Source organism: Salinifilum aidingensis (assembly GCF_054782015.1).
In genome coordinates, this window is the sequence record NZ_BAAGTH010000011.1 from 1 (window position 1) to 115343 (window position 115343).

At 71.8% G+C, this 115343-nt stretch carries 97 protein-coding genes, 1 tRNA gene and 1 pseudogene; 46 read left to right on the forward strand and 53 right to left on the reverse strand.

Annotation, left to right across the window (positions count from 1 at the left end; genetic code table 11):
• Window positions 1–460: 460 nt before the first annotated feature.
• Together dapA and ACYVJE_RS15320 are read right to left on the reverse strand one after the other, a co-directional pair.
• The gene (gene dapA, locus ACYVJE_RS15315) at window positions 461–1342 is read right to left on the reverse strand and encodes a 4-hydroxy-tetrahydrodipicolinate synthase (protein WP_461144986.1); all 882 of its coding nucleotides are present in this window, start codon (window positions 1340–1342) and stop codon (window positions 461–463) included.
• Window positions 1343–1443: 101 nt separating this feature from the next.
• Window positions 1444–2829, reverse strand: a complete 1386-nt coding sequence (locus ACYVJE_RS15320) for an NAD(P)/FAD-dependent oxidoreductase (protein WP_461144987.1) — start codon at window positions 2827–2829, stop codon at window positions 1444–1446.
• Between the two features lie 296 nt (window positions 2830–3125).
• Here ACYVJE_RS15320 and ACYVJE_RS15325 point away from each other — a divergent pair, with 296 nt between their 5' ends.
• Both ACYVJE_RS15325 and ACYVJE_RS15330 read left to right on the forward strand, forming a co-directional pair.
• Window positions 3126–4985, forward strand: a complete 1860-nt coding sequence (locus ACYVJE_RS15325; RefSeq protein ID WP_461144988.1) for a helix-turn-helix domain-containing protein — start codon at window positions 3126–3128, stop codon at window positions 4983–4985.
• Between the two features lie 432 nt (window positions 4986–5417).
• Window positions 5418–6038: a TetR/AcrR family transcriptional regulator gene (locus ACYVJE_RS15330; protein ID WP_461144989.1), complete on the forward strand. Its 621-nt coding sequence runs from the start codon at window positions 5418–5420 to the stop codon at window positions 6036–6038.
• A 248-nt stretch (window positions 6039–6286) separates the two neighbouring features.
• On the opposite strand, the gene phzG is transcribed toward ACYVJE_RS15330, so the two are convergent.
• Window positions 6287–6928, reverse strand: a complete 642-nt coding sequence (gene phzG, locus ACYVJE_RS15335) for a phenazine biosynthesis FMN-dependent oxidase PhzG (protein ID WP_461144990.1) — start codon at window positions 6926–6928, stop codon at window positions 6287–6289.
• A gap of 332 nt (window positions 6929–7260) precedes the next feature.
• Here phzG and ACYVJE_RS15340 point away from each other — a divergent pair.
• Window positions 7261–7350 (forward strand) — tRNA-Leu (locus ACYVJE_RS15340).
• A 3-nt stretch (window positions 7351–7353) separates the two neighbouring features.
• On the opposite strand, the gene vsr is transcribed toward ACYVJE_RS15340, so the two are convergent.
• A complete protein-coding gene (gene vsr / locus ACYVJE_RS15345; protein WP_461144991.1) occupies window positions 7354–7857 on the reverse strand; it encodes a DNA mismatch endonuclease Vsr in 504 nt (167 codons plus the stop codon).
• A gap of 474 nt (window positions 7858–8331) precedes the next feature.
• Between vsr and ACYVJE_RS15350 the strand changes: the two genes are divergently transcribed.
• The 5 genes from ACYVJE_RS15350 (at window position 8332) to ACYVJE_RS15370 (ending at window position 13557) form a co-directional block, all read left to right on the forward strand.
• Window positions 8332–8829: a Pycsar system effector family protein gene (locus tag ACYVJE_RS15350; protein WP_461144992.1), complete on the forward strand. Its 498-nt coding sequence runs from the start codon at window positions 8332–8334 to the stop codon at window positions 8827–8829.
• A 52-nt stretch (window positions 8830–8881) separates the two neighbouring features.
• A complete protein-coding gene (locus tag ACYVJE_RS15355; RefSeq protein WP_461144993.1) occupies window positions 8882–9592 on the forward strand; it encodes a Crp/Fnr family transcriptional regulator in 711 nt (236 codons plus the stop codon).
• Window positions 9593–9643: 51 nt separating this feature from the next.
• Complete coding sequence (locus ACYVJE_RS15360; protein WP_461144994.1) at window positions 9644–10651, forward strand: hypothetical protein; 1008 nt, start codon at window positions 9644–9646, stop codon at window positions 10649–10651.
• 5 nt (window positions 10652–10656) lie between these two features.
• Window positions 10657–12753, forward strand: coding sequence for a hypothetical protein (locus tag ACYVJE_RS15365; protein WP_461144995.1), 2097 nt, complete (start codon window positions 10657–10659; stop codon window positions 12751–12753).
• 273 nt (window positions 12754–13026) lie between these two features.
• Complete coding sequence (locus ACYVJE_RS15370; protein WP_461144996.1) at window positions 13027–13557, forward strand: hypothetical protein; 531 nt, start codon at window positions 13027–13029, stop codon at window positions 13555–13557.
• A gap of 445 nt (window positions 13558–14002) precedes the next feature.
• Here the strand turns inward: ACYVJE_RS15370 and ACYVJE_RS15375 are convergent, their stop codons facing one another.
• Window positions 14003–15043, reverse strand: coding sequence for a LacI family DNA-binding transcriptional regulator (locus ACYVJE_RS15375; protein WP_461144997.1), 1041 nt, complete (start codon window positions 15041–15043; stop codon window positions 14003–14005).
• Between the two features lie 282 nt (window positions 15044–15325).
• Between ACYVJE_RS15375 and ACYVJE_RS15380 the strand changes: the two genes are divergently transcribed.
• On the forward strand, window positions 15326–16615 hold the full coding sequence (locus ACYVJE_RS15380; protein ID WP_461144998.1) for an AGE family epimerase/isomerase: 1290 nt from the start codon (window positions 15326–15328) through the stop codon (window positions 16613–16615).
• Complete coding sequence (locus tag ACYVJE_RS15385) at window positions 16612–18069, forward strand: sugar porter family MFS transporter (RefSeq protein WP_461144999.1); 1458 nt, start codon at window positions 16612–16614, stop codon at window positions 18067–18069. The genes ACYVJE_RS15380 and ACYVJE_RS15385 overlap by 4 nt, the downstream gene beginning before the upstream one ends.
• A gap of 174 nt (window positions 18070–18243) precedes the next feature.
• On the opposite strand, the gene ACYVJE_RS15390 is transcribed toward ACYVJE_RS15385, so the two are convergent.
• From ACYVJE_RS15390 to ACYVJE_RS15420, 7 genes are read right to left on the reverse strand one after another with little or no spacing between them, the layout of a single operon-like run.
• On the reverse strand, window positions 18244–18909 hold the full coding sequence (locus ACYVJE_RS15390; RefSeq protein ID WP_461145000.1) for a sirohydrochlorin chelatase: 666 nt from the start codon (window positions 18907–18909) through the stop codon (window positions 18244–18246).
• Window positions 18906–19076, reverse strand: a complete 171-nt coding sequence (locus tag ACYVJE_RS15395) for a hypothetical protein (RefSeq protein ID WP_461145001.1) — start codon at window positions 19074–19076, stop codon at window positions 18906–18908. The genes ACYVJE_RS15390 and ACYVJE_RS15395 overlap by 4 nt, the downstream gene beginning before the upstream one ends.
• Window positions 19073–19396 carry a nitrite reductase small subunit NirD gene (nirD, locus tag ACYVJE_RS15400; RefSeq protein WP_461145002.1) on the reverse strand — a complete coding sequence of 108 codons (324 nt, stop codon included), beginning with the start codon at window positions 19394–19396 and terminating at the stop codon, window positions 19073–19075. Before nirD ends, ACYVJE_RS15395 begins: the two co-directional genes overlap by 4 nt.
• Complete coding sequence (nirB, locus tag ACYVJE_RS15405; protein WP_461145003.1) at window positions 19393–21909, reverse strand: nitrite reductase large subunit NirB; 2517 nt, start codon at window positions 21907–21909, stop codon at window positions 19393–19395. Before nirB ends, nirD begins: the two co-directional genes overlap by 4 nt.
• Window positions 21906–23327, reverse strand: a complete 1422-nt coding sequence (locus tag ACYVJE_RS15410) for an FAD-dependent oxidoreductase (protein ID WP_461145004.1) — start codon at window positions 23325–23327, stop codon at window positions 21906–21908. Before ACYVJE_RS15410 ends, nirB begins: the two co-directional genes overlap by 4 nt.
• The gene (locus ACYVJE_RS15415) at window positions 23324–25429 is read right to left on the reverse strand and encodes a molybdopterin oxidoreductase family protein (RefSeq protein ID WP_461145005.1); all 2106 of its coding nucleotides are present in this window, start codon (window positions 25427–25429) and stop codon (window positions 23324–23326) included. Before ACYVJE_RS15415 ends, ACYVJE_RS15410 begins: the two co-directional genes overlap by 4 nt.
• On the reverse strand, window positions 25422–26819 hold the full coding sequence (locus tag ACYVJE_RS15420) for an MFS transporter (protein ID WP_461145006.1): 1398 nt from the start codon (window positions 26817–26819) through the stop codon (window positions 25422–25424). The genes ACYVJE_RS15415 and ACYVJE_RS15420 overlap by 8 nt, the downstream gene beginning before the upstream one ends.
• Window positions 26820–27335: 516 nt before the next feature.
• On the opposite strand from ACYVJE_RS15420, the gene ACYVJE_RS15425 reads away from it, so the two are divergent.
• Together ACYVJE_RS15425 and ACYVJE_RS15430 are read left to right on the forward strand one after the other, a co-directional pair.
• Window positions 27336–28664: an ammonium transporter gene (locus ACYVJE_RS15425; RefSeq protein ID WP_461145007.1), complete on the forward strand. Its 1329-nt coding sequence runs from the start codon at window positions 27336–27338 to the stop codon at window positions 28662–28664.
• Window positions 28661–28999, forward strand: coding sequence for a P-II family nitrogen regulator (locus tag ACYVJE_RS15430; protein WP_461145008.1), 339 nt, complete (start codon window positions 28661–28663; stop codon window positions 28997–28999). The genes ACYVJE_RS15425 and ACYVJE_RS15430 overlap by 4 nt, the downstream gene beginning before the upstream one ends.
• Before the next feature lie 437 nt (window positions 29000–29436).
• Here the strand turns inward: ACYVJE_RS15430 and ACYVJE_RS15435 are convergent, their stop codons facing one another.
• Window positions 29437–30942, reverse strand: coding sequence for an MFS transporter (locus tag ACYVJE_RS15435; RefSeq protein WP_461145009.1), 1506 nt, complete (start codon window positions 30940–30942; stop codon window positions 29437–29439).
• Between the two features lie 341 nt (window positions 30943–31283).
• Here ACYVJE_RS15435 and ACYVJE_RS15440 point away from each other — a divergent pair, with 341 nt between their 5' ends.
• Together ACYVJE_RS15440 and ACYVJE_RS15445 are read left to right on the forward strand one after the other, a co-directional pair.
• Entirely contained in the window at window positions 31284–31697 is a 414-nt protein-coding gene (locus tag ACYVJE_RS15440) for a hypothetical protein (RefSeq protein WP_461145010.1), read from the forward strand.
• Window positions 31694–32428, forward strand: a complete 735-nt coding sequence (locus ACYVJE_RS15445; RefSeq protein ID WP_461145011.1) for an SDR family NAD(P)-dependent oxidoreductase — start codon at window positions 31694–31696, stop codon at window positions 32426–32428. Before ACYVJE_RS15440 ends, ACYVJE_RS15445 begins: the two co-directional genes overlap by 4 nt.
• Before the next feature lie 448 nt (window positions 32429–32876).
• On the opposite strand, the gene ACYVJE_RS15450 is transcribed toward ACYVJE_RS15445, so the two are convergent.
• Complete coding sequence (locus ACYVJE_RS15450) at window positions 32877–33449, reverse strand: DnaJ family domain-containing protein (RefSeq protein ID WP_461145012.1); 573 nt, start codon at window positions 33447–33449, stop codon at window positions 32877–32879.
• Between the two features lie 569 nt (window positions 33450–34018).
• On the opposite strand from ACYVJE_RS15450, the gene ACYVJE_RS15455 reads away from it, so the two are divergent.
• The 4 genes from ACYVJE_RS15455 to ACYVJE_RS15470 are packed head-to-tail and all read left to right on the forward strand — an operon-like array spanning window position 34019 to window position 37842.
• A complete protein-coding gene (locus tag ACYVJE_RS15455) occupies window positions 34019–36478 on the forward strand; it encodes a sensor histidine kinase (protein ID WP_461145013.1) in 2460 nt (819 codons plus the stop codon).
• Window positions 36475–36897: a roadblock/LC7 domain-containing protein gene (locus ACYVJE_RS15460; protein ID WP_459156359.1), complete on the forward strand. Its 423-nt coding sequence runs from the start codon at window positions 36475–36477 to the stop codon at window positions 36895–36897. The genes ACYVJE_RS15455 and ACYVJE_RS15460 overlap by 4 nt, the downstream gene beginning before the upstream one ends.
• 2 nt (window positions 36898–36899) lie before the next feature.
• Window positions 36900–37259, forward strand: coding sequence for a DUF742 domain-containing protein (locus ACYVJE_RS15465; RefSeq protein WP_459156360.1), 360 nt, complete (start codon window positions 36900–36902; stop codon window positions 37257–37259).
• Window positions 37240–37842 (forward strand): GTP-binding protein, encoded by a 603-nt coding sequence (locus ACYVJE_RS15470; RefSeq protein ID WP_461145014.1) that lies wholly within the window; start codon window positions 37240–37242, stop codon window positions 37840–37842. Before ACYVJE_RS15465 ends, ACYVJE_RS15470 begins: the two co-directional genes overlap by 20 nt.
• Before the next feature lie 106 nt (window positions 37843–37948).
• On the opposite strand, the gene ACYVJE_RS15475 is transcribed toward ACYVJE_RS15470, so the two are convergent.
• The 3 genes from ACYVJE_RS15475 to ACYVJE_RS15485 all read right to left on the reverse strand — a co-directional run bounded on the left by ACYVJE_RS15475 (window position 37949) and on the right by ACYVJE_RS15485 (window position 40995).
• Complete coding sequence (locus ACYVJE_RS15475) at window positions 37949–39322, reverse strand: tryptophanase (RefSeq protein WP_461145015.1); 1374 nt, start codon at window positions 39320–39322, stop codon at window positions 37949–37951.
• Between the two features lie 53 nt (window positions 39323–39375).
• Window positions 39376–40338 carry a tryptophan dimethylallyltransferase family protein gene (locus ACYVJE_RS15480; RefSeq protein ID WP_461145016.1) on the reverse strand — a complete coding sequence of 321 codons (963 nt, stop codon included), beginning with the start codon at window positions 40336–40338 and terminating at the stop codon, window positions 39376–39378.
• Between the two features lie 297 nt (window positions 40339–40635).
• Complete coding sequence (locus ACYVJE_RS15485; protein WP_461145017.1) at window positions 40636–40995, reverse strand: hypothetical protein; 360 nt, start codon at window positions 40993–40995, stop codon at window positions 40636–40638.
• 149 nt (window positions 40996–41144) lie between these two features.
• Between ACYVJE_RS15485 and ACYVJE_RS15490 the strand changes: the two are divergent.
• A pseudogene (locus tag ACYVJE_RS15490) lies at window positions 41145–42441 on the forward strand (MFS transporter).
• Window positions 42442–42906: 465 nt separating this feature from the next.
• The gene (locus ACYVJE_RS15495; protein WP_459156366.1) at window positions 42907–43251 is read left to right on the forward strand and encodes an RNA polymerase-binding protein RbpA; all 345 of its coding nucleotides are present in this window, start codon (window positions 42907–42909) and stop codon (window positions 43249–43251) included.
• Window positions 43252–43492: 241 nt separating this feature from the next.
• On the opposite strand, the gene ACYVJE_RS15500 is transcribed toward ACYVJE_RS15495, so the two are convergent.
• The 4 genes from ACYVJE_RS15500 to ACYVJE_RS15515 form a co-directional block, all read right to left on the reverse strand.
• Window positions 43493–44299 (reverse strand): polyprenol monophosphomannose synthase, encoded by an 807-nt coding sequence (locus ACYVJE_RS15500; RefSeq protein ID WP_459156367.1) that lies wholly within the window; start codon window positions 44297–44299, stop codon window positions 43493–43495.
• Window positions 44300–44405: 106 nt separating this feature from the next.
• Window positions 44406–45998 carry an apolipoprotein N-acyltransferase gene (gene lnt, locus ACYVJE_RS15505; protein ID WP_461145018.1) on the reverse strand — a complete coding sequence of 531 codons (1593 nt, stop codon included), beginning with the start codon at window positions 45996–45998 and terminating at the stop codon, window positions 44406–44408.
• 168 nt (window positions 45999–46166) lie between these two features.
• Window positions 46167–47792 carry an amidohydrolase gene (locus ACYVJE_RS15510; RefSeq protein ID WP_461145019.1) on the reverse strand — a complete coding sequence of 542 codons (1626 nt, stop codon included), beginning with the start codon at window positions 47790–47792 and terminating at the stop codon, window positions 46167–46169.
• Window positions 47793–48004: 212 nt separating this feature from the next.
• Window positions 48005–48607, reverse strand: a complete 603-nt coding sequence (locus ACYVJE_RS15515; protein WP_461145020.1) for an FxsA family protein — start codon at window positions 48605–48607, stop codon at window positions 48005–48007.
• 156 nt (window positions 48608–48763) lie between these two features.
• Here ACYVJE_RS15515 and ACYVJE_RS15520 point away from each other — a divergent pair, with 156 nt between their 5' ends.
• The 4 genes from ACYVJE_RS15520 to ACYVJE_RS15535 all read left to right on the forward strand — a co-directional run bounded on the left by ACYVJE_RS15520 (window position 48764) and on the right by ACYVJE_RS15535 (window position 54583).
• Complete coding sequence (locus ACYVJE_RS15520) at window positions 48764–49843, forward strand: GDSL-type esterase/lipase family protein (RefSeq protein WP_461145021.1); 1080 nt, start codon at window positions 48764–48766, stop codon at window positions 49841–49843.
• Between the two features lie 282 nt (window positions 49844–50125).
• A complete protein-coding gene (locus tag ACYVJE_RS15525; RefSeq protein ID WP_461145022.1) occupies window positions 50126–51025 on the forward strand; it encodes an NADP-dependent oxidoreductase in 900 nt (299 codons plus the stop codon).
• A 602-nt stretch (window positions 51026–51627) separates the two neighbouring features.
• On the forward strand, window positions 51628–53151 hold the full coding sequence (locus tag ACYVJE_RS15530; protein ID WP_461145023.1) for an acyl-CoA synthetase: 1524 nt from the start codon (window positions 51628–51630) through the stop codon (window positions 53149–53151).
• A gap of 112 nt (window positions 53152–53263) precedes the next feature.
• Complete coding sequence (locus tag ACYVJE_RS15535) at window positions 53264–54583, forward strand: MFS transporter (RefSeq protein WP_461145024.1); 1320 nt, start codon at window positions 53264–53266, stop codon at window positions 54581–54583.
• 73 nt (window positions 54584–54656) lie between these two features.
• On the opposite strand, the gene ACYVJE_RS15540 is transcribed toward ACYVJE_RS15535, so the two are convergent.
• A complete protein-coding gene (locus ACYVJE_RS15540) occupies window positions 54657–55133 on the reverse strand; it encodes a MarR family winged helix-turn-helix transcriptional regulator (RefSeq protein WP_461145025.1) in 477 nt (158 codons plus the stop codon).
• A gap of 115 nt (window positions 55134–55248) precedes the next feature.
• On the opposite strand from ACYVJE_RS15540, the gene ACYVJE_RS15545 reads away from it, so the two are divergent.
• Genes ACYVJE_RS15545 through ACYVJE_RS15560 form a run of 4 tightly spaced genes read left to right on the forward strand, consistent with a single transcriptional unit; the run spans window position 55249 to window position 58583 of the window.
• Window positions 55249–56160, forward strand: coding sequence for an SDR family NAD(P)-dependent oxidoreductase (locus ACYVJE_RS15545; RefSeq protein ID WP_461145026.1), 912 nt, complete (start codon window positions 55249–55251; stop codon window positions 56158–56160).
• A complete protein-coding gene (locus tag ACYVJE_RS15550) occupies window positions 56157–57044 on the forward strand; it encodes an amidohydrolase family protein (protein ID WP_461145027.1) in 888 nt (295 codons plus the stop codon). Before ACYVJE_RS15545 ends, ACYVJE_RS15550 begins: the two co-directional genes overlap by 4 nt.
• A gap of 45 nt (window positions 57045–57089) precedes the next feature.
• Window positions 57090–57566, forward strand: coding sequence for a MaoC family dehydratase (locus ACYVJE_RS15555; protein ID WP_461145028.1), 477 nt, complete (start codon window positions 57090–57092; stop codon window positions 57564–57566).
• Between the two features lie 21 nt (window positions 57567–57587).
• Window positions 57588–58583, forward strand: a complete 996-nt coding sequence (locus tag ACYVJE_RS15560; protein ID WP_461145029.1) for an MBL fold metallo-hydrolase — start codon at window positions 57588–57590, stop codon at window positions 58581–58583.
• A 97-nt stretch (window positions 58584–58680) separates the two neighbouring features.
• Here the strand turns inward: ACYVJE_RS15560 and ACYVJE_RS15565 are convergent, their stop codons facing one another.
• Window positions 58681–59154: an Lrp/AsnC family transcriptional regulator gene (locus tag ACYVJE_RS15565; protein WP_459156379.1), complete on the reverse strand. Its 474-nt coding sequence runs from the start codon at window positions 59152–59154 to the stop codon at window positions 58681–58683.
• Window positions 59151–60308, reverse strand: coding sequence for a M24 family metallopeptidase (locus ACYVJE_RS15570; RefSeq protein ID WP_461145030.1), 1158 nt, complete (start codon window positions 60306–60308; stop codon window positions 59151–59153). The genes ACYVJE_RS15565 and ACYVJE_RS15570 overlap by 4 nt, the downstream gene beginning before the upstream one ends.
• A gap of 99 nt (window positions 60309–60407) precedes the next feature.
• Here ACYVJE_RS15570 and ACYVJE_RS15575 point away from each other — a divergent pair, with 99 nt between their 5' ends.
• Together ACYVJE_RS15575 and ACYVJE_RS15580 are read left to right on the forward strand one after the other, a co-directional pair.
• Window positions 60408–61349 carry a 5'-3' exonuclease gene (locus tag ACYVJE_RS15575; RefSeq protein ID WP_461145128.1) on the forward strand — a complete coding sequence of 314 codons (942 nt, stop codon included), beginning with the start codon at window positions 60408–60410 and terminating at the stop codon, window positions 61347–61349.
• A 383-nt stretch (window positions 61350–61732) separates the two neighbouring features.
• Entirely contained in the window at window positions 61733–62416 is a 684-nt protein-coding gene (locus ACYVJE_RS15580; protein WP_461145031.1) for a hypothetical protein, read from the forward strand.
• Between the two features lie 151 nt (window positions 62417–62567).
• On the opposite strand, the gene ACYVJE_RS15585 is transcribed toward ACYVJE_RS15580, so the two are convergent.
• The 9 genes from ACYVJE_RS15585 to ACYVJE_RS15625 form a co-directional block, all read right to left on the reverse strand.
• Window positions 62568–63773: a GNAT family N-acetyltransferase gene (locus ACYVJE_RS15585; protein ID WP_461145032.1), complete on the reverse strand. Its 1206-nt coding sequence runs from the start codon at window positions 63771–63773 to the stop codon at window positions 62568–62570.
• Between the two features lie 52 nt (window positions 63774–63825).
• Complete coding sequence (locus tag ACYVJE_RS15590) at window positions 63826–64581, reverse strand: DUF4333 domain-containing protein (protein WP_461145033.1); 756 nt, start codon at window positions 64579–64581, stop codon at window positions 63826–63828.
• 147 nt (window positions 64582–64728) lie between these two features.
• The gene (locus ACYVJE_RS15595) at window positions 64729–65118 is read right to left on the reverse strand and encodes a PPOX class F420-dependent oxidoreductase (RefSeq protein ID WP_461145034.1); all 390 of its coding nucleotides are present in this window, start codon (window positions 65116–65118) and stop codon (window positions 64729–64731) included.
• A gap of 163 nt (window positions 65119–65281) precedes the next feature.
• On the reverse strand, window positions 65282–68050 hold the full coding sequence (locus ACYVJE_RS15600; RefSeq protein WP_461145035.1) for a DEAD/DEAH box helicase: 2769 nt from the start codon (window positions 68048–68050) through the stop codon (window positions 65282–65284).
• A 130-nt stretch (window positions 68051–68180) separates the two neighbouring features.
• A complete protein-coding gene (gene tatC, locus ACYVJE_RS15605; protein ID WP_461145036.1) occupies window positions 68181–69125 on the reverse strand; it encodes a twin-arginine translocase subunit TatC in 945 nt (314 codons plus the stop codon).
• Window positions 69126–69143: 18 nt separating this feature from the next.
• Window positions 69144–69425 (reverse strand): Sec-independent protein translocase subunit TatA, encoded by a 282-nt coding sequence (gene tatA / locus ACYVJE_RS15610; protein ID WP_459156387.1) that lies wholly within the window; start codon window positions 69423–69425, stop codon window positions 69144–69146.
• Window positions 69426–69498: 73 nt separating this feature from the next.
• Window positions 69499–69699, reverse strand: a complete 201-nt coding sequence (locus tag ACYVJE_RS15615; RefSeq protein ID WP_459156388.1) for a bacteriophage holin — start codon at window positions 69697–69699, stop codon at window positions 69499–69501.
• Window positions 69700–69717: 18 nt separating this feature from the next.
• Entirely contained in the window at window positions 69718–70689 is a 972-nt protein-coding gene (locus ACYVJE_RS15620; RefSeq protein ID WP_461145037.1) for a helix-turn-helix transcriptional regulator, read from the reverse strand.
• Complete coding sequence (locus ACYVJE_RS15625) at window positions 70686–71666, reverse strand: helix-turn-helix transcriptional regulator (protein WP_459156390.1); 981 nt, start codon at window positions 71664–71666, stop codon at window positions 70686–70688. Before ACYVJE_RS15625 ends, ACYVJE_RS15620 begins: the two co-directional genes overlap by 4 nt.
• Before the next feature lie 243 nt (window positions 71667–71909).
• Between ACYVJE_RS15625 and ACYVJE_RS15630 the strand changes: the two genes are divergently transcribed.
• Together ACYVJE_RS15630 and ACYVJE_RS15635 are read left to right on the forward strand one after the other, a co-directional pair.
• The gene (locus tag ACYVJE_RS15630; RefSeq protein ID WP_461145038.1) at window positions 71910–73364 is read left to right on the forward strand and encodes an FAD-dependent monooxygenase; all 1455 of its coding nucleotides are present in this window, start codon (window positions 71910–71912) and stop codon (window positions 73362–73364) included.
• The gene (locus ACYVJE_RS15635) at window positions 73361–73954 is read left to right on the forward strand and encodes a TetR/AcrR family transcriptional regulator (RefSeq protein WP_461145039.1); all 594 of its coding nucleotides are present in this window, start codon (window positions 73361–73363) and stop codon (window positions 73952–73954) included. Before ACYVJE_RS15630 ends, ACYVJE_RS15635 begins: the two co-directional genes overlap by 4 nt.
• Before the next feature lie 43 nt (window positions 73955–73997).
• On the opposite strand, the gene ACYVJE_RS15640 is transcribed toward ACYVJE_RS15635, so the two are convergent.
• A complete protein-coding gene (locus ACYVJE_RS15640) occupies window positions 73998–74585 on the reverse strand; it encodes a GrpB family protein (protein ID WP_461145040.1) in 588 nt (195 codons plus the stop codon).
• A 393-nt stretch (window positions 74586–74978) separates the two neighbouring features.
• On the opposite strand from ACYVJE_RS15640, the gene ACYVJE_RS15645 reads away from it, so the two are divergent.
• The 3 genes from ACYVJE_RS15645 (at window position 74979) to ACYVJE_RS15655 (ending at window position 78143) form a co-directional block, all read left to right on the forward strand.
• Window positions 74979–75680: an SDR family oxidoreductase gene (locus tag ACYVJE_RS15645; RefSeq protein ID WP_461145041.1), complete on the forward strand. Its 702-nt coding sequence runs from the start codon at window positions 74979–74981 to the stop codon at window positions 75678–75680.
• Window positions 75681–76544: 864 nt separating this feature from the next.
• Complete coding sequence (locus ACYVJE_RS15650; protein ID WP_461145042.1) at window positions 76545–77768, forward strand: hypothetical protein; 1224 nt, start codon at window positions 76545–76547, stop codon at window positions 77766–77768.
• Window positions 77769–77846: 78 nt separating this feature from the next.
• Window positions 77847–78143: a hypothetical protein gene (locus ACYVJE_RS15655; protein ID WP_461145043.1), complete on the forward strand. Its 297-nt coding sequence runs from the start codon at window positions 77847–77849 to the stop codon at window positions 78141–78143.
• A gap of 314 nt (window positions 78144–78457) precedes the next feature.
• Here the strand turns inward: ACYVJE_RS15655 and ACYVJE_RS15660 are convergent, their stop codons facing one another.
• The 3 genes from ACYVJE_RS15660 to ACYVJE_RS15670 form a co-directional block, all read right to left on the reverse strand.
• On the reverse strand, window positions 78458–79312 hold the full coding sequence (locus tag ACYVJE_RS15660) for a GNAT family N-acetyltransferase (RefSeq protein WP_461145044.1): 855 nt from the start codon (window positions 79310–79312) through the stop codon (window positions 78458–78460).
• A gap of 83 nt (window positions 79313–79395) precedes the next feature.
• Complete coding sequence (locus tag ACYVJE_RS15665; protein ID WP_461145045.1) at window positions 79396–80070, reverse strand: enoyl-CoA hydratase/isomerase family protein; 675 nt, start codon at window positions 80068–80070, stop codon at window positions 79396–79398.
• A gap of 36 nt (window positions 80071–80106) precedes the next feature.
• Entirely contained in the window at window positions 80107–80754 is a 648-nt protein-coding gene (locus ACYVJE_RS15670) for a helix-turn-helix domain-containing protein (RefSeq protein ID WP_461145046.1), read from the reverse strand.
• A gap of 213 nt (window positions 80755–80967) precedes the next feature.
• Between ACYVJE_RS15670 and ACYVJE_RS15675 the strand changes: the two genes are divergently transcribed.
• Window positions 80968–81120: a hypothetical protein gene (locus ACYVJE_RS15675; RefSeq protein ID WP_459156402.1), complete on the forward strand. Its 153-nt coding sequence runs from the start codon at window positions 80968–80970 to the stop codon at window positions 81118–81120.
• Between the two features lie 240 nt (window positions 81121–81360).
• Here the strand turns inward: ACYVJE_RS15675 and ACYVJE_RS15680 are convergent, their stop codons facing one another.
• The 6 genes from ACYVJE_RS15680 to dop form a co-directional block, all read right to left on the reverse strand.
• A complete protein-coding gene (locus ACYVJE_RS15680; protein WP_461145047.1) occupies window positions 81361–81753 on the reverse strand; it encodes a DUF6247 family protein in 393 nt (130 codons plus the stop codon).
• Window positions 81754–81764: 11 nt separating this feature from the next.
• Window positions 81765–83123, reverse strand: coding sequence for a Pup--protein ligase (gene pafA / locus ACYVJE_RS15685; protein ID WP_459156404.1), 1359 nt, complete (start codon window positions 83121–83123; stop codon window positions 81765–81767).
• 311 nt (window positions 83124–83434) lie between these two features.
• A complete protein-coding gene (prcA, locus tag ACYVJE_RS15690; protein ID WP_459156405.1) occupies window positions 83435–84229 on the reverse strand; it encodes a proteasome subunit alpha in 795 nt (264 codons plus the stop codon).
• 77 nt (window positions 84230–84306) lie between these two features.
• Window positions 84307–85161 (reverse strand): proteasome subunit beta, encoded by an 855-nt coding sequence (gene prcB, locus ACYVJE_RS15695; RefSeq protein WP_461145048.1) that lies wholly within the window; start codon window positions 85159–85161, stop codon window positions 84307–84309.
• Window positions 85162–85308: 147 nt separating this feature from the next.
• Window positions 85309–85500, reverse strand: a complete 192-nt coding sequence (locus tag ACYVJE_RS15700; protein ID WP_459156407.1) for a ubiquitin-like protein Pup — start codon at window positions 85498–85500, stop codon at window positions 85309–85311.
• Between the two features lie 135 nt (window positions 85501–85635).
• The gene (gene dop / locus ACYVJE_RS15705; protein WP_461145049.1) at window positions 85636–87135 is read right to left on the reverse strand and encodes a depupylase/deamidase Dop; all 1500 of its coding nucleotides are present in this window, start codon (window positions 87133–87135) and stop codon (window positions 85636–85638) included.
• A gap of 78 nt (window positions 87136–87213) precedes the next feature.
• On the opposite strand from dop, the gene ACYVJE_RS15710 reads away from it, so the two are divergent.
• The 3 genes from ACYVJE_RS15710 to ACYVJE_RS15720 all read left to right on the forward strand — a co-directional run bounded on the left by ACYVJE_RS15710 (window position 87214) and on the right by ACYVJE_RS15720 (window position 90253).
• The gene (locus tag ACYVJE_RS15710) at window positions 87214–87741 is read left to right on the forward strand and encodes an NUDIX hydrolase (RefSeq protein ID WP_461145050.1); all 528 of its coding nucleotides are present in this window, start codon (window positions 87214–87216) and stop codon (window positions 87739–87741) included.
• Between the two features lie 389 nt (window positions 87742–88130).
• The gene (locus tag ACYVJE_RS15715) at window positions 88131–88859 is read left to right on the forward strand and encodes an alpha/beta fold hydrolase (protein WP_461145051.1); all 729 of its coding nucleotides are present in this window, start codon (window positions 88131–88133) and stop codon (window positions 88857–88859) included.
• Complete coding sequence (locus ACYVJE_RS15720; protein ID WP_461145052.1) at window positions 88856–90253, forward strand: hypothetical protein; 1398 nt, start codon at window positions 88856–88858, stop codon at window positions 90251–90253. Before ACYVJE_RS15715 ends, ACYVJE_RS15720 begins: the two co-directional genes overlap by 4 nt.
• Before the next feature lie 14 nt (window positions 90254–90267).
• Here ACYVJE_RS15720 and ACYVJE_RS15725 read toward each other — a convergent pair whose 3' ends face one another.
• Window positions 90268–91272: a DUF3500 domain-containing protein gene (locus tag ACYVJE_RS15725; RefSeq protein ID WP_461145053.1), complete on the reverse strand. Its 1005-nt coding sequence runs from the start codon at window positions 91270–91272 to the stop codon at window positions 90268–90270.
• 406 nt (window positions 91273–91678) lie between these two features.
• On the opposite strand from ACYVJE_RS15725, the gene ACYVJE_RS15730 reads away from it, so the two are divergent.
• Both ACYVJE_RS15730 and ACYVJE_RS15735 read left to right on the forward strand, forming a co-directional pair.
• Window positions 91679–94045: a phosphoketolase family protein gene (locus ACYVJE_RS15730; RefSeq protein WP_461145054.1), complete on the forward strand. Its 2367-nt coding sequence runs from the start codon at window positions 91679–91681 to the stop codon at window positions 94043–94045.
• An 85-nt stretch (window positions 94046–94130) separates the two neighbouring features.
• On the forward strand, window positions 94131–95255 hold the full coding sequence (locus tag ACYVJE_RS15735) for an acetate kinase (RefSeq protein ID WP_461145055.1): 1125 nt from the start codon (window positions 94131–94133) through the stop codon (window positions 95253–95255).
• Window positions 95256–95352: 97 nt separating this feature from the next.
• Here the strand turns inward: ACYVJE_RS15735 and ACYVJE_RS15740 are convergent, their stop codons facing one another.
• From ACYVJE_RS15740 to ACYVJE_RS15750, 3 genes are read right to left on the reverse strand one after another with little or no spacing between them, the layout of a single operon-like run.
• A complete protein-coding gene (locus tag ACYVJE_RS15740) occupies window positions 95353–98313 on the reverse strand; it encodes an FAD-binding and (Fe-S)-binding domain-containing protein (protein ID WP_461145056.1) in 2961 nt (986 codons plus the stop codon).
• Window positions 98314–98326: 13 nt separating this feature from the next.
• Window positions 98327–99430 carry an enolase C-terminal domain-like protein gene (locus ACYVJE_RS15745; protein ID WP_461145057.1) on the reverse strand — a complete coding sequence of 368 codons (1104 nt, stop codon included), beginning with the start codon at window positions 99428–99430 and terminating at the stop codon, window positions 98327–98329.
• Between the two features lie 11 nt (window positions 99431–99441).
• Window positions 99442–101238: a thiamine pyrophosphate-requiring protein gene (locus tag ACYVJE_RS15750; protein WP_461145058.1), complete on the reverse strand. Its 1797-nt coding sequence runs from the start codon at window positions 101236–101238 to the stop codon at window positions 99442–99444.
• Window positions 101239–101535: 297 nt separating this feature from the next.
• On the opposite strand from ACYVJE_RS15750, the gene ACYVJE_RS15755 reads away from it, so the two are divergent.
• Together ACYVJE_RS15755 and ACYVJE_RS15760 are read left to right on the forward strand one after the other, a co-directional pair.
• The gene (locus ACYVJE_RS15755; protein ID WP_461145059.1) at window positions 101536–102495 is read left to right on the forward strand and encodes a TIGR03557 family F420-dependent LLM class oxidoreductase; all 960 of its coding nucleotides are present in this window, start codon (window positions 101536–101538) and stop codon (window positions 102493–102495) included.
• A gap of 276 nt (window positions 102496–102771) precedes the next feature.
• Window positions 102772–103635: an SDR family oxidoreductase gene (locus ACYVJE_RS15760; RefSeq protein WP_459156419.1), complete on the forward strand. Its 864-nt coding sequence runs from the start codon at window positions 102772–102774 to the stop codon at window positions 103633–103635.
• 465 nt (window positions 103636–104100) lie between these two features.
• Here ACYVJE_RS15760 and ACYVJE_RS15765 read toward each other — a convergent pair whose 3' ends face one another.
• Window positions 104101–104439 carry a plasmid stabilization protein gene (locus ACYVJE_RS15765; RefSeq protein WP_461145060.1) on the reverse strand — a complete coding sequence of 113 codons (339 nt, stop codon included), beginning with the start codon at window positions 104437–104439 and terminating at the stop codon, window positions 104101–104103.
• A 450-nt stretch (window positions 104440–104889) separates the two neighbouring features.
• Here ACYVJE_RS15765 and ACYVJE_RS15770 point away from each other — a divergent pair, with 450 nt between their 5' ends.
• Entirely contained in the window at window positions 104890–106260 is a 1371-nt protein-coding gene (locus ACYVJE_RS15770) for a hypothetical protein (protein WP_461145061.1), read from the forward strand.
• Window positions 106261–106385: 125 nt separating this feature from the next.
• Here the strand turns inward: ACYVJE_RS15770 and ACYVJE_RS15775 are convergent, their stop codons facing one another.
• Window positions 106386–107327, reverse strand: a complete 942-nt coding sequence (locus tag ACYVJE_RS15775; protein ID WP_461145062.1) for an aldo/keto reductase — start codon at window positions 107325–107327, stop codon at window positions 106386–106388.
• A gap of 168 nt (window positions 107328–107495) precedes the next feature.
• Window positions 107496–109286, reverse strand: coding sequence for a proteasome ATPase (gene arc, locus ACYVJE_RS15780; RefSeq protein ID WP_459156424.1), 1791 nt, complete (start codon window positions 109284–109286; stop codon window positions 107496–107498).
• Window positions 109287–110102: 816 nt separating this feature from the next.
• Here arc and ACYVJE_RS15785 point away from each other — a divergent pair.
• The gene (locus tag ACYVJE_RS15785; protein WP_461145063.1) at window positions 110103–110867 is read left to right on the forward strand and encodes an Rv0361 family membrane protein; all 765 of its coding nucleotides are present in this window, start codon (window positions 110103–110105) and stop codon (window positions 110865–110867) included.
• Window positions 110868–110979: 112 nt separating this feature from the next.
• On the opposite strand, the gene ACYVJE_RS15790 is transcribed toward ACYVJE_RS15785, so the two are convergent.
• Both ACYVJE_RS15790 and ACYVJE_RS15795 read right to left on the reverse strand, forming a co-directional pair.
• On the reverse strand, window positions 110980–111813 hold the full coding sequence (locus tag ACYVJE_RS15790; RefSeq protein ID WP_461145064.1) for a tRNA (adenine-N1)-methyltransferase: 834 nt from the start codon (window positions 111811–111813) through the stop codon (window positions 110980–110982).
• 269 nt (window positions 111814–112082) lie between these two features.
• Window positions 112083–113231: a site-2 protease family protein gene (locus ACYVJE_RS15795; protein ID WP_461145065.1), complete on the reverse strand. Its 1149-nt coding sequence runs from the start codon at window positions 113229–113231 to the stop codon at window positions 112083–112085.
• A gap of 89 nt (window positions 113232–113320) precedes the next feature.
• Here ACYVJE_RS15795 and ACYVJE_RS15800 point away from each other — a divergent pair, with 89 nt between their 5' ends.
• Window positions 113321–114250, forward strand: coding sequence for a RecB family exonuclease (locus ACYVJE_RS15800; RefSeq protein WP_461145066.1), 930 nt, complete (start codon window positions 113321–113323; stop codon window positions 114248–114250).
• Window positions 114251–114374: 124 nt separating this feature from the next.
• Here ACYVJE_RS15800 and ACYVJE_RS15805 read toward each other — a convergent pair whose 3' ends face one another.
• Window positions 114375–115235 (reverse strand): VOC family protein, encoded by an 861-nt coding sequence (locus ACYVJE_RS15805; protein ID WP_461145067.1) that lies wholly within the window; start codon window positions 115233–115235, stop codon window positions 114375–114377.
• Between the last annotated feature and the right edge of the window lie 108 nt (window positions 115236–115343).

The following is a 115343-nucleotide window of genomic DNA, read 5'->3' on the forward strand; positions in this document are numbered from 1 at the left end:
CGGCCACCGCCCGATCCACATCAGCGGCCGTGCCCGCAGGCACACCGCACAACACCTCCTCCGAACACGGATCAACCACCTCGATCACGCGGTCCGACGAAGCCTCCACGAACTCCCCGTCCACGAAAAGCCGGGACGGGGGAAGATCCGCGCTCGCAGACCACGATCGCGCATCGGTGGCTCGGCGGACCGCGGCGGTCGTGGATTCAGCTGAGGTGCTCATGGGAATGCTTCCTCCATCGTTGCGTCATTTCGGGAAAAAGCCCGGGGCGGTTCGAACGAAATCGTTGGTCCCGGCGGGATGCACCGGCGCAGGACCACCGGTGCTGCGCGATTGCGGCTGCGCTGCACCGGTGCTGCGCCCGCAGTTCGCTTTCCAGGTACGGGCCGGATCGGTGCGCGGATCCGTCCCGGGCGTTCGCGCCGCGGTTTTCCGCGGTGCGGGTGGTCGTGCGGACGGTCAGTCCAACTTCGCGATCAGCGACGCGATGGTCTCGGCCGGCGCGGGATCGGTTTCGAGCAACGGGCTGCGGGGTTTTCCGGCGGGGAACCCGGTTGCGTTCAACGCGGTCTTGACGGCGGGGATGAACGGGGCGGACATCATCGCGTCCATGAGCGGGTAGATCCGGGACCACTCGGCGCGTGCGCGGTCGAATTCCCCGGCGCGCACCGCCCGGTGGATGGAGACCAGCTCGGCCGGGATCGCGTTCGCCGTACCGGCCATGACGCCGGCCGCGCCCTCGGTGAGCGCGGAGAGCAAGAAGCTGTCCCAGCCGACGAAGGTCGAGATGACGTCGCCGTGGTGGTGGATGAGCTGCCCCACTTGCGTCATGTCGGCGCTGGTGTCCTTGATGTAGCGGATGTTGTCGACCTCGCGGGCGAGCTGCCCGACCAGCTCGGGTGCGAGGTTGACACCGGTCGCACCGGGGAGGTTGTAGAGCATGACCGGCAGGTCGACGCTCTCGGCCACCGTGCGCAGGTAGCGGCGGGTTTCGTCGAGCGTGAGCGGCTCGTAGTACGGCGTGACCAGCATCAGGACCGAGGCGCCGACGTCCTGCGCGTGCTGCGACAGCTCGATCGCCTCCGCCGTGCTCACCGCACCGGTCTGCGCCACGACCGGCACGCGCCCGGCCGCCTGCTCGACCACGGTCTCCACGACCAGGCGCCGTTCCGCACCGCTCATCGCGGCGAACTCCCCGGTGGAGCCGCAGGCGACGACACCGTCGACGCCGCCCTCGATGGTGCGGTCGACCAGGCGCCGCACGTTGCCCACGTCGATCTGCTCATCGTTCGTGAACGGTGTGGCCAGCGCGGTGAGAACACCGCTCAATTCCGGATTCATCAGGATCTCCCCTCGGGATGCGGTGCGGTCCGAACCGATCGACCGGTGTCGGACGGTGGTGTCTGGGTTTCGGATTCGGGCGGAGGACTGCTCGACGGGCACTACTCGGCGGGCACGGGCGGGAGCTCGGTGCGGCCGCCCTGCCGTTCGGTGGCCAGCAGGCTCTGGATCTCCCGGGCCGCGGAAAGCCCGGTCTGGACCGCTGTTTCCGAGTAGAACGTCCCGAGGTAGTCGCCGGCGAGGAACACGCGGCTGCTGCGCCGGGACAACGCCGGTTGCAGCTTTCCGCGTCCGGGGAAGCAGTAGGGCGCGCCGGTGGGCCAGCGCTGCACTTGTGCCTCGACGACCTTGCCGGCGGACCCGGGGAGCACCTCGTCGAGGTCGTCGAGGTAGGTCTTGAGGATCTCGTCGTCGTCGCGTTCGAGGAGCTCGCGCGCCAGACTGCCCGGTGAGAAGGTCATGATGCTGCTGCCGGGCCGTCGTTCCACCTCTCCCGCCCGCGCGACGTTGGACATGTTCAACGCGATGTTGAACGAGCGCTTCGGCGTGGCGATGCCGTACGCGTCGTCCCAGACCTGGCGTTCGGTCTCGCCGGTGAGGAACGCCGCGCTCACGTACGGCCCGTAGACCACCTTCGACAGCGCCTCGCGCACGTCGGGGTCGAGGTCGACCGCGATCCGGTGCCCGACGGTCGCGGGGGTGGCCAGCACGACGCTCTTCGCCTCGACTTCCTTGTCGACCCCGTCCTGCCGGTAGCGGACGACGACCGAATCCTGCTTGTGCACGATCTCGTCGACGGCCGAGTTCAACTCGACGCGGTCGGACAGGGCCGCGGCGATGCCTTCGGTGAGCGTGGCGGGCCCGCCGAGGATGTTCTGCGAAAGGCCACCGCCGATGTTCCACACCAAGCTGAAGTAACCGACCCCGGCTCCGGCGGAGATCTCGTCGATGTCCGCGGAGGAGCGGGTCACGGTCGGTTCGAACAGAGCCCCGGCGTCTTCGGGCAGTTCCCCGATGAAATCGGAGAAACTGCGATCGTTGAGAAATTCGTAGATCCGCTGCTGCCGGGCCGCCGCGTCCTCACCGGTCCGCGGCCGGACCACCCGCGAGTAGCGGGCGACGGCCAGAGCGACTTTGATCCCCGTCTTGAGCACGCCGAGGCGGGCCGACCACGTCATCGGGATCCGGAACGGATAGCTCTCCACCCGGCTGTTCAGCAGCAGTTTGCCGTTCATCGCCAACCCGGCCAGCGACCCCGGCACTTCCACGGCATCGGTACCGGTTTCGCCGAGCAGCCGGGCGGTCGCCGAATCGCCGCCGGCGAAGACGTGCCCGCCCCAGTTGAGCCAGTACGGTCCACGGCGTTCCGAGCGGATGCGCCCGCCGACCCGCCCTTCTGATTCGAGCAGGAGCGAGTTCCAGTTCCGCAGTCGCCACGCGGCCGACAGCCCGGCGATTCCGCCACCTACGACGACGACGTCTTTCATCGAAAACAGCCTTCCTGGAAATCCTGCGAACGCCCCGCCGCACCAGAGCGAGGCACCGATCACGTGACGCGACGGTCTGCGGACCTCGCGCGATGGCGAACGCGCTGCTGCTGCGTTGTCGGGCAGGCGGGGTCTGGTTGGTCGGGTGGGAATTCACGGTTTTTTGCGGGCATCGACGGGGTGACCGCCGGATTGCCACGAAGTATGGGAAGAAGGCCGTTCGCCAACAACGCTCGTGCATCCCGTTCCGGCATCAGGCTGGTGCTGAGTCACAAGTCGTCGTATTCTTGGTCGGCATGGCAGGACGCCCGCCCGACGCGGTGGTCCTCAGCGAGGACGAACGTGCCGCGCTCCTGAGCTGGACCCGCAGTCGCAAGTGCTCGCAGGCCCTGGCGCTGCGTGCCCGCATCGTGCTGGCCTGCGAGCAGCAGGGCACCAGCAAGGCCGTGTCCGAGCAGCTCGGCGTGTCCCCGGACGCGGTGCGCCGGTGGCGCTCGCGGTACCTCGCCGAAGGCCTGGAGGGCCTCGCCGAGCGGCGCCGCCCCGGCCGTCCGCCGCGTTTCGACGAGACCCTCGTCAGCGAGGTGCTGGTCCGCCTCCTCGAACCGGCCCCCTCCGGGCGCCGGTGGTCGACGCGCTCCATGGCCACCGCGGTCGGGGCCAGCCAGGCCACGGTGAGCCGCATCTGGCGCACCTACCGGCTCGGCGCGAAGCAGGCGCACCCCTCCGCGGGGGGCGGGGCCGACCGCGCCCCGCTGCCGAACCGCATCCGCGATGTGGTCGGACTGTTCCTCGCCCCGCCGACGCGGGTCCTGGCCGTCGCGGCCGACGAGGACGCAGCGCCCTCCCCGGAGGGCGGGGCGGCGGAGTCGACCGCCTCGATGCAGCGCCGCACCGGGGAGGCCCGCGAGGTCCTCGCGGTGGCGAACGCGTTCGCGCAGGTCGGCAGCGACGCGGAGGCCGGCGGTTCCCAGCGGTTCACCTCGTTGCGGGCGTTCCTCGAACGCCTGCAACGCAGCGTGCCGGCCAGCATGGCGGTCCACCTGCTCGTCGACGGGTTCACTGCTGCAGATCAGGACGCGCTGGCGGACTGGTTGCAGGCGCACCCGCGACTCCACCAGCACGTCGTGCCCCCGGAGGGCTCCTGGCTCGGCGAGGTCGACGCCCTCCTGGCGCGCAACCCGCTGCCCAGCGATGAGCACGTGCTCGGCTTCAGCGCATCGCTGGCGGGGCTGCGGGAGGACATCCGAGCCTGGTGCAGCAGCTCGACCCCACCGGCACGGCCGTTCACGTGGACCAAGAGCCCGCGCTCCCTCTGGAGCGGCGACCAGGACTACCACGGCCTCATTTATGACTCAGATCAGCTGAATGCTGTGCAAACCAGTGACTCCGCCCGGGACGGCCGCGAAGCCGCCGAGCCATCCGCGGCCTCGGGCTCGTCACCCCCGCGAATCGCCGACCGCGTGGCCGCGCTCGTCCGCGAGGAACTCGCGGGCGGGAGGTTCAAACCGGGTGAGCGCGTCAAGGAAGCCCCCTTGGCAGCCAGGCTGGGCGTCTCCCGCGGGCCGGTGCGCGAGGCCCTGCGGGTCCTCGCCGAGGAGGGCATGCTCGAACTGCTCCCCAACCGCGGAGCCGCCGCTCCCCACGTGAGCGCCGAGAACATCATCGACCTGTACGCGCTGCGCGCCTCGGTGGGGAGTTTGCTGATGCGCCGCATCGCCATGCGCCCCCGCTCCGAGCTGCGTCCGGTCCGCACCGCCCTGGCGCAGGTCCAGTCCGTCGCCCGGGACGAGGACCGCGCCCAGATCGGCGAAGCCGACCTCAGGTTCCAGGACGTGGTGGCGCGGACGACCCGGCTGCCCCAGGCGGGCATGATCTTCGAACGGCTCACGATGCGCCTGCGGATGTTCAACTCCGCGCTGCAGCTGGACTGGGCCGAAGTGGTCGACCTCATCGCGCGCGAGGACGCGGGGATCTACGAGGCGGTGCACAACGCCGACGGCGCCGAAGCCGCCCGGCGCTGGCGGGTGAAGATCGAGCGCAGCGTCCGCTACATGGTCGCCCAGCTGCCGCAAGACCACTTCGACCCCAACCTCTGGGTCACCCTCGCCGGCAAGCCTCCCCTCCGCCGCGACGATCCGCGGGGCGTCCACTGAGCACACCGGTCACCTCGGGGACCAGCCCTCCGGAGCCGCTGCCGCACACCTCGGCGCCGCGACGGCGCAACGGGGCACCGCACCGGAGGGCGGGTGCTCGCCTCGGGTCAGCGCTGCGCCGCGTCGGGCCGGGGGTCCGACGAGCCCTGGCGGCGGATCCGAGCCCGCTTGGCCACGTTCCGGCCGATCCCCCCGTCGCGCGGCCGTCCTGCTGGTACCGCGCCAACGACCGCGCACTGCCCCGCTGCGTCCAAACCCCTCCCGTTTCGCGTGGAGCTCGGCCGGACCCCGTCGTCATCGACGAGAACACCCGGGAACCGAGGTCGCACCGGGGCCTCAGCACCGGGGCGCGCGCCGGTCGGCCGGACCATCATCGACGAGCACGCGCCGCAGCGATCGATGCAGCATGGGGAAGGTGACGGAGGTGAAGTGATGACCGAGCAGCGCGCCGCGCGCCAACGCCGCGCCGATGGCGAGGAATCCCGCCGCGAGGTCCTCGACGCCGCCGCCGCGGTCGCCGGCGAACGCGGCTACGAGGGTACCAGCATCGCCGCGGTCAGCGCCAGGTGCGGACTCCCGGTCAGTTCGATCTACCGGCACTTCAAGGACAAGGACGAGCTGATCGCGGCCGTCATCGAACGCAGCTTCCACACCTGGCTGGCCACCGTCACCCTGCCCGACGAGGTGGCCGACACGTCGAAGGACCGCGTGGTCGAGCTAGCCCGCGACGTGGCCGGGGCGCTGCTCGAAGCACCCGGCTTCCTGCGGCTCGGCTTGATGCTGGCCCTGGAACGGCACCCCGAGGACCCCAGCGCCCGCACCGTGTTCCTCCAGCTCCGCGGCACCGCGCACCGGCACTTCGCCGACATCGTGCGCGAAGTCGAACCCTCGCTGGACGAGCACGCCGTCCAGCTGCTGACCACCTACGCCGTGGCCGCGACCGACGGGCTGTTCATCGCCAAGGAGGTCGGCGGGGACTCCGTCGACCTCGTCCGGCTCTTCGAACTCCACGCGCGCGCGATCTTCGACGCCGCCGCGCACCTCACCGGGTGACCGCGTTCGGGGCCAGCGCGCGGAAGCGCTCGCCGCTCGGTGACGAGCTGCGCCGCGCGATCGACCGCGACAACTCCCCCGCGCTGCCCCGCCTGCAACCCTGAGCCCGTGGCGACGAGGGCCGCACCGCGCGGTGCCCGGCCCGCCGCACCGGCCACCGACGCGCCCCACTTCCTCCGCGATCGTTTCCCGGTCCCGACGCACGTCCCCGTGCGGGGGTCTCCCGCGGCGGAGGAAGCGGAACACCGTCACGGCTGGAGCCGCTGGTGGGTCCAGGCAGCGGTGCCGGCGGTGCGGTCGTAGCGCAACCGCCGGTGCAACCGGTCGGGGCTGCCGTGCCAGAACTCGACGGCCTGCGGAACGAGCCGGTAACCGGTCCACTCCTCGGGGCGGCTGATCGGACCGCCCGTGCCGGCGAGCGCCTCCGCCCGGGCTTTGAGCGCGGTGGCGTCGTCGAGGGGACGGCTCTGCCGGGAGGCCGCCGTGGTCGCCCGGGCGACGAGCGGTCGCCGGGCGAACAGCTCATCGGACTCCTCGTCGGTGAGGGCCTCCACCGGCCCCTGCGCGGTGAGCTGCTGGAGCGTCTCACGCCAGTGGAAGGTCAGCGAAGCCCAGGGCGTCACGGCCAGGTCCCGTCCCTTGCGGCTGCCCCGGGAGCCGGTGAAGAGCAGTCCCCGTTCGTCGAGCTCCTTCACCAGCAGCACGCGGCTCGACGCCCTGCCCGAGCTGTCAGCGGTGGCCAGCACCGCCGCGTGCGGCTCGCGCACCTCGTGGGCGACTGCGGAGCCCAGCCAGTCGCGCATCAGCGGGTGCGGGTCCTGCGGTGGGGTGTCGAACTCGGGCAGCACCAGAGCGGTGTCACCGCCGAGGGTCTGCTCCTGCGCCGTCATGCCTGCCGTCCCTCCCGATCGCGCGTGGATGTTCCAGCCATGTGGTTCAGTTGATCGCCCGGTCGGGACCGGGGCCCGCGTTGATCAACGGTACCGGCATCTCCCGAGGCCGGGGACGGATTCGGGATTTCGAAGACCCCTCCCCCGGCCACGCGCTGAGGATCCGCACCCCCGAGCGCACCTCCCGGCCGCAGCGAAGCGCTGCATTTGCGCAGGTCACAGCATCGCTGCAACTGGCGAGCCGAGGAAGGGAGGGGGGTGTGCACGCCCCAGCCGACCATGGGTTAATCTGTATGCACAACACAGCGGGGCGGAGGACAACGCCCCGAGGCGTCGGAGTGGCGGAAAGGCAGACGCGCTAGCTTGAGGTGCTAGTGCCCTATTGACAGGGCGTGGGGGTTCAAGTCCCCCCTCCGACACCACACTCAACTCAGGTCAAGCTTGTGACCTGGGTTTTGTTGTTTTCGGCGCCGGATCGGGCCGCTGCCTCGCTCGCGCACGAGTCGTTCGATCCGGTCGGCAGCGGTTCCGGGGTCTTCGTGTTCCCAGACGCGCACGACGAGCCAGCCTGCTGTCGTGAGCTCGGCGTCCGTGTCCCGGTCGCGCCGCACCACGCCTGCGAGCTTGCGGCGCCACCACTCCCGGTTGCTCTTCGGCAGGTGTGCGTGCTCCGGGCACGAGTGCCAGAAGCAGCCGTCCACGAACACCGCGATGCGCGCCCCGCGGAAGAGGATGTCGGCCCGCCGGCGCCGGTTCGTTCCCTTCGGCGAAGCATCGACGAGGTACCTCAATCCCCGCCGGTGGAGTTCGCGGCGCAGCCGCAGCTCGGGCCGCGTGTCCCGGCGCCCCGTCCTGCGCATCACCTTCGCCGTCGCCGGGGACGATGCAGGCGGGGTGGGGCCTGGATCGACGTATTGGTAGCTGTTCATCCACGCACCCCCGAAATCGGAGTTGGTAGGAGCGAGCGGCCGCGCGCTCGCGGGGGCCGGAGTTGATTAGCAGATCGACCTCCGCGCTCGTGCGAAGTGGTGGCCGACTCGCCGGCTTTCCGTGGAGGTGAGGCGGCAGTTGGACACGTAGGCCTGTCATCAGCTGAAGGCCCTCCGCGGTTCGCAGCGCCCCCCAGCCCCTCCGGCGCCAGCCACCGCGGCTCCGGGGCGGGCAGTTCGGTGACGAGGGCGTGGGCGCGCTCCGCATCGCTCCGAAGGCGGCACGCCCGTGCGTGGCGGCTCCTGAGCCAGGCCCGCGGTTCGCGGAGGCGAGGTCCCGGTGGTGAGCGGAGCCGCCCACGCCCGCTCCACCGCCCCGAGAAGCGAGCGAACCGACCCCGACGACGCGCCGGCAGCTGCGTCACCCGACGGCGGGTAGCGCTCGCCGGGTTGGTGCTGAGCAGACTCGGAACCATGGTCAACACCGAAGACGCGTGGAAGACGCTCCAGCAGAACACCGACCTCATCAAGGTCGCGGACGCCAAGGCCGGAGCTGTCCTGGCCGCGGACGGCGTGCTCGGCGGCGTGCTGGTGAAGGCTCTGCCGGCATCGGACGGTTGGGCGGAGAGGTGGCTCTACGCGGGGCTGCTGCTCTGCGCTCTGGGGTTGGTGAGCTTGAGCGCCGTCTCCGCGCTCGGGGTGTTCGCACCGCGTCTCAACACGGACCGCTCCCGGTCCCTCCTCTACTTCGCCAACATCGCCCGTTGGTACCCGGCACCGGACGGTTTCGCGCCGGCCTACGGCGAACTGCTGGAAGACGGCGAGCAGCTGCAGCTGTCGCTCACCCGGCAGGTGTGGGCGACCAGTCGGATCGCACGGCGCAAGTTCCGCGCAGTCGCACCGGCCGTCTGGATGTTCGGCGCCGCGCTGCTCGTCGCGTTGGCAGCAGGCTGGACAGGGCTGTTCGTGTGACACCGCGGCGTTCCGAACCAACGCTCGACGATCAACAACTACACATCTGGGAGTGAACGACGTCGAAGTTCCCCGCAGTCCGCGCGGTTTCCGCTCATTCGTATCGAGCGAGGCCTGGGCGAGCCTGGTGCAGCATGGTGTGCGCATCGCGCACAGCGCTCGCGAGCGCGTGCTGCACCAAGGCGCTCCGGGCGGCTGGGTGCTGCTGTGCTTGTCCGGACGCTTGAAGGTCGTGCACGCCGAACCCGACGGCCGCGAACTCGCCCTCGCCGTCCGCGGCCCCGGTGACCTGATCGGCGAGTTCTCAGGGCAGGACGGAGGTCCGCGGTCGGCCACCGTGCAGGCCATCGAACCCGGCATCACCTACAAGCTCCCGGACGAGCGCTTCGGCGAACTCGTCGACCGGTTCAAGCTGGGGGCGAAGCTGAACGCTTACATACTGGGCAAGATGCGCGAAAGCGCCGCGCACGCCTGGCAACTGGCCCACCGCAGTGCGGCGGCGCGACTCGCCGACTTCCTCGCCGCGCTCATCGACGCCGCAGGTCCCGATCATCCGTGCCCGACCACCATCGCGATGTCGCAGGAAGAGTTGGCCTCGGGCCTGGGATTGGCGCGCTCAGCCGTCACCCCGGTGCTCGCCGACTGGAAAGCAGCGGGGATTGTGCGCATTTCCCGAGGAAGGCTCCACGTGAGCGACGTCACCGCACTTCGGGCTGCCAGCGGCGTCGATGTGTCCAGTTCTGGACAGAACACCGCGAGATGACCCGGCAGCCTCGATCCCGTCGGTCGCACGCCCAGACGTGAAGGAGCACTGATGGACCAGGAATTCGCAGCCGACAACGGTTCGGTCGGCGAGTACACGGGGATGCTCGCAGTGGACGTCCGCCATTTCAGCAGGCACAACGATGTCCAGCAGAAGGCGATCGCGGAGCAGTTCTTGCCCGATGTCCTCGACCAGGCCGCGAACCGCGCCGGTCTCGCGGAGATGTGGCAGCAGACCAGGTTCCGCGCTTTCCGCGGCGACGGCTACCTCCTCGGGTTCCACCCGGACCATCTGCCCGCCGTCGTCGACAGGTTCTTCGACGCCCTGCAGGCGGAGCTGCGTCGTCGTGCCGGTGAGTTCCGGGAAGCGGAGGTCGAGCTCCGACTGCGCGCAAGCCTGCACCTCGGCCCAGCGCAGTCGTTCGATGCGATGTTGGACGATTCTTCCGGAGTTGACTCCCCGTCGGGCAAGGTCATGGTCGACACGAATCGCATGATCGACGCAGCCCCGGTCCAGTCATTGCTCGACCACTCCGATCCGAACGTCACGCTCGTGGCGTCCGTGCTCTCCCGAGAGGTCATGGAACGCGTCGTGGAGGCCGGGCTGAGCACGCGGAAACCCAGCGAGTTCGTCGAAGCACCCCTCAAGGTCGAATCCAAGGAGTACACGGGTACCGGCTACTTGCGCGCACCAGTGCCATCCGGCGAACTGCTCAGCTCCGGTCTGCTGCGCGGGCAACCCACCGAGCAGGCCCAGGCGAGTGGGAGCGTGCACGAAGCCGATGTGGACGGGATGGAGATTTCGAACGTGCTCCTCGGCACCGCGGCGAAGGCCCTGCAGACCCGCGACGTGCACGGCGGGATCCACGACAGCTCGGTGCGCGATGTCAACGGTGGTGTTGCGGCAACCGGCAGCAGTTCGATTTCGGTCGGCAGGGATATTGACCAATCAACGCACAAGACCGAGCAGGAGTTCTCCGGTCGATTTCACACGAGCGGTGACGCGAATTTCGGTCCGTCAAGTGGTCGCCGCGGCGATGACGACGCGGTGGAAGGGTGAGTGCCGTGGATCCTCACGACATCGATGGGTACGCCTTGCCCGACTCACCTCCGCCGCGGGGAGGCCCCGCTCCCGCGGTGGCGCCGGGGTCGGAGAGGGAGGCCGCTCACCAACCGACGGCCTCGGCCTCCGGAAATAGCTCCTTTTCGGTCGGACGGGACCTCGTCCAGGGCGACAAAACCGAAATCATCGTGCAGGCGCGCCCCCAGAAGAAGAGGGGGCGCGGACTCCAGGACCCCGAAGCCCTGCAACGTTTGGCAGCGAGCTACGTGCCACCGCCGGGGTTGCTCGATGAACCGGCTGACGGCGAGAGCCAAACGGCCTTCCAAACGCTGCACCGGCGCCGGGTCCTGCTGATCGGCGCTCAGGGGTTCGACTGCGGCCAGTTCGCCGCTGCTCAACGGCTCGGATACGAGTTGCAGAAGACGTACTCGGCTCTCGTCGTCCGGGAGGAGTTGAGCGATCCGGGTTTCCGCATGCACGCCGACGCGTTGTTGGTGGAACGGCAACCCGCAGCAGTGCTGATCGACCTCCGCAAGTCCGAGCTGGGCGACATCAGGGAAGTCCAACGCGGTCTCGTCGAGTTCACCGAGCAGCTCGAGCAGTACCGGAGCTACTTGATCCTGCTCTTGCCACCCGAGCACACGAGCTGGTTCGAGGAGCAGTTCCCCGGGCGGACGTACCTCCTGGGGAAGCCCTCCTCAACCGCGGTGTTCGAGCACCACTTGGTGGGGGCGGACGGCCGTGCGCTCGTCGAGCGAACCGATTCGGCTCAAAGCCTGGAGCACCTGTGGCCGCCGAAGGTCAGGGAACTCGCGGAGACCGTTTCGGATCGCATCAAGCAAGGGAGCGATCCGGAACACGTTCTCCGGGGACTCCTGGACAACGAGCTGCACAGCCGAACTCCCGAGCTCCGCAAAAGGATCAAAGAACATCAGGCGAACGGCAACGCGGAGTGGCTCGCCCTCCTGCTGGCGGCATCCCTGCTGGAGAGGGCTTCGGCCAAGCACATCGTGGAAGCCTCCGATCGGATGCTCGAGCTCAACCAGGTTGAGCGGCAACAACCCGTGCCGCTGCTGCGCCTGAGCCCGTTCGTCAGGCTGGGTGACCTCGACGAGGAGTACTTCGACCCCGAAAACCGGGAGTTCCGGTTCTCGGACTTCGGAGCTCAGGTGCTGCGCCATTTCTGGCGGGAGCATCCGGATATCCGACCGCGGATGTTGGACTGGATCCGGCAGCTGCCCGATCGGATCCGCGACTTGGAACGCAACGAACTGGAAAATCTCGTTGACCGCGTCGCTGACCTGTCCGGTGAAGGAGGGGGCGGTATCCCGGTCAAATTGGCCCGTGAGTGGGCGATGACCAAGGCGGGCAAGGACTCGGGCGGAACTGAGACCTCCAACACAACCTCGGACCGCTCTCGGCGGTCCATCGCCGTGCGCCTGCTGACCACGACGGCCATGGACCCGACCCTTGGCAGGGACGTGCGGCAGAAGCTCTGGGAGTGGTCGAGGGGCGAGAGCGCCGATCTCCAGCTGATGACTGCGGAAGTGTGCGCGGGTATCGGGCAGTCTTTCCCACGAGTGGCGTTGACCCGCCTCAAACACCTGGCGAACACGGAGAACAGAACAGTTCGAAAATCGGTGCACGACGCCGTTCACCAGATCGGTATCGAACTCGATGGTTCCCAGTTCCTGCGGTACGTGTCGGAGTGGTTCGACGGTGCGTCGCCGGCACGTCTGCACCTCCTGTCGGAGGCCGTCGCGGACGTGCTGAAGGAACAGAGCGAGGAGATCGATGTCCAGGTTGCCACCTCCTTCTGGAAGCGAGCTCTCGCATCCATGCCTCCGCAGGACAGCCGGACCATCGTCCAAAGCTGGCTCCGCGCAGCATCTGCGGTTTCCCCGCGCCAGCGAGACTCCATGGTGGAATCGCTCGTGCATGCTACCGACTCAGACTCGATCGTGATCGCGCAAGTGCACCGCATCAGTTGGGGTGAGTGCGCCTCACGCGACCTGGGCGTGCTCGGGGACGATCCGATGGCCTCCGTGGTGCACCAGCTGTGGACGCGGCTGGACGAAGTCGACCCCCTCTGGCAGTAGGAGGACGAGATCGTGCCGGTGTCCCTGTGGAGGTGGCTGTTGCGGCATCGCTGGGAAGTTCGGGAAGGCATGACTTCTGCGGATTGTGAAGCCCCGCGCGAGGGCCCGTTTACGACCCGTTCGAGCGCCGACGGCCTTCCAGTTGCCAGCGCTGACGAGCCACTGCACTTCAACGTGGGGCTGTCCCTCGAAGCGAGGTGGGGCGGCAACGCATTAGCCCCTTCCTCTCCTGCGGACATAGCTTGGGCGGGGATCATCCGCCGGGCCGAGGAGGTGAGCAGGCAGCACGCGTTGACCGCCACGGACCGGTTGCGCGTCGAGCTCAACGCTGCTCTGGCCGAGTGGCGGAAGGTCGATGGGACGAACGTGTTCGCGCGCGGTCAGTGCACCTCGACCGATGCCGATGAGGAGCTGGTGGCGGCCGTCGCCGCACGTGAAGAGGCGGCACGCCGGCACGTCGCGTTGTCGTGGCAGAGCCAGCAGCGCACCCACCAGGAGGCGAGGATGTCCTCGGTGCTCCTCGATCCGCTCCGGGCGACGGCATCGTGGTTCCTCGACAACCAGGACAAACCCGAGAAGGTGGTGACCGTTGCCGAGCAGTTCCGCGACTTGCGGGAAATCCTGAACACTGCCACGCGATCGGACTCGGCAGGAGGGTTCGTCGACGAGATGTTGGCAGCCGCCGACCAGGAGGAGCGAATCCTCTTGATCAACACGCTGCAGAAGATGTTCGCCAAGTACGGCCGAGAGGATTTGTCCGCTCGGTTGGAGGAGCTTGAAGGGGGCGGAACGAGCGACCAATAGGATTCCCCTCAGGTCGGGAAGCTCCGACGTGCGGGGCGGGGAGCCGCCCCGCACGTCGTGTGCGAAAGTCTTGCTCGTTGCGCATTCGCCCGTGACGATCTCGTCCCTGCATGGTCTCGGCGCCGGGGCGGTGATGCCACCACGATCACTCGGGATCGCGCAGCTCGATCCGTGTGGTCAGCGCGCAACTCGCCCCTCCGACATGACGAAACCCCACACTGCGAGAGTCCGGTTTGATCCGGACTTTCGCGGTGCGGGGTTTCTTCGTGGTATGTGTTCGTGAATCCGAGGGCGCGACGGACAACCTCCGTGCTTGCTGGTGCTGCGGGCGAGTGGCGGTACCCGCCGCATCGCCGTCCGGGTGCACGGCGACCACGCCCATCTCAACCGGTCAGAGCGAAGTGCGTATCAGCTGCTGCCGGGTGGACCAGGAGCGGACACTGGGTCAGCTGGTGGAGGGGGTCGGTGATGGCGCCGGACGTTCCCCCGAGCCGCGTTGGATCAACCGGGTCGGCAACGAGACCCGTTCGGGCGCACCGGTGCCGTCCTCGAGCCGCCGCAGCGCGATCCGGCCGGCGTGGTAGCCCATCTCCCGGGGATCGTTGGCGATCACGCTGATGCCCAGGGGCTCGCCGAGGTCGAAGTCGTCGAAGCCGACGAAAGCGCACGCCGGATCATCTCGCAGCAGCGTGCTGACCGCTCCGACGCTGATCCGGTTGTTGAGGGCGACGATGGCGCTCGGCGGGTCATCGCGGGCGAGCAGGTCGGCAGTCGCGGAGGCGGCGGACGCTACGTCGTGGATGCTCCCCAGGACGAGCGTTTCGTCCGGTTCGATACCGGCCTCGGTCAGCGCCCCGCGGAACGCGGAGATCCTCTCCGCGGCGGTGAAGAGCTCGGGGCTGTCCGCCAGGGCAGCGATGCGCCTGTGGCCACGTGCGGTCAGCTCGTGCACCGCCTTCCGGACGTCGGTGCGGTTGTCCCAGAGCACGCTGTCGGCAACCACCGTGACCGGCGGTCGGTCCAGGAAGATGATCGGCAGCCCCCGGTGTCGTTCCCCCTCGAGGTAGCTGTGGTCGGCCGACGCGGGAACCAGCATCAGGGCGGTGACGCGGCGCTCGAGCATCGCCTGCACAACGACCTTCTCCCGCTCCGGTTCGTCGTCGGTCGAGGCGATGATGAGCTCGAGGTCGTGCTCGCGGAGGGCGTGATCGACGCCTGCGGCGAGCTGGGAGTAGAAGGGGTTGTCGAGGTTGCCGATGACCAGTCCCACGGCGCTGGTGCGCGCACCCTGCCGCAGCTCGCGCGCCAGCCGGTTCGGCCGGAAGTTCAACGCCGCGGCCGCTGCGAAGACGCGCTCACGGGTGTCCGCGCGCACGTTGTTCTCCGCGTTGATCGCCCGCGCCACCGTCTTGGCGCTCACCCCGGCCAGGCGGGCGACATCCTGCAGCGTGGTGTGCCCCTGCCGTTGGGGGAGATCAGCTGTCATGTCCGCCTCCTTCCTCAGCCGTGACTCTAGCCTCGGACGACGGGCACCCCGCATCGCCCGCTCCGTGTCCATCGATGTCACGCACGCCGTCCGGTTCCCCGCGCGACCGTGATCACACCGGTGGCCCGTGGTGATTGCCAGTGGGTTCCGACGCGGCGAGCGCCGCAAGCATGCGAGACGTTCCATTGACATCGATGACATCGCTGCTAAGTTGACGTGCCAACCGCGGGGTCAACCACGACGAAACAGGCCCCCGGCAGGTCACCACGAAGGAGCGAACAGATGTCCAGTCCCGGCGACCGCGCCTACCTCGCCGCGCAGCGGGCCGATCTCCTGCGGTTCGCCCGGGGCGCCCGTCACGAGCTCGGTTTCGGCTGGCTCGACGACGCCGGTCAGCTCCTCGCGGAGCGCCCCGTCGAACTGTGGATCACCTGCCGGATGACTCACGTGATGAGCCTCGGGGCGCTCGCCGACGAACCCCCGGCCCCCGGAGGACCCGACCGGACCACCCTCACCGCGTTGGCGGCCCACGGCGTGCGTGCGCTCACGACCACCCTGGCCGACGACGAGCACGGCGGCTGGTTCGCCGCGGTGGGGCCGCGCGGTCCGGTCGAGGACGCCAAGGAGGCCTACCCCCACGCGTTCGTGTGCCTGGCCGCCAGTTCCGCGGCAGCGGCGGGGATCCCCGGTGCCGACGCCCTGCTCCGCGATGCCGCCGCCGTGCACGAGCGCCACTTCTGGGACGACGAGGCGGGACTGGCGGTCGAGAAGTGGGATCGCACCTGGACGACGCTCGACGACTACCGCGGCATCAACGCCAACATGCACACCGTCGAGGCCTACCTCGCCGTCGGGGACGTCCTCGGCGATCCGGTGTGGCGCCGCCGCGCCGGCCGGATCGCCGCCCGCGTCGTCGACTGGGCGCGGGCCAACGACTGGCGCATCCCCGAGCACTTCGACTCCTCCTGGACACCGATGCTCGACCACAACCGCGAGCATCCGGCGGACCCCTTCCGCCCGTACGGCGCCACGGTCGGCCACGGGCTGGAATGGGCCAGGCTGCTCGTCGCGGTCAACGCGAGTCTCGGTCAGGCGGCACCGGAGGGTCTGCTCGAGGCCGCGATCGCGCTGACTGACCGCGCCGTCGCCGACGGCTGGGCGGCCGACGGTGCCGACGGGTTCGTGTACACCACCGACTGGCAGGGCCGCCCGATCGTCCGGGAACGCATGCACTGGGTTCTCGCCGAGGCGATCAACACGGCCGAGACCCTGCGCCGGGTCACCGGCGAGGAGAGGTACGCCGACCTCGCCGACCGCTGGTGGGACTACGTCGACCGCTACCTGGTCGACCACGAGCACGGCTCCTGGCGGCACGAGCTCGACCCCGACAACCTCCCCAGCGCCGAGGTGTGGCCCGGCAAGCCCGATGTCTACCACGCCTACCAGGCAGCGCTCCTGCCCGAGCTCCCGATCGCCCCCTCGTTCGCCGCGGCGCTGGCCGACAGCAGTCGAGGCCGAGCCACGACCGCACCCACTGCCCGGCCTCGGACCGAGGAAGGTTCCCCGGCATGAAGGACCGCACCGCACCGACCCCGGCACGCAATCCTGCCGGGAGACAGCTCGCGCTGCGCAGCGCCGTCATCGCCGCTCTCGGCGGTCTGCTGTTCGGCTTCGACACCGCCGTGATCTCCGGCACCACCGACGCGCTGACGCGGGTGTTCTCCCTCAGTGCGGCCGGGCTCGGCTTCACCGTCGCGACGGCCCTGATCGGCACCATCGCCGGTGCCGCCGCGACCGCGATCTGGAAGCCGGCCGACCTGATCGGACGCAAACGGGTCCTCTACGTGATCGGGATCCTCTACCTGGTGTCGGCCCTCGGCTCCGCCCTCGCTCCCGACTGGGTGTCCTTCATGGTGCTGCGCTTCGTCGGCGGTATCGGGGTGGGCGCGGCCGCCGCGGTCGCCCCGATCTACAACGCCGAGATCGCGCCGCCCAAGCTCCGCGGCCGCATGGTGGGACTGTTCCAGTTCAACATCGTGCTCGGCATCCTGCTGGCCTACCTCTCGAACTACGTCGTGCTTCAGCTGGCGCCCGAAGCGACGGGCTGGCGGTGGATGTTCGGCGTTGAGGCGTTGCCCGCGCTCGCGTTCGCGCTGTTGCTCGTCCTGGTGCCGGAGAGCCCCCGTTGGCTGATGAAGGTGGGACGTACGGAAGAGGCCGAACGCGTGATCGTCGCCCTCACCTCGGAGCCGGACGAGGCGCGGCTGGCTCGCGAGGAGATCACCGAGGCGCTCGGGAGCGACGACGCGGAGCGGCGTGCCACGTTCTTCGCCCGCCCGCACCGCAAGATCATCCTGCTCGCGTTCGCGATCGCGGCGTTCAACCAGCTCTCCGGGATCAACGCGGTGCTCTACTACGCCCCGTCGATTTTCGCGTCGGCCGGGATGGGCGAGAGCGCTTCGTTTCTCAGCAGCGGCGGTGTCGGGCTGATCAACCTGATCTCGACGATGCTCGCGCTCCTCGTGATCGACCGGATCGGACGGCGCAAGTTGATGCTCGTCGGGTCGTTCGGTTACCTGGTCACCCTCGGCGGCCTCGCGGCGACCTTCCTCAGCCAGGGCGAGGCGTTCTCCGGCGCGGCCAGCACGCTCGTCGTGGTCATGGTGATGTTGTTCGTCGCCGCGCACGCTTTCGGCCAGGGCGCGGTCATCTGGGTCTTCATCTCCGAGATCTTCCCGACCTCGATCCGCGCCCGGGGGCAGGCGTTCGGGTCACTGACCCACTGGGGGTTCGCGGCCGCCATCTCCTGGATCTTCCCGTTGCTGGCCGAGGTGGTCGGTGGAGGGATGGCCTTCGCCTTCTTCTTCGCGTGCATGGTCGTCCAACTCATCTGGGTGCTGGTGCTGATGCCGGAAACCAAGGGCGTGCCGTTGGAGAAGCTGAAGGGCGTCCTCGGAGTGCAGGAACACCCGGGCGTCCACCCGAACTCCGGTCAGTCCGGGGGTGAACCCTCCTCCCACGACTGACCGAACCGCGAACGGCGTTTTCGGGGGCTGCAGAAACTTCGGGGCGATCGTGTGGTTGCCCGAACCTCGATCCACTGCCCCGCGGCTCCAGCGAGGAGCGCGCACATCGACGGAGCGGTCCGAGCGGTGGTGGGTCCCGGGTCGTCCGTTCGCATCAGCGGTCGTTGAGCCGCGTCAGGAGGCTGACAACGCGAAGCCTTCCTCGTATCGCCGCACTACCAGGTCGATGACGCGCGGGTGCGCTCCGATCGGTGCGGCGACTCCGCGTACCGGCAGCTTTGCCAGTTCGCGGTGGAACAGCCCGGGAGCGAGCAGGTAGGGCGCGATGAACGCCGGACGGTGGCACACTGCGGCCGTGCGCGGCTCGGCCGCGGTGACGTAGGTGGCTGACAAGGTTTGCCCGCACGCGCGGCCGAGCATCCCGGCGGCTCCGCAAGTCTCCTGCAGTGCCCTGGGGTCGGTCGAGCCGGCCGCGGAGAACATCACCTCTGCGCCGGGGCGCCAGCCCGCTTCGCGCAGACGGTCCCGCATCGCCACTGCCAGCTCCGGTGCCGGCCCCAGTGCCGGGCTGACCAGTACGTCGTTCCTCGCCGAGGAGGCCATACCTGCGGGAACGTCGCTGCGCACGTGGTATCCGGACGACAAGAACGCCGGCACCACCACGAACGGTCCCGGATCGGCCCGCAGCACGTCGGCGATCGTGGGACCGATGACGTCGACGTAGGCGGTGTGCACCGGCACGTCCAGCCGCGCCGAGACTCGTGCAGCGATGGCGTTGATGACGCGCGGCCCGGCCGGCTCGCGTGTGCCGTGTGCGGCCAGCAGTACCCTCGAACTCACGCGTCGTCCCCTCGCGCCCCGTCCGTCTCCGGTTTCAGCGGCAGGATCCGCAGCGCCGGACCGCGCACGACCTCCGCACCGCTGCGCCGCCCGCGGCGCGGCGAGGTCCTCGACCCGCCCCGCGCCGCCGCGACGGCCACCGTGAAACCCGCCAGCGGTTCGGTCATGGAACGGCGACCTCCACCACGTTCTGCCGGTTCCGCACCGGGTACACCGGCAGCGTCATCTCAGGCTCGTCCAGGCACTGCCCGGTGCGCAGGGCGAAGACCTGTTTGAGCAGGGGTGAGGCCACCGTCGGCTCGCCCTCGCGGTCCCCGACGATGCCGCGGCTGATCACCCCCGCCCCGAAGAACGGGTCCACGTTGCTCACGGCGAACAACTCCTCCTCGCGCGTGCGGAACACCGCCACCGGGTGGTCACCGACCAGCACCGGCATGCCGCACTCCGGCTGCAGGCGCGTCACGTCGCAGACGGGCAACCAACTCATGCCTGGACCTCCTCGCGGTCGCGGACAGCCGGTTGCGGCAGCGTCACCGGATTCGGCCGGATCTGCCCCCGCTCCTCGGTGAAACTGATCGTCGGATCGGGCGTCTCCGGTGCGTTGACGAACGACACGAACCGCGCCAGCTTGTCCGGGTCGCGCAGCACCGCCGCCCACTCGTCGGTGTAATCGACGACGTGCTGGTGCATCGCCTCCTCCAGGTCCGCGCAGATGCCCAGCGCGTCGTCCACGACCACCGACCGCAGGTGCTCCAGGCCGCCGTCCAGCTCCTCCAGCCACGCCGACGTGCGCTGCAACCGGTCGGCCGAGCGGATGTAGAACACGAGGAACCGGTCGACGAGCCGGATCAACTCGTCGTCGCCGAGATCACCGGCCAGCAGCTGCGCGTGCCGCGGGTCGAACCCACCGTTGCCGCCGACGTAGAGGTTCCACCCGTTCTCAGTGGCGATCACTCCGAAGTCCTTGCTGTTGGCCTCAGCGCACTCGCGGGCGCAGCCGGACACCGCCGCCTTGATCTTGTGCGGCGAGCGCAACCCCCGGTAGCGCAGCTCCAGGCGGATCGCCATGCTCACCGAGTCCTGCACGCCGTAGCGGCACCAGTCGTTGCCGACGCAGGACTTCACCGTGCGCAGCGCCTTGCCGTAGGCGTGGCCGGACTCGAAGCCCGCGTCGACCAGCCGCTGCCAGATCTGCGGCAGCTGCTCCACCCGCGCGCCGAACAGGTCCACCCGCTGCCCACCGGTGATCTTGGTGTACAGCCCGAAGTCCCGGGCGACCTCGCCGAGCACGATGAGCTTGTCCGGGGTGATCTCCCCGCCCGGCACGCGCGGAACCACCGAGTACGTTCCGTTGCGCTGCATGTTCGCCAGGAACCGGTCGTTGGTGTCCTGCAGCGCGGCCTGCTCGCCGTCGAGGACGTGCCCCGTGCCGAGGCTGGCCAGGATCGACGCCACCGCCGGCTTGCAGATCGCGCAGCCGCTGCCGCTGCCGTAGCGAGAGATGAGCTCGGAGAACGAGGTGATCGTCGTGGCGCGGACGATCTCGAACAGCTCCGCGCGCGACTGGGCGAAGTGCTCGCACAGCGCCTTCGAGGTGACCACGCCGCACTCGCCGAGCAGCTTGGTCAACATCGGCACGCACGAACCGCAGCTCGTGCCCGCCTTCGTCCGCGCCTTGAGGCCCCCCACATCGGTCGCGCCCTCCTGGACCGCACCGACGACGGCGTCCTTGCAGACGTTGTTGCACGAGCACACCGTGGCGTCCCCGGGCAGCCCGCCGGCGCCGACCTCGGCCCCGGCGGGCAGCAGCAGCTGCTCCGGCGGTGCCGGCAGCTCGCGGCCCACCAGCGGCCGCAGCGTGCCGTAGGCGGCGGCATCGCCGACGAGCACCCCGCCCAGCAGCGTCTGCGCGTCATCGCTGAGCACGAGCTTGGCGTAGGTGCCGGCAGCGTTGTTGGTGTAGACGACCTCCAACGCGCCCGCGGACCGGCCGTGCGCGTCGCCGAAACTGGCCACGTCCACGCCCAGCAGCTTCAGCTTCGTCGACAGGTCCGCGCCCGGGAAGGTGCCTGCACCACCGGCGACGAGCTGCTCGGCCACACCCTCGGCCATGCTGTAACCCGGCGCGACCAGGCCGTAGCACTGACCCGCCACGGCGGCGCACTCGCCGACGGCCCAGATGCGCTCGTCGGCGGTGCGGCACTGCTCGTCGACGAGGAAACCCCCGCGCTCGCCGCGTTCCAACCCGGCCGGCTCGGCCAGGTCATCGCACGGACGCACCCCGGCGGAGAAGACCACGACGTCGGTGGCCAGCACGGTGCCGTCGCCGAGCGTCACCGCGGTGACCCGGCCGTACCCGCCGTCGATGGACTGCGTGGCCGCGCCGCAGTGCGTGCTCAACCCCAGGTCGGTGACCAGCCCGTCGAGCACCTGGCCGCCGCCCTCGTCGACCTGCAGCGGCATCAGCCGCGGCGCCATTTCCACCACGTGCGTGTCCATGCCGAGCAGCCGCAGCGCGTTCGCCGCCTCCAACCCGAGCAGACCACCCCCGACGACCACACCGGGACGCCCCGCCACGGCCGCCTGCCGGATCGCGTCGAGGTCCTCGATGGTGCGGTAGACGAAGCAGCCGTCCAGTTCCCGCCCCGGCACCGGCGGCACGAACGGGCGCGAACCCGTGGCGAGCACGAGCGCGTCGTAGGCGAACACCGCGCCCTCGCGGGTGGTCACCTGCTGCGCATCGCGGTCGATGCCGGTCACCGGGTTGCCGAGGTGCAGCTGTACCATCGGGTCGGCGAACAGCTCCCCGCTGCCGAGGCTCAGCTCTTCCGCGGTCGTGCCCTGGATGTACGACGACAGTGCCACTCGGTCGTAGGCCGGCCGCTCCTCTTCGGCGAACACGAGCACGCGCCACGCGTCGGCGCTGTCGCGCGCCCGCATCTCCTCGACGAGCCGGTGGCCCACCATGCCGTGGCCGATGATGATCAGCGTGCTGGTCATGTGGCGTCCTCCTGGATTCGATCGGTGCGGTCGTCCGCGGTGCGGCACAGGCGTTCGATCACCGGCAGGCAGCCCCCGCAGCCGGTGGTGGCCCGGGTGGCCCGGGCGAGCTCCGGCACCGTCCGCGCCCCGTCGTCGCGGGCTGCGAGCACGGACTCCTTCGTGACGTTGTTGCAGTGGCACACCACGGTGTCGTCCGGCAGCTCCCCACCGCCGGTTCCAGTGCGTTCCGGCAGTCCCAGCAGCAGCGACAGCCGACTGCGCGGCACCGGAGCGCCTCGCTCGTACAGCTGGGTCAGCGCGGCGATCGCCGCGGGCAGACCGAACAGCACCGCCCCGAGCAACCGGTCGCCGCGCAGCGCCAACCGGGCATAGCGCCACCGCGCCGGGTCGGACAACGTCACCGTGCTCGCCTGCGGCGCCGCGTCCGGATCGCCGAGCACGGCCACGTCCACGTCCCGCGTGCGCGGCCGCATCACCCGCGCCGCCGTCGGCCGGTGCGGCTCGCCACCAGTCAACGCCCGCGCCACCGCCTCCGCCTGGTCCCAGCCGGAGCTGAGCTGCCCGGCCGGCAACTGCGGATGTTCGGCGCAGTCGCCGATCGCGAAGACGTGCGGATCCGAGGTGCTCCCCGCGGCGTTGACGACCACGCCGTCGCGCACCGCCAGGCCCGCCCGCGCCGCCAGCTCCACGGCCGGCCGCGCACCGACGCAGGTCAGCACGTGCGCGGCCGCGACGTGCGCACCGTCGTCCAGCTCCACCCCGCCGGCGCGGCGGGCCACCGCCGTGCGCTCCAGCCGCAGGTCCACGCCGAGCTCGCGCAGCTGCGCGGCGAGCATCCCGCCGGAGGAACCATCCAGCTGCCGGTTCATCGGCCAGGCCCGGCGGTGCACCAACGTCACCGCGCGCCCCCGGGTCCGCAGCGCGCAGGCCACCTCCACGCCGAGCACCCCGCCACCGAGCACCGCGACCGGGCCGTTGCCACCGTCCAGCCGCGCGCAGTCGCCCAGCGTGCGCGGTGACCACACCGGCGGTTCCGCGGTCGCCTCCGCGCCGGCCGTCGCGACAGCCCCGGGACCCTCCGCGGCGCCGGGACCGCCCTCCCGCGAGACCGACCCGGTGGCCAGCACCAGCGCGTCGTAGTCGAAACACCGCCCGTCGGTGGTGGACACGGTCTTGCCCACGGTGTCGACCGCGGCCACGCACACCCCGCGATGCACCTGCGCGCCCACGTCGGGCAGCACCGCGTCCTGCGCACGCAGCGACCCGGCCAGCACCGACGGCAGCAGCACCCGGTTGTACGCCGGCGCGTCCTCCGCGCCGAGCACCACGACCCCACCGCTGTAACCGTGCTCGCGCAGCCGCGTGACCAGCTGGTGCGCGCACGGCCCGTTGCCCACGATCACGATTCCGCTCATGCCGCGCCCTCCACCGGTTCCAGGCGCACCGCGCTGATCTTGAACTCGGGCATGCGGCTGCGCGGGTCCAGCGCGTCCCCGGTCAGCAGGTTCGCCCGCCCCTCGGCGGCGAAGTGGAACGGCACGAACACCGTGTCCGGCCGCATGCTCGCCACCACCCGCACGCGCACCACCGCGCTGCCGCGCCGCGAGGACACCCGCGCCCACGCGCCCTCGGACACGCCGGATCGCGCCGCCGTGTCCGGGTGCACCTGCACGGACGCCGCGGCGTCGGCCGCGTTGAGCTCCGGCACCCGCCGCGTCTGCGCCCCCGACTGGTACTGCGCCAGCAGCCGCCCGGTCGTCGCCGCCAGCGGGAACTCCTCGTCTGGGATCTCCGCCGGTTCGCGGTACTCCACCGCCGCGAACCGGGCCCGCCCGTCGGCGTGCGCGAACCCGTCGAGGAACATCCGCGGCGTTCCCGGGTGCTCCCCGCCCGGGCAGGGCCAGTGCAGCGCCTCACCCGCGTCGATCCGCTCGTAGCTGATGCCGGAGTAGTCGGCCGCGCCGCCCGCCGAAGCGCGCCGCAGCTCGGCGAACACCTCCCGCGGCTCGTCCGGGAACCGCTCGGCCGGCTGGCCCAGCCGCACCGCCAACTCCCGCAACACCGCCAAGTCGCTGCGCACCGCCCCCGGCGGTGCGTGCAGCGCGCGCCGCCGCAGCACCCGCCCTTCGAGGTTGGTCATCGTGCCTTCTTCCTCGGCCCACTGGCACACCGGCAGCACGACGTCGGCCACGCGCGCCGTCTCCGAAGGGACGAAGTCGGCCACCACCAGCAGATCCAACGCGGCCAACCGCTCGGTCACGTGGGCCGAGCGCGGCGCCGACACCACAGGGTTGGAACCGAACACGAACAACCCGGACGGCCCGTCGTCGCGGCCGAGCGCGTCGAACAGCTCGTAGCCGGACCGGCCCGGCCCGGGCAGCGACGCGGTCGGCACGCCCCACACGGCGGCCAAGTGCTCCCGCGCGGCCGGATCGGTGATCATCCGGTAGCCGGGCAGCTGGTCGGCCTTCTGCCCGTGCTCCCGCCCACCCTGGCCGTTGCCCTGCCCGGTCAGGCAGCCGTACCCGCTGCCCACGCGGCCGGGCAGCCCCAGCACCAGGGCCAGGTTGATGAACGCGGCCGTGGTGTCGGTGCCGGTGCTGTGCTGCTCCACCCCACGGCCGGTGAGCAGGTAAGCGTTGCCCGCCTCGGCGAGCATCCGCACCGCCGCGCGCTGGTCCGCCACCGGCACGCCGGTGACGCGCTCCACCCGCTGCGGCCACCAGTGCATCACCTGCGGCCTGGCCTCCTCGAAACCGCGGGTGCGGTCGGCCACGTAGTCCCGATCCACGTGGCCGTCGATGATCGCCAGGTGCAGCAGCCCCATCGCCAGGGCCAGATCGCTGCCGGGTGCTGGCTGCAGGTGCAGCGCGGCCTGTTCGGCCGTGGCCGTGCGCCGCGGGTCGATGACCACCAGCTGGGAGCCGGTCAGGTGGCGCATCAGCGGCGGCATCGTCTCGCCCGGATTCGCCCCCGCCAGCAGCACCACGTCGGCTCCGTCGAAATCGGTCACGGGGAACGGCAACCCGCGGTCCACGCCGAACGCCGCCGTGCCGGCCGCCGCGGCCGAGGACATGCAGAACCGGCCGTTGTAGTCGATCTGCGCAGTACCCAGCGCCACACGGGCGAACTTGCCCAGCTGATAGGCCTTCTCATTGGTCAACCCGCCGCCGCCGAACACGGCCACCGCGTCTGCGCCGCGCGCGGCCCGCAGTGCGGTCACCCGCTCGGCGATCACCTCCAGCGCCGTGTCCCAGTCCACCGGCACGAGCTGCCCCTCGCGGCGCAGCAGCGGCTGCTCCAGGCGGTCGGCGGTGTCCAGCAGTTCGGGAGCGGTCCACCCCTTCTGGCACAGGCCACCCTGGTTGACCGGGAACTCCGATGGGCGCACCGCGACGCCCTCCGCCGCGCGGTGCAGGTAGGTGCCGCATTGCAGCGCGCAGTACGGGCAGTGCGTGTGCACCTCACCGGTCGGCGCGTCCGACATGACCGCAGCGAACGACAACTGCTCAGACATGTTCCACCTCCGAGCGGGCGTTCGCGGGCGTTCCGGTGCACGACGCGTCCGACAACCCCCGCGAGCGCCGCAGGTACACCGCCCAGATCAGCAGGGCGCAGCAGACGTAGAAGGCCAGAAACACCAGCAGCGCGGTATCGCCGTCACCGGCCGGACCGCCGTAGGAGGCGCGGAAGGCCAGGTTGATGAACACCCCGCCCAACGCGCCGAGCGCACCGGTGATGCTGATGACCGCGCCGGACACCCGGCGCGAGCGCTCCCGCGCCGTGCCCGGATCCGCTCCCGCGGCCACCGCGGAGGCAGCCTGCTCGGCGAACACCGCCGGGATCATCGTGGTCACCGCCCCGTTGCCCACACCGGTGAGCACGAACAGCGCGATGAACGCCGCCAGGTACAGCGGGAACGAGGCCACCGCGGAGGCGTGCAGCAGCACCGCCGTGCCCGCCGCCATGCCGAGGAAGTTCGCCAGCGTCAGCCGCGCCCCGCCGATGACGTCGGCCAGCCGGCCGCCCACCGGGCGCGACAGCGATCCCAGCAGGGGGCCCAGGAACGTGTACGAGGCCGCCTGCAGCGCACCGAAACCGAACTCGGTCTGCAGCACGAGCCCGAAGGCGAAGCTGTATCCGATGAACGAACCGAACGTGCCGACGTACAGCAACGACAGCAGCCAGGTGTGCCGCTCGCGCACCGCTTCGACCTGCGCACCCGGCCGGGCTCGGACGGCGTCGATGTCGTCCATGCCCAGTGCGGCACCCAACGCCGCCAGCACGATCAGCGGCAGGTACACCACGCACACGTACGCCGGATGCGCATCCCCTGCGGTGGCGATGATCAGCAGCCCGATCAGCTGCATCGTCGCCACGCCGATGTTGCCGCCGCCCGCGTTGAGCCCCAGCGTCCAACCCTGCTCGCTCCGGGGGTAGAACGCGGCGATGTTCGTCATCGAGGAGGCGAAGGTGGCCCCGCCGACACCGCTGGTCGCACCGACGAGCACGAACACCCACAGCGGCGCGCCCGGGTGGTGCACGAGCACGGCCGCCGCGAGGGTCGGTACCAGCAGCAGCGCCGAGGCAATGGTCGTCCAGGTGCGACCGCCGAAGCGCGTCACTGCCGCGCTGTAGGGCAGCCGCAGTACCGCACCCACGAGCGTCGGCAGCACCCCGAGCAGGAACTTCTCCCCGGCGGTGAAGTCGAAACCGATGTCCGGTGACAGGAACAGCACCAGCACCGACCAGAAGTTCCACACCGAGAAGCCGACGTGCTCGGCGAAGATCGACAGCACGAGGTTCCGCCGCGCCACCCGGCGTCCCGTGCGCTCCCAGAAGGCGCGGTCTTCGGGGTCCCAGCCCTCGCGCCAGCGCCCGATCGCGCGCACAGCGTCAGTCGCCACCGGCGTCTCCTTTCCTCGGCGTGCCGACGACGCTAGGAACGGGATGTTTCCAGCGGCGTTGCTTACGTGTTACGCCGCGAAAAACATCGCTCACGGCATGACCGGTGCTGCGGTGAGCGCTCCGCCCGCAGGCGGGGTCGCCGCGTGGCCGTCCGGGCGCGCGCATGCGCTCCCGCGTCCCGCACCGATGCGCGGGAGACGCTGTGCACAGTCGATTGCCCCCGGACGGGCGGCACGCGGTGGAACGGCACCGCGCCGAGCGGAGCTGTCCTGGGCACCGAGCCAAGCGTTGATCGCGAAACTGCTGAGCCGACGGCACGTGCCGCTTCGCGAGCGCGCGTCGCGCCAGAGGCTTCACGGGACCGCTGATCGCGCCGAACCCCAGGTCTTTCCCCGGGGAAACGAACTCGTCACAGACACGGGCGTTCGTTTACGCAGAAGTGTTGCGAACGGACACATCCCGGAAACACCGGCCTCCGAGACTGCGGTGCGACAGCAACTTCAGGGAGGTGTTCCGTGGACACTGGTGACACTGCGTGGGTTTTGATCAGTGCGGCCCTGGTGCTGCTGATGACACCCGGACTCGCGTTCTTCTACGGCGGCATGGTGCGCTCGCGCGGCGTGCTGAACATGCTCATGATGAGCTTCGGCAGCATCGCGGTGATCGGCGTGCTGTGGGTGCTCTTCGGCTATTCGCTGGCCTTCGGCCCGGACGTGGGCGGCCTCGGGCTGCTCGGTGCCCCGGACGAGTTCTTTGGCCTCGGCGCGCTTCTCGAGGACGGGGAGCTGGAAGGCACGGTGCCGACGATCGCCTTCGCCGGCTTCCAGGCGATGTTCGCGATCCTGACCGTGGCCCTCATCTCCGGGGCGATCGCGGACCGGGCCCGGTTCGGCCCGTGGCTGCTGTTCGCCGCACTGTGGGCCGCGGTGGTGTACTTCCCGGTCGCGCACTGGGTCTTCGCGTTCGACGTGACCGACGCGGCGGGCAACGTGCTCGCCCCCGGCGGCTGGATCGCGAACCGGCTGGGCGCGATCGACTTCGCCGGCGGGACCGCCGTGCACATCAACTCCGGTGCGGCGGCGCTGGCGCTGGCCCTCGTGCTCGGCAAGCGGCGCGGCTGGCCCGAGAATCCGGGCAAGCCGCACAACCTGCCGCTGGTGGTGCTCGGCGCTGCCCTGCTCTGGTTCGGCTGGTTCGGGTTCAACGCCGGCTCGGCGCTGGCGGCCAACACCGAGGCCGCGGTCGCGGTGGTGAACACGCTCGTCGCCACCAGCGCGGCCATCCTCGGCTGGCTTCTGGTGGAACGCCTGCGGGACGGCCACGCCACCACGCTCGGCGCCGCCTCCGGCATCGTGGCGGGGCTCGTGGCCATCACCCCCGCGGCGAACTCCGTGACCCCGCTCGGGGCGATCGCGATCGGCGCGCTCACCGGGGTCCTTTGCGCCTGGGCGATCACGTGGAAGTTCCGCCTCGGCCTCGACGACTCGCTCGACGTCGTCGGCATCCACCTGGTGGGCGGCCTCCTCGGCACCGTGCTGGTGGGGCTCTTCGCCTCGCCGAACGCACCCGAAGGCATCGCGGGACTGTTCTACGGCGGCGGCGTCGACCAGCTGTGGCGCCAGGCCGTCGGGGCCGCCGCGGTGCTGGCCTACTCGTTCGCCGCCAGCCTCTTCCTGGCGTGGGCGGTCGAGGCCGTTCTCGGGTTCCGCATCGCGCCGGAACGGGAAGCCGTCGGCATCGACGAGTCCGAACACGCGGAATCCGCGTACCACTTCGCCGAGGAGCGCATCGGCCGTTCGGCCCTCGGGCGGCGCGACCGAGCACGGGAAGGAGCCCCCGCATGAAGATGATCACCGCCGTCGTGCAGCCGTCCGCACTGGACGAACTCGGGAAAGCGCTGGCGCGGACCGGAGTGCTCGGCATGACGGTCAGCCAGGCCAACGGCTGCGGGCGGCAGAAGGGCCACCGCGAGGTCTACCGCGGCACCGAGCACGCCGTGGACTTCCTGCCGAAGCTCCGGGTCGAGGTGCTCGTCCCGGACGACGCGGTGGACACCACGCTGGACAGGATCACCGAGGCGGTGCGCACCGGCAACGTCGGCGACGGCAAGATCTGGGTCACGCCCGTGGAGCACGTCGTGCGCGTGCGCACCGGTGAGACCGGCGAAGACGCGGTCTGATCAGGGACCGGGGCACTCCGCGTCCACGACGGGAGCGCGGAGTGCCCCGGCCGGTGACGGTCGACGAGGTTCCGTCCGGCGCCCCGCCCCCTCGTGCACCGCTTCCGAGATCGCCGCGATGTTCGAAGGCGCGACCACGCAAGGAACGGCGGAGCTGCAGCAGCGGAAACCACCCATGCATCGGCTTTCCCGTCGTCGACGCCGGACGCGCCAACTGCTGCACGACAGCACCTACTCCCGAACTCGCCGCCACCCCCGAGTCCGGGGTGCACCACCCCTGGACCTGCTCGGCGACCTCGTCCGGTTCCCGACGCTCAGCGCGCAGTAGGTCTGGTGCGAGTAGACGGCAGGCTCGGAGAGCTTCATGCGCTCTCCCTTCCACGCGAAGGCGGCGGTGGGAAACTGGGTCGGGCGTGTTCGCCACGGCGCCGGAGGGATCAGGAGCGGTTGTCCGCCGTGGGCAGGGGTGCCAGGAGCATGGTCGACGTGTCCAGGCGTTCGTCCGCGTCCTGGCCGTCGACGAGTTCCCGGGCTTCTTCGCCGCTGGCGACCACCGGGACCGATCCGCGCAGCGGGCGCGCGGCGGACTCCCGCATGAACAGGGCGGCGACCACTGCGATGAGGGAGAAGAACATGACGTAGAAGGCGGGCGCGTAGCTGTTGCCGGTCACCTGCACGAGCAGCTGGGAGACCGCCGGCACGGTGCCGCCGAACAGCGAGACCGCGATGTTCTGCACGAATCCGACGGCGCAGTACCGCGACGCGGTCGGGTACAGCTCGGCCATGATGGCGGCGTTCATGCACAGGAACAGCGCTCCCGGAACCATCACGAGCGCCAGCGCGACGTAGAGCGACCACGTGGCCCCCAGGTTCATCAGCGCGAACGCGGGGACCAGCAGGACCAGGTTGCCGAAGGCCGCCATGAGGTAGACCGGCCTGCGCCCGAGCTTGTCCGACATCCGCCCGAACACCGGCAGCAGCAAGGCCTGCAGCACGAGGATGACGACGGTGGCGAGCGCCGTGTGGAACGTGGCGATCCCGACCTGGGTTTCCAGGTACGTGGGCATGTAGCTGGTCAGGGTGTACGACGACGCGCCGTCGGCACCGATGAGGGCGATGCCGATCAACACCTGCGGCCAGTAGTGCTTGAGAACTCCGGGCAGCTTGTGGCGGACGAACATCGGGTCGGCCGCCTGCTCCGCGGTCTTCTCCTGGGCCGCTTCGAAGGTCGGGGACTCCGAGACCCTGCTGCGCAGCGCGATCGCGATGATGCCGAGGACGAACGCGACGAGGAACGGAACGCGCCAGCCGCCGTTGACCATGGCGTCCGGGCCCCAGAAGTGGCTGGCGATGCCGCTGGTCGCCGCGACCACACCGGCACCTGCCGCGAAACCGAGCTGCGATCCGCTGTTGAGCAGCGAGGTCCAGAACCCGCGGTTCTTGTCCGGGGCGAACTCCGCGATGTAGGTCGACGCGCCGGAGTACTCACCGCCGGTGGAGAAGCCCTGCACCATGCGCAGCAGGTAGAGGAGCACGACGGCCCAAGCGCCGATCGCGCCCGACCCCGGCAGGAGACCGATCAACGTGGTCGCGGCGGCCATGAGCGCAATGGTGAAGAACATGACCTTGCGGCGACCGATCTTGTCGCCCAGCGGGCCCAGGATGACGCCACCGAGCGGGCGGACCAGGAACGACACGGCGAACCCGAACAGCGTCACGAGCAGGCCGAGCGTCTCGTCCATGCCCGCGGTGAACACCTGGGCCATGGTGACGGTGAGGTAACCGTAGACTCCGACGTCGTACCACTCCATGAAGTTGCCGACCCCGGCACCGACCTGCGCCCGGATGAGCTTCGGTTTGTCGAGGACGATGCAGTCCTCTTCGCGGAGCCTGCGTCTGCCCTGGGGCACGCCGGGGCGGTCACTTCTGCTCGGATCGGACATCGTTCCTCGTTTCTGACGGTGGACGCGAATCAAGGTGGCGCGGAGGTGGAAACGGTCTCGGACACGTCGGGGTGGAGCACTGCGGCACCGACCGCGGGCCGAACGGTTCGGGAGCTGCCGCCACGCGGCGATGAGCACGTCGTCGCGGAGACCGAACATCCGCATGTGTTCATATTTCGAACGTGATGACCAGAAACCTTGGCAGAGCCCGCGCGGTCAAGTCAAGACTCTCGAGCCGTTGAAGCGGATGTTGACGGGACGCCCTCGTTGCGCCAAGATTTTGCGAACAATGCGTTCAAATTACAAACGCAAGTGTTCCGCTGGTAGGAGACGATGCGGGAATGAGCGACGAGCCCGAGCGCGCAGATGTGCCGATCAAGACCCTCCGCGTGCTCCGCGAGCTGGTCACCCAGCCGCGCACCGGCGCCACGGGCTGCTTCCACCGCCCCACCCCGCCCGGGACGCCCACCCCGCCCGGGGCAGCGCGGGAACGCCGGCTCCCGCCCGACCCGCGACGTCGCGGGCGCCGGCGGAGCTGGCGACTCGGGGCGAACATCACGATGCGCCGCAACGGTCCCCTGGCGCGTTCGCCGGGGCCGCCGCCCCTCGATCCCGCCGACGCCTTACTGCGCGCTGCCCGTGCCGCGCTGTCCGCCGAAGGCATCGGAGACGTCGTGCTGTTCCTCGCTTCGGACGCCGCGCGCTGCACGTGCGGAACGCTCGTCGAGATCAACGGAGGGAAGTCGGTGTCATGAGGCGCTTCGAGGACGAGGTAGCGGTGGTCACGGGTGGACGGTCGGGCATCGGGAAGGCCATCGCTCGGCGGCTGCGGCAGGAAGGGGCGACCGTCTACACGGCGCAACGCGGCCCCGACGAGGAGTTCGACGGCATCTCGGCTGATTTCTCCGACCCCACCTGTCCTGACAGGATCATCGCGGAGGTGATCGATCGCGCCGGGAAGCTGGACGTGTTGGTGAACAACGCGGGCATGATGCAGGAATCCGCGGTCGAAGCCATGTCCCCGGAGGACTGGCAGCGCAACCTCACCGTGAACCTGACGGCCCCCTTCCTGCTCATCCGCGCCGCGCTGCCGCATCTGCGCGCCACCGGAGGCAGCATCGTCAATACCGGTTCGATCGAGGGAATCGGCGCCAACCCGGGCCACGCGGCGTACTCCGCAGCGAAGGCCGGCCTTCACGGGCTCACTCGCGCCGTGGCGGTCGATCACGGGCACGAAGGCATCCGCTGCAACGCAGTCGCGCCCGGTTGGATCGACACGGATCTGAACCTGGAATTCATCGACAGCACGCCAGACCCCGACGCCTTCCGACGCGACATCGGCCGCATCCACCCGGTGGCCGGCACGGGGAAGCCGGAGGAAGTCGCCGCTCTCGTGGCCTTCCTCGCCGCCGACGAGGCCGGCTTCATCACCGGGCAGGTCTACACGGTCGACGGAGGTCGCACGGCCAAGTTGAGCCTGCCCTGAAGCACGAGTCCCGCACGGACGTCACCGTGCCCCGGCCCGGCGAGACCCTGATCCGGGTAGCCGCTGCCGGTACCAGCAACACCGGTATCAGCACCCGTGCCGGCTGGTATGCGAAATCGGTTGACTCCCTGCAGGATTTCGCGATCTTCCGGAGTGAGGACCGCCTGGTGGCGGGTGGATCCGGGTTGGGATCTGGCCCGCCGAGCAGCAGCTCGACGGGCGGCCCTCCCCGGCCGCAGGTAGCTGCCGTCGACCTGGGCTGAGGCCGCCGCGGCGAGGTGTCGCTTTCCGCTGACCGCACGGCTTCCGCGTTGCTGGCGGCCGGAGCGCTCGCGTCCGCGCGGTCAGCGGTGTGGTCAGTTCCGGCCGGCCATGACGCCGTCGGCGTCCCACACCGCCCCGGTGACCCGCACGGCGCGATCGGAGGGCAGGAACGCCCGCGGCCGGTTCAGCGGCCGGTGCGCGGCGCCGTCCTGCGCGGGCCGAGCCGCAGCGCCCGCCGCCACCAGGGCGCGCGGTCCTCCGCGGCCGCGCGCTCCGCAGGACTGGACTCCTCCAGCCGGGGCTCCGCAGCCCGGGGCTCCTCGACTCGGAGCTCCTCCGGGCGGGACCGTTCCGGGCGGGTGCGCTGCTCGCGCCACTGCCGCACGAGCTCGTCCGCGTCGACGGGGGCCAGCCGCACCCGCGGCCCGGTGGGCGCGCTGAGCTCCGCCGCGATGCGCCGGTTGAGCGCGGCGACCTCCTCGCGCACGGCCTGCTCGTCGGGCAGGTCGCGGACCGCCTCCGGCAGCCGCTCGACCTCCTTGCGCAGCCGCAGCGGAGCCGGCAGCAGCTCCTCGGCGGAGATCCCCTCGCGCTGGACGCGCTCCTTGATCCACCACGCCTCGCCGTTCTTGTGCAGCCCGCGCAGGGGCTGCCCGGCGCCGGGGAGGTCGTCGAGCTCGCCGCGTTCGGCCGCTTCCCGGATCTGGCGGTCGACCCACGACTCGAAGTCGAGGTTCGGCGGCTTGCGCTCGGTCATGCAGCCATGGTTCCAGGTCACGGGCTTCGCGTACAGCTGCGACGGGCCCCGCCGCGCCCGCGCGCCCACCTGCCGCCCGGTGCGTCCCCCGGCGGGGCGGTGCCGCTGCTCCACTCGTGTCCGTTCCCGACGCGCGTGCCCGGAGCAAGATCAGGTCCGATACAGTCCACGCATCGTGGGGTCCACGGGCGGGGTTCGCCGCGGACGACGGGGAGTGCGAGACGGAACCGGTCGAGTGCGGAAAGGAGAGGCCTCCAGCAGTACTCGGACATGACGCGCCCGCTCCCGCGCGGCGCCGGCCGGCTCGCACCGGCCAGGAGTAACGCGCACCGCCGCGCACGCGACACGCAGCGCGACGCTCCCGCTGTCGACGCTGACCGCGCTGACCGCGGGAGCGGCGTCGCGCCGGCACGTGTGCGTACGGAACGTCCCCGCCTGTGCGGCGCTGGACGCAACGAAGGAAGTACGGAGAAGTGGCAACCCAAGACGAGTCTTCCCCACTCCCCTCGCGCCGTTCGAAGCGGTCGAACCAGCGCGACAGATCGATCAAGTCACGTCTGACCTGGACGATGATCATCCCGTGGATCGTGGTGGGCGTGCTCTGGGCCATCGGGTGCTCGCTGTTCACCTACGACGCGCTGTACACCCAGCGGATCGGGGCGGGCGTGCGGCAGCTGTCCCTGCCCGCGGTGTCGACGTTGGAGGCGTTGCAGCAGGAGCGGCAGGCGAGCTTGCAGTTCGCCAGCCGGCCGAACGCCGACCCCGCGCAGCTGGACGCGGCGCGGCAGCGCACCGACGCCGCCGCCGCGCGGATGCAGCGCGAGGCGGACTCGCTGCTGGAGTCGGCGCCGCAGCAGGTGCGGGAACCGCTGCAGCAGCTGACCGACGACCTGGGCCGGTTGCCCGGGGTCCGCTCCGGCATCACCAGCCGCAGCACCTCGGTGCAGGAGATCAACGACTACTACAACGGCGTGTTCGACACCGCTTCGCAGCTGTTCCACACCCAGGCGCGCATCGTGCCGGACACGGACACGCTGCGGGGCGCGCAGTCCGCGGCGGCGCTGTTCCGCGCCTCCGATCTCGCCGCGCGCGAGGCCTCGACCGTGTCCCTGGCGCTGCGCTCCGGCGACCTCTCGGCGGAGCAGTACCGCCAGCTGGTCTCCTACATCAACACCAGCCGCGCCGAGTTGCAGAGCGCCGTGGAGAACATGCGACCGGAGACGCGCCAGCGCTTCGACGAGCTGCGGGCCGATCCGGCGTGGCAGCGGCTGCACGAGATGGAGAACAGCATCGTCGAGGGCGGCGCGTTCAGCGGCGCGGACGCCCCGGTCGAGGCGCAGGCCTGGGACGAAGCGACCGGCCCCGTGCTGAACGCGCTGTCGGACATGGTGCGGGTGCAGGCCGACGGCGTCTCCCGGCAGGCCGTGGAGAAGGGCAACGAAGCGCTGCGTGCCGTGGCGATCGGCAGCACCATCGCGCTCGCGGTGGCCGTGGCGTCGTTCCTCGTCGCCCGCCGCGTCTACCGCGCGGTCGTCGACGAAGCGCTGCTGACCCGCCTGCAGGACCTGCGCACCGAGTCGCTGGAACTGGCCAAGCGGCTGCCCGACCTGGTCCGCCGCATCCGGGACGGGCAGCAGATCGATCCGAACGCCGAGCTGACCCGGCTGCGCCAGTACGGCGACGACGAGGTCGGCCAGGTCGCCGAGGCGATCCAGGTGTTCCACGAGGAGGCGGTCACCGCCGCCGTGCGCGAGACGAAGGCGCGCCGCGGCGCGCGGGCCGTGTTCGTCGGCATGTCCTACCGGGTGCAGCAGCTGCTGCGCACGATGCACGGCACGATCGACGACCTGGAGCGCTACGAGGAGAACTCCGGCCAGCTCGCCCGGCTGTACGAGTTGGACAACTCCACCACCCGCGCGCGGCGGAAGGTGGAGAACCTGCTCGTGCTCGGTGACCAGCAGCCGGGCCGGCGCTGGACCAAGCCGGTGAACCTGCTCGACGTGCTGCGCTCCGCGGTCTCGGAGATCGACCAGTACACCCGGGTGACGATCGGGCACGTGCCGGACACCTCGGTCACGGGTTCCGCGGTGGGCGACACGATCCACCTGGTCTCCGAGCTGGTGGACAACGCGGCGTCGTTCTCCCCGCCGGAGACCCAGGTGCACCTGAGCGCTTCGCTGGTCGCCCGCGGCGTGGCCATCGACGTGGCCGACCAGGGCCTGGGCATGGACGAGCGCTCGCGGAACTGGGCCAACGAGATGATGGTCAGCGCACCGCGGTTCGACCAGCTCGTGCTGGACAACAACCGCGCCGAGCAGCTGGGCCTGTTCACCGCGGCCCGGTTGGCCGAGCGGCGGTCGATCTCGGTGGAGTTCGGCGTGTCCGCCTACGGCGGGACACGGGCGACGGTGCTGCTGGGCCAGCACCTGCTCGAGTCCCGCAACTCCGAGGACGTGCCCACCGCCGCGGTGACCGTGCCGACGCAGACCGTCGAGGAGGCCGCGCCGGAGGGCCCCGAGGCGGACACCGAGCGGACCGCCCTGCCCGACGTGGGGGCGTTGCCGCGGCGCGCCCCGGCCGGTGCGGCGCCGACGGGTGCGGAGCCGGTCGAGCAGGACCCGGGTACCGGTGAGCACGCCTGGCCGAGCGCCGCGCAGGCCGACGAGGCGGTGCGCGGTGGCGACGGTGCCGGCGCGGAGCAGTGGCCCGCGGTGCCGAGCACGTCGTTCTCCACCCGCGGTTCGCTGCCGGTCCCGGAGAGCGACGCCGCTGCCCCTCCGTCGAGCTCGGAGGCCTCGGACGGCGGGAGCTCCGCGCGCACCGGGGCGGCCGGCGATGACCGGCCGCCGCTGCCGCGGCGCGTGCCGCAGAGCCACCTGGTGGAGGGACTGCGGGACGAGCCGGAGGAGAGCAGCGAGGACGCCATTGCCAAACCGAGCCGGCTGGCGTCGTTCGGACGCGCGTTCCGCAGCGGCGTTTCCAGCCAGCACAGTTCCCGCGACCAGAACGACGAGGGTGAGAACGCATGACCGAGACCAACGGTGAGACGAAGCTGAGTTGGCTGCTGGACGGTTTCGTCTCCGAGGTGCACGACGTGCACAACGCCGTGGTGCTGTCGAACGACGGGCTCGTCATCGCCCGGTCCACCGGTTTGGACCGGGACACCTCGGACAAGCTCGCCGCTGCCGCTTCCAGCCTGCGCAGCATCGCCAAGGGCGTGAGCCGGGACTTCGACCTGGGCACGGTGCGGCAGAACCACGTCGAGATGGAGCACGGCCTGCTGTTCGTCTCCGCTGCGGGCAACGGCGCCTCCCTGGCGGTGCTGACCTCGGCGGAACCGAACGTGGAGGAGGTGGCCTACCAGATGGGGCGCCTGATCACGCAGGTCGGCTCGTTCCTCACGGCGGCCCCGCGCGATGCGGCCGGCGCGGCCGCGGAGAGGACCTGACCATGGGCGAGGCGTGGTTCGACGAGGAGGCCGGACCGATCGTCCGGCCGTACCTGATCACGCGGGGGCGCACCCCCGGCGAGACGGCGCAGGTGGACCGCGCGAGCCAGGTGGTCACGGTGCAGCCGTTTCCGCAGACCCCGCGGCTGGAGCTGACCCCGGAGCACCGCGCGATCCTGGAGTCGTGCCGCAAGCCGGCCGCGGTCGCCGAGGTCGCGGCGATGATGGGCCGTCCGCTGGGCGTGGTGCGCGTGCTGTGCGGCGATCTGCTCGAGCACGGGGCCGTTTCCGTGCGCTCGCCTCGGACCCAAGTCAGCCGACAGATCCTGGAGCAGGTTTACCATGGGCTTTGCAGGCTCTAAGCCGAAGTCCGACGCGACCGCGGCGGCCCCGCTGCCGCTGAAGTTCGTCGTCGCGGGCGGGTTCGGCGTGGGCAAGACGACCTTCGTCGGTGCGGTCAGCGAGATCGCCCCGCTGAGCACCGAGGAGGAGATGACGGTCGCCAGCACCGGCGTGGACGACCTCACCGGGGTGGAGCGCAAGGACACCACCACGGTCGCGCTCGACTTCGGGCGCATCACGATCTCGGACGAACTGGTGCTGTACCTGTTCGGCGCCCCGGGGCAGAACCGGTTCTGGCCGCTGTGGAACGACCTCGTGCTCGGCGCCGTCGGCGGCGTGGTGCTGATGGACACGCGCAAGCTCGACGACGGCTTCGCCTCGGTCGACTTCTTCGAGCGCCGCGGGGTCCCGTTCGTCGTGCTGGTGAACTGCTTCGACAACGGCCACCACTACGAGCCCGAGGAGATCCGCGAGGCGGCGGCGCTGTCGCCGGAGACCCCGGTGCTGCTGGGCGACGCGCGGCAGCGGAGCTCGTGCAAGGACGCGTTGACGACGCTGGTCCAGCACGCGATCAACCGCCTGCCCAGCACCACCCCGGGCTGAGCGGACCAGCGGGGACGCGCGGGGAGGGGCTCGGCCAGCTGCCGGGCCCCTCCCCGCGTCCGCGGTCGTTCACATCGGTGGATGCTTGCTCGGCCGCACCGGTCCGTCAGGCGAGCGGCGCGGTGCGGCAGCGGAAGTGCCGCAGCGTCGACGGCGCGTGCGTGAAGCGGTAACCGGGCACCTGCTCGGGGTCCTTGGCGACGTCGGCGAGCAGCTCGGCCACGTACTCGAGGTGGCTGTGGTCGTAGACCCGCCGCGGCAGGGCCAGCCGCACCAGCTCGAACGGCGCCGGTGCGGCCAGTTCCGCGTTCCCGTCGAGCTCGCCGAGGTAGAGCGATCCGAGTTCGGCGCAGCGCACTCCGCCTTCCCGGTAGAGGTGGCAGGCCAGGGCGTGCCCGGGGAAGCGGTGCGGCGGCAGGTGCGGCAGCAACCGCCCGGCGTTGAGGTAGATGCCGTGCAGCCCGGCGGGCCGCACGGTGTCCACACCGGCCAGTTGGGCCTGCTCGGCGAGGAAGGCGGCCTCGCGCTCGCGGTCGGCCAGGTAGTCGGGCTCGACGACCTCGCGCAGCCCCTGCGCGAGGATCTCGAGCGTGTGCCCGGTGAGACCGCCGTAGGTGCGGAAGCCCTCGGTGGCGATGATGTCCACTTCGCACCGGTCGGCCGCGGCCTCGTCGCGCAGCCCGATGACGGCGCCCTCGGGGGCGAGGCCGTCCTTCTTCAGGCTGGCCACGCACCCGTCGGCCAGTTCGAACGCGCGGCGCGCCACGTCGATGGGCGCGTGCCCGGCGTAGGCGGGGTCGCGCCGGGTGACCAGCCAGGCGTTCTCGGCGAACCGGGCCGCGTCGAGGATGAACGGGACCCCGTGCTCGGCCGCGAGCGCGGCGGTCTGCTCCAGGTTCGCCATCGAGACCGGCTGCCCCCCGCCGCCGTTGTTGGTGATGGTGACGAGGATCTGGCCGATGCGGTGCGCGTCCGGGCCTTCGAGGGCCGCGCGCAGCCGCGGGATGTCGATGTCGCCCTTGAACGGGGTGTCGCTGTCGAGGTCCGCGGACGCGGCGCACGGCAGGTCCCGGGCTTCGGCGCCGAGCAGCTCGACGTTGGCCCGGGTGGTGTCGAAGTGCGTGTTGCTGATGCTCACCGAGCCCGGCCGCAGCAGCGCGCCGAACAGGACGCGCTCGGCGGCGCGTCCCTGGTGCACGGGGAAGACGTGCGGGTACGGGACGATCTCGCGGACGGCCTCCAGGAAGCGGTAGTACGACTCGGCACCCGCGTAGCGCTCGTCGGCGCGGGCGGAGGCGGCGTGCTGTTCGGTGGAGATGGCGCCGGTGCCGGAGTCGGACAGCAGGTCGATGCTGACCTTGTCGGCGGGCAGGTTGAACGGGTTGTGCCCGGCGCGGTCGAGTTCGGCGATGCGCTCCTGCCGGGTGGTCACCGGGATGGGCCGGACCACGGCGGAGACGTAGGGACGCAGGTGGGGCACGTCCGCCTCCTCGGTGCTGTGTCGGGTTCGGGGATATTTCCGGGGGGAGGAGGTCACGGGGTTCCGCCGTACGCCTCGGAGGAGACGTAGAGCGTGGTGCCGGTGTCCTCGGGGCTCATCCGCAGCGAGACGTGGGCGAGCAGCCCGCGGTTGTCGGTCAGCGGCCGGGTCGTGACGGCGCCGATGATGTCGTCGATCTCGGCGGCGTCCACGCCGTGCGGGCGCAGGGCGCGGACGACGCGCTCGCGGGCGACGGCGTCGTCGGGCACGTAGTCGCGCACGGGCACGTAGAGGCTGTAGCCGCTCGGCGTGCTCGTGTCCCCGTCCACGAAGGAGTAGCTGGACACGAGCGGGCGGCCGTCGAAGACGACGGTGTCCTCGCCGAGGGCGGCGCAGAAGTCGTACACGAGCTCGTGCTCGATGCCGGGGACGGCTTCGGCGGCGCGCGCGGCGTCCTCGGCGGTGCCGGACAGGTGGGAGACGTAGAGCTTGACGCGGGCCTGCGGGCCGGAGTCCAGGTCGACGGCGAAGAACGAGGCGGTGTCCGAGCCGAACCGGTGCAGCGCGTGCTCGTGCACCGTGGCGTCGGCCTCCGGCAGGCCGAGGCGCTTCAGCGCTTCCCCCACCAGTTCCGGTGCCCGCTCCGCGCCGCGCACCGCGGGGTTGAAGTACACCTTGAACTTCGGCGGCCCCTCGGGGGAGAAGATCATCGAGTACCACCAGCTGAAGGCGCCCTGCGGCTGTTCGGGGCGGAACAGGTCCTGCACCGCGCGCAGCTTGTCGAGCGCGACGCCGTCGCGCTCGGCGGCGGTGTCGACGAAGTGCTCCGCGGCCCGGGTGTTCTCCGCGACGGAGGGGGTTTCGGCGATGGTCTCGCCGAGCACGCGGAGCTTGCGCCGGTCGCCGTCGAAGGCCACGGAGAACTCGAGCGGCGTGGCGTCGTCGGCCACGTCGGAGGGCCAGGCGGGCGGCTGCTGCACCGGCCGCTCGGCCACGGGGCCGAGTAATCGGGTCACCAGCCGTTCCGGCTCGTGCGGTGGGACGTCGTAGCGCCGGCAGAGTCCGCGCAGTTGCCTGCACGTGAATTCCCGGAGTGTGCCGTCGAAATCGCGCATGCGGCTCCGATCCGTCTTCTGTGGGGGCAGCCAGTCGTGCGCGAACACCCTAATTCTGTTGATCTTGGAGCGGTACCCGTTGCGGGGTGACATTGGCCGCCATCACGGCGCGGCGAACGGCCGCCGGAGTTGCCCCGTTCGCCGGAACGACCGGTGCGGTCCGGAGCAGCACGCGGCCCCGGTGCGGCGGGAGGCGGCTCAGCGCAGGCGTTCCAGATCGGCCGACAGCGCGGCGACCTGCTCGGCGAGCTTGCGCACCTCGCCCCCGTCCGCCCCGTCGTCGACCGCCGTCACGATGTCCTCGGCGGCGCAGCGCACCTGGAACACCCGGTCCTGCAGGTCGGCCAGCTCGCCCGCGGAGAGCACGACCGCGTCCTCCGGCAGCCCGCCGCGCTGCACCGCGGTGCGCCGCTCGTAGGCGCGTTGCCGGCACGAGCGCGTGCAGTACTGCTTCGGCCTGCCCTGCTTGCCGCTGGACGCGACCCGCTGGCCGCACCAGGAGCAGTAGCGCGCGCGGCGGGTGCGCTCACGTCGGGTGTCGTCGGCATCGGTGTCCACGAGCAGCGAAGCGTATCCGCCGCGGCGGGGTGCGCACACGCGCGGCACGCCGTGGTGCACATTGAGGTTCGCAACATCCGCACGGGTCCTGCACCACCGGCCGGCGCCGCGCGCGGACGGCCGGTCGACGAGGCGAAAGGCCGAGGGGCATGCGCACTCCCGACAGTTCCCGCACCGCGATCTCCCGGCGCCGCCAGCAGCGCGGGTGGGGCTGGTACGACTGGGCCAACTCGGTGTTCCCGACCTCGGTCATCACGGTCTTCCTGTCGATCTACCTGACCTCGGTGGCCACCGCGGCGGCCAGCGCGGACGTCGCCAGCAACGGGGTGCGGGCGTGCCCGGACGCGCTGCGCCGGTGCGACATCGCGCTGTTCGGGCTGGAGTTCCCGGCCGGATCGCTGTGGGGGTACCTGCTGTCGGTGGCGACGGTGGTGCAGGTGATCGTGCTGCCGATCACGGGGGCGGTGGCCGACCGGGTGCGGAACAAGCGCGCGATGCTGGCCGGTTTCGCCGCCTGCGGTGCCGCGTCCACGGGGCTGCTGGCGCTGGTGGCGGGCACGAACTGGCAGCTCGGCGTCGGGCTGTTCATCGTGGCCAACGTGTGCTTCGGCGCCTCGGTGGTGGTCTACTGCTCGTTCCTGCCGCAGATCGCCGAGACCGAGCAGCGCGACCGCGTCTCGGCGCGGGGCTCGGCGATCGGCTACCTCGACGGCGGGGGTGGCCCTGGCGCTGCACCTGGGGCTGTACCTGGGCCGCGACGCCCTGGGGATGGACGCGTCGACGGCGGTGCGGCTGGTCTTCGCCAGCGCCGGGCTGTGGTGGGCCGGGTTCACCGCGGTCCCGGTGCTGGCGCTGCGCGGGGTGCCCAGCCGCGCGCCGGAGCCGGCAGATTCCGCCGGCGGTTCGGCTGCGGCGGTGCTGACGAGCGGGTTCCGGCAGTTGTGGGGCACCCTGCGCGGACTGCGGACGGTGCAGGAGTCGCTGTTCGTCACGCTGCTGATCGTGCAGTTCATCGCCTACGTCGGCGGGCTGGCGCACGGGCGGACCGCGCGGGGCATCGGGGCGAAGCGGACGATCCTGCTGAGCCTGGCGGTGTGGATCGCCCTGCTGTCAGCGGCGCGCTTCGTGCAGGAGGGCCGCTACGGGCGGTTCTACGCGCTCGCCTCCGGGATCGGGCTGGTGCTCGGCGGGACGAACGCGCTGTCGCGGTCGCTGTTCAGCCAGCTCATCCCGCCCGGCAAGGAGGCGGAGTACTTCTCGCTGCACGAGATCGGCGAGCGCTCAACCTCGTGGCTGGGGCCGCTGGCCTTCGCCGCGATCGGCCAGACCACGGGGTCGTTCCGGTCGGCGATCGTCTCGCTGATCGCGTTCTTCGCGGTGGGGATGCTGCTGGTGGCGCTGCTGCCGGTGCGGCGGGCGGGCAACCGGCCGCCGCGGCTGTTGTGAGCGGCCCGCGGAGAGCCCGCGGACCGGCTGCCGCAGCGCGGACTCCGTTCGGGGGACGGCTGTTCCGACGGGAGGCCCTCGCCCGCGGAATATGCCAACACGTACCGTCGTAGGGGAAAGGACAAGCATCGCCACGATCCGTGATCACGCCCGCCGAACGCTGCCCGGAAGGGTCGCCGGTGATCTCCCTCGCACTTCACGAACGGTTCAGGCTCCTGTTTGGCGGGGGCGCGACCACCTCTGGCAGTATCACCCATTCGAGTGGAACTGAGATCGACAGCGGGATAACGCGTCACGAACACGGACCGACTGCATCTCCAGGGAGAAACCTCGTTGACGAGTGAACAACGTCACCGAGGGCAACCAGAACCCCCGAACCGGGAACAGACAGCAACGACGTGTCGTTGCACTCGGTGAGCACAATCGCCCGGAGGGCTTCTCCGGGCCGACGTGAAAGGAACCGTCATGGCCGATCGCGTTCTGCGTGGCAGCCGGCTCGGAGCAGTCAGCTACGAGACCGACCGCAACCACGACCTCGCTCCGCGCCGGACGGTGCGCTACGCCTGCTCCAAGGGCCACGAGTTCGAGGTGCCGTTCTCCGACGACGCGGAGGTGCCTTCGACCTGGGAGTGCCGGCTGCACGGCACCGAGTCGAAGATCATCGACGGCAGCCAGCCGGAACAGAAGAAGGCCAAGCCGCCGCGCACCCACTGGGACATGCTGCTGGAGCGGCGCACCATTCCCGAACTCGAGGAACTCCTCAACGAGCGACTGCAGGTCCTGCGCAACCGCCGCGGGGAAACGGACTGAGTGCTCCGGACCAGCGAACGGGGCGGCCCGGCCGGGCCGCCCCGTTCGCGTCCCGGGACTCGCCGCACCGGTTCCCGGCCCCGCAAACGCTCCCGGTCAAACGACCCCACTCCCGCAGCTGGTCCAGCCCCGCAGCTGACCCGCTCCCGCTGCGGGCTCGACCCCGCCAGCGGAGCGCCCGTCGCGGGGCAGCGCCGGCAGCGGCGCACCAGCGAGACGCCGCCCCGCAACGGGCGGGCGGTCACCGCCGGGTCCCGCCGATCGCGCGCAGCGCACCGGCCACCTGCCGCATCCGCCGCCGCGCACCCCAGAACGTGACCCGCACCAGCGCCTCGCGCACGATCGACCCGCTCATCTTCGACGTGCCCACGGCGCGCTCGACGAACGTGATCGGCGCTTCCACCACGGTGAACCCCGCGTCCACCGCGCGCCGCGTCAGGTCGACCTGGAAGCAGTAGCCCTGCGAGGTCACCGTGTCCAGCGCCAGCGCCCGCAGCACCTCCGCGCGGTAGACGCGGTAACCGGCGGTGATGTCGTGCACCCCCACGCCGAGCGCCAACCGCGAGTAGACGTTCGCCCCGCGGGAGAGCAGCTGCCGGTGCCACGGCCAGTTCACCACCCTGCCGCCGGGCACGTACCGCGAGCCGACGACCACGTCCGCCGCGGGCGCGCCCGGTTCGCCGAGCAGCCGCGCCAGCCGCGGCAGGTCCTCCGGCGGGTGCGAACCGTCCGCGTCCATCTCCACGACCGCCCGGTATCCGCGGTCCAGCGCCCACCGGAACCCGGCCACGTAGGCCGCGCCCAACCCGGCCTTGCCGGTGCGGTGCAGCACCGAGACCCGCTCGTCGGCGGCCGCGACGTCCTCGGCGACCTGCCCGGTGCCGTCCGGGCTGGCGTCGTCGACCACGAGGACGTGCGCGGCGGGCGCGGCGTCGAACAGCCGATGCACGATCGGCCGCAGCGTGTCCCGTTCGTTGTAGGTGGGGATCACCACCACGAGCGATGCGAGCGCGCCGGTGGAGTCCGCGGGCTCCCGCCCCTGGGCCATGCACGTCCTTTCCTCTCCGGGGCGCACCCCGGTCCCCGACTTGCGCGGCCCCGCTGCGCGGGCCGCCTCCTGCTTCCGGCGCCGCCCGGCCGGCGCCGTTCCGCGGTCATCCGGCGCTGCGGCGGTTCCACCGCAGCGCCAGGGCGAACGCGGCGGCCCCCACCGCCGCGATGATCCACGCGGGTGCCGCGCCGAGCCGCGTGGCCAGCGTGTCGGAGGAGCGCAGCGGCACCTCACCGACGAGCGCGTCCGCGGTGAACTGGCCCGTGCGCTGCGCCACGGTTCCGTCCGGTTCGACGATGGCGCTGACGCCGCTGGTGGCCGCGACGACCACGGCGCGGCCGTGCTGCACCGCGCGCAGCTGCGACATCGCCAGCTGCTGGTAGCTCATCTCCGAGTGCCCGAACCAGGCGTTGTTCGTCGGCACGGCCAGCAGGTTCGCCCCCTGCCGGGCGGCTCCGGTGAACACGTCGTCGTAGGCGACGTCGTAGCAGATGCCGACCCCCAGCCGCACCGGCCCCGCCGGCAGCACGCCCGGGTCCTCGCCCGGCGTCATGTCCTGCTGGAAGCGGTCCACGAACGGCGTGACCGCCCGGGCCACCGAGCGCATCGGGATCGTCTCGGAGAACGGCACGAGGTGCTGCTTGGTGTAGGCCTCCCCCGGGCCGCTGCCCGGGTCCCAGCGCACCACCTGGTTGCGCAGCTTCCCGTCGGCGCCGTCGGCGAGCCCGCCGACGAACACCGGCACGCCGAGCCGGTCGGTGAGCAGGTCGAGCTCGGGATCGACGTGGCCCGGGCCCCAACTGCCCACCTGCTCGGGCAGCACCACGGCATCCGGACGCGGCACCTGCCCCGCCTCGACCCGGTCGGCCAAGCGCCGGGCCTGCCGCACGTGGTTGTCGTGCAGCACGTCGTCGGCGTGGAGCAGCCCGAGCCCCAAGTCGGGCGCGTTGCCCTGCACCGCGGCCACCCGCGCGGTGCCCTCCTCGGCCGCGGTGCCCACCGCGGGCCACACCGCCAGCCCCGCCACCACGGGCACGAGCGCGGCACCCACCGGGGCGGCCCACGCACCCGGACCGGGCCACCTGCGCCGCGACCACCGCTGCCGGAGCAGCAGCACCACCCGCGCCAGCCCCGCCGCGGTCACCGCCACCGCGAAGCCGACGAGCACGCTGCCGCCGACCGAGGCCAGCGCCATGTAGGGCCCACCGGTCTGGGTGAACGCCAACTTGCCCCACGGGAAGCCGCCGAAGGGGACGTGCCCGCGCAGCTCCTCGGCAGCGGCGAGCACGGCCGGCGCCCACACCACGCTGCCGGGCAGCGCGCTCACCCGCGCGGCCGCCAGCCCGCCCAGGCCGAAGAACACCGCCTGCAGCAGCGCCACGCCCAGCCACGGCCAAGGTCCGAACTGCGCCGAGAGGAAGTCCTGCAGCCAGCCCAGCAGCGGCAGCAGGTAGCTCGCGCCGAAGACGAGGCCGAGCGCGAACCCGGCGCGCATCCGCTGCCGCCAGACCACGAGCAGCAGCACCGCCACGGCCAGCGGAGCCAGCCACCAGCGGCCGCTCGGCGGCGAGGCGAGGTACAGCGCGAACCCGCCGGCTGCGACCGCCGGCAACCGCAGCCACCACGCCCCCGGACGTCGCCGCCCGGCGGCCGCACCGCGCGCGCGCTCGCCCTGCTGCGGACTCGTGGTGGCCACCACCGTTCAACCTTTCTCCGATGCTGCCGGGATGCGCGAGCCCGGGACATCGCGGAGCCCTGGGACATCGCGGGCGCAGCACGCGGTCGCGACCACACGTGGCGCCCCGGTCAATGTACGCGCCGCCGGCCCCGCCGGGACGAGCCGCTCCGTCCCGGCGGGGCGGGGTCACACGGTGTACAGGTCGTCGTCCTCGGCGTCGCGCTCGTAGACCGTCTCCCCGCGCAGCACGGTGCGCAGGCACCGCGGCCGCGGGGCGTGCGGGCCCAGGTCCGGCAGGCCGGGAACCCCGGCCCGCGGATCCGTCGACCACCGCTGCACTCGCGAGTCCGGCGCGGTGGTGACCAGCTCCCCCGCGTTCCACACCGCGTAAGTCGCCGGAGCCCCCGGCACCAGCGTGCCGGTGCGCCCGTCCTCGACACCGGCCGCCCGCCAGCCGCCGCGGGTGTGCGCCATGAACGCCGCGCGCGGCGACACGCCGTACCCCCCGGTGCGGTGGTTCACCGCCGCGGCGACCGCATCCCACGGGGCGCACGGCGTGACCGGGGCGTCGGAGCCGAAGGCCAGCAGCACCCCGTCGGCGGCGAGCCGGGAGAAGGGGTTCATCCGCGTGCCGCGCTGCACCCCGAGGCGCCGCGCGTACATCGCCGCGGAACCGCCCCAGGCCGCGTCGAAGGCGGGCTGCACCGAGGCGACCACGCCGTAGCCCGCGAGTTCCGCCGCTTGGTCCTCGCCCACCATCTCCAGGTGCTCGAGGCGGTGGCGCATGCTCGCCAGCGCCGGTGCGCCGACGGTCTCGGCGGCCTTGCGGAACCCGGCGCAGACCTCGGCGACGCCGGCGTCGCCGATCACGTGGAACCCGGCCTGCATCCCGTTGCGCGTGCAGTCCACGAGGTGTTCGGCGATCGCCTCCGCGTCGAGGTAGAGCACCCCGGAAGTGCTCGGATCGTCGACGTAGGGATCGCGCAGCGCAGCGGTGCGCGAGCCGACCGCGCCGTCGACGAACAGGTCCCCCGCCAGCCCGCGGGCGCCGAGCTCCCGCGCGCGGTCGACCGCGCCGAGCTCGCCCCAGTAGCCGATCACTTCCGGCACCCCGCCCTGCCGGGAGATCTCCAGCAGGTCGCGCAGGTCGTCCTCACCGGAGATGTCGGGCCCGGCGCACTCGTGCACGCAGGCGATGCCCTGCGCCGCCGCGTGCCGCAGGAATGCGCGCTGCGCCTCGCGGCGCTGCACCGGACCGAGCGATTCGCGGGCGGCGCGGCGCACGTGGTGGTGCGCCACGCGGGTCAGCGGCCCGGTGTCGCTCCACCCCTCGGCGCCCCGCGCCAGCGGCGTCTGCCGGACGAGCGCGCTCGACACCAGCGCCGAGTGCACGTCGATCCGCGACAGGTACACCGGCGCCCCGTTGCACGCCTCGTCGATCTCGGCGCGGGAGGGCGGGCGCCGCTCGGGCCACCAGGTCTCGTCCCAGCCGTGCCCCCAGACGAGCGTGCCCGGGTATTCCGCGACGTGGTCCCGCAGCGCGTGGAGGAACTCGGTCAACGACGCGCAACCGGTGAGATCCAGCCCGTTGAGCAGTAACCCCGCGGACGTCGCGTGCACGTGCGCGTCGACGAAGGCGGGCGCCACGAACGCGCCCTGGAGGTCGACGATTTCGGCACCGGGATGCAACGCCCTGCCGACCTCGTCGCCGCCGATCCACGAGATGACGCCGTTCGTCACGGCCATCGCGGTGGCATCGGCGTCGGCGGGCGAGTGAATTCGGCCGCCGAGCAACAACGTGGTGTCGGACATGTCCTTCGCTGTTTCCGTGTTCCGGGTCTCCACTGCACGGGTCGGTAGCGGCCGGGAGGCGGCCCCGGCCGCGATCGCTCATGCGAGCTTACCGGGGTCGATTCAGCGACCGACGAGACGGAGACCTTAGCGCCTGCAACGGCCCCGGCCCGGCCACCCGCCGGCGGCGGTGGCCGGGCCGCGAGGCCCGTGCACCGGTGTTCGCGTCCCGGTCAGGCCGTGCTGGGTCCGCGGCGCGGCGGCAGCGCGTCCGGACCGCCGTCGTCGGAATCCGGCCGCTGCCGCGGCTGCTCCTCGTCGTCCTCGGAGACCGACACCACTTCCCCGTCGATCACGTCGCCGGTCGCGTCGCGCCGCCCCGCGGGGCCCGAGGGGCCGCCGCCGGAGGGGGCGGTGCCGAACGGGACGGCACCGAAGGAACCGCCCGGGAAGCCCCGGTGCACCTGCTCGCGCATGGCCTGCGCGCGCCGCTCGGCGGAGCGCTGCATGCGCCTGCGCAGCAGCGAGCGCGTCGGCGGGAGCACGCACACCAGGCCCGCGACGTCGCTGAGGAAACCCGGCACGAGGAACAGCAGCCCGCCGCCGGCGATGAGCACCCCGTCGGAGACCTCGCGGTCGGCGGGACGGCGGGCCGTGGCCGCCTCGCGGAACTGGGCGAGCATGCGGCGCCCCTCGCGCTTGACCAGCCACGTGCCCAGCAGAGCACCGGCGAGCAGCAGCCCCAGGGTGGGCAGCGCACCGATGGCCTGGGCTACGAGCACGAGCACCGCGATCTCGGCGGCGGCGCCGATCAGGAGCACGGGGAAGATGGGCACGGCGTCGGGAACCTCCGGGTTTGCAGGGCAGTCACCGGGACAACGACACAGGACGCCCGTGTGATCCTGCCTGTGGGCGAAATCCACCGATTCCGGGTGTCATCGCTCACGCGGGCGGGCCGCCGCCCGCTCCCGCAGCCCCCTAGACTGCGTGGCGTGCGGGCGACCAGGACGACCACGCTTCTCGTGTTGGCACTGTGCGGTGTGCTGGCGATCAGCGTACTCACCAGCGACCGCTACCTGCCGACGGTTCCGGAGCAACCCGAGCGGTTGCCGCCGGCCGTGGTGACCCTCGGCGACAGCATGGTCTCCGGCGAGGGCACCGGCAACTACGTCCCCGGCACCGACGGCGCCGACGGCAACTGGTGCCACCGCTCGCCCGCCGCCACCGTGCACCAGCTGCCCGTGCCGCGGGGCGTGACCACGATCAACCTGGCCTGCTCCGGGGCGCGGGCCGGTGCCGTCGGCGACTCCCCGCGGGCGCAGTACCCCGAGGAATCCCAGTCGGAGCAGCTGGCCGAGATCGCCCGGCGCTACCGCATCACCGACGTGGTCGTGCAGGTCGGGGCCAACGACGACCCGAGCTTCGTGGAGACCGTCAACCGGTGCGTCGAGGCGTGGGGCCGGCGCGACCCCGCCGGCTGCTCGGGCGAGCTGCGCGAGCTCTGGCCGCAGCGGGTGGAGCGGATGCGGCCGAAGGTCACCTCCGCGCTGCGCGACGTGCGCGCGGCCATGATCGAGGCCGGCTACACGCGGAGCGGGTACTCGCTCGTGGTGCAGTCCTACCCCTCCCCCGTGGGACCGGGCGTGCCCGACTCGCTGCAGGACCTGTCCGGCTGCCCGTTCCTGACCCCGGACCTGCGGTGGATCCGCGAGCGCGCCGTGCCCCAGCTCAACGAGGCGCTGCGGGAGGTCGCCGAACGGGCCGACGCCCGGTTCCTCGACCTCTCCCGCGCCGGCGTGGGCCACGAGGCCTGCACCGGTGATCCGCGCACGGGCGACGGCGAGTGGTTCACGCGCCTGACGATCGACTGGCACGGCCTGGAGGACGAGCGGCGCGCCGGCCACGCGATGCAGGAGTCCTTCCACACCAACGCCGCCGGCCACGCGCAGATCGCCCGCTGCCTCGGCCAGTTCCTGGCGACGCGGGAGCAGCGGGCCGAGTGCCTGCCGAACGAGCGCGGGGACCTGCGGGCGGTGCCCGCGGACGAGGCCGCGGGCCGGCACCGGCCGTGAACCGGCCCGGTCAGGAGGTCGGTGGCTGCCGGCTGATGAATCCCGCGTCGGCTCGTCGAGGGGGCACGCGTCGACGCAGGACGACGACTCGGCTGTCCGGGACGGGAAGCCCCGGCTCACGGGACCGCCGGCTCGCGCGGGAGCGCGCTGACCGCTCTTCGCCCCATCGGTGCACGAGTGCCGCTGCGGGCAGGTCGCGGGCGCGTGGTTGCACGCGGTGTTGCGATGGTGGGGCCGCGGTGACGGCGGTTCGCCCCTGCAGCAGCGCGAGGAGGGAAGGCCATGCGTGCCATCCAGTTCGGCGAGTTCGGCGGGCCTGAGGTGCTTCGCCTCGACGAGGTCGAGCGGCCGGAACCAGCTTCCGGGCAGGTGCGCGTGGCCGTGCGCGTGGCGGGCGTCAACCCGGCCGACTGCAAGATCCGCGCCGGCGAGATGGGGGAGCCCGCACTGCCGCACCGACCCGGGCTGGAGATGTCCGGAGTCGTGGACGCGGCCGCCCCGGATGCCGCGTTCTCCGCGGGTGACGAGGTGTTCGGCTGGGCGCAGGGCGGCTCCTACGCCGACTGCGCGCTGGGCGGCGTGCTGGTGTCGAAGCCCGGCGACCTGGACTGGCGCGACGCGGCGGCGTTGCCCGTGGCCGGGGAAGCAGCACTGCGCGGCCTGCGCCTGCTGCACCCGCAGCCCGGCGAGGTGCTGCTCGTGCACGGGTCGAGCGGGGTCGTCGGGGCGATCGCGACGAGCTTCGCGGTGCAGCGCGGCGCGACCGTGCTCGGCACCTGCGGCGAGGCGAACGCGGAGTACGTCGCCTCCCTCGGCGCGACGCCCGTCCACTACGGCCGGGGACTCGTGGACCGCGTGCGGGCGGTCAGCTCCCGGGTGGACGCCGTGTTCGACGCGGCCGGTGCCGGGGCCTTGCCCGACTCGGTCACCCTCCGCGGAGGAACCACCGAGCGGATCGTGACCATCGCCGACCCCGCGGCGTTCGACCTGGGCATCACGTTCTCCAGCGGCAAGGCCGGGGACAAGAACGCCGACGTGCTCTCCGAGCTGGCCAACAGCGCGCGCAACGGGAGCCTGCCGCTCCGGCACGCCAGCAGCCACCCCCTCGCCGAGGCCGCGCGGGCCCAGCGGGAAGTCGCCACCGGGCACAGCGGCGGCAAGGTGACGCTGCGGGTCAGTTGAGGGACCAGCGCAGGCCCTTCCTCGCGCGGACCGTTCGCCCCGACCTCCCGATCCCGGCGAGCGCCGGGCTCGGGGGGCGCCGCGTACCTCGCGGCTGGGCCTGCTCCGCTGACCGCTGTGGTCGCCGCGCACGCGCACTGCGCCGTCGCCGCGGAACTGGCCGAAGGCCGCTGTCGCGCTCCGCGGGCTTCACGCCTTCCTGGAGACGCCTGCGCCGTCAGAGCCGACAGCTCCGGGCGCACGCACGCGTCGACCCCCTGGCACGCCGCAGCCGGGAAGACGTGACGCGCACTCCACGCCGCGGTCCGGCGCGCTCCGGAACCGAGCATGCCAGTCACGCCGAAGTCCACTCGGCGTGAGCGCGGAACTCGTGGAGCGGCGCAGCTCTCGCGCAACCATTGAGATCTCTCTTTATTGACAGTTTCAATCGTTGCTGTTTACCTGTGAGATGCAGCACGCCCCGCGGAGTTCGCCGGGACGGCGTCGCGCACCGGAACACCGCGGCGGCACGCGCACGCGGGCACCACCGACATCGCGAAGGAAGTCCATCGGCCGCACGCTCGCCGAGCGGCAGTTCGCACCCACCTCATGGAGGGGCAAGCATGCGCAACGAAGGTGTGGGCTCCTGGCCCTACCGGCGGACCCGGCTGACCCCCGACAAGACGGCGATCACCTTCCGCGGGGCGCGCTGGAGCTACGCCCAGCTCGACGACCGGGTGACGCGCCTGGCCCACGCCTTGCGCGGACTCGGCGTCGGCCGCGGGGATCGCGTGGCCCTGCTGAGCAGGAACCACCCCTCCTACCTCGAGGCGCTGTTCGCCTCGGGCCTGCTGGGGGCGATCTTCGTCCCGCTCAACGCGCGCCTGACCACGCCCGAGATCGCCTTCTCCCTCGAGGACGCGGGCGCGTCGGTGCTGATCCACTCCGCCGAGCTCTCCGACGTCGGCACCGCGGCCGCCGAGCGGGCCGCGACCCCGCAGCGGGTCGTCGTGGACGGGGCGCCCGATACCGGCGCGGTGGGTTACGAGGACGTCATCGCCGGTGCCGACGCGGCGCGGCTCGACGAACCGGTCTGCCACGGCGACCCGTGCTGCATCATGTACACCTCCGGCACCACCGGACGTCCCAAGGGCGTGGTGCTCACCCACGGCAACATCGTGTTCTCCGCGATGAACGCGGTCGTCGACCTGGACCTGCTCAGCGACGAGGTCTCGCTGATCTGCGCACCGCTGTTCCACACCGCGGCGCTGGACTTCGTCGCACTGCCCACCCTGCTCAAGGGCGGTACCGCGTGCATCGAGGAGGGCTTCGACGCCGAGCGGGTCCTGCGCGCCATCGAACGAGCGGGCGTCACCTACATGTTCGGCGCACCGACGATGTGCGACGCCCTCAGCAGCCACCCGGACTGGGAGGCGACGGACCTCTCGTCGATCCGCCGGATGATCGTCGCCGCCGCGCCGGTCCCCCCGCGGACGCTGCGCACCTACGCCGACCGCGGGATCAAGCTGTGCCAGGCCTACGGCCTCACCGAAACCGGCCCGGGCGCGCTCATCCTCACTCCCGAGAACGTCGAACCCAAGCTGGGCACCGCCGGGGTCCCCCACTTCTTCACCGACGTCCGGCTGACCGACCCGTCCAGCGAGCCGGTCCCCTCCGGGTGGCGCGGCGAGATCCAGGTCTGCGGCCCCAACGTCACGCAGCGCTACTGGAACCGCCCGGACGCCACCACCGAGGCCTTCGCCGAGCAGGGCTGGTTCCGCTCCGGGGACGTCGGTGTCGCCGACGAGGACGGCTTCGTCACCGTCGTCGACCGGATGAAGGACATGATCATCTCCGGCGGGGAGAACATCTACCCCGCCGAGGTGGAGGCCGTCCTGCTGGAACTTCCCGGCGTCGCGGAGTGCGCGGTGTTCGGCGTTCCCGACGAGACGTGGGGCGAGGTCGGACGCGCTGCCCTCACCCTCGAGGAGGACTGCGAACTGTCCGAACAGGACCTGGTCGGCCACCTCGCCGAGCGCCTCGCCAAGTACAAGGTCCCCAAGTCGTTCCTGTTCCTCGACGAGATCCCGCGCAACGCCAGCGGCAAGATCCGCAAGCACGAGCTCCGCGAGCACCACTCCGGCTGACACCCGCGCGGAACCGGCGCCACGACCGGTCCGCCCGCACCGACCGTCGGGCGCCGCGCAGCCGCCGCCCAGACCTGCTGCCCGCAGTCCTCCCCCAGCCACCGGAGACCCCATGACGGCCAACGACGTCGCCGCTGCTCCGTCCGCGCAGCGACGAGGAGAAATCCGACGAGTCGTGCTTTCCAGCTACCTCGGCAGCACGATCGAGTTCTACGACTTCCTGCTCTACTCCACCGCCGCCTCGCTGGTGTTCGGACCGGTGTTCTTCACCGATCTCGCGCCGCTGGCGGCCACGGTGGCCTCCTTCGGCACCTTCGCCGCCGGTTACCTCGCCCGCCCCCTCGGCGGCGTGGTCCTCGGCCACTTCGGGGACCGCCTCGGCCGCAAGCGGATGCTGGTCCTGGCGATGTCCGTCATGGGCGCGGCCTCCTTCCTCATCGGCCTCATCCCGCCGGCCGCGGTCATCGGCTCCTGGGCAGCGGTGCTCCTGGTGCTGCTACGGATCGGCCAGGGCATCGCCGTCGGCGGCGAATGGGGCGGTGCCGCGCTGATGTCCCTGGAACACTCGGAGAAGAAGCGACGCGGGTTCGCCGCTTCGTTCACCAACGCCGGAGCCCCGTCCGGGGCGGTGCTGGGAACCGTGATGATGGGCCTCTTCTCCTCGCTTCCCCGCGAGCAGTTCCTCGCCTGGGGCTGGCGCGTCCCGTTCCTGTTCTCCGCGGTGCTGCTGGCCGTCGGCCTGTTCGTGCGCTCGCGGGTGTCGGAAAGCCCGCTGTTCCAGGCCGCGATGGAGCAGCCCGCCGCGAAGAAGCCGTCCGTGCCGATCCTGCAGGTGCTGCGCAGGCCGAAGAACCTGCTGCTGACCGCCTTCGGCAGCAGCGCCATGTTCGCCCTGCAGGTCATGCTGGCGACCTTCGCGATGTCCTATGCCGTGGACCGGGGGGCCGAGCAGCAGGTGGTGCTGTTCTGCTTCGCCCTGACCTCCTTCACCCAGATCTTCACGGTCGTGGCCTGCGGCCGGCTGTCGGACATCGCGGGCCGACGCCCGGTCATGATCAGCGGAATCGTGCTGTTCGTGGCGCTGCTGCACCCGATGCTGCAGTGGTGGGCCTCGGGCAGCGCGCTGCTGGTCCTCCTGGCCTTCTTCCTCGGCAAGACCACCCTGGGGCTGGTGTACGGCCCGATGGCGGCCTTCATCTCCGAGCAGTTCGGCACCACGGCCCGCTACACGGGGGCTTCGCTGGGGTACCAGCTCGCGACGTTGCTCGGCGCCGGACTGACCCCGATGATCCTCACCTCGCTGTACGCCTCCAGCGGCCGCGACGTCATGTCGGTGGTGTGGTTCCTGGCCGCGGTGAGCCTGATCAGCGTGGTGGCCATCCTGCTCACCCGCGAGAGCAAGGACAACGAGCTCGCCCGGCAGGACTCGTGACGAAGCAGCGCCGCGGCGGCGCGGGCTCGGTCGGCAGGAGCGCCACCAGCCGGGGCACTCCGCAACGCACCCGTCACTCCCCGGCCGCGGACGAGGCGGTCTCCTGCTCGGTGGCCGCTTCGCCGGGGAAGACGATCTGCTGCAGCACGCCCCGGAGCTGTTCGAGGTGCTGCCGCGGGATCCGGGCGAAGTGGTCCTCCTGGGCCCCGTCCACGCGCTGCTGGGCTTCGCCGCGAACCCGGTGGCCCTCCTCCGTGGCCACGATGAGCTTGTTGCGGCGGTCGACCGGATCGGGCGCCCGCGTGACGAGGCCGCGGCCCTCCAACTCGTCGACCAGGGCCACGACCTGGCTGGGGTCCAGCCCCATCAGGGCGGCCAGGCGCCGCTGGGTCACTCCTCCCTCCTCCTCGCCGGCCAGGGCCAGCACCGAGTAGGACCGCACCCGCAGCCCCAGGGGGGCCAGCGCGTCGCTGGCCGATCTGGCCACCACGCCACTGGCCCGGGAGAGCAGGAAGCCGAGGTCCTCGGCCAACGAACTGTTCGCGCTCATCGGATGTCCTCCCGTTCGTACTGCGCACAACGTACCATTTCCTTAACCATTGACATTTTCAACCATATAAGTTTGCATTTAAATTAGGCACCAACCCCGCTCACCAGGAGTCGCCATGGAACTCACCGGCAAGGTCGCGATCGTCACGGGCAGCGGCCAGGGGCTCGGCCTCGCCTACGCGCGCGAACTCGCCCGCCGCGGCGCCGCGGTCGTGGTCAACGACGTCAACGCCGACGCCGCCAACGACGCCGCCGCCGCGATCACGGCTGACGGCGGCAGGGCGCACGCCGCCGTCGGCGCCGTGGGGAGCACGGAAGCCGCGGAAGCGCTGGTGCGCGAAGCCGTCGAGCACTTCGGACGGTTGGACGTCCTGGTCACCAACGCCGGTGTGCTGCGCGACAAGGTCGTGTGGAAGATGACCGACGAGGACTTCGACCAGGTCCTCGACGTCCACGTGCGCGGCACGTTCACCTGCGTGCGCGCCGCGGTGATCAGGATGCGCGAGCAGGGCGAGGGCGGGCGCATCATCTGCGTCGGCTCGCCGGCGGGCCAACGCGGCAACTTCGGCCAGACCAACTACTCCGGCGCCAAGGCCGGCATCCTCGGCATGGTCCGTACCTGGGCCCTGGAGCTGCAGCGCGCCGGCATCACCGCCAACGCGGTCGTCCCGGTCGCGGCCACCGCGATGACCGGGACGGTGCCCTTCCTCAAGGACTACGTCGACGCGCTGCACAACGGCGAGCAGCTGCCCGCCTTCGCCCGCCGCGAACTCGGCTTCGGCAGCCCGGAAGACGCCGCGGGCGTCGTGGCCTTCCTCGCCGGGGACGAAGCCGCCGGGATCACCGGCCAGGCCGTCGGCGTCGGCGGGGACCGCCTGGCGCTGTGGTCGCACCCGGACATGACCACCACTGCCTACCGCGACGGCGGGTGGGACGCCGACGCGATCGCCCGCGAGTGGCCGGACACCTTCGCCGCGCACGTGGAACCGGTCGGCGAGAAACTGCCCGAGGAGGACGCCGCGCGATGAGCACCTACACCTGCGGCGTCGACGTCGACGCGATTACCGCGCTGGACGTGCACGCGCACGTCGAAATCGACAGCTGCGGCCACAAGTCCCTCGACGACGACCTGATCGCCGCCTCCGAGAAGTACTTCAAGTCCGGCCAGGAACGCACCCCCGGCATCGAGGCCGTGGCCGAGCACTACCGCGAACGCGACATGGCCGCGATCGTGTTCACCGTCGACGCCGGATCCGCCACCGGACACCCGGTCAACTCCGTCGAGGAGATCGCCGAACGAGCAGCCGAGCACAACGACGTGCTCATCCCCTTCGGCTCCGTGGACCCCTGGCGGGGAAGGGCCGCCGCCAAGCGGGTGCGCGCCCTGGTCGACGACCACGGGGTCCGAGGGTTCAAGTTCCACCCCAGCCTGCAGGGATTCGAACCGAACAACCGCGACTTCTACCCGCTGTACGAAACGCTGGCCGAATGCGGGGTGCCGGCCCTGTTCCACACCGGGCAGACCGGCATCGGTGCCGGCCTGCCCGGCGGGCACGGCATCAAGCTGCGCTACTCCGACCCGATGCTGCTCGACGACGTCGCCGCAGACTTCCCCGAGCTCACCATCATCATGGCCCACCCGTCGGTGCCCTGGCAGGACGCCGCCATCTCCAGCGCTTCGCACAAACCCAACGTGCACATCGACCTGTCCGGCTGGTCCCCGAAGTACTTCCCGCCGCAACTGGTCCGGGCCGCCAACTCGTTCCTGCGGCACAAGGTCCTGTTCGGCTCGGACTTCCCCGTCATCCAGCCCGACCGCTGGATGCGCGACTTCGAGAAGCTGGAGATCAAGGACGAGGTCCGGCCGCTGATCTTCAAGGAGAACGCGCTGCGCGTGCTGGGCCTGCGCTGAGCGGGTCCGGACCACCCCATCGCACCGAACACCGCAGGAGGAAGCGTGTCCGCCACCGCCACGACGACCACACTGGACACCCTCGCCGAGCTCGCGGCGCTCGAGGGCCGCTCGCTCGGGAGCAGCTCGTGGTTCTCCGTCAGCCAGCAGCGCATCAACACCTTCGCCGATGCCACCGACGACCACCAGTGGATCCACACCGACCCCGAACGGGCCAAGGCCGAGAGCCCCTTCGGCGGCCCCGTCGCCCACGGGTACCTCACGCTGTCGCTGATCATCCCCATGTGGGAGGAAGTGCTCACCGTGCGCAGCGTGACCACGAAGGTCAACTACGGGCTCAACAAGCTCCGCTTCGTCAGCCCCGTGCCCGCCGACGGCCGAGTGCGGCTCACCGCCGCCCTCAAGCAGTACGAGGACCTGCCCGCCGGCGGCGCGCAGGTCACCGTCGACGCCGCCATCGAGCTCGAGGGCGGTGAGCGGCCCGCCTGCACCGCCGAAGCCGTCTACCGCATGTTCGATTGAGCGGGCGGGAAGGGAACGATCATGGCGGCACCACCCGAAGCGGTCCTGCTCGGCACCTCCGGCGGCCCGCGGTGGCGGCGCGAGCGCGCGGGAATCGCCTCGGCCGTCATCGCGGGCGACGCGGTCTACCTCGTCGACTGCGGCTACGGCGTCGGCCGTCAGGCGGTCCGGGCCGGACTCGACCTGGGCCGGCTGCGCGGGGTCTTCATCACCCACCTGCACTCCGACCACACGGTCGACTTCATCAGCCTGCTGCTCTACGGCTGGTACGAGAACCTCGAAGGCGTCGCCCGGCCCGTCACCGCTCTCGGACCGGGCAACCGCGGCGGGGTGCCGCCCGCCTCACCGCACGCGGCGCAGACACCACCGGCGATCTGCCCGAGCAACCCCACACCGGGCTTGGCCGAGATGACCGACCACCTCCTGCGGGCCTTCGCCACCGACGTCAACGACCGCATCCGCGACAACCTCCGACGCCCTCCGGGCGAGCTGCTCACCGCCCGCGACATCGCGCTGCCGGCCGCGGTGGGTTTCCACCCCGACACCGCCCCGTGCCCGCCCGCGCGCCCGTTCGAGATCTACGAGGACGACCGCGTACGGGTGCGCGCCACCCTCGTCCAGCACGCTCCCATCGCCCCCGCCTTCGCCTTCCGGTTCGACACCGAGGAGGGTTCGATCACCTTCTCCGGCGACACCGGCGTCTGCGACAACCTGCTCGAGCTCGCCGCCGGCTCCGACGTGCTCGTGCACGAGGTCATCGACGAGCAGTGGGTGCACCAGCGCTACGAGCACGGGCGCACCGAGCAGCAGCGCTCCATGATCGAGCACCACCTCACCGCCCACACCCCCGTCCCCGGCGCCGGGCGCGCGGCGGAGGAAGCCGGGGTGCGGACGCTCGCGCTCAACCACTTCGTCCCCGGCGAGCTGGAGCACCCGCGCTGGCACGCCGCCGCCGAGGAGTTCTCCGGCACCCTCGTCGTCGGTCAGGACCTCGACCGGATCCCGCTCCGGGGATGAGCACCGCACCCTCCGCCCACCTGAGCCCCGCGGCGGTGCCCGCTGGACGAGGTCGCGGCCCGGCGCCGGCCCAGTGGGTCCCAGCTGCCGGGCGGGCTCAGATGTCGGGCGGGCGGTTCTCGAACGGGGTCGACAGCACCACGGTCGTGCGGGTGGACACCTTCGCCGCCTCCCGGATCTGGCGCAGCAGCTCCTCCAACCCCTGCGGCGAGGCCACGCGCACCCGCAGGATGTAGGACTCGTCGCCGGCGACCGAGTAGCACGACTCGATCTCCGGCAGGTGCCGCAGCCGGTCCGGGTAGTCGTCCGGGGCGGCCGGGTCGGTCGGGGTGAGCGAGATGAACGCCGTCAGCGGCAGGCCGATCTGCTCACCGTCCACTTCGGCCGCGTACCCGCGCAGCGCCCCGCGCTGCTCCAGCCGCCGGACGCGCTGGTGCACCGCGGAGACGCTGAGCCCGACCCGCTCGGCGAGGTCCGTGAAGCTGCACCGCCCGTCGTGGGCCAGTTCCCGCAGGATCGCCCGGTCGGTCGGTTCCAGCTCCCCGGACGCGTTCGGCGTCTTGTCGCTCACGCGTCGAGCACCACCAACTCGTGCGGCTGGTTGTTCACGCTCTCCGCGCCGTCGGCGGTGACCAGCACGATGTCCTCGATGCGGGCGCCCCAGCGGCCCTGCTGGTAGATGCCCGGTTCGATGCTGAAGGCCATGCCGGGCTCCAAGGAGAGGTCGTTGCCGCCGACGATGTAGGGCTCCTCGTGCACGTCCAGCCCGATGCCGTGCCCGGTGCGGTGCACGAAGTGCTCGCCGAAACCGGCCTCGGCGATCGGTCGGCGGGCGGCCTCGTCGACGTCCTCGGCGCTCGCGCCGGGGAGCACCGCCTGCACCGCGGCCCGTTGCGCGGCTTCGAGCACCGCGTAGGTCCCGCGCACGTCCTCCTGGGCGGGGTCGCCGATCGCGTAGGTGCGCGTGCAGTCCGAGTTGTACCCCTCGGGCGTGGGACCGCCGATGTCGACGACGACCACATCGCCGCGCTCGAGCACCCGCTCGGACAGCGCGTGGTGCGGGCTGGCCCCGTTCGGCCCGGAGCCGACGATGACGAACTCGGCCTCGCGGTGGCCCTCCGCTTCGATCGCCGCGGTGATGTCCGCACCGGCCTGCGCCTCGGTGCGCCCCGGGCGCAGGAACTCGCCCATGCGCGCGTGCACCCTGTCGATGGCGGCACCGGCGGTGCGCAGGGCCTCCAGCTCCGCGGGATCCTTGCGCATGCGCAGGTGGCGCAGCACCGGCCCGGCCAGCACCTGCTCGGCCCCCGGCAGCGCCGAACGCAGCGGCAGGGCGTGCAGCGCGGGCATGGCGTCGGCCACCGCGACCCGCCGCGGGGTGTTCCCGCCGCGGTGCAGCAGATCGGTGACGATGCCGTGCGGGTCCTGCCCGTCCACCCAGGTCACCATCTCCACGCCGAGCTGCTGGGCGGGCACGTCGGCGTAGCCGAGCTCCTCCAGCTTGGGCAGCACCAGCGCGGGCGCGGCCTCGACCCCCGCGGCCGGCACCACCAGGCAGCTGAGGCGCTCGAACGACTCGCCGGCCGCGCCGACCAGGTAGCGCAGGTCCGAGCCGGGGGTGATCAGCAGCGCGTCCAGGTCGGCGCGCGCGGCGGCCTCGGCCGCCCGGTTCAGGCGCGCCGCCAGCGCGCTCGTGGAGTTCGGGCTGTCGTGCATGCTGGCCATGGTCGCCAGCGTAGCCGCAGGGACGCATCTTCCGGGCACGGGTGCCTCGGCGGCCGCGTGCGCGCCGTGGCAGGCTGAACACCCGTGACAGGTGCGCTCATGCTCGTCGACTCGGCGGGACTGTGGTTCCGCTCGTACTACGCGCTGCCGGATTCGCTGACGGCACCGGACGGCACGCCGGTGAACGCGGTGCGCGGGTTCTGCGACATGCTCGGCAGGCTGCTGACCGAGCAGCGGCCCGCGCGCGTGGTGGCCTGCTTGGACGAGGACTGGCGTCCCGCCTTCCGCGTGGCCGCACTGCCCTCCTACAAGGCCCACCGCGTCGCCGAGGAGGACGCCGCGGCCGAGGAGGTCCCGGATGCGCTCGGGCCGCAGATCCCGGTGATCCTCGAGGTGCTCGCCGCGGCGGGCATCGCCACCGCCGAGGCCCAGGGCTACGAGGCCGACGACGTGATCGGCACGCTCGCCGAGCGGGAGCGCAGCGCACCGGTCGACGTGGTCACCGGCGACCGCGACCTGTTCCAGCTGGTGCGCGCCGAGCCCTCGCCGGTGCGGGTGCGCTACGTCGGCGCGGGGCTGTCCAAGGCCCAGGACTACGGCCCGGCGGAGCTCGCCGAGCGCTACGGGCTGACCACCGCCCGGGCCGGGGCGGACTACGCGGACGTGGCGGTGCTGCGCGGCGACCCGTCCGACGGGCTGCCGGGCGTGGCCGGTGTCGGGGAGAAGACCGCGGCGCGGCTGATCACCGAGTTCGGCTCGCTGGAGGCGCTGCTGGCCGCGGCCGGTGGGCCCGCACCGGCGCGCGCCAGCAGGAGCGCGCTCACCCCCCGGCTGCGGGCGAAGCTCGCCGAAGCCGCCGAGTACCTGGCCGCCGCGCCCTCGGTGGTGCGGGTGGTGCGCGATGCCGACGCGGTCGTCGACCGCGACGACGCGCTGAGCCCCACCGCCGCGGACGACGAGCGCCTCGACGAGCTGAAGCGGCAGTGGGGGCTCGGCGGCAGCATCGACCGGCTGCGCGAGGCGCTGCGCGCCTGCACCTGAGCCGCAACGGCCCCGGAGGCCCTGCTGCGGGCGTCGGCAGGCACGGCTGGCTCGTCCGGACCCGGTGCCGAACGCGCCGCGGCCGACGTGTCGATGGTGCGGAGACGCGACCGCGGGCGCCCGAGGACGCGCGGAACCGGATCCACATCGGACGGTGTATCGAATTGGTCCGAACCGGTGATCGACCGCCGGGGGAGAACTCTGGTTGCATCACCGTTGCGGTACGACCCCGCTGGGGAGGCGAAGTGCGTTCTCGACGACTGGCTCGTTGCTTGGTCGCGATCGGTGCCGTCCTCGCGGTCGGCGGTCCGTCGCTGCCCGCCCAGGCCGCGTCCGCGTCCGTGCCGACCGCGCAGGAGTGCGTCAGGACCCTTCGGTGCAGTTTGGCCGAGTTCGACCGGATGCCGATGTCCCAGCGGGTGCTGTTCGTGCGACTGCTGCAGCGCGAACACGGGGGGCAGTTCGAACCGGACTTCGAACGGTGGGCTGCGATCGCGGGCGTCATGTCCGCCGCGCGCGACCGCGGGCTCGGCGAGCACGGGACGTGGATGTCGGTGGCCAACTCGGGCTTGCTGGAAGCCGTGGAGCGCGCGGTCGCCGCCGCCCGCGACGGCGAGGACACCGGGCCCCGCCCCGGAACCGCGGACAATCCCGGCATCCGGCGGTGGGAGAACTATCTGGTCGACCTGGCCAACGGGCGACTGACCGCCCGACCGGTGCACGACGAGGCCTGGAGCCGCGCCGAACAGGTGTCGCTGGACCACGGGGACCACGTCGCCCGTTCCGACTACCAGATCCGGCCCACCAGCGCCGAAGAGCGGTTCAAGAGGTTCACCGACCTGTACCGCTGGGCGATGCAGAACGAGGACGAACTGCCCGAAGCGCTGGGAACGTTGGCACCGGTGCTGTGGTGGTTCACCGATGTCCGCAACGAGCGGTCCTACCGGTTGAGCGCGGAGATCGCGATGACGGCGTCGTTCGGACCTCCGGGTTTGGACAGCCTGACCGACCTGCTGGCGCGCATCCAGCGCGAATGCCCGGACTGCGTGCGCCCGGCCCCGGCGTGAGGCGCTCCGGCCGGTCGTCGCGGGGTTGGCTACCCCGTCGGCGGACGCGTTCCGCGGAGAACCACTCGCACCGGCCTTCCGCAGCCCGCGCGGCACCCACCCGCGCCTTCGCCGGTCCTCGGGACCACGTGCGGGCTCCCGGCGCCCGCGGTCAGAAGCTCGTGCCGCACCAGGGGGATCGGGCGGTGCGGAACAACGCGTCCGCAGTGGACACCGCGTCGGGGTCGTCGACGGTGACGCGTCCCGCGTCGACCATCCGCGTCATCGACTCCTCGCCGAGGTAGAGCGCGCCCAGAGTGGACACGTCGCACCGCAGCTGCGGCGCCTCGGCGCACCGCCATGCGCCGTCCGGGCCGATCCGGTAGCAGCCGCCGTTCTCCGGCAGGAACGGGTCGTCGACCGCGAGGAGCACCGGCTCGCCCGCCGCGTACGACCGGGCGCGCAGCGCGGCCTCCACGTCCACCAGCCGCAGCCACAGGTCGTCGTCGAGGCGCGTGGTGCGGCACTCGCGGTGGTCGGTCAGCCACCACTCCAGCGGCTCGTCGAGCGGGCGCGCCGCCGCGACCACGACGTCGGACAGGTCCACCCCGAGCAGGAACTCCCACAACCCGGCCGCGGCGCGGGCGTCCGGCGCCTGGAAGTCGAGCACGCGCAGCGTGGTCTCCCCGCTGTCGAAGCGGTGGTCGACCGAGACCGGCTCGTAGGACGCGAAGCCGTCCGCGGCGCCCGACTGGTCGCGGTGCACCGCGGTGGCCGCGGCCGCGCTCCGGTGGCCGAGCGCGTGGGTCCACCAGGCGGCGGGCCGCTCGATCATGCCGGGGCGTTCGCCCCCGATCCGGCGGTAGGCCTCGGGCAAGACCTCCGCCACCTCCTCCGGCGGCACCAGGTCCACGCGTCCGCCGCTCGGGGCGGTGGCGGCCGTGCGCGCGGTGCGCGCGTCCACCTGCACGCGGCGGCTCCGCGTGGCCAGTCCGTAGCCGAAGCGCTCGTAGATCCCCGTTTCCGAGGCGTGCAGCACCGCCACCGGTTCCCCGGTCCGGCGGGCGTCGTCCAGCTGCCGCCGCATCAGCGCGCGCAGCACGCCGCGCCGCGTGCGGTCCGGGCGCACACCGACCCCGGTGACCGCCGCGGCGGCGAGGCTCCCGCCGGGAACGGTCAGCTCCGCCCGGGTCGACCGCGCCGTCCCGGCCAGTTCCCCGTCGAGGAACCCGCCCAGCACGCGGCCCGGCTCGTGCAGCGGTCGCACCCGCTCCCACTGCGCGTCGCTCGGCGCCGCCACGTGGAGCGTCCGCATGAACAGCCCGTTGGCCTCGCGGAAGCGCCGCTCCTCCAGCACCTGCACATCGGCGTCCCTCACGCCGACGATCCTGCCCGCGGCGGCGATCGGTGTCCACGACGGGTCGCAAGGCTCACTTCGGGTGCCCGACCTCGTAGACACCGCGGTCGTTCTTGACCGAGATCGTCACCACCTGCGTCTCCCCGCCGATGCGCACCCGGCAGTCGAACTGGTGGCCCGCTGCGACGCGCTGCCCGGACGGGCAGCGCACCTGCTCGACGTCGCCGATCCGGTACGAGTCGCGCAGCGTCTGCGCGATCCCCTTCTGCACGCCTGCCACGTCGAACACGGGGCGGACGAACCAGCCCGGGGCGACGAACCCGAGCACCGCCACGACGGCCAGCACCACCGCGGCGGCGCCCCCGCCCAGCAGCCACGGCAGCCGCGCGCGCCCGCGCCGCGGGCGTTCCGGCCCCGGTCCCGCGGGGGCGCCTCCCGGGCCCGCGGAGGCCCCGGGACCCGGGTCCTCCCCGGGCGGGGCGGCCGGCACGGGGCGGTGCTGCGGCGGCTGCCACTGCGCCCCCCACTGCGGCTGTTGCGGGTGCTGGCCCGGCGGCGGTTGCGGGGCCGGCTGCGGTGGTTGCTGCTGCGCGGGCTGCGGTCCGGACCCGGGCTGCTGCCCGGACGCGGGGTGCTGCTGCGGGTACTGCTGGGGCTGTGCCCGCGGTGCGCTCTCGTTCTGCGGGGCAGTCCCCGGCGCCTGCTGCGACTGGCCCGCCGGCTGCGGGAACGGCGGCGCCTGCTGCGGCTGGGGCTGCTGCGGCGGCCAGGAGGTCGGTCCGCCCTGCCAGGCCGGCTGCCCGGGAGGCGGGCCGTACGGGCTGGACATGCGCACCTCCGGATGCTCGCTGGCACTCACCCGAGCACGTCACCGCGCGCCCGGGACCCGCGCGCGCGGTGACGCGACAGGGGTGATCAAACCACACCGGCCGGCCGGCGCCCGCGGCCACCGGGGCGGGGTGCGCGCTCGAGGCCGCTACATCCGGGTGGTGTGCTGGGGCAGGATGTAGAGCGTGACGCGCTCGTCGCCGGGCTGGTGGTAGGGGTACTCCTCCTGCCCGAGGTACTTCTGGGCCAAGCTGTTGATGAAGGCGTTGTCCGAATCGTCCTCGAAACGCTCCACGCGACCGCGGATTTCCAGGTAGCGGTACGGGTTGTCGGGGTCCGTGACCGAGAGCGCCACGCGGGGGTCGCGTTGCAGGTTGCGGTACTTCTGCCGCCCCGTGGTCTGGCTGATCTTGATGAACTCGCCGTCGGTGTCGTACCAGACCGGGGTGGACTGCGGTTCGCCGCCGGGGCCGAGCGTGGCCACGTGGACGAATCCCGGCTTGTCGAGCAGGTCGGCGTGACTGCTGGGAATGCTCATCTGGGATTTCCTCGCTGTCGGTGCTCCGATTGGCCCTCCGCGGAGGAGTGAACCACGCCTGCGAGCCGGTCACGGCCCTGGACACGCCGGCCGCGCGGAAGACACCCGCTCGAGCCACCAGCACGACGGCGGGCGGTGGCACGTCCCCGACCGGAACCCCGGGTCACGCCGAACCGGCGGCCACCACGCCGCGGCGCACCGCGTTGACCGCGTACCGCGCCGCCTCCCCCACAGGGTCCTCGGTGCCGCAGACCACGCGGATCTGGTCCAGCAGGTCCACGACCTGCCGGCACCACCGCACGAAGTCACCGGCGGAGAGCTCCCCCGCCTCGTCGACGAGCACCGTCTCCAGCTCGGCCCCGCTGGCCCAGGCGTGGACGGCGGTGGCGAAACCCGCGTCGGGCTCGCGCGTGCGCTCGATCTTGTGCCGCTGCTCGTCCTCCGACAGCTGCGCCCACACCCGGTGGGTCGCCAGCAGCGCGTCGTGCACCGCGTCGTTCGGCGGCCGCGGGGTGCTCACCGCCTCCCGCCGCGACTCGTAGACGAGCGCGGAGACCACGGAGGCCAGCTCGGCCGGCTCCAACCCGTTCCACACGCCCTCGCGCAGGCACTCGGCGGCGAGCAGGTCCGATTCGCTGTACAGCCGCGCGAGCCGCTTCCCGTGCGGCGTGACCGGCTCCGCCGTCTCGTCCGGGCGCAGGTAGTCCCGCTCGGACAGCAATCCGAGGATCCGGTCGAACGAGCGCGCCAGCGAGTGCGTCGTGGCCGCGACCTTCCGGCGCAGCTGCTCGGTGTCCTGGTTCAGCCGGTCGTGGCGCTCCGCCCACCGGGCGTGCGTCTCCCGCTCGGGGCAGGAGTGGCACGGGTGCTCCCGCATCCGGCGCCGCAGGTCCTGCAGCTCCTCGTCGTCGGCCGCCTCCGCCCGGCGCCGCCGGTTGCGCTTGGTCGGCGCGACGATGCCCGACTCGCGCAGCGCGCCCGCCACGCTGCGCTTGGCCTTCGGCGAGCGGGTGTCGACGAACTTCGGCACCGTGATCCGGCCGAGCGCCTCCACCGGGGCGGGGAAGTCCGCGACGTTGAGCCGCCCCGCCCAGCGGTCCTCGGTGACCACGAGCGGGCGCGGCTCGTGCATGCGGTCCACCCCCGGGTCGAGGACCACGGCCAGACCGGAGCGGCGGCCGGAGCGCACCGCGATGACATCGCCCTTGCGCAGCTTCTCCAGCGACTTCGCCGTCTCCGCGCGGTCGTCGGACCGCTTGTCCTTGGCCAGCTGCTTCTCGCGCTCGCCGATGCGCTTGCGCAGCTGGAAGTACTCGCTGAAGTCACCTTCGTCGCAGTGCATGGCCTCGGCGTAGCCGTTGAGCGCCTCGGTGTTGCGCTCGACCTTGCGCGACTGGCCCACGACCGAGCGGTCCGCCTGGAACTGGGCGAAGGACTGCTCGAGCAGGTCCCGCGCCGCCCGGCGGCCCACCCGGCCCACCAGGTTGACGGCCATGTTGTAGCCGGGGCGGAACGACGAGCGCAGCGGGTAGGTCCGCGTCGAGGCCAGCCCGGCGACGTGCTTCGGGTCGACCCCGGGCTGCCACAGCACGACCGCGTGGCCCTCCACGTCGATGCCGCGCCGCCCGGCCCGGCCGGTCAGCTGGGTGTACTCGCCCGGGCTGAGGTCCACGTGCGCCTCGCCGTTGAACTTGACCAGGCGCTCCAGCACGACGGTCTTGGCCGGCATGTTGATGCCCAGCGCCAGGGTTTCGGTGGCGAAGACCGCCTTGACCAGGCCGCGGACGAACAGCTCCTCGACCGTCTCCTTGAACGCGGGCAGCAGCCCGGCGTGGTGGGCGGCCACGCCGCGCTCGAGCGCCTCGCGCCACTCCCAGTAGCCGAGGACTTCCAGGTCCGCGTCCGGCAGCGAGGAGGTGTACTCGTCGACGACCTCGCGGATCTCGTCGACCTCCTCCGGCGTGGTCAGCCGCAGCCCGGAGCGCGCGCACTGCGAGACGGCCGCGTCGCAGCCGGCGCGGCTGAAGATGAACACGATCGCGGGCAGCAGCTCCCGGTCGTACAACCGCCGCAGCACGTCCACCCGCGACGGCGGCTGGAACCGGCGGGGCCGGGGCTTGCGGTACTTGTCCTTCGGCCCGCCCCGGCCGCGCGGTGGCGTGTGCGTGCGGGTGAGCTCCTGCGCGTGCCGCAGCAGCTTCGGGTTGACCCGCAGCTCGTGGTCGTCCGTCTCCCCGGCGAAGAGGTCGAACATCCGCCCGCCGACGAGCACGTGCTGCCACAGCGGAACCGGGCGGTGCTCCTCGACGACGACGGTGGTCTCCCCGCGCACCTCCTGCAGCCACTCGCCGAACTCCTCGGCGTTGCTGACCGTGGCCGACAGGCTCGCCACCCGCACGTAGTCGGGCAGGTGCAGGATGACCTCCTCCCACACGGCCCCGCGGAACCGGTCGGCGAGGTAGTGCACCTCGTCCATGACCACGTAGCCCAGCAGGTCCAGGCTGCGCGCCCCGGCGTAGAGCATGTTGCGCAGGACCTCGGTGGTCATCACGACCACCTGGGCCTCGCCGTTGATGGAGGTGTCTCCGGTGAGCAGCCCGACCGCGTCCTCGCCGTAGCGCTCGCACAGGTCGGTGTACTTCTGGTTCGACAGCGCCTTGATCGGCGTGGTGTAGAAGCACTTGCGCCCCTCGGCCAGGGCCAGGTGCACGGCGAACTCGCCGACCACGGTCTTGCCCGCGCCGGTGGGCGCGCACACCAGCACGCCCTGCCCGTCCTCCAGTCCCTGGCAGGCGGTGCGCTGGAAGGGGTCGAGCGGGAAGGACATCGCCCCGGCGAACTCGGCGAGCCGCGGGTGGCTCCGGCGCGTGCGGTGCGCCGCGTACGCCTCGGCCGGGGAGGTCTCATCGGTAACAGTACGGCGGCTTGCCACGTCCCCAGGCTTTCATATCTGCTCGAGCTCGTCGCACCTGCCTGAGCTGCGCAGCACGCTCACCGCGCGTCGGGCGGCGGGGCCGCGCTCGGCAGGCCGGCGGCACCGGCCTGCCGAGCGCGGCGGGCGGTCAGGTGTTCCCGGAGCGGTCGTTCGTCGGGTCGCCGTCCTCGGACTCCATCCGCGAGGGGCGGTGGTCGACCTTCGACGGCTCGTCCGGGGCGAGCCCGGCGAACTCGTCGCGCCGGTGCTTGCGCGCGTCGTGCACGCGGCAGATGAGCAGCGCCGCGAGGAACAGCAGCGACAGCGCCCCGCCCAGCGCGAGCATCGAGAACGGGTCCTGCGGCGTGACGACCGCGGCGAAGGCGAACAGGCCGAGGAGCACCCCGCGCCACCAGTTCTTGAGCTGCTCGTAGCTGAGCACGCCCGCGAAGTTGAGCATCACCACCACCAGTGGCAGCTCGAAGCTCACCCCGAAGACGAGCAGCAGCAGCAGCACGAAGTTGATGTAGTCGCCGCCGGTGAGGGCGGTGAAGAAGCCGTCGCCGCCGAGCCCGACCATGAACTGCAGGCCGACCGGCACGACGTAGTAGGCGAGCACACCGCCCGCGATGAACAGCGCGCTGGCGCAGCCGACGAACACCTGCGCGAAGCGCCGCTCCCGCGCGTACAGCCCCGGTGTGATGAACGACCACAGCTGGTACAACCACACCGGGCTGAGCACCAGCGCGCCCACCGCGATGCCGACCTTCATCCGCAGGAAGAACACTTCGAACGGGCGGGTCTGCAGCAGCTGGCACTCCCCGTTCGGGCTCAGCCGCCAGTCGGACGGCAGCGCGCAGTACGGCCCCAGCAGCAGGTCGTTCAGCGACGGGACGGCGAAGATCGGATGGGTGAACCACCAGAACCCGAACACCGCGCCGACGGCGATCGCGGCCAGCGCAACGCCCAGGCGGTACCGCAGCTCGTAGAGGTGCTCCACGAGCGTCATCGTCCCGTCGGGGTTGTGCCTGCGACCCCAGCGACGGCGGTCCTTGCGGAACGGGTTCAGGCGCGGAAGTGGACTAGCGGCCACCGTGCGTCCCCGTTCGCGTCACTGGTTGTTGGTCGTGTTGTCGCGCTGCTGCTGCTCGTTCGGCGTGACCGGTGGGGCGGAACCGTCACCGGAGGTGAGCTCCGCGTCCGGGCGGTCCGTCCGCTCCGCGGACTCCCGCTTCGCCTTCTCGTCGTCCTCCCGCAGTCCGCGCGCCTCGGCCTTGAAGGCGCGGGCGGACTGACCGAGCGAACGCGCCATCTTCGGCAACTTGGAGGCGCCGAACAGCGCCACCAGTACCAGCACGATGACGACGAGTTCCCAGCCGCCGGGCAAACCCATGTTCTGCAACCTTCCGTGACTGCCTCTCCGCCGACATGCTACGCGGGGAGAGGTCTGCCCCATAGGGCTTCGGCTAGCTCTTCCACCGCTCGGACACCGCGACCCGCAGCGCCGCGGTGCGGGCCTGCAACAGCCCGATGCGCTCGCGCGCACCGGCGGCGACCGCGCGCTGCCCGGTGCGGAACCGGCTCAGCCGGCGCGCGGTGCGCAGCGCGGCCCAGGCGAGCAGCACCAGACCGGCGACCACCAGCACGAGACTCCACACATACGGCACGCGCCCAGCGTAGCGGCCTCAGGTGTCCGGCCGGTGACGCGCCCGTGCCAGCGCGGCCACGGCCCGGTGACGCACCTCCTCGGCCAGCTCGGCCGGTTCCACCACGCGCACCGCACCGCCGAGCCCGAGCAGCAGGCGCACGATCCACGAGCGGTCCGCGTAGCGCATGCGCACCCGCAACCCGCCGCCCTCGCGGTCGGCGAGCACCTCCACCGGGTAGTACTCGGCGATCCAGCGAGCGTCCACGTCCAGGTCGAGCACGGCGCCCGGCTGCTCGGTCACCGCCGGGAACGACCCGGCGGAGACGTCGGTGAACTCGGCCCGCGCGGGCGGCGCGGCGGGCTCGTCCAACCGCCGCACCCCGTCGATGCGGTCCAGGCGGAACAGGCGCACCCCGCCGGCCCGGCGGCACCACGCCTCGAGGTAGTGGTGCCCGTCGAGCAGCAGCATCCGCATCGGGTCGACGGTGCGCTCGCTGATCGCGTCGCGGGAGGCCGTGTAGTAGCGCAGCCACAGCGCCCGCTGCTGCTCGGTGGCCCAGCGCACCGCCTCGCGCACGTCGCCGGCGACCCGGTCGGGCGTGTCCAGCCCGAGCGCGACCCCGCTGGGGCGGGCCTGCCCGACGGCCTCCTCGATCTTCGCGGCGGCCCCGCGCACGGCGGCCGCATCGGCCGCCCCGGGCGTGTCGGCCAGCGCGCGCAGCGCCACCAGCAGCGCGGTGGCTTCCCAGGTGGTCAGCCGCAGCGGGCGGCGCATCCCGGCGTCGAAGGTCACCGTGACCGTGTCGCTGTCGAAGGACAGGTCGATGAGGTCGCCGGGGCCGTAACCGGGCAGACCGCACATCCACAGCAGCTCGAGGTCGCGGCGCAGCTGCTGCTCGGTCACGCCGAAGTCGGCGGCCGCCTCGGCGATGCGGACGCCCGGGTGGTTGAGCAGGTACGGCACGAGCGTGAGCAGCCGCGGCACCCGTTCGGTCGCGCCGGCCGTCATGCGTGCTCCTCCGCGGACCGCACCGCGGCGCGGTGCAGCTCGTCGACCGCCTTGCACAGCGGTTCCGGGGCGAGCACGAGCGCGTCGGGGCCGTAGCCGGCCAGCCACGGCGCCGCCGCCTCCGGCGAGTCCACGTCCAGGTGCAGCACGTCCCCCGCTTCCCCGTCGATCGTCCGCTGCTGCACCACCGCGCCGTGCCGCCGCAGCCCGTGCGCCCGCCCGGCGGCGACCCACACGGCGGCCTGCACGCCGCCGGCGGACTCCCGGTCGCTGCCGGCGACGATCCGCAGCAGGTCCACGTCGGCGGGTTGGCCCACCTGCCCGGCGCGGCCGGTCAGCCGCACGTCGCCGGTGATGCGCGAGAGCCGGAAGCACCGCGCGGCCCGCCGGTCGCGGTCGTGGCCGACGACGTACCAGCGCCCCCGCCAGGAGACCACTCCCCACGGTTCGAGGTGCCGCGCCGCGGCCCGCTGGTCGCCGGGCCGCCGGTAGTCGAAGGTCACCGGCCTGGCCTGCCGCACGGCCGCGACCAGGGGGGACACGGCCGGTTCGCCGCGCACGCGGGGTTCCACCACCGCCGGGGCGTCCTCGTCCACGTCGACCCCGGCCGCGCGCAGCTTGCGCAGACCGCTGCGGGCCGCGGCGGTGAACTCCGGGGCGTCCCACAGCCGCACCGCCACGCCCACGGCCGCGGTCTCCTCCGGTGAGAGGTCGATCTCGCCGAGCTCGTAGTCCCGGCGGGCGATGCGGTAGCCGTCGACCTGCTCGACGATCGAGTTGCGCCCCGTCTCCAGCGGAACCCCCAGGTCGCGCAGCTCCGCCTTGTCCCGCTCGAACATGCGGTAGAACGCCTCGTCGCTGGCGGCGCCGCCGTAGCCGGGCACCGTGGCGCGGATCCGCTCGGCCGTCAGGTACTGCCGCGTGGACAGCAGGCACAGCACCAGGTTCACCAGACGTTCGACGCGCGCGGTGGCCACGCCGCGACGATAGCGCGCCCGGCGCCGGCGGGCGGACGGCACGCCTCCGCCGCTGGACGGCAGGCGGGGTCGCGCGCGTCGCGGGAGGCCCGGCGTGACCACAGGTCCGCCGGGGGCCGCGGAGCCGCTCGGCGGCTTGCGTCGCAGCACCTTCGTCGCCGGCGTCCGCGGAGGCGTTGCCGCCGCGGGTCCCACGTGCCAGCATTCGTTTACGAACCCGTACCGTTAATTTCCGGAGGCGTGATGACCGTCCTGGTGGTGGGCGCAGGCCCTGCCGGCCTGGCGCTCGCCTGCGGGCTCCTCTCCCACGGGGTCGACACCCGGGTGGTGGACCGGGCCGCCCGCCCGGCCACGACGTCGCGGGCGAACATCCTGCACGCGCGCGGAGTGGAAGTGCTCGATCGGCTGGGCGCGCTGCGGGACCTGCCGCAGCGCGCCCAGCGAGCGCTCAGGATCACCCTGCACGCCCGGGACAAACCGCTGGCGACGATCGCCTTCGGCGAGATCGAGGGCCGCCGGATCTCCGCCCTGCTGATCTCCCAGGCCGAGGTCGAGGACGCCCTCCGCCAGCGGTTGGCGGAGCTCGGCGGCCGCGTCGAGTGGGGGCGCGAGCTGGTGGAGTTGCACCAGCACGCGCAGGGCGTGACGGCCACCGTCGGCGGCGAGGAAGTGCGCGCGGACTACGTGGTCGGCTGCGACGGCGCGCACAGCGCCGTCCGCGAGCTCGCCGGCATCGGGTTCCCCGGAACCGGGATGGAGGACCGCTGGTTGCTGGCCGACGTGCTCGCCGATTGGGACCTGGACCGCACCTCCTCCGCCGGCTGGTTCCACACCGACGGGCGGTTCTTCGCCATGCCGATGCCCAGCGAGCACGATGACAAGTGGCGTCTGATGGCCGACGTGCAGGACGACGGCGGCGAGGAGGTCTGCGCCCGCCTGGCCCGGCTGCTGCCGCAACGCACCGGCCACGCCGAGGCTCGGCTGCGCACCGCGCTGTGGACCTCGGAGTTCCGCATCAACCGCCGGCTCGCCGCGGACTACCGCTCCGGACGCGTGCTGCTGTCCGGGGACGCCGCGCACATCCACAGCCCGTTCGGCGGTCAGGGCATGAACACCGGCATCGGCGACGCGGAGAACCTCGCCTTCAAACTGGCCCTGGTGGTCCGCGGCCGGGCGGACGTCGCGCTGCTGGACACCTACCGGGCCGAACGCCGCCCGCTGGCGGAGTACGTGCTGCGTGCGACCACCGCCAACACCAAGCTCCTCCTCGCCGACAACCCGGCGGCCCGGCTGCTGCGCAACGCGGTGCTGCGGCTCTCGGCGATCCCGTTCGTGCAGCGGCAGATGACCTGGCAGGCCTCGCAGCTGTCCATCAACTACCGGAAGGGACCGCTCGGTTCTCCCCGCGGTCGGCGCCCGAGGCCGGGCGACCGGGTCCCGGACCTGCCGTGCCGGGACGCCGAGGGCCGCCCCACCCGGTTGCACGCCGAACTCCGCGGTCGCTGGGCACTGCTGTCCCCCACCGGCCGCGCAGCGGCCGATCCGCTCGGAGGCTCCGCCGTCAGCTTGGTCCCGGAACGCCCCGCGCGGGAGACCTGGCTGGTCCGCCCGGACGCGCACCTGGCCTGGCGCGGCACCGACCCCGCCGGACCCGACCGTTGGCTGTCCACCGCGCTGCGCACGGGACGGGCGCCATGAGCGAAACCTCCCGCGGGCGCCCCAGGGATCCCGGGGCGGACGAGGCGATCCTGCAGGCCGCGCTCGACCTCTTCCTCGAGGGCGGCGTCGAGGGGACCAGCATCGAGGGCGTCGCCAGGCGCGCCGGCGTCGGCAAGCTGACGATCTACCGGCGGTGGTCGTCCAAAGAGGACCTGTTGGCTGCGGCGATCGAGCACGCCCGCGACGTGATCCCGGACCTCGCACCGGAGAACGTCGACGTCCCGCTGCCCGAGCTGGTCGAGGGGAGACTTCCAGTGCTGGCCGCGGCGCTGGCCGAACCCCGCGTGCGCGCGATGGTCGCCCGCGTCTTCGGCGCCGCCACCAGCCATCCCGAGCTCGTGGCGGTGTACTGGGACCACTACGTCGCACCTCGTCGGCGGGCCGTGCGCGCACTGCTGGACAAGGCCCAGGCGGACGGAACGCTCGACACCGTCGAGGACCCGGACGTGCTCATCGACATGATGGTCGGTGCGGTGCTCTTCCGACTGCTCCAGCCCGAGCCGCTCGGTGCGGGCGAAGCGCACGAGTACCTGGCCTCGGTGTACCGCCGGGCCGGACTGCTGCGCTGAATCCGCGCCGGTTCCGGAACCGACGGCGCGGCGCGGGACTCGGCTACCGGACTGCGTCGGCCCGGTCCAGGATCTCCTGCACCACCGCGGCCTTGGCGTCGGCGTAGTGCTGCACGTGCCGCCACACGTGCCCGGCCAACTCGCGCTTGACGCGCGCGTAGGCCTCCCGGTCGGCCTCGTCCGCCCTGAGCCGGTCGCGGAAGCGCACCATCCGTTCGGCCTCGGCCGCACCGGAGCTGAACACGTGCAGGTTGACGTCCGTGTCCGGACCCTTGAACAAGCGGTGCTCGAACCAGTCGGGCTCGCGGATGCGCAGCACGTAGCCGGCGGCTCCGAGGGCGGGCGCGTACGAGGGCTCGTCGGCCGGATCCGGCACTTCCAGCAGGACGTCGATGACCGGTTTGGCCGGCAGCCCGGCGACGGCGGTCGAACCGACGTGCTCGACCCGCACCGCGGTCCGCCCCAGCGCGCCCCTGATCCGCTCGGCTTCGCGCCGGAAGAGCCGCGACCACTCCGGGTCGTGGTCCACGAGGGCGATCGTGCCCGCGTGCGGCACCACCTCGCCCGCGGTGACCTGCTGGATCTCCTCGTCGCTGCGACCCGCGCCACCGGGTCCGTCCACGTTCGACACGAGCACCACCTCTCCCCCGAGAACCGCCCCGGTGCAGGGCCTTTCAGCCTACCCCGCGGCGGGGATCTCCGGCTCGGCGGAAGCCCTTCCGCTCGGCGCCAACGCACTCCGCGCGCGCAACACCCGGTACCGACATCACTCCCCCCTCGCAGGAGCGGGACGGAGGTGCCCACTGGGCCGGGCGCTCGGGGCGCACCCGAGACCGGTGGGGCGCTGCCGCGGCACGGACGCGGCGCCGGCTACCTCACCACCCGGGGCAGTGGGACGCCTTCCTCGAAGCGGTGAAGACCGGGGAGTTCCACGGCTGTCCGCCCGGGCGGGGACTCCGCCAACCGGACGGCGCGCCTCCGCGGGGAGTCCCCGCGGAGATCCACGGGCGTCTAGGCTGGCGGCATGTCCGAACCCGTGCTGCTCATCACCGGAGCTTCCCGCGGCATCGGCGAGGCCGCAGCGCGCCTGGCGGCCTCCTCCGGCTACCGGGTGGCGCTGCTGTCCCGCTCGGTGGAAGCGCTGAGCGCGCTCGTCGACGAGCTGGGATCCGACCGCGCTGCGGCCTGGCCCTGCGACGTGACCGACTGGGCGAGCCTGACCACCGCGATCGCCGAGGCGGAGTCCCGCTTCGGCCGGCTCGACGCCGTGTTCGGCAACGCCGGCACGAACGCGCCGACCTCCTTCCTCGACGAGGAGGGCGTCGAGCCGCAGCAGTGGCGCGAGCTCGTGCTCACCAACGTGCTCGGCGCCGCGCTGACCGCCCGGGCCGCGCTGCCAGCGCTCACGCGGGCGCGCGGGCACCTGCTGCTCACCGGCTCCAACGCGGGCCGCGGCACCCGCCCGGGAAGCCTGTACTCCGCGACCAAGTGGGCCGTGACCGGCATGGCGCAGAACATCCGCGCCGAGTGCGTCGGCACCGGCGTGCGCGTCACCCTGCTGCAGCCCGGCATGGTCGAAACCGACATGACCGCCGCGCGGCAGGGCGTGCCGAAGCTGCGCGCCGCGGACGTCGCCGGCGCTGCGCTGTACGCGCTGGGCCAACCCGACAGCGTCGACGTCAACGAGATCACCATCCGCCCCACCGGGCAGGACCCCGAGCGCTGAGGGCGGTCGGGCGCAGCTGGTCCGGCAGCGCGGCGCAAGCCGCGGCAGCACGCCACGACGTTCCCGCTGCACGAGCGGGACGCGTCGGAAGCCCCGCCCGCCGAGGCCTGGACGGCCGGGGACGCCACCCGGGTAGGGCAGCTGCCGCCGGCACCAGGACCTACAGCTCGATGAGCGCGGCCGCCCGAGCGGAAGGCGAGCAGGCCAAGACCGAAGCCCAGACGGCGAAGTTCGCAACACAGCACGCGAAGCACACCACCAGCGGCGGCGCGCAACGGTAACCGCACGGAAGGTTCCAGCCATGCCGCACGACCTGACCCACCGCACCCGATCGTGGCTGCGCACCACCGTCCCCGTCGTGTGGGCGGCGATCATCGACAGCAGCGGAGCCCTCGCCGCCCCCGACTGGATCACCGCCCGTTCGGCGGGGCCGCCGAGACGGTCTCGGTGGCGGCCGTACTCGCCCTCATCTACCCCGCGCTGCGTACGCTCGAGCCGCACATGCCGTCGGTGCTGACCCGCGTTCTGCTGGGCAGCGGCGTGTCTCCGGTGTACGCGCCGACGCGGCCCGGCCGGTGAAACCTGCCGAGTAGACCAGCATGCTGCGTAGCCGGTCTCTGCGGCCAATCGAGTGAATTCCGGGTGATCGTGTGGATGCTGTTGGTGCCGAGTCCCCAACCTCCGCAGATGCGATCTCGCGGCATGGGGGCCGCCGATCGCTACTACTGGAGGGAATGACTTTGTACGGCGCGACGAATTCACCGTCGCACGTGGCGATTAGCCATCAGCGCGACCACGGCTGCAATGACAACGGCGGCTACTCTGTCGACGGCGAGCGCCGAAGAAGACGCACCACCCCCTGCGGTGACGGCGAAGGCCCCAGAGGGCTCGTCGGAGTCGGTGAACTCGCGTATCACCGATTCGGCACTACACCTGGACTGGTCACCGCAGCAGGGCGCGACCCACTATCTGCTCGTTGACGATCGCAGCCAGAAGGTGCTGTGGCGCGGCGAAGACACCAGCGCCGAACTGCCGCTGAAGGCACCGACCTCGACCGACGTTCTCCTGGTGGCCGCCACCGCTGCTGGCACCAGCACCGTCGCAGAAGTTCTGGCGACCCAGCCACGGGCCGCATCCAGGGTGACGCCCCTGGTCACGGTGACGACCGAGAACGGAACCACAGCGGCGTGGGGAGCGATTCCGAACGTGCCCTCCTACGAAGTGGAGCAGGGCCAACCGGATGGGATGAAACCGCTCGGCAACTCGCCCGTCACGCGCACCCAGCTGCCGACAAGCTTGGGCGGCGCCGGGCGCTTCACCATCACAGGCGACCCCGTGGAACCTCCTGAGAAGGCGCAGCAAGACGTGACCAAACGCTACGGCGTGGAAATCGTGCCGCCGTCGACGAACGCGGGCGCCGTTCCGGCCGATGCCCAGGTCGGTGAGGTACTGACGCAGTCTTCCCAGCCCGCACAAGCCACTACGCGCACATCGACCGACTACCAAACCTACATCCCGCGCGACTACGTCGATGCCCCGGAGAGCTTCACCGACTTTCCGTGCGAAGGATCGTGGGGAGGGCCCGACTGGCACTACAGCGGTGACCAGCGGCGCGGGCCGGTGTACAACTCCGAGCAGTACCGCACCCGGGGCAACTACATGGTCAACTGGCAACAGCAGAACACCAACCCGTTCAAGAGCGTCAGCCCTACCAGCCGGTACGAGAGGACCGACGACGGGCGCTACGTCTACGACTCCACCCGGTTGGCGAGCGATGAGGATTTCCACCCCCGCGTGATCTCGAATGACGGAAACTACGCCCGCAACGTCATCGAGCACGAAGTCGGCAATCCCTATTGCACGTCGCTGGCCGGAATCACCTACGCCAGCCAGCAGGACCTGTACCGCAACGGTGGGCACTGGATCTACGGATCACACGACAAGATGCCCAACCACCAGCTCTACCGGACCGACTACCACGCGGATGGCACGCGGGACATCGAATTGATCTTCAATCACGAATTCGAAGACCCGAGGTGCTTGTTCTCGCCCGTTTGCGGTTCGCGCCAGTACCAGTACGTACGCTGATCCGCTCGGCGTGACAGCATGCGGGGTGCGGCAGCCGTGCTGCCGCACCCCGCCAGGGCCAACGATCCAGGGGACGCAATGGTCAACAACACTCTCCACGTGGTGCTGCGGTGGCTCGCCGCGGTCGTTGTGCTCGCGTTCTTCTTGTACTGGTCGGCGTTCCTAGCTTTCCTGATGGGGTTCGACACGGGTGTGCAACGCCCACAGCGAGTCGTCGAGAACTGGGACCTGCTGGTCGCCTCCGTCATCGCCGGGTTGCTGGGGATCGTCGGCGCGCGACTCGTCCTGCGTCGTCGTGTGCTGTCGTGGTGGCTGCTGGTGGCGTTGCCGCTGCCCGCCGTGATCGCTGCCGATCAAGCCGGCTGGCTCGGCTGACGCCGTTTTCGGGGTGAGCTGCCTGGCCGACGGTGCCGACCCGCAGTTCGCGCGAGCCGTGTTGGACCGCGGCGGCAGCCCGGTCGCGATCGTGCCCGCGGCGGAGTACCGCGACGGGCTCCCGGCGGAACACCACACCACCTACGACGCATCGTTCGAACAAGCCGCCGACGTGGTCCGCCTGGACCACATCGAGTCCACCGAGCAGTCCCGCATGGACGCGAGCGAGCGCATGCTCGACATGGCCGACGAGCTCATCGCCGTGTGGGAGGTCCGGGCGCACACCTGCGCTCGTCCGAGCACGGGCCGTGCGGTCAGTTGCGCGCTCGCGAGCTGCGGCTGGAAGGGCTGCCGCGCATTCCCAGGGTGCGGCGTACCGTGCGCCGGACCTCGTCGAGCATGATGCGCACCGGGTTGAACGACACGACGAGCACGATGGCGTCGCGCGGGCCGAGGACCCTCGCGAACCAGTCGTCGATGTCCGCGCGATCGGACGTGGGGCGCTGCGTCCACAGCCCGGCTTCGGTGTCATCGTAGGCGTCGGTGATGACCAAGGTGTCGTGGTCCAACCGATCGGCCTGGCCGAGATCGGCGGCGGCGTCCGCCGCGATGCGCCGGACGTGCTCCGGAACCGCGCCATCCGGGGTCGGCCACGTGGCACCGGTCCTGCCCGTGGCGGCCGACCACGCACCGTAGACCAGCGGATTTCCCGTGCGCATCACCGCGTGCAGGCTTCGTGGTGCGGCTTTGGCGATCGCCGCGCGCAGCAAGGCGCGCCAGATCGTGCTGGAGATCCCGGTGCCCTGGTGTTCCGGGTGCACGCCGGCGGAGTTGGCGTAGAAGCACCTGCGTCCGCCGAATCGGCGGTCGTTGCTGGCCACCCACGCCACCGGCATACCGGTGGCGTCGAACACGACGACGAGACCGGCCAGCCGGTCCAGGTTGTCGTCGGCGAGCCAGTTCTGCCAGTACTGCTCGGTGGTCGCGGTGAACGCTTGCACCGCGACGGGCGGGAACGTGCCGCGCAGGTACTGGCGGGCCGGGCCGGGGAGCTGCGTTCTCACCTCGGTCCAGAGCAATCCGGTCAGCCCGGGTCCGGCGGAGAGCTTCTTCGCTCCGCGGAGCAGTTCGGGCGGGCAGTGCGGGGGCATCGAGTCGATGGTGGTCATCTCCGTCTTCCAGATCCGCGCGAGCCGCTCGGGGCGGCATCGGTGTGGTTCGCGTTCGTGCTCCTGCTTCGCCGCCACGGTGGTCAGGGCCGCGCGGCGGGTTCGTGCGCGCGGAGCGCGGTGACCGCCGAGGCGAACATGGTCGACTTGATCGTCCCCAGCGTGTCGCGGTTCTTGCCGGACAGCGGGCGCACGAGCTCGACCGCCGTGCGCAGCACAGCGCCTTCGTCGGCGACCTGGTCGACCAGACCGCGGTCGCGGGCCTGCACCCCGCCGAAGCGTCGCCCCGTCGTCATCGCCTCGACGGCAGCCGCGGGCGTGAGCTTGCCCTGGATCAACGCGGCCATCCCCGGTGTGAACGGGACGTCGATGTCGACTTCGGGAAAGCAGAAGAAACCCCGGTCGGCGCGCATGACCCGGTAGTCGTGCGCCAGGGCCAGCATCGCCCCGGCGCCGAACGCGTGGCCGTGCACCGCCGCGACCGTAGGCACCGGCAGCGTCAGCACGCGGGCCAACAGCTCCTGCACATCGGCGCGGTACGCGGCCAGCTGATCGGCGTTTTCCACGATCCACTCCAGGTCGAGGCCGTTGGAGTAGAACTTGCCCCGCCCCGTGGTCACGAGCGCGCCGGCAGCGGAGTGGTCGACGACGGCGTCCAGCGCTGCGTTCACCTCCTTGAGCCACTCCGGTGAGAACCGGTTCTCGTCCTCGCCGAGATCCAGCACGAAGACGCCGTCCTGCTCGTGCAACGCGGGCATCGCAGTTCCTTCCTCGGAAAAGTGGTCGTGGTCGGCTTACCTGCGCCTCGGTGGTTCGCGATCGAGGACCGCGCGCACGGACGCCGCCAGACGCGCTCGCACGTCGGCGGTGATCAGTACCGCGCCGTCCGCGGTGACCTGGCTGAGGGCCCGGCGCAGCAGGGCGGTCGGCAGATCCACCACGCAGGTGGTGATCACCTCGACGCTCGGACCGTCCCGCCGATCCCACAGCGCGGACGCCAAGCGGCACAGCACCTCGGAGACCAACTTCCGGTCCAATTCGAGCAGCGAGTCGGCGAGCTCCTCGGGGAGGTCGGGTCCGAGCAGCTGCTCCCGGCGCACCGTCATCAACATCCCAGCCGCCGCCGGACGTCGCTGCGCGAGCACCGCCGGCGCATCGGCGGCGGCGACCACGGCGTTCACCGCGTCCCCGGGAGCCGGTGCCGCACCCAGCGCTTCATCGACGAGCTCCCGCTGCAGGTCCAAGAACTCGAGCGCGGCCCGCAGCCACATCCGCCCGCGCAGCACCGCCAGCGAACCGAAGGCGTGGTAGATCGCACCGTTGGGCACACCGCTCTCCGTCGAGAGCCTGCGCACGGTGAGCCGCTCCGGTCCCACGTCGACGACGAGCCGTTCGGCGACGTCCAGCACCTGATCGAGGTCGTGTACACGCGGTCGAGGCACGACCGCAGCGTAATGGAGCAGATGCTCCACAACAAGGGTGCTGCTGACGCCCGCTCGCAGGCCGCCAGAAGTCAGGCGTGGCCCGGCGTCGCGCGTGAGGCTAGCGGGTACGGCGGTGGCGGGCACGGCGTGCCGTGACCCCGTGGGGAGCCGTGGGAGAACCCTTCGCGGAACCGGCACGCGGGGCACGTCGTTCCTGCTACGTTCCGCCCCATGAAGATCAAGACGTTCTACTCGAGCAACCCGGAGAAGTTGGACCGGAGGGTCAACGAGTTCCTGGACGATCCCGCCATCGAGGTCGTCGACGTCCAGCTTTCCAGCAACGTGTTCACGGCGTGGGTCCTGATCCAGTACAAACCCGCATGAGGAAGCGTTCGGCGCAGTTCCCGCTGCGTCGCCCAGCGCTGTCGTGACGGCTGCTGCTGGTGTTGCCGCTCCCCGCAGTCATCGCTGCTGCACGGCAACCGGGACAACGTGCTGGTCGAGCTCAACGCCGCCCACAAAGCCCCACCGCAGCACAGCCCCTGACGGCTTCGCTCGTGGCGTACCGGACCTCCCAGTGTTGCCCGGATGCCGGCGGGGCGACTCGGTCGTTGCGCTTCGGGCTCATGCGTCCACCGGCGGGGCCGAGGCCGGACCGTGGTCAGCACCGTCGGTGGCCAGCACCTCGTGCAGCTCCGGGTCGGCGCAGACCTCGGCGGTGTGCCGCCAAGTGGTGATCACGTGCACCACCGCCGCCGGGTTGTCGAGGTCCTCCACCGCGCGCAGGGCGTCGACGAACTCGTCGATGAACGCGGTGCGGTCGTCCGCGGGCAGCAGCCGCACCCACGGGAACGCCTGCGGCAGCACGTCGAGCATCAGCGATCGGGCCCCGTCCGGATCGCGCTGCATCATCGCAGCGAACACGCGGGCGCTCGCCGAGACGACCTCGCTGTCCTGCTGCGCCCGCAGGGCCGTGGTCAGCACCAAGTCCTCGTCACCGCGCCGGTGCAACAGCACGTCCTGAGCGGTTACAGCGAGCTGATGAGCCGCTCGACGCGTTCGTCCACCGCCCGGAACGGGTCCTTGCACAGCACGGTGCGCTGGGCCTGGTCGTTGAGCTTGAGGTGCACCCAGTCGACGGTGAAGTCCCGCCCGGCCGACTGGGCCGCCGCGATGAAGTCGCCGCGCAGCTTGGCCCGGGTGCTCTGCGGCGGGGTGTCCTTGGCCGCCTCGATCTCGCCGTCCTCGGTCACCCGGTCGACCAGGTCCTTGCGCTGCAGCATGTCGAACAGCCCGCGCCCGCGGCGCAGGTCGTGGTACGACAGGTCCAGCTGGGCGATGCGCGGGCTCGACAGCTCCAGCCCGTGCTTGCTGCGGTAGCGGTCCAGCAACCGCAGCTTGATGGCCCAGTCGATCTCCCGGTCGATGCCCGAGTAGTCCTGGTACTCGACCGCGTCCAGCGCACGCCCCCACAGGTCCATGATCCGGTCGGTCATCGGGTCGGAACCGCGCCGGGCGACGTAGTCGCAGGCCCGGGAGTAGTACTCGCGCTGGATGTCCAGGGCGGAGGCCTCCCGACCGCCCGCGAGGCGCACCCCGCGCCGACCGGTCAGGTCGTGGCTGATCTCGCGGATCGCCCGGATCGGGTTGTCCAGGGTGAAGTCGCGGAACTGCATGCCGTTCTCGACCATCTCCAGCACGAGGTTGGCCGTGCCCACCTTGAGCAGCGTGGTGACCTCGGACATGTTCGAGTCGCCCACGATGACGTGCAGCCGCCGGTAGCGCTCGGCGTCGGCGTGCGGCTCGTCGCGGGTGTTGATGATGGGGCGCGAGCGCGTGGTGGCGCTGGAGACGCCCTCCCAGATGTGCTCGGCCCGCTGGGACAGGCAGTACACCGCACCGCGCGGGGTCTGCAGCACCTTGCCCGCCCCGCAGATGAGCTGGCGCGTGACGAGGAACGGCAGCAGCACGTCGGCGATCCGGGAGAACTCGCCGGAACGGCCCACCAGGTAGTTCTCGTGGCAGCCGTAGGAGTTGCCCGCCGAATCGGTGTTGTTCTTGAACAGGAAGATGTCACCCCCGATGCCCTCGTCGGCCAACCGCCGCTCGGCATCGGCGAGCAGGTCCTCGAGGATGCGCTCACCGGCCTTGTCGTGCGTGATCAGCTGGGTGATGTCATCGCACTCGGCCGTGGCGAACTCGGGGTGCGAGCCCACGTCGAGGTACAGGCGGGCGCCGTTGCGGAGGAAGACGTTGGAGGAGCGTCCCCAGGACACCACCCGTCGGAAGAGATACCTGGCCACCTCGTCCGGGGAGAGCCTGCGCTGACCGTGGAAGGTGCAGGTGACCCCGAACTCGGTTTCGATGCCGAAGATCCGCCGCTGCATGCCTCCACACTAGGCGCAAATCGCGAGTTACGACGGTCCGCCGTTCGGGCCTGATCGGCGTTTTCCCCACCGCTCAGCGGGATTTCCGCCCGTCGCCGGGGGTGCGAACACGCGGTGCGCACAGGCGAACGGCGCACCTGAACCGATTCGGGCGAAGGGGCACCCCGGAGGTGGACACGCACCGCGTCCAGTGAGCTAGCTCACTCTCCCCGTGGTGGCGGATCGGCCGCTCCCCGCCACGGCGGTGCGCCCCGCCGCCCCGGTCCGGCCGGACCGGGGCGGCGGGGCGGCGGGGCGGCGGGGCTACCCGGTCACGAGCTGGACGAACCGTCCGCGCCGTCACCGCCGCCACCGCTGCTGTCGCCGTCGCTGCCGCCGTCGGGCTTCTCCTCGTCCGACTCGGACTGCCCGGCGGTGCCGCCCGGCAGCAGCCCGCGCAGCGCGGCGCCGCGGATGCGGCGGAAGGTCCGGTGTGGACGTTCCCGGTCGAGCACGGCGACCTCGAGCTGCTCGACGCCGACCTCGCGGTTGCCCTCGCCGCCGGCCGAGATCGCCCGGATCGCCACCCCGATGGCGGCCTCCAGGTCCATGCCGTCGGCGAAGGTCTCCTTGAGCTTGCTGGTGATCGTGTCCACCTGACCGCCCATCACCACGTACTGCGGCTCATCCACGATGGAGCCGTCGTAGGTGAGGCGGTACAGCTGGTCCCCCTCGGCGGTGCGGCCGACTTCGGCCACGCAGATCTCCACTTCGAACGGTTTGATCTGCTCGGTGAAGATCGCCCCGAGGTGCTGGGCGTAGGTGTTCGCCAGCGACCGGCCGGTCACGTCCCGGCGGTCGTAGGAATAGCCGCGCACATCGGCGATGCGCACGCCGGCCACGCGCAGCGCCTCGAACTCGCTGTAGCGGCCGACCGCGGCGAAGCCGATGCGGTCGTAGATCTCGGAAACCTTGTGCAGCGTCGGGGACGGGTTCTCGGCGACGAAGAGCACTCCCCCGGCGTACTTGAGCACGACCACGCTGCGGCCCCGAGCGATGCCCTTGCGGGCCAGCTCGGAGCGCTCGCGCATGAGCTGCTCGGGGGAGGTGTAGAACGGCATCGTCACGGCTGTGCACTCCTGGGTCGGATCGGCTCGCCTCGTGCGGACGCGAGCGGCGGGGCGAACGGACGGGCAGCGGCGACTCAGCCGCCGGGGTTCTCCTGCCGGCCCGCGACGACCTCGGACACGATCTCGGCCGCGCGTTCCTCGGACAGGCGGACCGCCCCCTCCGCCGCGGTCACCGTGACCACGGAGGGGTAGATCCGGCGCGTCAGGTCCGGCCCGCCGGTGGCCGTGTCGTCATCGGCGGCGTCGTAGAGCGACTCGATCGCGGTCCGCACGGCCTGATCCACGCCCACTTCCGGGTCGTAGCGCTTCTTCAGCGCCGACTTGGCGAACGTCGAACCGGAGCCGACGGCGTGGTACCCGCCGATCTCGTTGTACCTGCCGCCGGTGATGTCGTAGGAGACGATGCGCCCGGCCCACTCGGGGTCGGCGGCCTCGGCGTCGAAACCCGCGAACAGCGGGACGACCGCCAGCCCCTGCAACGCCCCGGCCAGGTTGCTGCGCAGCATCGTGGCCAGCTTGTTCGACTTGCCGTCCAGCGACAGCGGCACGCCCTCGAGCTTCTCGTAGTGCTCCAGTTCGACCGCGAACAGCCGCACGAGCTCCTGCGCGATCCCGGCGGTGCCGGCGATGCCGACGGTGGAGTAGGAATCGGTGACGAACAGCTTGTCCATGTCCCGCTGCGCGATGAGGTTGCCCATCGTCGCCCGGCGGTCCCCGGCCAGCAGCACGCCGCCGCGGAAGGTCAGCGCCACGATCGTCGTCCCGTGCGGGGCGTCCACGGAGCCGTTCCCCCGCACGTCGGGTTTCGCCTGGCTCCCCGGGAGAAGTTCGGGAGCCGCGGACCGGAGGAAATCGGTGAACGAGTTCCCCGGGGCCAGGTAGGCGTCGGGCAAGGCCGGACCCGAACCTCGGGTCGCACTGGAATCCATCGGCGACATCGTCTCCTGCTCGAACTCGCTGGTGCTCGCGCACGTCCCCCGCACCTCCGGCCCGCTGGCCGGAGGTCGCGGCGGTCGTCGGAGCGCACTGCAATTGTCGATCACGCCCGGCGGTGGGCGCCCGCCGGACTCGGGCGGCTACTGCCCGCCCTTCTGCACGTAGGCGCGGACGAAGTCCTCGGCGTTCTCCTCCAGGACGTCGTCGATCTCGTCGAGGATCGCGTCGACGTCCTCGCCGACCTTCTCCCGCTGCTCCTGACCGGAGGCGTCGGGGCCCTGCTGCTCCTCGTCGTCCCCGTCGCCGTGGCGTTGCGTCTTCTCCTGGGCCATGTCGCCCTCCCGGTGGTCGATTGCGCGGAGGTCACCGCTCCGGCGGAACGTGGTCCTCCCGTGCGCAGATTACCCATCCGACCAATCGTTCGCCCAGAATCTCGCGGGCATTATCTCGATCTTCACGCTCCCGCATCATCCCCGCGTGAGCGAGTCGACCAGCTCCTCGGCGCTCTGCGCGGACTCCAGCAGATCGCCGACATGGGCCTTGGTACCACGCAGCGGCTCCAACGTGGGGATCCGCACGAGCGATTCCCGGCCCAGGTCGAAGATGACCGAGTCCCACGACGCGGCCGCGACGTCGGCCGGGTAGCGCTCCAGGCACCGCCCCCGGAAGTAGGCGCGCGTGTCCTCCGGCGGGTCGGTCACCGCCGCGCGGACCTCCTCCTCGTCGACGAGCCGCCGCATCGAACCGCGCGCCACCAGGCGGTTGTACAGGCCCTTGTCCAGGCGCACGTCCGAGTACTGCAGGTCGATCATGTGCAGCCGGGGCGAGGCCCAGCCGAGGTTGTCGCGCGTGCGGTAGTTCTCCAGCAGCAGCAGCTTGGCGGGCCAGTCCAGCCGGTCGGCGCAGTCCATCGGGTCGCCCGCCAGCACGTCCAGGACCTCGCCCCAGGTGTTGAGCACGTCCCGGTCGGCCGGCTCGCCGCCGTGCTTCTCGTAGAAGCGCATCGCCCGATCGAAGTACGCCCGCTGCAGGTCCAGACCGGTGAACTGCCGCCCGTCGGCGAGCTCGACCGTCCGCTTCAGCGAGGGGTCGTGGCTGATCGTGTGGACCGCCTGCACCGGGTCGGCCAGGCGCAGGTCCTCGAACCGCTCCCCCGCCTCGATCATGTCCAGCACGAGCGCGGTCGTGCCGAGCTTGAGGTAGGTGGCGGTCTCGGCGAGGTTGGCGTCGCCGAGGATGACGTGCAGGCGCCGGTACTTGTCCGCGTCGGCGTGCGGCTCGTCGCGGGTGTTGATGATGCCGCGCTTGAGGGTGGTCTCCAGCCCGACCTCGACCTCGATGTAGTCGGCCCGCTGGGACAGCTGGAAGCCGGCCTTCTCCCCGGCCTGGCCGATGCCCACGCGGCCGGACCCGCACATCACCTGGCGCGAGGCGAAGAACGGCGTCAGGCCCGTGATGACCGTGGTGAACGCCGTCGAGCGCGACATCAGGTAGTTCTCGTGCGTGCCGTAGCTGGCGCCCTTGCCGTCCACGTTGTTCTTGTACAGCTGGATCGGTGCCGTGCCGGGCACGCTCGTGGCGTGGACGGCGGCGTCCTCCATCACGCGCTCGCCGGCCTTGTCCCAGATCACCGCGTCCCGCGGGTTGGTGACCTCGGGCGCGGAGTACTCGGGGTGGGCGTGGTCGACGTACAGGCGCGCCCCGTTGGTCAGGATGACGTTGGCGGCCCCGAGGTCGTCGCCCTCGTTGCCGTTGTTCTGCTGGGCCGTGGCCGTCAGGTCGAACCCGCGGGCGTCCCGCAGGGGCGACTCGACCTCGTAGTCCCACCGCGCCCGGCGCGCCCGCGGGATGTCGGCCGCCGCCGCGTACGCGAGCACGACGTGCGTCGAGCTCAGCACCGGGTTGGCGCTCGAATCGCCCGGCACAGCGATGCCGTACTCCACCTCGGTTCCCATGATCCGCCGCATATACCGCAGCGTACGGGTTTCCGCCGAGTAGGCAGAGTGTGAGCTTTCCCGCCGTGTCCGGAGTGCGAGGATGTGCCCGTGGGCAGCGGGGAGCAGGTCGCCGTGTATGACCCGTCCGGGTGTGCGGTCGGGGCCGCGCCGCGGGAGCGGATGCGGCGGGAGGGGCTCTGGCACGCGGCCGCGTTCGTGCTCGTGCGCTCGCGCACCGGGCGGGCCGTGTACGTGCACCGGCGCACCGCGGACAAGGACGTCTACCCCGGCCTGCACGACTGCTGGGCGGGCGGTGTCGTCGCCGCCGGGGAGTCCCCGGACCAGGCCGCGCGGCGCGAGCTCGCGGAGGAGCTCGGCATCGACGCGCAGCCGGAGTTCGCCTTCCGCTCGGTGCACGTGAACGGCACCGTGCGGCTCCACGGCTTCTGCTACGAGGCCCGCTGGGACGGGCCGGTGCGCCACCAGCCCGAGGAGGTCGCGGAGGGCTGGTGGATGCCGCTGGAGGAGCTGCGCGGTCGGCTGGAGGCCGGCGACTGGCCGATGGTGCCGGACGGCAGGCAGTTCCTCGGGGAGTGGTTCCGGCGGCACGGCCAGCGCCCCGCCCAGCCCCGCTGAGGCGGCCGCGGGGCAGCGGCTACCCGATGCCGGGCGCCCCGGAGCGAGAGCCGTGCGAGAGGTTCCGCAGCGGGACCGCGCAGCCCGGTCCGGAGCCTTCCGTTCCCGGACCACTGCTCCCCCGGACTCAACCGTCCCAGTACTGACCAGCGCGCGAAGAACAACGCCGCGGAAACCGGAGCAGCCGGTGCAGTGCGGGCGACGCGGATCTGCGCGGCCGGCCGCTGCCTCGCGGGCCGTCTCGCACGGGCTGTTCGCACCAGCGCTGCCGTGCCGCGGCGCCGCGCCCAGCTGGCTCGCGACTCCGACCCCCCTCATCCTGGACGTGGCCGAAGAGTCCGAAGGAGGAACCGATCACAGCCAGTGGTACGCGAGAGCTGCACCGTCAGGTGCACGAGCTGCCCGCCGGCCAGGTGGTGAGTTGGCACTCCGGGCATCGCGTCCCGGCCGCCGTGTGCCTGCACGGTGCGGGGGTCTCCAGCCGCGAGCTGCTGCCCCTGGTCGCGGCGCTCAGCGCGCACCGCCAGACGTGGGCCGTCGATCTGCCCGGGCACGGAGCCAGCGCCCGCGCCGAGCCGCCCCGCTCGGTCGCCGAGTTCAGCGAGCACGTTCGCGACTTCCTCACCGCGGCGGGCCTGGCACCGGTGCATCTCCTCGGTTGTTCGTTCGGCTGCCAGATCACCGCCGACCTCGCCGTGCGCCACCCCGAACTCGTCCACAGCTGCGTCCTGATCGCCCCGACGGTCGACCCGGTGGCCCGCGGCTTCGTCCGCCAGCTCGGGCGCTGGGCCCGCAACGGCCGGCACGAGCCGCCCGCGCTGTCCGCCCTGGTGCTGCGGGACTACATCGACGCGGGCCCGCGCCGGATCGCGGCCGCCTTCCGCAGCGCGCTCACCGATCGGATCGAGGACAAGCTGCCCCGCATCACCGTCCCGGCCCTCGTGCTCCGCGGGGAGCACGACGCGATCGTGCCGCGATCGTGGGCCGAGGAGGCCACCCGGCTCCTCCCGCGCGGACACCTGACCCGCTGGCCCGGGAGCGGTCACATGGTTCCGTTCAGGGATCCCGGCGGTGTCGCCGACCACGTCGCCGGGCACCTCGACGAGGTGCCGCGTTGAAGCCCCAGCACGCCGTCGCCTCCTTCGATTCCGCCACCGGGATGCTGCGCGCGCTGTCCCACTTCCTCGCCGGTCAGGACGTTCCCGCCCTCGGGCAGGTCCCGCGCTCGGCCGTCCCGCTGCTCTCCTCCGCGCTGGGCGCTGTCAACCGGCTTCCCACGAGCATCGCCGAACGCGTCTACGCCGCCAGCGGCATCGCCGAAGCCGTCCCGCGCACCTCGCTCGGGCGGATCAACGCCGAGGACCTCGCCGAGTGGGTCGTGAGCCACTACCCGCGGCGCCGCTACCCGGTCGTGTTCGTCGGCTCCTCGAACGGAGCGCTGATCCACCTCGCCGCCGCGCTCGACGCGCCGTGGCTGCCGCAGACGCTGCTCGTGCCCGTGCGCCGCCGCGGGGTCGACCGCGACGACCCGCGGGCGGAACTCGACGCGGGCCACCAGCCCGCCCACGACCTGCTTCAAGCCAACCCCCGGCTGGGCCTGCACCACATGCACGATCCCAACCAAGATCGCCTCATGATCGCCGGGATGTCCTACTTCCGAGTCAAGTGGCAGTCCCTGCCGGCGGCCTACCGTCGCTTCCTGCGAGACAGCCTGGAACCGGGCGGCACCGTCATCAGCGTCGAATGCGAACTGTCGTGGCCGGTGACCCGCGTCGGCCCGCGCCACTGCTTCCAGTTCGGAGCGCTGGGCGGCGCTTCCGAATCCGAATACCACGAGGGCGGGCCCCGGGTGGCCGACCTGCTGCACCGGTACGGCTCCGCGCGGCGCGGCTGGACCCCGCCGCCGCCCGACGAGCGCGCCCCGGAAGCCGAGTGGGGCTTCGACCCGGCCCTGCTCGACGACCTGGGCGACCTCGCCCGCACGCACGGGTGCGCGTTCCGGCGCCTGCGTTTCGGCGAGCCCGAGCAGCTCAGCCCTGCGGTCGCCGAGCTGCACCGCTGGTGGTACCGCGAGCGCGGCGTGCCCGACAATCGCCTGCTGGCGGAATCGTTCCTGCTCATGGAGCCGTGGTGGGCCCTGCGCACGGGTTCTGCGCCCTTCTGGATGGCGTTCAACACCGAAAGCTCCCACCACGCGTTGAACTCCTACCTCGACGCCGCGGGCGACTACGACGAGATCCGCCTCATGCTCTTCTCGCACGGAACCGAGTCCATCGGTCTGGCCGGCGCCGAGCAGTGGCGGCGTCTCGTCGAGCGGGCCCGCAAGGTCGGCACGCTCGCCGGGGGCGACCTCGAGGCCTACCCGCGGGACTTCGCCTCCCTGGTTCGCGCCCACCACGAGCTGAGTCGGGTGCGCCACCTGCATCCCGCACCCGCCCCGCTCGCGCTCACGAGCGCCGCGCCGGTACTGGCGCACCACCGAGGGGTGGAACTCACCGAACCCACCGCCTGAGCGAGCGCCCTTCGTCACTCGCCGCGACGGCTGGGGTCTTCCGCGGACGTCGCCGAGGAGGCGAAGCCGTGGCTCGTGGCGTAGTGCGCTCCGAGGAGCTGGGCGCCGAAGTCGTCGCCGGGGCGCCGCACGACCGAGTGCGCGTGGTTCGCCTCGTTCTGCGTGTTGTCGTACTCCACGAGCAGTCCGGGCGCCTGCACCCGGTAGTAGTGCCCGCTGCCGCGCTGCCGCGGACCTTCCCAGGCGAAGTGCACGTCGTCCGCGGCCCGCTCCAGCGCCGCCGCTTCGTCGCCGACCAGGCCCGCGTTGAACCGCCCCAGGTACAGCGACAGGAGCTGGTCGAGGCAGGCCGCCGCGCTCGGGCCGAGATCCCGCCGCGGGACGCCGAGGGGATCGACGTGGTCCGGCGCCTGCGCCGCGCTCGCGGTGCGGATGTCGTTCGGCGGACGATCGCTGACGACGGCCCTGCGCCGGTGCTGCGGGGAGAGCTCCTCGAGCACCGCCCGAGCGAGGTCCTCCTCCCAGCAGAGCGGTCGAAGGCCCGGCCGCTCCGCATAACTGATCGCGGCCGGATGAGCACCGAGGAACAACGGCGTGGGGCTCACTTCGGACCCCGTGACGGTCGCCGTCACCGACAGGTGGTGCCCCTCGAACCGCCACGACCACGCGTCCTCGTCCGGAGAACCGAACACCGCGATCCAGTAGTGACCGCGGTGGCGCCCGTGCTCCCCGCCCTCGACGCGGTCCAGCACTTCTTCCAACCCCATGATGGTGGTGGCCTGCGCGAACGCACGCGGGCTCAGCGCGGTGGCCAGCAACTGGTGCGCGGCTTTGGCCGCATCGCGCCCCAGGTCGGCGAGACGGACACCGGGGCGGGACTCCGGCACGTAGCTCCACCGCAGACGCCTGTCGTCGGCGAAGGAGTAGCGCACCCGGGCGCGCTGCGCGTCGTCGAGCGCTCCGAGCACGTTCAGCATCGCAGCGCGCATGGCTTCAGCGGCGGCGCATCCGCTCGTCATACCAGGACCTCGCGGTAGTCGGCGGGTACGGGCGGCGTGGTCGAGCCCGGCACGGCTCGGTGCCCGCGAGTCCCGGCGGACCGGAGCGCCCCCGCGGCGCTCCGCCGCCGTCCCCGCGGCGCATCGACGACTTCGGGATACCCGCGCACTCCCGAACCGCAACGAACTCTTCGCGACCGCGGGCACCCGCGAATGCTCGAACTGGTTCGGTCGGCCTGCGCTGGGACACGGACCGGCGGACGTCACGTGCGGCGAAAGCACCGGCGTGCGTGCGCGAGCGCTTGCGGGGGCCGCGCACCGCACCCGCCGTTGAAGCGCCGACCGCGCCGTGCGGTTTCGGCCGTCCGCCGACGCGGGAATCCCCCTGCCGTCTTCCGCCAGCACACCAACTCGGGAGCACCGGGGTATGCGCACGTTGACACCGGCGAGGCTCGACGCCGACGAGCACGTCCGCCTCGACGCGCTCTGGCGGGCCACCAACTACCTCGCCGTCGGTCAGCTCTACCTGCACAGCAACCCGTTGCTGACGGAACCGCTGCGCAGCGAGCACATCAAGCCCCGCCTGCTGGGGCACTGGGGCACTGTCCCGGGGCTGACCCTGGTCTACATCCACCTCAACCGGCTGATCCGCCACCGCGACCTCGACGTGATCTACGTGACCGGCCCGGGGCACGGCGGCGCCGGCCTGCAGGCCGCGAGCTGGCTGGAGGGCACCTTCACCGAGACCTACCCGGAGGTGACCCGCGACGCCGCCGGGATGGCCCGCCTGTGCAAGCAGTTCTCGTTCCCCGGTGGCATGCCCAGCCACGTGGGCCCCGAGGTGCCGGGATCGATCAACGAGGGCGGCGAGCTCGGCTACTCGCTCGCGCACGCCTACGGAGCGGTGTTCGACAACCCCGACCTGATCGCCGCGTGCGTGGTGGCCGACGGGGAGGCCGAGACGGGCCCGTTGGCCGCGGCGTGGCACGGCAACAAGTTCCTCGACCCCGTCCACGACGGAGCGGTGCTGCCCGTCCTGCACCTCAACAGCTACAAGATCGCCAACCCGACGGTGCTGTCCGGGATCTCCGACGCCGAGCTCACCCACCTGCTCGAAGGCTGCGGACACGTCCCCTACCTCGTCGACGGGGACGATCCCGAGCACGTGCACGCCGCGCTCGCGAGCACGCTGGACCGCGCGGTCGACGAAATCCACCGCATCCAGGCCGAAGCCCGCGAGCGCGGAAAGAACACCCGGCCTCCGTGGCCGGTGATCGTGCTGCGGACCCCGAAGGGGTGGACGGGTCCGCACGAGTTCGACGGGAAGCTCGTGGAAGGCACGTGGCGTTCCCACCAGCTCCCGCTGCCCGATCCGGCCGGGGACGCCGACCAGCGCGAGCGGTTGCAGTCGTGGCTGCTCGACTACCGGCCTGGAGAGCTGTTCGACGAGGACGGCGAACCCCGATCCGCGGTCACCGAGGCCGTTCCCCGCCCGGAGCGGAGGATGAGCGCCAGCCCGCACACCAACGGGGGTGCGCGCACCGAGCTGGATCCGCCCCGTTCTCGTCCCTACATGCTCGAGCGCGACCGGAGCGGCCGGGAACCGCAGTCGCCGACGCAGGTGCTCGGCCGCTACCTCCGCGACCTGCTGCAAGCCAGCCACCGCAGCCGAGACTTCCGGGTGTTCTCCCCCGACGAGCTCGATTCCAACAAGCTCTCCGCCGTCTACGAGGCAACCGACCGCGCCTGGAACGCCGCGCAGGCACCCGTCGACGCGCACCTGAGCCAGCACGGACGCGTGATGGAAGTGCTCAGCGAGCACACGCTGCAGGGCTGGTTGGAGGGGTACCTGCTCACCGGCCGGCACGGCCTGTTCGCCAGCTACGAGGCCTTCATCCACATCGTCGACTCGATGGTCAACCAGTTCGCCAAGTGGCTCAAGGTCAGCGGGGAGCTCTCCTGGCGCCCACCCGTGCCGTCGCTGACCTACCTGCTGACCTCGCACGTGTGGCAGCAGGACCACAACGGCTTCTCCCACCAGGACCCGGGGTTCCTCGACCACGTCACCCACAAGAAACCCGACGTGGTGCGCGTCTACCTGCCGCCGGACGCGAACACACTGCTGTGGACGGTCGAACACTGCCTGCGCAGCCGAGACCTGATCAACGTCATCGTGACGGGCAAACAACCCCAGCCGACCTGGCTCGACCCCGCCGCGGCCGCCGAGCACTGCGCCCGCGGAGCCGGCGTGTGGGGGTGGGCCTGCACCGGCGGCGACCCGCCCGACGTCGTGCTGGCCTGCGCCGGCGACGTGCCCACCCGCGAGACCCTCGCCGCCGTCGACATCCTGAGCAACTCCGCTCCCCACCTGTCGGTGCGCGTGGTCAACGTCGTCGATCTCATGCGCCTGCAACCGGCCGAGGCGCACCCGCACGGGCTCACCGACCGCGATTTCGACGCGCTGTTCACCACCGACCGCCCGATCGTGTTCGCCTACCACGGTTACCCCTGGCTGATCCACCGCCTCACCCACGGACGCACCAACCGCGACCTGCACGTTCGCGGCTACCGCGAGGAGGGCACCACGACCACGCCGTTCGACATGGCCGTGCGCAACCGCATCGACCGGTTCGACCTCGTGCTCGACGTGCTCCACCACGCCGGCCGGCACGACCGCGCCTGCGCCGACCTGCGGCAGGCCATGCACGACGAACGCGCCGAGCACGACCGGCACACCCGCGAGCACGGCATCGACCTGCCCGAAGTGCGCGCCTGGCACTGGCCCGTGCCGTGATGCCCCGACCACGCACGCACCAAGGCCCCGCTGGGACTGCCGGCGCGCCGGAGCCGACAACCCCACGAGCTGCCAGGAGGAACAGGTGGGTACCACGGCAGTCATCACCGTCAACCCCGGCTCCAACAGCCTGCGCCTGGAGACCGCGGCCGTCGACGAGAACGGAACCTGCGAGGTGCTCGACTCCACCAGCACAGCCACGTCACCGACCTCCGACGAGTCCCTCGCCGAGTTCGACCGGTTCCTCCGCGCCCATGCCGAGCACGCCACCTGCCTGGCTCACCGCCTCGTTCACGGCGGTGAGCACGTCACGCGTCCCCGTCGCGTCGACGAATCGACCCTGACCGCCCTGGGCGAGCTCGAAACGCTGGCACCCCTGCACGTGCCCGCCACCGTGCAGCTGATCCGGCGCTCCGGGAACGCGCACCCCGGCCTGACCCAGGTCCTGTGCCCGGACACCGGTTTCCACCGCGCACTGCCCCCGGAAGCCCGCACCGAACCGCTGCCCGCCCGGTGGCAGGGCCACGTCCGCCGCTACGGCTTCCACGGCCTGTCCTACGCCTGGGCGCTGCGCCGCACCACCGAGATCCTCGGCCGGGGCCCGGAACAGATCCAGGTGCTGCTGGCGCACCTCGGCGGCGGCTGCTCGGCCTGCGCCGTCCACAGCGGTCGAAGCGTCGACACCACCATGGGACTCACCCCGCTCGGCGGGATGGCCATGTCGCGGCGCAGCGGCGATCTCGACCCCGGGCTGTTGTTCTGGCTGCTGCGACACTCCGATGAGGACACCGACACCGTCGAGCGGGCGCTGCACGGCGAGGCCGGGCTGCTCGGGCTGTCCGGCGGCCGCTCCGGGGACACCCGCGACCTCGTGGCCGCCGCCGACGACGGCGACGACGACGCCCGCCTGGCACTGCGCGTGTTCGCAAAACGCGCAGCCGCCGGCATCGCGTCCATGGCCACCAATCTCGACACCATCGACGCGCTGGTGTTCACCGGCGAGATCGGATGGAACCAGCCCGAAGTGCGCCGCGACATTTGCCGGCGCCTGTCCTTGCTGGGCCTTCCCGGCGAGCTCTCCGGCAACCGCGCCGACGACGGGCCCGTGAGCGCGCCGGAACAGCACCCCGCCGTCCTCGTCGTCAAGCCTCGCGAAGAACTCCAGCTCGCCCTCGAGGCCGCGGCAGCGCTGCGACCCCGAGCGCAGTAGCGCCCGACGACACCAGCGGCGGGCGCGATGCTGGACGCTCCCCGCGGGGGGATCAGGCAGTTGCCACCGAGCTCCGTCCCACCGGTCCCCTGCGATCTCATCGAGACCACTGGGGTCCCGAACCCACCAGCACCTCCGCGAGGTGCGCGGCCGCGCGGTCGCTGCCGTGGGCGATCTGGGTGCGGCAGCTGAAGCCGTCGGCGAGCACCAGCGTGTTCGGTGCCGCCCGCCGCACGGCCGGGAGCAACGCGTGTTCGGCGCAGGCCATCGAGACGTCGTAGTGCCCGCGTTCGAACCCGAAGTTCCCGGCCAGTCCGCAGCATCCCGAATCGAGGACGTCCGCATCGACTCCCGCCCCGGACAGCACCTCCTCGTCCGCTCGGAAGCCCAGCACCGCGTGCTGGTGGCAGTGCGCCTGCACGACGGCATCGACGTCGCGCCGCGGCGGGTGCCAGTCGTCGGGGGCGTAGCGGGTCAACGCCTCGGCCAGGGTGAGGACTTGGCCGCGCAGCCGTGCGGCGTCTTCGTCGTGGGGGAGCAGTTCGCGCAGGTCCGAGCGGAACACCGCCAGGCACGACGGCTCCGTTCCGACGATCGGGGTGCCCGCCTCGATCCACGGGCGCAGCACCCGGAACGTGCGGCGGAGCACGCGCCGCGCCGAGGTCAGTTGGCCGGTGGAGATCAGGGTCAGTCCGCAGCACACCGGCTGCTGCGGGACGGCGACCCGGAAGCCGGCGTTCTCCAGCACTTCGACCGTGGCGCGGGCGATGCGGGGTTCGAAGTGGTTGGTGAACGTGTCCGGCCACAGCAGCACGGCGTCGCGGTCGCCCGGCCGCGGTTCGGAGCGGGCGCGCCGACGCCACTGCTGCTGGAAACTCCTCGGGGCGAACCGCGGGGCCTCGCGCTCGGGGGTGATCCCGGCGATGCGCTTGCCCGCCTCGGCCAATCCGGGCGCGTGCAGCGCGGTGTTGACCAGGCGCGGTGCCAGCCGGGCGCCCTGCGCCAGCACCGGGAGCCACCCCAGCGAGTAGTGCGTCGTCGGGCGCGGCCGGTTGCGGTAGTGCTGGGCGAGGAACTCGGCCTTGTACATCGCCATGTCCACTCCGGTCGGGCAGTCCGACTTGCACCCCTTGCAGGCCAGGCACAGGTCCAGCGAGTCGTGCACGGCCTGCGAACGCCACCCGTCGGAGATCGGGGTGTCGGCGTGGCCCCGCATCATCTCGAACAGCAACCGGGCCCGCCCCCGCGTGGAGTGCTCCTCCTCGCCGGTCGCCCGGTATGACGGGCACATGACGCCCCCGCTGGTGCTGCGGCAGTTGCCGATGCCGACGCACCGCATGACGCCCTGGTGGAAACTGCCACCGTCGTCGGGGAAGCCCAGGTACGTCCTCGGGTGCTCGGGGCGGTAATCCGACCCGAGCCGCAGCTGCTCGTCCACCCGGTAGGGCGCCACGACTTTGCCGGGGTTCATCCGGTTCGCCGGGTCGAAGACGTCCTTGACCTCGCCGAAGGCCTGCACCAGCTCCTCGCCGAACATGCGCACGAGGAGTTCGCCGCGCGCCTGCCCGTCCCCGTGCTCGCCGGAGAGCGACCCGCCGTAGGAGACGACGAGGTCGGCGGCGCGCTGCACGAAGCGGCGGAACGCCGCCACGCCCGGGCCGCTCTTGAGGCGGAACGGGATCCGGACGTGCACGCAGCCGTGCCCGAAGTGCCCGTACAGCGCGGGGCGCTCGTAGCCGAACTCGGCGAACAGCGCCAGCAGATCGCGCAGGTAATCCCCCAACCTCCCCGGCGGCACCGCCGAGTCCTCCCAGCCCTCCCAGCTCTCGGGCATGTCCGGTGGGTTGGCCGTCGCCCCGAGACCGGCCTCGCGCGCCTTGAGCATCTGCTGCTCGCGCTCGGGGTCGTCGGAGACGGCCACGTCGAGGTCCTGCGGGGACTTGCCCAGCCCGTCGAGCAGGCGCTGCACCTGCCCGTCGGCGTCGTCCGCCGAATCACCGCCGCACTGGACGAAGAGCCAGCTGCTCCCCGCGGGCAGCAACGCCACCGAGTCCAGATACGTCCGCTCCTCGCGCAGGAAGTGCACCAGTTCCCCGCCGAGCGCTTCCAGCTGCAGCGGCGTGCTGTGCTGCAACAGCCGGGGGACGTCGTCGGCCGCGGCGGCCACGTCCTGGTAGCCGAGCACCACCATCGCCTTGCGCGCCACGGTGGGGACGAGGGCGAGCTCGGCGTGCAGCACCGTCACGAGCGTGCCCTCGCTGCCCACGAGCAGCTCCGCCGGGTCGAGGCCGTCGTCGCGCAGCAGGGCGTCGAGGTTGTAGCCCGACACCCGCCGCGGGATGTCGGGGTAGCGCAGGCGGATCCGCTCCCGGTAGCGGTCCCGGATCTCGCGCAGCCGCCGGTGGATCTCGCCCTCGCGGCCGCCCGCGGCGATCACGGCTTCCAGCTCGGCCTCGGTGACCGGTCCGACCCAGCAGCGCAGCCCGTCGTAGGTGAGGATCTCCAGGCTGCGGACGTTGTCGACGGTCTTGCCGTACATCTGGGCGCTGGCCCCGCAGGCGTTGTTGCCGATCATGCCGCCCAGCGCGCAGTGGCTGTGCGTGGACGGGAACGGACCGAACATGAGGTCGTGCTCGGCGAGCCGAGCGTTGAGCACGTCGAGCACGATCCCCGGTTCGACCACGCACGTACGCCGCGACGGGGACACGGAAACCAGAGCGTGGCAGTACTTGGTCCAGTCGATGATCACGGCGGTGTTCGTGGCCTGCCCGCCCAGGCTGGTACCCCCGCCTCGCGACAGCAGGGGCGCGCCGTGCGCGTGGCAGATCCGCACCGCTTCGGCTCCGGCGTCGACCGTGCGCGGCACGACGACGCCGATGGGGACCTGCCGATAGTTCGACGCGTCGGTGGCGTAGGCCCCGCGCGTGCCGTCGTCGAACCGCACCTCGCCGTCCACGGCAGAAACCAGGTCGTGCCGCAACGCCTCGGCGTCCACTCGGGCCACCCCCGGCAGGCCGGTCGCCGCCATCGCGCCTCCCGCGCTCGTCGTCTCGGCCACGCACCGAGGCACCTCACACCGTCCGGTAGGGCTCGGCGTCGGCCTCCTTCAGGGTCATGCCGTGCCCGGGGGCCGACGGGTCGGGGCGCACCGCGCCGCCCCGCGGGTCGAGCACGCCGTCGAAGAGCATCGCCTCGATGCGCTCGTGATCCCGGAACCACTCCAGGTGCCGGACGTTGTGCGTCGCGACGGCCACGTGTGCCGTGATGTTCTGGGCGCAGTGCCCGGACACGTCGAGATTGCGCGCCGCCGCCAACGCCGCCGCGCGGTACCACTCCCCGACCCCACCGCACCGGGTGAGGTCGACCTGCAGGCAATCCACCGCACCGGCCTCGAGCATCGTCGTGAAGTACGCCAGGTCGAAGCCGTACTCACCGGCAGCCACGTCGGCCTCCGCGGCCTGCAGCACGCGCCGCAACCCGGTCAGGTCGTCGCTGGAGACCGGTTCCTCGAACCACACCACGCCCGCCTGGTCCAGACGCCGTCCCACGCGCACCGCCTGCGCGGGCGAGTAGGCCCCGTTGGCGTCCACGAACAGCTCGGCGTCCTCCCCGACGAGGTTGCGCGCGAACTCCGTGCGCGCGAGGTCCCGCTCGGGGTTGCCTCCCCGCTCCTCACCGATCTTGATCTTGACCGCGGACAGCCCCTGCTCCCCGACCCATCGCTGCAGCTGCTGCTCCAACTGCTCGTCGTCGTAGGTGAGGAACCCCCCGCTGCCGTAGATGGCGACGCTCTCGTGCGCGCGGCCGAGGAACCGGCTCAGCGCCAGCCCGCACAGGCGCGCCGCGGCGTCCTGCAGGGCGATCTCCACCGCCGACATGGCGCACGACACCAATCCGGGCCGCCCGTTGTTGCGGATCGCTCGCTGCATCGCTCGCCAGGCCGCGGGCACGTCGAGCACGTCCCGCCCCAGCACCGCCCGGGCCAGCACGGTCTCGATCACCTCGACGCAGGCCGGGTGCGCGTAGGTGTATCCCAGACCGGTGCGATCGCCGGCCCGGACCGTGGCGACCACGATCGTCGTGTCCGACCACGCCAGGGTTCCGTCGGACTCCGGGGTCTCGGTGGGGACGCGGTACGCCCGGGCACCGACCTCGGTGATCTCCGCACCGTCCACCGGCGGCCCCCTCACCGCCGGTCCGCCCGCCCCGGGACGAACTCCTGCGCCTTGGCCTTGGCGCCTTCCTTGAGGACCGACCAGGCGTCCGGATCGCCCTTGAGCATGGCTTCGGCGACGGATTCCATCTGCTCCCAGTTCGCTTCCGGCGGGATCGGCGGTACCGCGGGATCGGTGACGAACTCGACCAGGCACGGGCGGTCGCAGCGCAGCGCCTGCTGCCAGGCGTTGTCGATATCACCGGGATCGTCCACCTTGATGCCGCGCAGCCCGAGCGATTCGGCGTAGCCGGCGTACGGGAACTCCGGCAACTGCTGCGAGGGCAGGAACTGCGGGGCACCGCTCATCGCCCGCATCTCCCAGGTGACCTGGTTGAGGTCGCTGTTGTTGAGCACTCCGATCACGACGCGCGGGTCGTCCCACTCCGCGCAGTAGTGCGCCACGGTGATCAGCTCGCTGATGCCGTTCATCTGCATCACGCCATCGCCCACCAGGGCGAACACCGGGCGATCGGGGAAGGCGAACTTCGCGCCGGTGGCGTACGGCATCCCCGGTCCCATCGTGGCCAGAGTCCCCGACAGCGAGCACCGGATGTCCCCGCGGATGCGCAGGTGCCGGCCGTACCAGTTCGCCACCGACCCCGCATCGGTGGTCACGATCGCGTTCTCCGGCAGCAGCGGCGACAGCTCGTGGAAGACCCGCTCGGGATTGATCGGATCCGCTGACACGTTCGCGCGGCGCCGCATCACGTCCCACCAGCCGCTGACGGTCTCCTCCACCTGCTGCCGCCAGGTGCGGTCCTCCTTGCGCCGCAACAGCGGCAACAGGTGCCGCAGGGTGTCCTGCGCGTCGCCGAGCAGGTTGACCTCGAACGGGTAGCGCATCCCGATCATCGTCGGATCGATGTCGATCTGCACGGCCCGCGCCTGGTCGAATTCCGGTAGGAACTGGCTGTACGGGAAGCTCGCACCGACCACGAGCAGCGTGTCGCAGTCGCGCATCAGCTCCCACGACGGGCGCGTGCCCATCAGCCCCGACACTCCGGTCACGTAGGGCAGGTCGTCGGTGAGCACGTCCTTGCCCAGCAGCGCCTTGGCCACCCCGGCCCCCAACGTGTCGGCGACCTGCTTGACCTCCTCGGCCGCGCCGCGGGCGCCCTGGCCGATCATCATCGCCACGCGCCGGCCGGAGTTGAGCACCTCCGCGGCGTGTTCCAGGTCCTGCCCCCTCGGGAGCACCGTCGAACCCGAGATCCCCAGGCTGGAGGGCACCATCTTGAACGCGTGCGTCGGAGGTGTGTACTCGGTCTCCTGCACATCGCCCGGGATGATCAGCGCGGTGACCGTGCGCTCGACCATCGCCGTGCGCATCGCCCGGTCCAGCGCGTTGGGCAGCTGCTGCGCCGTCACCACGAACTGGACGTACTCGCTGGCCACGTCCTTGTACAGCGAGTTCAGGTCGATCTCCTGCTGGTAGGCGCCGCCGAGCGCGGTGGTGCCCTGCTGACCCACGATCGCCACCACCGGCACGTGGTCCATCTTCGCGTCGTAGAGCCCGTTCAGCAGGTGCACCGCCCCAGGGCCTCCGGTGGCCATGCACACTCCGACGCGGCCGGAGAACTTCGCATACCCCACCGCTTCGAAGGCCGCCAACTCCTCGTGCCGCGCCTGGACGAACCGGGGTTCGTTGCCCGCCCGCTGCCACGCCGCCAGGATCCCGTTGATCCCGTCCCCGGCGTAGGAGAACACCTTGTCCACGCCCCACTCGCGCAACCGGCGCAGAACGTGGTCCGAGACCAATTCCGCCACGCCGACACCCCATTCCACCATCGCGCTGCTGCCGTGACGTTCCGAAGGCGGAGGACTCGCGCCGAGCACGCGTTCGGCAGTCCTCGTGCGTTGCGCGTCAGCCGTACCCGCGGTCGCTTCGCGGCCAAACGCGCGCCCCGCAGCCGCGGAGGCGGGCGGTGCGATCGCTCGCCGCACCCCCGGCGCTGCCCGCCTTCCGCGTGTTGCCGGCGTCCGCGCGGGGTAGACCGCGCACGGGGAACGGGCCGGGTGCCGGGCCGGCACCTGCCCCGAGCAGCAACACCAGGGAGGACCGCGGTGCGCATCGGCTACTTCCTCGCCACCGAGGAGTTCGGACCCGCCGAGCTCGTGCGGCAGGCGCAGCTCGCCGAGCAGGCGGGCTTCCACGGGCTGTGGATCTCCGACCACTTCCACCCCTGGGTGGACGCCCAGGGCAACAGCCCCTTCGTCTGGTCGGTGATCGGCGCCCTGTCACAGGTGACGTCGCTGCCGATCACCACGGCCGTGACCTGCCCGACGATCCGCATCCACCCCGCGATCATCGCCCACGCCGCCGCCACGGCCGGCGTGCAGACCGGGGAGCGCTTCGCGCTCGGCCTCGGCACGGGGGAAGCGCTCAACGAGCACGTGCTCGGCGACCGGTGGCCGCCGCCGCAGGTGCGCTCGGACATGCTGCGCGAGGCGATCGCGGTGATCCGCGCCCTGCACGCGGGCGGCTACGTCAACCACCACGGTGAGCACTACACCGTGGAGAACGCACGCCTGTACACCCTGCCCGAACGCCCCGTGCCGATCTACGTCTCGGCGTTCGGCCCGAGGACCGCCCGGTTCGCCGGGGCGAGCGCGGACGGCCTGTGCACGCCGGTGACGGACGCGGATCTCGTCCGGGAGTTCCGCGAAGCCGGCGGTCACGACAAACCGGTGCAAGGCGGCATGAAGGCGTGCTGGGCGCCCAGCGAGGAGGAAGCCGTCCGAACCGCCCGCACGTGGGCCACGGAGGCGCTGCCCGGATCCCTGGTGCTCAACCTGCCCACGCCGAAGGACTTCGAACAAGCGGTGCGCTTCGTCGACGACGGCGCGATCCAGGAGATCTTCCCCTGCGGACCGAACGCGGACCGGCACGTCGAAGCGGTCCGGGCGTTCGCAGACGCGGGGTTCGACGAGGTCTACGTCCAGCAGATCGGGCCGTCGCAGGAGGAGTTCTTCCAGGAGTGGCAGGAGAAGGTGCTGCCCGCCTTCCACGCCGGATCCACGTGACCGCTCGAGCCGGATGAGCGGTTCAGCGGAGCGGCCGTCCCGTGGCGGGTGAGGGTCATCCTCCTGCTCGATGATCGACTGCCCAGGTGGACGGTTCCGCGCACAACGCATCGACCGCGTCGTGCGCGCTCTCGGCTCGCCACTCTTTCCGGCTGCGCCTGGAAGGCGCGTCGGTGCTCATCGACCCGGTCCGGTCGCAGGCGCCCCACACGTGTGTCGGTGCGCCGCTCCGGGTATTCGCGGACGGGCGTCGACGAGTTGGTGGTTGGAGGGAGCATGCCTGACCAGAACTACCCCCCGGCGCAGCAACAGCCACCACCGGGCAGTTCCGGGGAGATGGAGCCGAACCCGCAGGACGAGATGCGCTCTTACGAAGGTCGGGGACTGCTGGCGGGCAACCGCGCACTGATCACCGGCGGCGACTCCGGGATCGGCCGTGCCGTTGCCGTCGCCTTCGCCAAGGAGGGTGCCGACGTGGCCGTGGTCTACTTCGGCACCTCGGAGAAGGAGGACGCCGAGCACACGGCCCGGCTCGTCGAGCAGGAGGGTCGCACGTGCCTGCGACTGCGCGGCGACCTGGCGTCGGAGGAGTTCTGCGAGCAGGTCGTCGAGCAGGTCAGCGGCGAGCTCGGGGGACTGGACGTCCTGGTCAACCACGCCGGGACGCAGGCGACTGCGACCGATCTGCAAGACGTGAGCACCGCGGCGTTCGACCGCACGTTCAAGATCAACGTTTACGGCACCTTCTGGATCACCCGGGCCGCTCTGGCGCACCTGCATACGCCGGCGTCGATCATCAACACCGGCTCGGTGAACGGATTGCGCGGGAACAAGTCCATGATGGACTACGCGGCGAGCAAGGCCGCGGTCCACGCGTTCACGAAGTCGTTGGCGCAGTCGCTGGCGCAAAGCGGTGTTCGGGTGAACTGCGTGGCACCCGGTCCGGTGTGGACTCCGCTGATCCCGTCCACGTTCCCGGAGGAGAAGGTGGAAGGTTTCGGAACGCAGTCCCCCATGGGGCGCATGGCCCACCCGGACGAGATCGCGCCCTCGTACGTGTTCTTCGCCTCGGACCAGCTCTCCAGCTTCTACACCGGCGAGGTCTTCGCACCGGTGGGCGGTGAAACCCATCCGGGGTGAGCGGGCGCGGCCGGCACGTGCGCGCGAGCGCAGGCGACCCGTTCCGCGAATGCGGCGAGCGCGGTGCGGGGCGTCCGCGCACTGCCATGCCGGCCCTGCGGTTGTTCTCCTGGATCGGCTTCAACCACTCGACCAGCTCGGTCTCCCTCGCGCCGGGCGTCCTCGATGCAGGACTCGAACATGCACACGTGCTGCAGCGACAGCTGAAGCACCGTCAGCAGGTCGTAGTTCTCGTCCTTGGCCGGCGACTGCATGTTCGTCATCGTCGATGCGCTCGCCCCGCGGCTGCCCGGCACCGCACGGGGCCGAACCCCTGAACGCCGCCTTCCCCGGTGAGCTTCGCGCCGGTGCTTCGGCCGGGCACCGCGGGCGAGGACGCTGCGTGTGGACGGTTGGACGCCCGATCGCGCAACGCTCCAGTCACGCCGCGTCCAGTCACGCCGCGTCCGGCTGTGCAGCCTCGGGTCAGGAGCGATCACCGAGTGCGGCCGCGAGCTCGGCCTTCGACATCTTCGACCGGCCCTGGACGTCCTGCCGCCGGGCGTCCTCGTAGAGCTGCTGCTTGGTGCGGCCTGCCGGACCTTCGTCGTTGCCCGAGCGCATACCTCCACGCTGCTGCGGCGACATGCCCTGCCTCGCCGTCTCGCTGCGTTGGCGGGCTTCTCCCCGTTGGACCCGGTTCTTGTTCACGGTACGAGCCGCGATCTCCTGGGCGCGGTCCTCGGAGGAGCCGTACTGCTCGGTCCGCTCCTTGATTTCCTCGTACTGGCGTTCCTGCTTGCGCGTCCACGCCTGCTGCGGCATGGCCGATCACCACCCCCTGGGCTGCGGGACTCGGTGCTGCCGTCCTGCACCTACCCCCGAGGAGCCGCCATCACACGTGGTCGGGCCAGGCAGGAGCACACCTGCTACAGCGCGGGCGGGGGTGCCGATCACCACGAAGATGGGCTCGCGAGGAGTTCGGGCACCGCAGTACGGGTACGCCCCCGGGGCACACCCGTGCACAGGAACCCGATCGCAAGAATCTTGACCAACCCGAGCGGACACCCGAACTCGGGGAGGGGTTTCGACCGGACGACGGCCGGCGGCTTCCTCCTCGCCGGGGGGAGCAGGCTCAAGTGGCTGACTCCGCGGAACTGCGGTGCCCTTGATCGTGCCCGCGGCGGAGGAGTCGGTGCGTGCGGCCGCGCCGGGTTCGCGGTCCGCGGGCACCTCTGCTCGGGGGACTCGACGCGCGCAGCAGTGGGAGAGGACATGACCGACCGCAGCGACGGGCAGCCTGAGACTCAGGAAACGCGCAAGGACACAGCAACCACCGACGCTACCGGGCGCCCCGCTGTCGCCCACGCCGAACGCACTGGCGCACAGGGCGAGCGCACCGGGCAAGCGGATCACCCCGCCGACCACGCGGCCAGCGCGACCTCCGCCGAAGACGCGGAGGCCCCGCAGAACGTTGCGGACGCGGAGGGCGAGGAGGACGCGGAGGAGGCAGCGGCGGCGCAGGAAGAACAGGAAGAGGAGGCCGGGGTCGCCGCGCAGGAAGGCGCAGGCCCCCGCGTGTTGGGCATCGTGGCCGATCCCGACATGCCCACCCAGGTCGGCTCCAACCTGGCGGCCGAGCTGACGAACTGGCTGAACGAGCACGCCGGCGGGGAATGGACGATCGAGGTGCTCTCCGACCCCATCACCGCGGGAGAAGGAGATCGGGCAGACCTGTTCGCGGCGTTGCAGGACTACCAGTCGCACCGCGGCTGGGAATACACCATCTGCGTGACGGACCTGCCGTTGCTGCTGCAGCAACGCCCGCTGATCGCCGACGTGGACCCCTCCCGCCAGGTCGGCGTGGTCTCGCTGCCCGCCCTCGGCGGGCTGCAACCGCACCGGCGGATGCGGCACATGCTGCGCCAACTGCTCGAAGAACTGCTCACCGAGGGCCACCACCAGCCGAGCAGCACGAGCCGGCACCGGCTCTACAGCTGGCTGACCAACCTCACCGCCCCCGTGCACCGAACGACCCTCTCCGAAGCCACCGGAGTGCGCTACACCGCCACCCGGTGGGGCGGCTGGTTCCGGTTGCTCTCCGGCATGGTGCGCACCAACCGCCCCTGGCGATTGATCTTCGGAATGTCGAGCGCGCTGGCCGCGGCGATCGCCACCAGCGCCTTCGGGCTCTCCTCGAGCACGATCTGGCAGATCGCCGATGCCCTCAGCCCCGCCAAAGAAGTGCTCGCCGCGGCCGCCTCCGTGGCCCTGCTGGTGGTCTGGCTCATCACCGCCCACAGCCTCTGGGAACGCAGCAAGCACCGCGCGCAGGATTTCCGGCGCCTGGCCCGGCTCTACAACAGCTCCACCGTGCTGACCCTGACCATCGGCGTGACCTGCCTCTACCTCGGACTGCTGATCACCAACACGGCCGTGGCCGCGTTCCTCATCCCACCCTCGGTGTTGACCAGCACGCTGCAAGCCCCGGTGACGCCGGACACGTACTTCAACCTCGCCTGGGGCTTCACCACCATGGGCATCATCGCCGGAGCCCTGGGCTCCAGCCTCGAATCCGACCGCGCCGTCCGCCAAGCCGCCTACGGCTACCGCGAAGAACAACGCCGCAACCACAGCAGCCGATGAGAACTCGATGAGCCCTCCACCACCCGCGAGCGGCCGCGCTCCACCGGGGTGGAGTCGCCCACCCGCACATCATCGGTGAACAGCGAGCTGTCGGTGGCCAGCCGGTGCCGCGCGGAATTGCTCGTCTAGTGCCAGGTGAGTTGAGCCCGCTCCCCCCAGTACTCCGCCGGTTCCGCGGCGAGCCCGGCCAGCTCGAGCTGCTCCGCCTCGGAGAGTGCGACCTCGCAGGCGGCCAGGTTGGACTCCAGCTGGGCCACGCTGACCGGACCGATGAGCACGACGTCGGCCCACGGCTGGTGCAGGGCGTGCGCCAAGGCCACCGCGTCGGTGGTGACCGCGTGCTCGTCGGCGATGCGCCGCACCGCCTCCGGCGGATCCACCGCCAGGCGCCCGTTGGCCAGGGTCTCCTTGAGCACGACCCGCCACCCGCCGGTGTGGACCTCGGCGAGGGTGCTGCCCACCGAGGGCTCCAGCGCGTTCCACGTGGACTGCACAGCGCTGAACAGCTGCCGCCCGCCCACTTCGAGCTCCCAGGCGCGCTCGATGGTCTCGGCCTGCCCCGCACCGCTGGTGGAGAACCCCAGGGGCGTGCCGCCGTCGCGGATGCGGGCGAGCTCGTGCTGCAGCGCCAGGTCCTCGAACAGCGGGCTGCTGACGGTCAGCGAGTGCACCTGGTACAGGTCCACGCGCCGGCCCAGCAGGCGGCGCGTCTCCTCCCACTGGCTGCGCAGCCGATCCACCGAGTGCTCCTTGACCTCGTGCACCTCGGTTTCGATCTGCCACTGGGCGACGTAGGCGTAGCCCCACTTGCTGGAGACGGTGACGTCACCGTGCTCGCGGGCGGTCAGCCAGTGGGCCAGGTACTGCTCGGCGCTGCCGTAGGAGCGCGCCGCGTCGAACCAGCGGACGCCGCGCCCGTAGGCGGCGTCGAGCACGGTGCGGGTGCGTTCCCGCATCGCCTCGTCGGTGCGTTGCGGCGGCAGTTCCGGTTGGCGCCCGACGTTGATGTAGGCGGGCCGTCCGAGGGCGGCGAGCCCCAGCCCGAACCGTCGCGTCGGCGAAGTCATGGCGCCAACGTAACGGGTGCCGCAGCGCGACGACACTCGGCGCGGAGCCCGTGGCTCCGGCGCGGCCCGGTCCGGAGCCGGCTCCTGCCACCGGTCGCGCCGCCGGGCGGCCCCGACGCACGCGTGGTGGGGCGGTGCGGCGACCGCCCCACCACAGCGGCGCGTCGGTTACAGGTACTGGCCGGTGTTCGTGGCCGTGTCGATCGCCCGGCCGGACTCCTGGTTCTTCCCGCTGACGAGCGTGCGGATGTAGACGATCCGCTCGCCCTTCTTACCGGAGATGCGGGCCCAGTCGTCGGGGTTGGTCGTGTTGGGCAGGTCCTCGTTCTCGGCGAACTCGTCGACGATCGCGTCCTGCAGGTGCTGCACCCGCAAACCGGAGTAGCCGTTGTCCAGCACGCCCTTGATCGCCGCCTTCTTCGCCCGGTCCACGATGTTCTCGATCATCGCGCCGGAGTTGAAGTCCTTGAAGTACAGGACCTCCTTGTCCCCGTTGGCGTAGGTGACCTCCAGGAACCGGTTCTCGTCGCTCTCGGCGTACATCCGCTCGACGGTGGTCTGGATCATCGCCTCGATGCACGTGGCCTTGTCCCCGCCGAACTCCTTGAGGTCCTCCTCGTCGATCGGCAGGTCCGGCGTGAGGTACTTCGCGAAGATGTCCTTGGCGGCCTCGGCGTCGGGCCGCTCGATCTTGATCTTCACGTCGAGGCGACCGGGCCGCAGGATCGCGGGATCGATCATGTCCTCGCGGTTCGAGGCACCGATGACGATCACGTTCTCCAGGCCCTCGACACCGTCGATCTCGCTGAGCAGCTGCGGCACGATCGTGGTTTCCACGTCCGAGGACACACCGCTGCCGCGGGTGCGGAAGATCGAGTCCATCTCGTCGAAGAACACGATGACGGGCGTGCCCTCCGAGGACTTCTCCCGCGCCCGCTGGAAGATCGTGCGGATGTGCCGCTCGGTCTCACCGACGAACTTGTTGAGCAGCTCAGGGCCCTTGATGTTGAGGAAGTAGGACTTGGCCTGGCCGTCCTCGTCCCCGCGGGCCGCGGCCACCTTCTTCGCCATGGAGTTGGCGACCGCCTTGGCGATCAGGGTCTTCCCGCAGCCGGGCGGTCCGTACAGCAGGACACCCTTCGGCGGCTGCAGGCGGTACTGCACGTAGAGATCGGAGTGCAGGAACGGCAGTTCCACGGCATCGCGGATCTGCTCGATCTGCCCCCCGAGACCACCGATGCTGTGGTACTCCACGTCCGGGACCTCCTCCAAGGTGAGGTCTTCCACCTCGGATTTCGGCACCACGTCGTAGGCGTACCCGGCCTTGCTGTCGACCAGCATCGAATCGCCGGACTTCAGCTCGGCCTCGGCGAGGGGGCCGCCGAGCCACACGACCCGCTCCTCGTCGGTGTGCCCCAGCACGAGAGCCCGCGGGAAGTCGCCCGCAGCCCCCGGGAGGAGTTCCCGGAAGGTGCAGACCTCGCCCGTCCGCTCGAACGAGCCGGCCTCAACCACCGTCAACGCCTCGTTGAGACGCACCGATTGACCGAGCTGCAGTTGCTCCACGTCCACGTTCGGCGACACCGCCACCCGCATCTTGCGGCCCGAGGTGAACACGTCGACCGTGCCGTCCTCGTAGCCCGCCAGGAAGACGCCGTAGCCGCTCGGCGGCTGCGCGAGGCGGTCCACTTCCTCCCGCAGCGCGGTGAGTTGGCTTCTGGCCTCCTTGAGGGTTTCGGTGAGTTTGGCGTTCCGTTCGGTGAGTTGGCTCACTCTCTCGGATGCCTCGGCCAGCCGCTTTTCCAGCACCCGGACCTGTTGGGGCGATTCGTTGAGCTTGCGCCGCAGCGTCGCCACCTCGTCCTCGAGCAGACGGATCTGGTCCCGAAGCTCGGCGTTGCTGCGGTTCTGCTGCTCACCGCCCTGCTCAGGCAGGTTGCCGGGACGGTCGTGCTGCATGTCGGCACCCTCCTCCCGTGCTCGTACCACCACGGTACCGGCGATCACCGACGACGGCGGCGTCGTGTATGTCCGCCGGATCGCCCAGCGTGCCACAAAAATCAGCCGATACCCATGCAGTACGCCAACTTGGTTCGCCACTGCGGCCCGACCGCTTCACCGGCCGGCCACGGTCTGTCGATGATCATCGTCCGGACACCCCAACGCCCCGATCTCCGCCGTACCGCGCACCGCCCCGCGGAGCGGCCGCGACGACCAGGAGTGGGCACGGCGGGACGGACATTCGGGTGTTCCCTGCGCCATCCGGGTGATGATGCTCCTCTCCTCCGCTGTACGCAGCCCTCACCGCTGTGCGCGGCGCGCGGCGCGCTCGCACCCGACACGCCGCTCCACGTCCGGTACCCGCGCTCCCGGCCGGGCATGCGCCCGCGCCGGACCCGGCGGGGAATCTGGGCGGACCCGGCGGGGAAGCCGGCGCGAAGCGCCCGCTCCCTCCCGCATGGCGGGACGCGGCGCCTCCGGAGGTGCGCTCAGCGGCGGTGCTGCGCTCACGGCGAAGCGCAGACCGGAATCGCCGGGAACCCCGGGCGCCTGGCCCGCGTCCCAGCACCGCAGCGGTGCCCGGTCGGGGGATCCCGCCCGGGAGACCCCGGCCGGGCGGCCGAGCGCAGTTCGGTCGGTCCTGATCGATGCACGGAATGTCCCCGGTAGGGTCGCCGCGCACGATTCACCGGTTCCCGCGCCCGCGGGGGCGGCCGAGGCCGGCCGAGTGCGACGCGAACCGCCACGAGCAGAGACCGCACCAGGGGGAGAGACGTGACCTACCCACCGCAGCAACCGGGTCAGGACAACTGGGGGCAGCAGCCCGGCGGCTGGGGGCAGCCCCAGCCGGGTGGGCAGTACCCGCAGAGCGGCCCGCAGCAGCCGGGCGGCGGCTTCCCGCCCAGTGGACCCCAGCAGGGTTGGCCCCAGCAGGGCTGGCCGCAGCAGGGCGGCTACCCCCAGCAGCCGGGTCAGCCCCAGCAACCGGGCCAGCCGGGCCAGCCGCAGCAGCCCGGCTACGGCGCGCCCGGGCCGTACGCGCAACCGGGCGGCTTCGGCGACCCGTACGGCGGGCCGCCGAAGAAGTCCAAGACGCCGTGGATCCTCGGCGGCATCGGCGGCGGCGTGGTCCTGCTCGCCGTCGTGGCCGTCGTGCTCGTGTTCGCCCTGAGCGGCCCGGGCGACCCGCGTCCCACCGCGGAGGAACTCGTGGCCAAGCTGAACGCCAAGGACTTCCGGGCACTGGCCAGCCTGTCCTGCGCGGAGGACCGGGAACAGGGCAACGTGGAAACCGATCCGGTCGAAGCCCTGAAGCAGGAGGGGATGCCGGAGGAGCAAGCGCGTGAGCTCCTCGACGGCATGGAGATCAACGCCGAACTCGTCTCGGTGGAAGACCACGGCGACGGGACCGCGACGGCCGAGGTCGGCGGCGAGATGACGATGTCCGTGCTCGGCCAGACGCAGTCCCAGCAGATGGACGAGGAGATCAACATGATCGTCGAGGACGGTTCGTGGGTCAGCTGCGACGCGGCGCGGTGATACCGGGAGGACGGCGATGGCGGAGGGGCGGCTGCCCGCGCGGTGCCGCCCCTCCGCGCTTCGGGCGCGTGCGGTGCCGGCCCGGTGCCCACCGGGCCGGAGCCACCCGGGCTCAGCCCTTGCTGGGGCGCCGCTGCGGGCGCGGTGGCGTCACCCCGTCCGCCAGCCGCCGCGTGACCAGCAGGAACGCCGTGTGCGCGATCATGCGGTGCTCGGGGCGCACCGCCATGCCGACCGAGTGCCAGGGACGCAGCAGCGTCTCCCACGCCTGCGGTTCGGTCCAGTTCTGCTGCTCGCGGATCGCCTCGGTGACGCGCGAGAGCTGGGTCGTCGTGGCCACGTAGACCACGAGCACCCCACCGGGAACGAGGTTCTCGTGCACCGTGCCGAGCACCTCCCACGGGGAGAGCATGTCCAGCACGATCCGGTCCACCTGCCCTCCGTCGTAAGCGGCGAGGTCGTCGACCTGCAGCGACCAGTTGTCCGGCCGCTCGCCGAGGAACTGCTCGACGTTGCGGACCGCGTGCTCGGCGTGGTCCTCGCGCGACTCGTAGGAGATCACCCGGCCGTGCTCGCCGACCGCGCGCAGCAGCGCCAGCGTCAGCGCGCCCGAGCCGGCACCGGCCTCGAGCACGCGCGCGCCCGGGCGGATGTCGCCCCAGGTGATGATCTGCGCCGTGTCCTTCGGGTAGATCACCTGCGCGCCGCGCGGCATGGACAGCACGTAGTCCGCCAGCAGCGGCCGCAGCGCGAGGAACGACATCCCGCCGGTGGAGGCGATCACCGACCCCTCCGGCTGCCCGATGATCTTGTCGTGGGCGAGCACGCCACGATGCGTGTGGTACTCCCCTCCGTTCCGCAGGACGATCGTGTAGCGCCGCCCCTTGGGGTCGGTCAACTGCACCCGGTCGCCCGGTTCGAACGCACCGCTGACGGTGTTGGTCACCTTGCTGCTTCCTCACTGCCCGATTGCCGGCCTGCAACGCGACGCACCATCGTCGCAGAGGGGGTGCTCCCCGCCGCGGCCAGATCCCTCGGAGGAGCCGCGGATCGACCGACGAGGGCGGCCACCGGACATCGAACAGCCAGCCATCACGCCCTCGAAGGCGGCACCTTCACACCCCCAGGGCATGTGCACTTTCCTCGAGAAATGTCCACGCCCCAGGTCATCGAGGGCGCACCGGGCGTACTCCGGGGGAGTGGAGGTGGGTCGGCTCACAGGCCCGCGGGGCGCCGGCCGCGCAGCGCGCTGCGCACGTCGACGCGCCGCAGCACCCCGCTCGGGCGGCCACCGGCGTCGACCACGAGGAACTGCCAGGCCTCCACGCTGCGCAGGCGCTCCAGCACGTCCTCGGAGCTGTCGGCGTCGAGCAGCACCGTCTCCGGCAGGACCGGTTCGGCCGCCCGCTCGGCCGGCTCCGCCGGGTTGGCGGCGGCCACCTGCTCGGCCGCCTTCTCGTCGAGCAGGCCGACCGCGATCCCGTCGGCGCGCACCAGCACGACACCGCGACCGGCGGCCGCGGTGAGCGCATCCCCCACGGGGCACTCGGCGGGCAGCTGCAGCACCGGGCGCACCAGCTGCCGGATCGGCAGCTCGCCCGCCCGGTGCCGCTCCTGCTCGGCCGCGCGCTCGGAGGTCGCGCCCGCCACGACGAACCACGCCATGAGCACCGCGATGCCGAGCCGCAGCCACTGGTCCTGCGCGTCGGCGACCAGCCCCTCCATCGCCCAGAGGACCAAGCCCGCGGCCACGGCCCCCGCCCCGATGACGCCGGCGGTGGTCCCGCGTCCGCGGTCACCGGTCAGCCACCAGGTGCCCGCGCGCACCAACCGCCCCCCGTCCAGCGGCAGCCCGGGCAGCAGGTTGAACACGCCCACGGCGAGGTTGGCCACGCACGTCTGCGCCACGAGCAGCCACACCGCCCCGCCGGGCGCGAGCGCGAACCAGCCCGCCCCGGCCACCACCCCCAGCGCGAGCGAGACGAGCGGACCGGCCACGGCGACGACGGCTTCCTGCCCCGCGCGGGGCGCGTTGCGGTTCATCTCCGTGAGCCCGCCGAGCAGGAACAGCCGCACCCGCCGCACCGGCAGGCCGAGCCGCAGCGCGACCAGGCAGTGCCCCAGCTCGTGCAGCAGCACCGACACGCCGAGCAGCACGGTGAAGGCGGCCGCGATCAGCGCGCTCCCCCACGCCCCCGCGTGCGGCAGGATGCGCCCCACCAGCGGTGCGTACAGCAGCACGATCACCGCCGCGCCGATCCACCACGACGCCGACAGCTGCACCGGCACCCCCGCGACGCGGGCGAGGAGCAAACCGCCGGAGCCTGCGGAGCCGGGTGAGTCGCTGCGCGACGTGGTGGCCATGCCCGCAGGGTAGCCGCCCCGGCCGCGAACGGATCGCCGACAGTTCCGGGCGGCGCCCCCGTCGGACCGCTCGACTAGGGTCCCGGGGCATGACCGACCCCTCCGCCGATCCGAGCACCGCGTCGACGCACCCGTCCGCTCCGGACGAGCCGGGGCGGGCGGAGGCCACCGGCACCGCCGCGCGCTCGCGCCGCCCGGCGCTGTCGCCGTCCCGCGCGAGCGACTTCAAGCAGTGCCCCCTGCTGTACCGCTTCCGCGCGATCGACCGGTTGCCGGAGACGCCGACCCGGGCGCAGGCGCGGGGCACCGTGGTGCACTCGGTGCTGGAGCAGCTGTTCGAGCTCTCCCGCGCCGAACGGGAGGCCGTCCGGGCGCGCGAGTTCGTGCGGCCGTCCTGGGAGCAGCTCCAGCAGGAGCAGCCGGAACTGGCGGCGTTGTTCACCGGACCGGACGACCCCGAGCTGGAGCCGTGGCTGAACTCGGTGGAGAAGCTCGTCGACGCCTACTTCGAACTGGAGGACCCGCGCCGCCTCGACCCGGAGGCCTGCGAGATGCGGGTGGAGACCGAGCTGGACTCGGGCCTGCTGCTGCGCGGGTTCATCGACCGCGTCGACGTCGCCCCCACCGGCGAGGTGCGGCTGGTGGACTACAAGACCGGTTCCGCCCCTCCGGAGGTCGGCGAGGCCCGGGCGATGTTCCAGATGAAGTTCTACGCGCTGGTGCTCTGGCGCAAGCGGGGCGTGGTCCCGCGCCAGCTGCTCCTGCTGTACCTGGCGAACAAGCAGGCGCTGACCTACGAGCCGGACGAGGCCGAGCTGCGGCGGTTCGAGCGCACCCTGGAGGCCATGTGGCAGGCGATCCAGCGCGCCGGGCGCAGCGGGGACTTCCGCCCGAGCCCGAGCAAGCTGTGCAACTTCTGCGACCACCAGGCCGTCTGCCCCTCCTTCGGCGGCACGCCCCCGCCTTACCCGGGGTGGCCGGAGGTTCCCGCGGACGACGCGCGCTCCCGCCCCGAATGAGCGCACGCGCGGACCGGTGACCGCCCGCGTGGCCGCACCGGTCCGCCAGGCAAGCGGCGAAGCCGCTTCCTGCCCACGTACGCAGGCCGGTCCGCGGGTTCTCCGAGCGTTCCGGCCGGCCCCGTCAGTCGTCGTAGGGGTCGAAGTTGGCCGCGCTGCCGAACTCCCCCGCCTGCGTGGAGTCGACGACGGCGAACCGGGCACCGGAGGGATCCCGCAGGACCGCCACGCGCCCGATGTTCGAGTCGTAGGGATCGACGCGCACCCGTCCGCCCGCGCTGATGGCCCTGCGGACGAGCTCGTCGACGCCGATCTCCGGGTCGACGCCGAGGTAGAGCAGCCAGTGCGGCACCGTCGCCGGGGTGATGTGCTCGCGGATCATGCTCACCCGGGCGAGCACGGACTCCCCGCCGAGGTACCACACCGAGTAGTCCGAGCGGTGCTCCATGCCGAACTGCTCGGCCTCGTAGCCGAACAGCTCCTGGTAGAAGTGGTCGGCGGTCTGCGCCTTGATCGTGACCAGCTCCGCCCACATCAGCGTGCCCGGCAGCCCCACGTCGAACTGCCACGACTCCTCCGGTTCGAGCAGCCCGACCTCGCCGTCGGCGGGGCCGGTGAGCACGGCGTGGTGGCCGATCCCGGGGAGGTGGCCGCGCGGCACGCGCAGCTGCGCCCCGAGCTCCTCGGCGCGTTCCGCGCCGCCGGCCAGGTCCCGGGTGGCCAGGTACAGCCGCCACGCGGACTCGCCGTCGGCGGACTCCCCGTCGGCGGACTCGCGCAGGCTCGCCACCGGGTAGCCGTCCCGGTGCGCGATGAGGTGCTCCCCGGTCCCCGATTCCGCGGACCGGGCGAACGTCCAGTCGAACATCCCTCCGTAGAACTCGGCGACGCGGTCGACCTCGGCGGTGGCGAGCTCGATCCAGCAGGGCATCCCTGCGTACAGCTCCCACCGCGGCGGAGTCTCGCCGGGAACGATCACCGTCATGAGCACACCCCCACCGAAAGCCCGGCCCTCGACGGCGGAGCCGGCCGGGACGTCTTCCACCGTGGCGCCGCCCCGGGCCGTCCCGCCGGGAGCGGCCCGTGATCGACA

Bases quoted from the DNA above. Each gene is read 5' to 3' on its own strand.
- dapA (WP_461144986.1), bottom strand. From the start codon at position 1,342: ATGAATCCGGAATTGAGCGGTGTTCTCACCGCGCTGGCCACACCGTTC.
- ACYVJE_RS15320 (WP_461144987.1), bottom strand. From the start codon at position 2,829: ATGAAAGACGTCGTCGTCGTAGGTGGCGGAATCGCCGGGCTGTCGGCC.
- ACYVJE_RS15325 (WP_461144988.1), top strand. From the start codon at position 3,126: ATGGCAGGACGCCCGCCCGACGCGGTGGTCCTCAGCGAGGACGAACGT.
- ACYVJE_RS15330 (WP_461144989.1), top strand. From the start codon at position 5,418: ATGACCGAGCAGCGCGCCGCGCGCCAACGCCGCGCCGATGGCGAGGAA.
- phzG (WP_461144990.1), bottom strand. From the start codon at position 6,928: ATGACGGCGCAGGAGCAGACCCTCGGCGGTGACACCGCTCTGGTGCTG.
- vsr (WP_461144991.1), bottom strand. From the start codon at position 7,857: ATGAACAGCTACCAATACGTCGATCCAGGCCCCACCCCGCCTGCATCG.
- ACYVJE_RS15350 (WP_461144992.1), top strand. From the start codon at position 8,332: ATGGTCAACACCGAAGACGCGTGGAAGACGCTCCAGCAGAACACCGAC.
- ACYVJE_RS15360 (WP_461144994.1), top strand. From the start codon at position 9,644: ATGGACCAGGAATTCGCAGCCGACAACGGTTCGGTCGGCGAGTACACG.
- ACYVJE_RS15375 (WP_461144997.1), bottom strand. From the start codon at position 15,043: ATGACAGCTGATCTCCCCCAACGGCAGGGGCACACCACGCTGCAGGAT.
- ACYVJE_RS15380 (WP_461144998.1), top strand. From the start codon at position 15,326: ATGTCCAGTCCCGGCGACCGCGCCTACCTCGCCGCGCAGCGGGCCGAT.
- ACYVJE_RS15385 (WP_461144999.1), top strand. From the start codon at position 16,612: ATGAAGGACCGCACCGCACCGACCCCGGCACGCAATCCTGCCGGGAGA.
- ACYVJE_RS15395 (WP_461145001.1), bottom strand. From the start codon at position 19,076: ATGACCGAACCGCTGGCGGGTTTCACGGTGGCCGTCGCGGCGGCGCGG.
- nirD (WP_461145002.1), bottom strand. From the start codon at position 19,396: ATGAGTTGGTTGCCCGTCTGCGACGTGACGCGCCTGCAGCCGGAGTGC.
- nirB (WP_461145003.1), bottom strand. From the start codon at position 21,909: ATGACCAGCACGCTGATCATCATCGGCCACGGCATGGTGGGCCACCGG.
- ACYVJE_RS15410 (WP_461145004.1), bottom strand. From the start codon at position 23,327: ATGAGCGGAATCGTGATCGTGGGCAACGGGCCGTGCGCGCACCAGCTG.
- ACYVJE_RS15415 (WP_461145005.1), bottom strand. From the start codon at position 25,429: ATGTCTGAGCAGTTGTCGTTCGCTGCGGTCATGTCGGACGCGCCGACC.
- ACYVJE_RS15430 (WP_461145008.1), top strand. From the start codon at position 28,661: ATGAAGATGATCACCGCCGTCGTGCAGCCGTCCGCACTGGACGAACTC.
- ACYVJE_RS15435 (WP_461145009.1), bottom strand. From the start codon at position 30,942: ATGTCCGATCCGAGCAGAAGTGACCGCCCCGGCGTGCCCCAGGGCAGA.
- ACYVJE_RS15440 (WP_461145010.1), top strand. From the start codon at position 31,284: ATGAGCGACGAGCCCGAGCGCGCAGATGTGCCGATCAAGACCCTCCGC.
- ACYVJE_RS15445 (WP_461145011.1), top strand. From the start codon at position 31,694: ATGAGGCGCTTCGAGGACGAGGTAGCGGTGGTCACGGGTGGACGGTCG.
- ACYVJE_RS15450 (WP_461145012.1), bottom strand. From the start codon at position 33,449: ATGACCGAGCGCAAGCCGCCGAACCTCGACTTCGAGTCGTGGGTCGAC.
- ACYVJE_RS15455 (WP_461145013.1), top strand. From the start codon at position 34,019: ATGATCATCCCGTGGATCGTGGTGGGCGTGCTCTGGGCCATCGGGTGC.
- ACYVJE_RS15460 (WP_459156359.1), top strand. From the start codon at position 36,475: ATGACCGAGACCAACGGTGAGACGAAGCTGAGTTGGCTGCTGGACGGT.
- ACYVJE_RS15465 (WP_459156360.1), top strand. From the start codon at position 36,900: ATGGGCGAGGCGTGGTTCGACGAGGAGGCCGGACCGATCGTCCGGCCG.
- ACYVJE_RS15470 (WP_461145014.1), top strand. From the start codon at position 37,240: ATGGGCTTTGCAGGCTCTAAGCCGAAGTCCGACGCGACCGCGGCGGCC.
- ACYVJE_RS15495 (WP_459156366.1), top strand. From the start codon at position 42,907: ATGGCCGATCGCGTTCTGCGTGGCAGCCGGCTCGGAGCAGTCAGCTAC.
- ACYVJE_RS15500 (WP_459156367.1), bottom strand. From the start codon at position 44,299: ATGGCCCAGGGGCGGGAGCCCGCGGACTCCACCGGCGCGCTCGCATCG.
- ACYVJE_RS15510 (WP_461145019.1), bottom strand. From the start codon at position 47,792: ATGTCCGACACCACGTTGTTGCTCGGCGGCCGAATTCACTCGCCCGCC.
- ACYVJE_RS15525 (WP_461145022.1), top strand. From the start codon at position 50,126: ATGCGTGCCATCCAGTTCGGCGAGTTCGGCGGGCCTGAGGTGCTTCGC.
- ACYVJE_RS15530 (WP_461145023.1), top strand. From the start codon at position 51,628: ATGCGCAACGAAGGTGTGGGCTCCTGGCCCTACCGGCGGACCCGGCTG.
- ACYVJE_RS15535 (WP_461145024.1), top strand. From the start codon at position 53,264: ATGACGGCCAACGACGTCGCCGCTGCTCCGTCCGCGCAGCGACGAGGA.
- ACYVJE_RS15540 (WP_461145025.1), bottom strand. From the start codon at position 55,133: ATGAGCGCGAACAGTTCGTTGGCCGAGGACCTCGGCTTCCTGCTCTCC.
- ACYVJE_RS15545 (WP_461145026.1), top strand. From the start codon at position 55,249: ATGGAACTCACCGGCAAGGTCGCGATCGTCACGGGCAGCGGCCAGGGG.
- ACYVJE_RS15550 (WP_461145027.1), top strand. From the start codon at position 56,157: ATGAGCACCTACACCTGCGGCGTCGACGTCGACGCGATTACCGCGCTG.
- ACYVJE_RS15560 (WP_461145029.1), top strand. From the start codon at position 57,588: ATGGCGGCACCACCCGAAGCGGTCCTGCTCGGCACCTCCGGCGGCCCG.
- ACYVJE_RS15570 (WP_461145030.1), bottom strand. From the start codon at position 60,308: ATGGCCAGCATGCACGACAGCCCGAACTCCACGAGCGCGCTGGCGGCG.
- ACYVJE_RS15575 (WP_461145128.1), top strand. From the start codon at position 60,408: ATGCTCGTCGACTCGGCGGGACTGTGGTTCCGCTCGTACTACGCGCTG.
- ACYVJE_RS15590 (WP_461145033.1), bottom strand. From the start codon at position 64,581: ATGTCCAGCCCGTACGGCCCGCCTCCCGGGCAGCCGGCCTGGCAGGGC.
- ACYVJE_RS15595 (WP_461145034.1), bottom strand. From the start codon at position 65,118: ATGAGCATTCCCAGCAGTCACGCCGACCTGCTCGACAAGCCGGGATTC.
- tatA (WP_459156387.1), bottom strand. From the start codon at position 69,425: ATGGGTTTGCCCGGCGGCTGGGAACTCGTCGTCATCGTGCTGGTACTG.
- ACYVJE_RS15620 (WP_461145037.1), bottom strand. From the start codon at position 70,689: ATGACGGCCGGCGCGACCGAACGGGTGCCGCGGCTGCTCACGCTCGTG.
- ACYVJE_RS15630 (WP_461145038.1), top strand. From the start codon at position 71,910: ATGACCGTCCTGGTGGTGGGCGCAGGCCCTGCCGGCCTGGCGCTCGCC.
- ACYVJE_RS15635 (WP_461145039.1), top strand. From the start codon at position 73,361: ATGAGCGAAACCTCCCGCGGGCGCCCCAGGGATCCCGGGGCGGACGAG.
- ACYVJE_RS15645 (WP_461145041.1), top strand. From the start codon at position 74,979: ATGTCCGAACCCGTGCTGCTCATCACCGGAGCTTCCCGCGGCATCGGC.
- ACYVJE_RS15655 (WP_461145043.1), top strand. From the start codon at position 77,847: ATGGTCAACAACACTCTCCACGTGGTGCTGCGGTGGCTCGCCGCGGTC.
- ACYVJE_RS15660 (WP_461145044.1), bottom strand. From the start codon at position 79,312: ATGACCACCATCGACTCGATGCCCCCGCACTGCCCGCCCGAACTGCTC.
- ACYVJE_RS15665 (WP_461145045.1), bottom strand. From the start codon at position 80,070: ATGCCCGCGTTGCACGAGCAGGACGGCGTCTTCGTGCTGGATCTCGGC.
- ACYVJE_RS15675 (WP_459156402.1), top strand. From the start codon at position 80,968: ATGAAGATCAAGACGTTCTACTCGAGCAACCCGGAGAAGTTGGACCGG.
- pafA (WP_459156404.1), bottom strand. From the start codon at position 83,123: ATGCAGCGGCGGATCTTCGGCATCGAAACCGAGTTCGGGGTCACCTGC.
- prcB (WP_461145048.1), bottom strand. From the start codon at position 85,161: ATGGATTCCAGTGCGACCCGAGGTTCGGGTCCGGCCTTGCCCGACGCC.
- ACYVJE_RS15700 (WP_459156407.1), bottom strand. From the start codon at position 85,500: ATGGCCCAGGAGAAGACGCAACGCCACGGCGACGGGGACGACGAGGAG.
- dop (WP_461145049.1), bottom strand. From the start codon at position 87,135: ATGCGGCGGATCATGGGAACCGAGGTGGAGTACGGCATCGCTGTGCCG.
- ACYVJE_RS15725 (WP_461145053.1), bottom strand. From the start codon at position 91,272: ATGACGAGCGGATGCGCCGCCGCTGAAGCCATGCGCGCTGCGATGCTG.
- ACYVJE_RS15730 (WP_461145054.1), top strand. From the start codon at position 91,679: ATGCGCACGTTGACACCGGCGAGGCTCGACGCCGACGAGCACGTCCGC.
- ACYVJE_RS15760 (WP_459156419.1), top strand. From the start codon at position 102,772: ATGCCTGACCAGAACTACCCCCCGGCGCAGCAACAGCCACCACCGGGC.
- ACYVJE_RS15765 (WP_461145060.1), bottom strand. From the start codon at position 104,439: ATGCCGCAGCAGGCGTGGACGCGCAAGCAGGAACGCCAGTACGAGGAA.
- ACYVJE_RS15770 (WP_461145061.1), top strand. From the start codon at position 104,890: ATGACCGACCGCAGCGACGGGCAGCCTGAGACTCAGGAAACGCGCAAG.
- ACYVJE_RS15775 (WP_461145062.1), bottom strand. From the start codon at position 107,327: ATGACTTCGCCGACGCGACGGTTCGGGCTGGGGCTCGCCGCCCTCGGA.
- arc (WP_459156424.1), bottom strand. From the start codon at position 109,286: ATGCAGCACGACCGTCCCGGCAACCTGCCTGAGCAGGGCGGTGAGCAG.
- ACYVJE_RS15795 (WP_461145065.1), bottom strand. From the start codon at position 113,231: ATGGCCACCACGTCGCGCAGCGACTCACCCGGCTCCGCAGGCTCCGGC.
- ACYVJE_RS15800 (WP_461145066.1), top strand. From the start codon at position 113,321: ATGACCGACCCCTCCGCCGATCCGAGCACCGCGTCGACGCACCCGTCC.
- ACYVJE_RS15805 (WP_461145067.1), bottom strand. From the start codon at position 115,235: ATGACGGTGATCGTTCCCGGCGAGACTCCGCCGCGGTGGGAGCTGTAC.